The sequence below is a fragment of the Helicobacter sp. NHP19-003 genome, from assembly GCF_019703305.1.
Classification (GTDB): Bacteria; Campylobacterota; Campylobacteria; order Campylobacterales; family Helicobacteraceae; genus Helicobacter; species Helicobacter gastrocanis.
Genome location: NZ_AP024814.1, coordinates 1,364,447 through 1,479,789, shown reverse-complemented (window position 1 = coordinate 1,479,789; position 115,343 = coordinate 1,364,447). Strand labels below are relative to the sequence as shown.

Here is a 115,343-nt window from a genome sequence, read left to right as displayed (position 1 = left end):
GCGTTGGCGGTTAGGGAGTTTTGGGGCAGACCGGGTTGGTTATAGCCCGGGTCGCTGTGGTTGTGGGAGGGGTCAATATAGGCAATGCCATTAGTCCCCACATTCGGGGACCAGGTTTGCGAATTATCCATGTCATAGACATCTTTCCAAATGTCCATGCTGTTGACATTTTGTGGGATGGGTTGGGGCGGCGTAACACCGGGCGAACCTTGCGCGATGTGCGTGCCGCCCTGTTGCCCTCCACTGCCCCCTTGTCCCCCGCCTTGTGCGGTGTTGTGGTCGCCTTGGGGGTTTTTCCCCTGTCCTTGTCCCTGCCCTCCTGGGCCCGAGCCACGATCTCCACTGCCAGCGGTGGGGGCACCCTGTGTGCCCGCCGGTGCGCCCTTACCCTGGTCGCCGGCGGTTGTGCCACTGCCACTACCCGAGCCATCGCTGGCACTGTGTGCGTTCCCTGAATGCCCCCCCTGCCCTGAGTTGCCCGCGGCGTTGTGCTGGTCTTGCCCTGGCGTGCCGCTGTCTGCTGTATGTGTGCCTTGTGTGCTGCCGGCTGTGTGGGTGTTGTTGCCTGAATCGCCACTGCCCTGCGTGGTGTGGGTGTTGCCACCCGAATTGCCCGAACCTGCGCTAGAAGTGCCCGAACTTGCGGTGTGGCTGCCTTGTGCAGTGCCCCCTGTATTGCCTGTAGCTTGCCCTGTGCCACTGCTGGCTGTGGGGTTAGCTGGTTGCCCCGAAGTGGTCGTGCCTGTGCCTTGATTGCCCGCGGTGTTGTGCTGGTCTTGCCCTTGTGTGCCACTAGCTGTGTGGGTGTTGTCTCCGGAATTGTCCGTGCCCGAACTAGAACCCGAACCCTGTGCGCCCGCTGTGTGTGTGCCCTTGTCTTGTCCCTGTGCGCCACTGCCATTGGGGTTAGTGGTGCCACTTGGGCCGCTATCCCCGCCTGTGCCGGCGATGTTGGGGCCACTTTGCCCCGCGTTAGGCGTGTTTGCACTAGGGTTTTGGGGCTTATCTTGGGGTTTGGGTTTGGGGGGGGGGGGTACATACAGCGAAAAGGTGAGCGCATTAGAGCCAAAACTTTCCTTGATCGTTTTGCCGTCTAAAGAAATGTATACCATGTGTCGCCGCCTTGAGTGGCACCCCCTTTAAGGTCTTTGGCTAGAGTGGTGGCTGTATTGCCAAATTGCACCATTTGGTATAAATTGGCGGCGTATTGGGTGTCTGTGGAGAATTTAAGGTCGTTACCGCTTAAGAGCGTGTAGGTCTTACCCCCTTGTAGGGCGTTTAGAATTTCGCTTTGATTGAGGTTTAACAGGGCACCATTGCTAAAGCTGACAGTGCCCAAATTCTTGGCAAAGGTGGTGTCGCCACTGATTCCAATATTGCTTATGCCGCTAAAGGTTGTCTGGGTGTTGCCGCTGAAATTATAGGCTGAATGGGTATTAAAGGTCGCCCCGTCAAAAGTGGCGTTGGCGATTTTAAAAATATTGTCCGCGCTGCCCGTGGTGTTAAAATCTGTGCCATTAAAATCAGCCGTGTTGGCGGTGATGTTGATGTTTTGGGCTTTTGTAAAATGGCTGTTGTTTTCAAAAGTGGCTTTGTTGTGGGCGGTGATGTTGACATCGGCAGTGGTGTTAAAGTTTGTGCCGCTGAAGGTGTCGGTGTCGCCGGCGTTGATGTTGATATTGCCTGTGGTGTTAAAGTTTGTGTTGTTGAAATTGCTGCCACCGCTGGCCTTGATGGTAACTGCCCCGGTGTTGTTGAAGGCCGCATCGGTGAAAGTGGCGGTGTTGGCGGCAATGCTTATGGCTTGGTCGTTGCTAAAATCAGTCCCGCTAAAACTGCCATCGCCACTAGAGGCGATGTTGACATTTTGGTCTTGGCTAAAGTTGCCACCGCTGAAAGTGGCGCTGTTGGCATTGACATTGACCGCTTGGCTGTTGTTAAAATGGGTGTTGGTGGCGCTTAAGCTGTTAGCGGCCCCACTCCCCCCGCCCCTAGGATTTTCACAGAGTTGCCGCTGCCCGCAAAAGTGGCGGCGTTGAGCTTAATGTTTTGGCCTTGTAATTGGATTGCCCCGTTTGTGTCGTTAAAGCCCTCTTGCCCGGCTTGGCCCGTGATGTTTAGGGTGTTGGCGGTGTTGAGGGTGATGTGTGTCGCGTTGCCGCTGAAGGTGAGGGTGGGACCAATGGTGAGGTTTTGCCCACTGCTTAGGCTGATAGACCCCCCGTTTTGCTCGTTAAAGCTGGTGTTGGCCACATCCAGCGCCCCTGTGGCCGCAATAGAAATGGCCGTATTGTTGCCGCTAAAGCGCACCGCGCCGCGCGCCGCGCCGCTCACGCTTTTATCATAAAGCGTGCCCTGTGTGCTCGTGCCTAGGGTGATGTTTTGGGCGTTTAACTTAACAGAGCCCCCGCTGTCCTTAAAGTCCGTGTTCGCGGCATTGATTTGTGTAGGGGTATTGGAGCTTTGGCTGGAGGCATTGAGCGTGATTGTGGCACCGCTTTGGCCAGTGAGGTTGGCGTGGTTGAGCTGGATGTTTTGAGAGTTTAAAGAGAGAGCCCCGCCATTGGCGTTTAAGTTGGAGTTTTGGATGTTTAGGCTTTGCGTCCCTGTGAAGGTGTTTTGGTTGGTTTGCTGCGAACCTGTGGCGTTAAAATCTAGGCCATCCATGGTCATCGTGTTTTGGGCACTAATGTTTAAATCGCCCGAACCGCCTTTGTTAGAGCCGATGTTTAAATCATTGGTGAGTAGGACATTGGGGGCACTTAGGGTGGTGCTGGAGCTGTTGCCGGTCTTTTCGCTGGGGTCTAAATTGACGCTGGCGCGCTGGGCTTTCAAGCCGATGGCCTGTAGCTGGTCGTTGCCGATGACTAAGGTCGCGTTGTTGCCAACGATGGTGGTGTCAGTCGCCCCGCCGCTCACTTGAGAATTGGCACTTAAAGAATTGTCGCCTGGGTTGTAGCCCGGGTCGCTGTGGTTGTGGGCGGGGTCAATGAAGGCCACACCATTGACCCCCACATTGTAACTTTGGGGGACATTAGGTTCGTTTTGCATGGGATAAACCGACTGCCACACATCGGCGGCTTGCGACACATATTGCAAGGCCATGCGGTTGTTGCCAAAGGTTTCTAAAAAGCGCGCTGTGCCAAAGCTCACCATGTAAGCCTTGTCGGCTGTGGGGATGTTGTAAACTTGGTTGTTGAAGATGAACGCACCTGTTACTTGCTGTGCGCTGCTCGCACTCTGCCCTTGGTAGTGGATGAGTTGCCACAAACGCCCGGCGTAGGTGTTTAAATAGTCTTGACTACTAGCTTGGATGGCGTTTTGTGTGTCTAGGATCGTGTATGTTTTGGCGGGGTTGTTGAGCGTGTTTTGGATGTTAAACACCGCATTAGAGCCTAAAATGACCTGCCCGCTTAAAGCGGTGGCAAAGGGGCTTAGGGCTTGGTTGCTCTGCGCGGTGTCTAGGGTCGTGGTGCCTTCAAAAGTGGTTACTTGCCCCCCCTTGTTGTAAGCCTTGAAGCTAAAAGTGTTGTCCCCGCTAAAGGTGGTGTTGTTGAAGGTCAAATTGTTGGTTGAAAAGGCGGCATTTGCCCCGCTCACAGGGTCTATGTTGAGCGTGGTGTTGCTAAAGGTGGCCGTTTGGGCGTTGACTAATAGGTGTTCGGCATTGATGCCGCTAAAGCCACTGGCCCCAAAAGGGGGGGTTTTACTAAAGTTTGGGACACAGCTACCATTTTTGCCATCGCAATCCATGTTGAGCGTGCCGGCATTTAGACTAACGGTAGACATCCCATTGTTGATTTGGGTGTCTGTGAGGGTGAGCTTTTGTGTGCCGGTCAAACTGATTTGGTTTTGATCTCCGCTAAATCGGCTGTTGTTAAAGGTGGTGTTTTGCGCACTAAACTTCATGTCTCCACCGATGATGGCACTAATGCTTCTCGTGTTGTCGATAAAAGTGGAGTTGCTGACATTGATGTTATTTGTGGCATTAAAGGTGGCAGAGGATTGCTCATCGCCAGCGATACGCTCCCAATAGCGCAGATCGTCCATAGTGAGGTTGTTAGAGGCATTGAAAGTGATAGTCGTCCCATGCCCGCCGTATTGAGCAGTGAGGATATTATGGGCATTTGGGGCAAGATTGTTGCCCGTTTGGAGGGTGTTGGTCATGTAAATATTGTAGGCACTAAACGCTCCCTTGATTGTGCCCGCCGTGTGTGTGTCCCCGCCGATAGAAATCGCCGCTTTGCTGGTCTGCCAATTTATGGGATTTGCAGTGTCGTTGCCTAAAATCAAGGTGGAATCGCTGCCCTTAATATTGACCCCAAAGGACGCAGGCCCCGCATTGGCGTTTGTGTTTAGGATTTTATAGCCATTGGTGGGGTTGGCTGCATTGGGGTTGATGTAGGCGACACCGCCCGGGCCTACAGAAAAATCGTGGGAGCCATTGAGGGGCAAAACCCCCGTGCCCCAAACATTGGTGGGTTGGAGCGAGAAAATCGAGATGGACTTAGGGCCAAAGGCTTCGCCAAAGGTGTATTGTTTGCCCCCCTCGTTGAAAGCGACATGGTAAATCGTTTCCCCATTGCTTTGGATTTCACTGGCCCCATCGCCACTATAAAGAGAGGCACTTTGATTGTGATAGCGGATGAGATTCCACAGAGCTTTGCCATAGCTTGAGGTGTTGATATTTCCTGTGGTGTTGAGGACACTATAAGAAGACCCCCCCGTTTGGCTGACATTGCTTAAATCCTGCGTGATGTTAAAAATCGCGCTAGGGCTTAGGGTGATGGTGCTGGCGAGTTTGGTTAGAGGCGAATTATGGGTCAAAGTGATGGTGTTTTGGATGTTAAGGCTACCGGTGTTAGTAACACTGGTGTTGGCATCGTTGAAAGACACATTGTTGAGGGTGAGATTGCTAACATCAATGTTGATCGCACTACCCCCATTTAAGGAAGTGTCGTTAAAGTTGCCATTTTGCCCCTTGAGTGCTAGAGTGTAACCATTTGAATTAAGCGTGGCGTTGTTGGCATTGATGTTTTGGCTGGCACTGATGCTTAAATTTGTATCCCTTTCAAGGTTTAAAGTTTGGGCTAAATTGATGTTGCGGGCGTTGATGGTGTCGTTAAAGGTCGCCGTGTCGTAATAATTTGTAAAGGTGTTGCTCCCTTGAGTCCCCACATTTAAAGTGGCGTTGTTAAGCCCAATGTTTAAACTACCCCCTTTCCATGTGAGCTGTGAGAGCAGATAATCCCCATCTTTATTGCTTGTGAGGCTTGCAGCATCGTTACACCAATAGCTGCCACAATAATAGCCGCCACCGCCATAGTAAAATTCGCCGTTGCGGTGATCCCACATATAGCCCACGATGTGTGTTTGGTTGCCTAAATCATAGGCTGCTAGCCCATTGTAAGAAGCCATAGCCCCCACCACAAACGCCCCTTTAGAGAGCACTTTAGAAGTGCACGAGCTTTGGCGTGGGACAATCTTAGGGGCTTCTTTGAAGACAAAAACGCCGGCGCGCTGGGCTTGGTTTGCCTTAATGCGCCTAGCGATGGCATGGCTGATTTTCAGGGAAAGTTTACTAGGTTTTCTCATAGAGCGCATTTTATCCAAAATTGGCTTTACAAGAATTAATGTAAATTTTTAGGCTTGGGTTTAATTTTAGATTGAGAGAGAAGCGGATACAATGGCTTTCGTGGTGGGAAAGCACCTCTTAAGCGGGGTGCCCCCTTTCCCCTTTTTCAGGTTAGTATAATGGCATTGGAAGCACCATCAACACCACGAGAGCCATCATCAGCTTCGCGTTGACTTCTCCTTCTTAGAGAAGCCGCCCACCACCTCCCTCAACTCTAGCTTAAGCTATACTTCGAATGTTCCACAAAGAAGTAGCCAACATGGCATCCGAGGTTTTGATTCTAACACGGCACACTTTAAAAGGGGCTTTTATAATTTTTATAAAATTTCTCCCCCTTTAGGCATATTTCCAAAATTTGGAATAAACTTTGCTTAGGATTTGGCAATTCACTTAAAGGATCACCATGCTCCGCTCTTTATGGTCTGGCGTTAACGGGATGCAAGCACACCAAATTGCCCTAGATATTGAAAGCAACAACATCGCCAATGTCAACACCACGGGCTTTAAATACTCCCGCGCTTCCTTTGTGGACATGCTCTCTCAGGTTAAGCTCATCGCCACCGCTCCCTATAAAAACGGCCTAGCGGGGCAAAACGACTTCTCTGTGGGTTTGGGCGTGGGCGTGGACGCGACCACTAAAATTTTCTCACAGGGCAATTTGCAAAACACCGATGTGAAAACCGACCTTGCGATCGAGGGCGATGGATTCTTTGTCATCAGCCCCGATAGAGGTGTAACACGCAACTTCACCCGCAGCGGAGAGTTTCTTTTTGATGCACAGGGCAGTTTGGTGACTACGGGCGGGTATGTGGTGCAGGGTTGGGTGCGCGATCCTAAAGACATGGGCTCTAAGGGGAGCGAAACCGATCTACTCAAAATTGACAACACCAAACCTTTACAAAATATCCGCATCGACCCCGGGATGGTGATGCCCGCGCGCTCCAGCACCAAAATTTCTATGCGCGCCAATTTAAACGCCGGCCGCCACGCCGACCAGATGGGCAACATCTTCATGCTCGACTCTTCTGTGCGCACCCCCTCTGATGGCGTGAAACCCCAGTACGACTCTTCCACGAATTTAACCCAAGTCGCCGAAGACATGGGTTCTTTGTTCAACGAAGATGGGGATGCGTTTTTACTCAATGAAGATCAAGGCATTTGGGTGAGCTATAAAAACGCCACAGTGAAAAGAGACATTTTAACCACAAACCAGAACAGCACGATCGAGATCAATGGGACCAAAATCTCTTTCACCAACGACTCGACCGTCTCTAAAATCAGCACCCTTTCCGCCGCCCAAAATGCGATCAATGCTGTGAAAAACAAAACAGGGGTGGAAGCCTATGTAGACAATGGGCAGTTGCGCTTGGAGAATAAAAACAATCTTGAGGGCGACAAGCATGTGAAAAACATCGTGGTTACGGGTGCAGGCACGGGCGCGTTTGCTAAATTCGTTAAGGGCGATCAGAGCATCACTGCCTTTAGATACCGCTACACTAAGGGCATCGATGCCGACTCAAGCACCGGGCAATTTAAAACCACGGAAGATTTACGCGCATTGATGCAACATGATGCCAACATCGTTAAAGACCCCAGCCTCAAAGCCAACTATAAAGATTCCACTGCATCTGTGTCTGTCAAAGTGAATAAAAATGGCATGTTTGAGATCACCAATAAGGACGATGGCAAACCACAAAAAGACAACCTCAGCATTTTTGTTACCAACTACACCTCCGCCAAAGTAACTAAAAATGTCCTCTTTGGACGCACAATGGGAGCACTCAACACCGCCTCTCTCATTGAGGGCGGGGTGTCCACTTCCACTTCTAAACTCACCCACGCCACGCACGCTAGTAGCGTGGACTTGGTGGATAGCTTAGGCACCAAACACACCATGCGCTTGGAGTTTTACAAAACAGGCGGGGCGGAATGGCGTTTTAGAGTGATTGTGCCCGAACCCGGAGAAATCATCGGTAGCTCTCCTGAACGCCCCAATGTGTTTGAAAATGGGGTGTTGCACTTCAATAAAGACGGCTCACTAGCGGGCATGAACCCTCCCCTTTTGCAGTTCAACCCACACAATGGCTCGGATTCGCCCCAACGAATCACGCTCAACTTCGGCACAGCCGGGGCCTTTGATGGGATCACCAGCGTGGATAAAATCTCTGAAACTTACGCCATCGAACAAAACGGCTATGTGGCGGGAGATTTGATGGATGTGCGCTTTGATGACAACGGGACCTTGCTTGGGGCCTTTAGCAATGGCAAAAGTCTAGCCCTAGCACAGGTGGCGTTGGCGAACTTTGCCAACGATGCGGGCTTGCAAGCCGATGGAGGGAGTGTGTTTTCAGAAACCAGCAACTCAGGTAAAGCACTCATCGGGGCGGCCAACACCGGGCGCAGGGGTGGGGTGTCTGGCTCTAAGCTGGAGTCGAGCAATGTGGATTTGAGCCGCAGTTTGACGAATTTGATCGTTGTGCAACGGGGCTTTCAAGCCAACTCTAAAGCCGTTACAACTTCAGATCAAATTCTAAACACCTTATTAAACCTCAAGCAGTAGTTAGGACATGCACGAGTATTCGGTCGTTTCCTCTTTAATGGATCTGTGCGAAACACATGCTAAAAAGCACAACGCCACAAAGATTGAAAAAGTTGTGGTGAGCATTGGTGAACGCGCTGGCATGGATAAACAGCTCTTCATGAGCGCATTTGAAACCTTTAAAGAAGAATTAGACATTTGCAAGGAAGCGATCTTAGAGATCGTGGATGAAAAAGTGGAGCTAGAGTGCTTGGAGTGCAAAAAAACCTATGTCCCGCCCAATTTGGAGTATGGCGTGTGCGGACACTGCGGGTCGCAAAATGTGCGCCTAAGCAAAGGCACCCAAATGCAACTGCTGTCTTTGGAGATGGTGTGATTGATGCGATTTTTCAAGAATTCATCAAAAAAGCCCCTGAGATGAAAGAGAGTTGGGAGGTGGTGCAACTCTTTGAAGAGGAGCGGCAGAAGTTTCAAGAGGAGTTGCAAGCCTACGAGGAGGAGATCGAGAATGCGCGGGCGGTGCTGAGAGACTTGCGGGCGCAAATCGTGCAGACCAAAGAGCAGATCAAGGAATTGCAAACCCTGCAAAAGGGCAAGGAAGAGGAAATCCAAGAAATCCGCCAAGAGTTGCTTTCGCACAAAATCAAACGCGATTTATGGCAGCTGGAAAAAGACAAGCCCGAACTGCAAGACACCGACGAACCCCTGCCCCAAGCGCTGGAGGTCGTGGAGATTTATTTAAAAGACCACTCCATTGCAAGGGCGCGGCCAGCCAAACGCTACTTTGCTGATAATCTCTACCGACAATACCGCGTGCTCTTGAGAGAAAACCATGTATTGAAAGATAGGGTGTTTGGGCTGGACTTAGAAAACAGCACGCTCAAAATCGAGTTAAGGGATCGCCAAACCCAAGACAAATTACAAGCCAAAGACCCCGAAGAGCCACAATGAAAATCTTGGTCAGTGCCCTAGAAGTGAGCTCCAACATCCATCTAAAAGCCCTGCGCCCCCATTTGCCAAAAGTGGAGTGGCTAGGCGTGTATGAACCCCTAAATGCAAGGGATAAGCCCATTTTGTCGCCTAAGAATTTTTCTGTGATGGGTTTTAAAGAGGTCTTTGGACGCTTGTTCTTTTTCTATAAAGCCCTAAAAACCATGGCGCGTTTAGCCGAGCAAGCCGACCTTGTACTGCTCATGGACTCGTCCTCGTTCAACATCCCTTTAGCCAAGCGCATTAAAAAGGCGCAGCCAAATAAGCCCGTTTTATACTATATTTTGCCCCAAGTGTGGGCGTGGAAGGCGTATAGAGCCCCGATCATTGAAAAACATTGCGACAAGCTCGCCGCCATTTTGCCCTTTGAACTGAGTTATTACCAAGACAAGGCGCAGTTTGTGGGGCATCCGCTCTTAGATGAGATCAAGTACCAAAAAACTGAAGTGGGGGGCAAGAGTGTGGTGTTCATGCCAGGCAGCCGCAAACAAGAAATCGAGCGCATTTTGCCTATTTTCGTGCAGGTGGCGCAAAAAATCGGGGGCAAAAAAGTCCTGGTTGTGCCTGCCAGCTTTCAAGGTTTGGATTTAAACACCCTTTATGGGGCGCATTTAAAGCTGTTTGAAGTGTCCTTTGATGCACATAAAAGCCTGTTTGAAGCGTCCTTTGCCTTCATTTGCAGCGGCACAGCCACGCTAGAGGCCGCGCTCATCGGTACACCCTTTGTGCTGGCTTACAAAGCCCGCCCTCTAGACTTTTTCATCGCTAAAAATTTGGTGCACTTAACCTGCATAGGATTGGCCAACATCTTTTACAACGCCCTACATCACGAGAGCCCGGGGCGGGGGCAAACCATGCTGCACCCTGAAATCATTCAAGATGACCTAAACGCCCCAACACTCTTAGAGATTTACGAAACATTAGATAGAGAGAAATTTCTACAAGAGTCGCAAAAAATCCGGACATATTTGCAACACGGGAGCGCGCAAGTGGTCGCCGAGTGGATCAGGCATGGCCTTAGGGCATGAAGCACCCAAGATGTATAGAGACTTGGACCACGCATGGGCGGCATCCATCCCACCTGCTAAAACAAACCCTCTGCGTTTGCCAGGGGGGATTTTTGCCAAAGAGTTTTAAATTCTTGTATAATCTTTGCTTTAGCAAGCACTAGGAGTCCTTATGGCAATCGCTCCCAAAAAACCTGTCAAGACAGCCCCCCAAGATGTCCCCAAGAAGTTGCGCCGCGTGGGGCTGTTTGAGACCTCCCAAAACACGCAGATCGTGCCTGCGCGGGGGTTATTGCAAGGAATCAATGACATCGGGCAATTCATCGTTAAGATGAAAAAGCATGTCAAAATGGGCGAAAAACCCGAAGTGGAGTGGATCATCGATCAGACTTGCAACCACTGCGGGGGTAAACTCCAGCACAACAAAGACCTAGCCACTTGCCCTTATTGCCACTGGGCCTTGCACATTGAGAGCCTGACCTACCAAAATGGCACGCCCAAAAGACCCTTAAAATGCCGTGTGGAGGGGCGCTCTTTGGTGGTGGACACCTCTATGGACCTAAATAACCCCTACCAGTCCAGCTTTAAGGGGGATTTTAAAATCCGCTATTTAAACCACGCCTGCTTATACATTGAGGCGGGGGGGGTGAGCTTGATCACTGACCCGTGGCTTTTGGGGCCCAGCTTTTTAGGAAGCGGGTATTTGGAAAAGGCGAGCTGCAAAGAAGCTGTGCATGTGCTTGTGAAGGCGGATTTTGTCTTCATCTCATCAAACCGCTCTAGTTGCTTGCACCCCCAAACTTTGGCCTTTGTCTCTAAGAGCAAGCCCTTCATTGTGCCTAATTTTGAGTCTAAGAGCGTGGAAAAAAGCCTAAAGGGCTTGGGTTTTAACAACATCTACCCTCTGGAGTTTGCCCAGATTTACGAGTTTGGCTCGTTTTTCCAATTCAGCGTGTTTGCTCCCCCAGATGGCACAGAAGAGAGTGGGCTGTATCTGTGTTTATCCGGGCATGATGTCATTGTCAATGCCTATGGGGGCTATCTCAATTCTTTTAATTTGCCAAGCGATTTGACTTTGCTTTGCACCGCCTTTAGCGGGGGGACCTCGGGTTTTCCTTTTTGCATCAACAACTACGATGAGGCCACGCAAAAGAGCCTGCACGCCAGCCATTTGGAGGGTTTTAAAAACCAGCTAGAAAACTTAATTGAAGCCACTAAGCCCGCCTATGTGATGCCCATTGCCACGCCCTACAATCAGGATGCCACTAGGGACAGCACCATTAAGGCTCTAAACCTCAAAAACCCCCTTAAAGAGGGGCAACAAATTTGCGAAATCCACAGCCGCAGCCACAAAAAACAACCCGTGAAGTGGTTGCCCCCAGAAGATAGCCTCACTTTGGAATTTAAAGAAAGCGACTTGGTACAATGGAGAGAGGACATCCACACCCTGAAGAAAGAAACCCCACAGGCTTATGTCAACTTTTATATAAGAAAATTCACCTACAATCCCACAGAGCTGATGGAATATTTAAAGGCGGCGGGCTACAAGGCGAAGCAAATCGTAACCTTTGTGCCGATGAATGAAACCTTTGAGCGGGTGGTCGCTCCCATCGTGCAAGCCAATTTTGACACACAAACTTTCCGCATTGTACCCGTGAGAACCATCATCAAACAGCAAGAGGGTTACCGCACTTTGGTGTTGAGGGTACGACCTGAGATTTTGGCATGTGTGGTGGCTAATGGCTTGTCCTTTGCAGAGATGGTCAGGGGCTTTCACTGCCGCTTAGAGCGCAGTCCCAACACCTATGAAGCCCACTTTTGGCACCATTTCAGCCACAAATACATCGCCCCCAAACCCTACACCATCGAACTTGCCAAAGGATGACGCATGTTATTAGCCGACACTAGGGGGGGCACAGATAGACCCCTCATCCAAGCCTTAGCCAAGCCTGCCAGCCAAACACATGGGCTTTACACCCTAAAAACAATCCCCAAACTTGACTTCAAAGCGCATTTAAACAGCCCCTACCAAGACCTAGCCGCCCACATTTGTGCCGCTTTGGGTTTGGGGGGGCAGATTTTGCAAAGTGCTCTAGAACGCTACAATGCCTTTAACCCCATTGCGCCCTTAAGGCTTTTAAAACCCAACTTAGCTGTGCTAGAGCTTTACCACGGCCCCACGCTTGCCTTCAAGGACATGGCACTGCAACCCTTAGGGGCCATGCTAGGCTCTTTGGCTAAAGACAATCAAGAAAAGTTTTTAATTTTAGTGGCGACCAGTGGGGACACAGGACCTGCGACTTTAGCCAGCCTTGCCGGGCTTGAAAACATTAAAGTCGTGTGTTTATACCCCGCCAAAGGCACAAGCCTCGTGCAAGCTTTGCAAATGCAAACGATGGATGCGGCGAATTTAAAAGTCTATGGCATTGAGGGCAATTTTGACGATGCCCAAAGCGCGCTGAAAAATTTGCTCAATGACCACGGGTTCAATGCGCAGTTGCAAGAAAAGGGTTTTTCCATCGGGGTGGCTAATTCTGTGAACTTTGGGCGGGTGTTGTTTCAAGTTGTCTACCATGTTTGGGCTTACCTAGAGTGGGTGCGTTTGAAAAAAATCAGCTATGGGGATTTGATCAGGGTGATTGTGCCTAGTGGCAATTTTGGCAACGCTTTGGGGGCGTTTTACGCCAAAGAAATGGGCTTGCCCATTGCCAAAATCGCCATTGTGTCTAACGCCAATGATGTGCTCGCTGAATTTTTTAACACGGGGGTGTATGACATCAGCCATCGGGTGTTGCAAAAAACCTACGCCCCCGCGATGGATATTTTAAAGAGCTCTAATGTGGAACGGTTGCTCTATGCGCTCTTTGGCAATGAGCGCACCAAAGAGTGTATGCAAAATTTAGACACACACAAACGCTACATGCTAAGCCCTAACGAGCTAGCAACTTTAAAAGAACATTTTGAGGCGGTCAGTTGCACAGATACAGAGTGCCTAGACTACATTAAACAGGTTTATGAGGATTTTAATCATCTCATCGATCCGCACACCGCCACCGCCTTGAAAGCCCTAGATGCTCTCAAAAGCCCCTTGCCTAGCGTGATCGTATCCACCGCTGCGTGGGCCAAATTTCCCCAAACCACTTGTTTGGCCTTAGAAGACAAGCCCACCAAAGACGATCAAGAAGCCCTAGAAATTTTGGCTAAAAAGGGGATCACGCCCCCTAGCCATGTCAAAGACTTGTTGAAAAAAATCCCCATCCATACAGAAGTGTTAAAAGTTACAGAGATTGCCAGCCACATCAAGGCGTGGCTGTAAGGGCTTGTGTCTCAAGCCAAGCGCGCAGCCCGAGCAAAGCGCCATGTGTTTTTAATGTACTTCCCTCCACACTTTTTGTTTCCAAAGATAGGCAAGGAGCGTCATCACCGCAAAGAAGAGCATGATTTGGATGCCTAGCCCGTGGCGTTGGTGGCGTTTGCTATCGCCGGTTTGCTCCAAGTAGTTGATGACTTGCTCTTGGGCTTGTTTGGTTAAGCCCACTCTGGGCATGGCAGTACCGTGCAAGAGTTTTTGCGGATCGTTGATGAAAACTTCCAGCTTTTCACGCCCCAGAGATCGAATCATCATAGACAAGTCGGGGGCGTTAGAGCCTAAGTAGCGGTGCAAGTCTTTATGATCCGTAACAGCATAAAGCTTGTCGTATTTGATGTCGTGGCAACGCTCACAGGCCTGTTGAAAGACTTGTTGATCTGTGAGCTTTTTAGGCGCGATGGAGGTCAAGTAAGCCACGATGTCGGCCAAATCTTGGTCGCTAAACTGGGCGAAGGCGGGCATGGGGTAGGGGTGATCGTCTTTATACTTGTGTGTGAGTTTTGCCGCCTTTGTGGGGTCTTTGATGAAATGCGCTAAGAATTGCGGGTTGATGACACTGGCGATGTGGGAGAGATCGGGGGGGACAACTCCAAAGCTTGCCCCGGCAGAGGCGTGATCCATGGGGGCGGGGATTTTTTGGCTTTCAATGCTGTGGCAAGCCACACAATTTTGCGCCACTAAATCCTTGCCCTTGCTCGCCACACCCTTGCTTAGATCAATGGGTTTTAAGTCTTTAAAGGCAAAGTCTGCGGGGGCGGTTTTTGGCTCCATGATGGAGTGGGCGTAGGGCTCCACTCCATAGTAAAGCGCACCGATGACAATGATCAAGATCACTAAAATTTTTAGTTCTTTCACTCTAAGCTCCTTTCTTTTCTGCCCGACTGATTAGGGGCAAAATGATAAAGAAAAGGGCTAAGAAAATGAGCGATGCCACTAAGCCGACATATTTATTATTGCCCACGGGGGGGAGTTTGCCATAGATCGTCAGCACCACCATATCCACCACTAAAAGCCAAAACCACACCTGAAACGCTTTGCGTTGGTGGGCGGGTTTAACCACGGGGCTGTTGTCTAAGAAAGGCAGTAAGAAAAAGATGATTTGCGCGATGCCAAAGACCACCAACCCTAAGTTGCCATTGAAGAAAAAGCCCCGCAAAACTTCATAGCTCCACAAGAAATACCACTCGGGGTAAATGTGTGTGGGGGTTTTTAAGCTGTTGGCGCGCTCAAAGTTGATGGGATCCATCGCAAATTCATAGTGGTAGCACACCAAGTAAAAGAAAAACACCATGAAGGCACAGACCACAAAAATGTCTTTAGACAAAAACACAGGCCAAAAGGGGATGACTTTCGATTCTTTTTTATTGCCCTCTTTGTATTTTTTCTCTTCGGCTTCAAAGTCCAGCACCTCACCCTCTTGGTTGTTGACATGGGGGATGCGCAACGAATAAAAGTGCATGCCTATAATCATAATGATGACAACAGGTAATAGAAACACATGCAGCATGAAGAAACGGGTTAAAGTCGCGTCTGCCACCACATAGTTGCCCCGAATCCACATCAAAAGGTCGGGCCCGATCACGGGGATTTTGCCAAAGAGCCCGGTGATCACCGAAGCCGCCCAATAGCTCATTTGCCCCCAAGGCAACATGTAGCCACTAAACGCCTCCGCGCTGAAGATCACGAACAACAACATGCCGCTGATCCAAATCATCTCCCGCCCTCTTTTGTAAGAGCCATAATAGATCGCCACGAACATGTGGATATAAATGATGACAAAAATCATGCTCGCCGCCGTGGCGTGGATGTGCCGCCACAGCCAGCCAAAGGCGACCTCTTGCATGATGGTGAAATTCACGCTGTCGTAAGCCAATTTGGCATCGGGCTTGTAATACATTAAAAGGAAAATGCCCGAAACCACAAGGGCGGTGAATAAGGTGAGTAAGATCACCCCCATCGCCCACAGGAAGTTAATGTTTTTAGGAATCCAATACTCTGTCATCAAAACTTTGGTGAGTTTTTTGATCCCGAGCCGCTGATCTAGCCAATCTACAACGCCCTCTGCTTTTTTCATCTCCGCCATGTGTGATCCTTACGCCTTCATCATTACTTGATATTCTTTGCCCACAGCCCCAAAGGTGATCTTGTTGCCCTCTAGTTTAAAGGGGGGAATCTCAAAGGGGCGGGGGGGCGGTGTGCCCGGGATATTCACGCCATCGGTGGTGAATCGCCCCCCATGGCAGGGGCATAAAAAGCCCTTGTCAATGGACTCAAAATTAGGGATACAACCCAAATGTGTACAAATCTGCACCCCCACGGTGAAAACCCCATTATTGACCTTGAAATCCCTTTTTGCGTCAAAGGGCATGTTGGGGGTTTTGCGGATGATGTAAACGGGTTTGCCCCGCCACTCCACACTGCTAAACTCCCCATCTTTCATGCTGGAAACATCCACGGTGGTAAAGCCCGCCGACACCACACTAGGCAATGGGTCCCATGTTTTTTTCATGGCGACCAGCCCCGCAATTGCACCAGCCCCAGCCACGCCTGCAAGTGCCATGCTCAAAAAATCCCGCCGATTGATCTCAGCCATCATCTCGCTCCTCTAGCATTTTTACAAAACGTATATTCTACACTGAAAAACTTAATATTGCGTGTTTATGGGGGTTTACGCCTTTAAATCCGCCCAGTTTGACCCCAAGCGCACATGGCATTCTAGAGGGACTTTGAGTGGGTAAATTTCTTGCATGAGAGTTTGAAGCCCTTTGGCGAGCGTGTCCGCTTGCTCTTTTGGCACCTCTAAAATCAGTTCGTCATGCACTTGCACGAGCACTTTAAGCTGCGGGTAGTGCTCTTTCACCGCCAGCATGGCAAGTTTCATCAAATCGCTTGCGCTCCCCTGAAATAGGGTATTTGCCCCCTCTCTTAAATGGTCGGCAATGAGTTTAGGACTAGCCCCTTCAAAATTGAAGGCGCGCACATGCCCTAATAAAGTGCGCACCTGCCCCTCTTGTAAAATCTGCTCTTTGAGTTTGTCTAAAAAATCCTTGATGGTGGGGAAGGCTTGAAAATAGCGCGCCATGTGATCTCTTGCCTCTTTTAGGCTGATGTCTAGCGTGGCGGCGAGCCGGTTAGCCCCCATGCCATAGATCAGCCCAAAGTTGATCGCCTTGGCCAAAGACCTTTGTTTAGGGTCGTTAAAAAGGGCTAGGGCGGTGTTGGTGTGGATGTCTTGGTTTTGTTCAAAGGCGTGGATTAAATGCGAGTCCTCACTAAAATGCGCTAATAGTCTAAGCTCCATTTGGGAGTAGTCCAGCCCCAGCAACACGGCATTTTTAGGGGCGATGAAAGCCCGGGCGATTTGTTGCCCTAGGGGGGTGCGCATGGGGATATTTTGTAAATTGGGCTTGCTCGAGCTTAACCTTGAGGACGCGGTGGTGGTTTGGTGAAAGAGCGTGTGGATTTTGCCCTTAACTTGGCGTTCTAATAGGGGCTTGACATAGGTGCTCTGGAGCTTAAAAAGCTCTCTGTATTCTAAAAGCGTGCCTAGCAAACTAGACACCTCAACACCCTTGATGCTCTGCCCTGCGTAGGCTTGTTGCAAGGCTTTTAGGCTCATTTCATTCGTGGAGAAGCCCGTTTTGATCTTGGTGGCGTGCTTGCTTGCGAGCCCTAAATGGGTGTAGAGAAATTGCGCCCATTGTTTGGAAGAGTTGGGGTTGATGTCTGTGTGGGCTTGTTCTTGTATGCGCTGCTCTAACTCCAACAAGCTTTGTTTAAACTCTGTATCTAGGCCCTGCAAATAGTCTAAATCCAACAAAAACCCATGCCCTTGCATTTGGGCTAAAAGCGTGAGTAGGGGGTATTCTAAGTTGTGCGCGAGAGCCCACAAATTGGGGTTTAAATTTTTTTTGTAGTGGGTGTAGGCTTTTAAAATGATGGGGGCGTTGTGGCACATGGCGGCGGCGATTTGGGCTAAATTGCCCTCTAGGGGGGCTGGGGTTTCTAGGTGTAAGCTCAAGACTAGGGCATTTAAAGAATTGTCTAAATAGCAATTAGCCAGCCACGCCAATAGGCTGATGTCCTCAAAGCTTGCCCCCTTAAACGCCCCAAAACGCCCCAAATGGCTAAAGACTTCTTTTAAACCATGCCCTATGAGCTGACAGGTGTAAAGCTGCTGCACCAAAGTGGGGGATAGTAAGTCGTTTAAAAGCACCGCCATGAACTCCCCACTTAAAGGCAACACCCCGAGCAACACCCCCTCTTTAAGCTCTTTGGTTTGCACCACACAGGGGGGGCTTTTAGCGAGTTTGTCTAGCACTTCTTGGCTGGAGTTTAAGGGCGTGTTTAACGGGCTTAAGGTGGCTTTGGGCTGGATTTGCTTTAACAAGCCAAACATTTCAAACTCCGCCAAAGCGTCTTCAATCTTTAATAGGGGGTTTTCTGTAGGGAAGTTAGGTGGCGTTTTAAACTCTAGTGTTAAATCGCTCTTAAGGGTCGCTAAAGTGCGGCTCAAAAAGGCTTGGTCTTTGTCCGCTCTTAGGGCACTTTGTAATTTAGAGGGGAGTTTGTCTAAGTTGGCATAGATATTTTCTAAATCCCCCCATTCTTGCAAAAGCTTGGCCGCTCCCTTTGCCCCGATGCCCCTAACCCCCTTGTAGCCATCGCTGCTATCGCCCACCAAACCTTGATAGTCGGTGAATTGTCTGGGGTGTATCTTGTATTTCTCTAGGCAAAAATCCACGCCTCTCGTGCTTTGTGTGCTTAAATCAAAGAGCACCACCCGCTCACTTGCAAGCTGAAAAAAGTCCTTATCGGCGCTGAAAATCCTAATCAGGGGCGTGTCAAAGTGCTGACACAAGCTGGCAATGACATCATCGCTCTCATAACCCGCCACGCTCAAAGCACACAGCCCCATGCGTTCGATCCACTCAAAAATGATGGGGAGTTGTGTGTCTAAATGGGGGGGGGCTTGGCGGTTAGCTTTGTACTCTTGGTGCAAGTCTTTGCGGTGGTTGCTCCCACTCTCTAGGGCGAAAATCAGGCCATCGGCTTTGAAGTTGTAAAGCCTTTGCAGGATTCTTACAAAGGCGTTCAGCCATGCGGTGTTAAACCCCTTAGAAGTGTGTAAATCCCTTAAGGGGTAGTAAAACTTAAAGAGAAGGCTAAAGGTATCAACAAGGTGTAGGGTTTTCATGTTTGAGGCAATGGGTGAATAAGTAGCGGTGTTCTTCAGGCAAGGCTTCGTAAATTTTTAAAGCCAAAGCGCGGATTTCCCAAAGGGCTTTGCTGTCCGTGCGTAAGCTCAAGAAGTTTTGCAAACTGCGGGCGTTTAAGCTAAAAGCTAGACTGGTTTTATAACTCTCTGGCATGGCAAATTTGGCGTAATCGTTTTTAATGTTTTGCACGATTAAAAGGCGTAAATTTTCTAAGGCTTGCACACTCGCACAATCCACCGCCTCCACTCCCGTAAAGACTAAAAATTTTTGGGCTCTCTCTAGGTTGTGTGCCTCTAGGGGCAAAAAACTCTCTTCGTTTTTGAGCTCTCTTAAGGTGTAGCGGCTGGATTTGACTGAAAAACTTGCCATGCGGTGGCGCGCTAATTCTTGCAAGCACGCACGACTGATGCCTTGGATGTCAAAGTTGTAAAATAAATGCTCTAGGGTGGAGTTGTGGCGGTATTTGTTCGCCACGCGATCGATGAGTTCTAAATCCTTGCGCCCCCCATTGTCGCTGTAGCCAAAACTTTGGTAACAGGTGCGGATGGCTTCATAGCAACAAGAAAGCGGCGTGGCGTGTTTCAAAAGCACTTGCATGAATCCCCTTAAGTTTAATTGAGTGGCCTAAAGCCTAAGTATTTGGGCGTGTAAAGGGTGTTGGTGTAAAGGATTTGTTGGTCTTGCAAGGGCTCTTTGAAGTAGCGCTGCAAGTGGGGGTAAAAACGCACCAACATATGCTCCAAACAATCCACACTAGCATAGCCCACCCAATCGTATTTTAAATCGCTGTTCAACAAAGCGGCGGTTTGGCTCAAATAGGGGTTCAATTCGGCTAAGGCACTGGTGATGTAAAGGTTTTGGCGATCCTGTGCTTGGGTCAGCATGAACATGGACAGATTGAAGTTGATTTGCGAAGAGAGCAACATTTGCGGTCTCTCACGGCTAGAGAGCATGCCTATTTGGCTTAAGAGCATGCCCGTTTTCACAATGGAAGTGTTGAAAAGCACCACGCCATTTCGTAGGTAGCGGCGTTGGCTGCCAAGTTCCTTGCCAAAGGCGCTCGCCTTTTTAAAGGTGATGGTGTCTTCATAAAGGATGTTCGCCCCCAAATCCTTGAGGCTTTTGCTCAGCATCTCTCCCCGAAAGCTGTCATCGTTATAGACCACCAGGGGTCTGTGCTGGCTAAACTCCAAGAGCATCGCCACTTGCTTAGGGAAGTCGATCCCCCCAAAAATGAGTGTGGAGGGTAAATCCATGCGCTTTTCTAGCTGGTGTTTATTCACCGTGGGGACAATGGTCGGCAAGGTTAGGGGGGTCTTTGCCACCAAGTTTTGCACTCCCTCTTGGGTCAACAACGCAATGACAAAGGGAAAACCCTCGTTTTCAATGCTTTGGTAAGCCTTCTTCAGGCTCTCGGGGTCTTCCTTTTGGCTGTCAAAAACTTTGAGCGTGAAGTTGTGGTTTTTTAAAGCTAGGTAAGCCAAAAGGGCGTTGGTGGAAGTGTCGGCGTAACGCCCCACAACTTTTTTAGGTGCTAAGAGCGCGACTTTATAGACCTCTTGTTGGTTTTGTGTGTCCTCCACTTGCGGGTTTTTTGCACTCAAAGTGGGGTTTAGCAGGTCATCTATGATGGTGTAATTGTCTTGTAGCTGTGCATCCTGTGTGTCGCTGGCATAGTGTGCCATGAAAGAAAATATCTGTCCGCTGGCATAGAGCTTATGCAAACAATCGGGGCTGCAGGGCTCTAGGTTGATCACCACTTGGCGGGCGGGGGGATGGGCGATGGCAGGCGGGGGTGCGCCTTAGCCCCCAACGCGCCTAGAAAAACTAGGCTTAAGAGCAAGCCCAAAGGCCTAATCTTTGTGCTTTTTAAAGACATGGGGGCTTAGCATGTTGGCGGGTTGGAAAATCTCGTCTAACTGCTCTTGGGTGAGGTATTTGCGCTCCAACACAATTTCGTGGATGGATTTGCCGGTTTCTAGGGCTTCTTTGGCAATGGAGGCAGACTTTTCATACCCGATGTGGGGGTTTAGGGCGGTCACGATGCCGATGCTGTTGAACACATAGTCTTGGCAGATTTTTTCATTAGCCGTGATGCCTAAAATACATTTATCCACTAGAGTGTGGATCGCGCGATCGAGCATGACAAAAGAATGGAAAAGTTTATAGGCGATCACGGGTTCGAACACATTGAGTTGCAACTGTCCACCCTCGGCTGCCATCGCCACAGAAAGGTCATTGCCGATCACCGAGAAGCACACTTGATTCACCACTTCGGGGATCACGGGGTTGACCTTACCGGGCATGATCGAGCTTCCGGGTTGCATTTTGGGCAGGTTGATTTCATTTAAACCCGCTCGAGGCCCTGAGCTCAAAAGACGCAAGTCGTTACAGATTTTAGACAACTTAATGGACACCCTTTTGAGCGCCCCGCTCACTTGCACATACGCCCCTGTACTTTGGCTGGCTTCAATGAGGTTTTGGGCGATGGTGAAGGGACGGCCCGTAACCTCTTGGATTTTCTTCTCCACAATATTTTTATAATCGGGGTGGGAGTTGATGCCCGTGCCAATGGCTGTGCCCCCTAAATTAAGCACCCTGGTCCAATTGCGCGCATCTAGGACATGCTGGATGTCCTTTTCCACCATGCACACAAAGGTTTCAAACTCTTGGCCTAGGGTCATGGGCACAGCGTCTTGCAGCTGGGTGCGCCCCATTTTAAGGATGTGGGAAAACTCTTTGGCCTTCAGGGCAAATGCGTCTTTTAAGATCTTGAGGGTTTGGGTGAGTTTGTCTAGCCTCTCATAGATAGCAATTTTTAACGCTGAGGGGTAGGCATCGTTGGTGGATTGTGAGCGGTTGACATGGTCATTAGGGTGGCAGTATTGGTACTCGCCCTTTTTATGCCCTAAAAACTCTAAAGCGAGGTTAGCGATCACTTCATTGATGTTCATGTTAGTGCTGGTGCCAGCCCCCCCTTGGATCATGTCCACCACAAATTGATCCAAATACTCACCCGCAATGATTTTGTCGCAAGCGTGGCAAATCGCATCCTTGATTTTTACATCGATCAAGCCTAATTCGGTGTTGGCTAAAGCCGCTGCCTTTTTCACTTGTGCGAAAGAGCGGATGAACACGGGGTAATTGTAGAGGCGGTCATGCGTGATGTTGAAGTTCTCCACCGCCCGCATGGTTTGGATGCCGTAGTAGAGGCTGTCTTCAATTTCCATTTCGCCGATGAAATCGTGCTCTCGTCTAGTTGCCATAAACTCTCCTTTGCTTAAAATAAAGCGGTATTCTACCCACTTAAAATTAATATTAACATCAATATTAACATCAAAATCATGTTATCATAGCCCTAAACTAAGCAATTCACTTTTAAGGACACTTGATGCATGTAAGCGACATTCAAGAGCTGATGGCGGCCTTTGACGAGAGTCAGATCGGTTATTTTAAACTCAAAATGGAGAGTGTGGAGTTAGTGCTAGACAAGTCGGCTAAAAGGACGACTCAAGTGCAGGCAGCAATTGTAGAGGGCACGCCCGCCCAGCAGCCCTTGTTGCACACCCCCACCGCCAGCGCCTGCGCCATCAACGCCACAACCGGGGCAGCAAGCGTGGGACAAAAAGCCAAAGAAGACTACATTCTATCCCCCATGGTCGGCACTTTCTACCACCGCCCCAGCCCCACCGCCAGCCCCTATGTGCAGGTGGGCGACACCATCAAAAAAGGGCAGGTGATCGGCATTGTAGAGGCGATGAAAATCATGAACGAGATTGAGGCCGAATGTGATTGTAAAATCCTAGCCATTGAAGTAGACGATGCAACCGCCGTAGAATACGGCACACAGCTTGTCAAGATTGAAAAACTTTAAGGTGTGGCATGGAGAAAGAGATTCAGCGCATACTGATCGCTAATCGGGGGGAGATTGTGCTCAGGGCGATTCAAACCATCGCCCAAATGGGCAAACAATCCATCGCCATTTACTCCAGCGCCGACAAGGATGCCCACTACCTCAACACCGCTGACGCGAAGGTGTGCGTGGGCGGGCCTAAGTCTGCAGAGAGCTATTTAAACATCCCGGCGATCATCAGCGCCGCCGAGCTTTTTGAAGCCGATGCGATTTTCCCCGGGTATGGGTTTTTAAGTGAAAACCAAAATTTCGTGGAGATTTGCACCCATCACGGGCTAGAGTTCATTGGCCCTAGTGCTGAGGTGATGGCTTTAATGGGGGATAAATCCAAAGCCAAGGTGTGCATGCAAGAGGCGGGTGTGCCTGTGATTGAGGGCTCCAATGGGATTTTAAAGAGCTATGAAGAGGCACTGGAGGTTGCCCAGCGCATCGGCTTTCCCATCATCATCAAGGCGGCCAATGGCGGAGGCGGACGGGGCATGCGCGTGGTGGAGAAAGCCAGTGCGCTTAAAAACCTCTATCTAGCCGCTGAAACCGAAGCGTTGAGCGCTTTTGGGGATGGCAGCGTCTACATTGAAAGGTTCATCAAAAACCCCAAGCACATCGAGGTGCAAATCCTAGCCGACAAACATGGCAATGTGGTGCATGTGGGCGAGAGGGATTGCTCCACCCAGCGCCGCCAACAAAAGCTTATTGAAGAAACCCCCGCCTTAGTTTTGCAAGAAGAGGTACGCCAAAGACTCTTAAAGACCGCCATTAGCGCCGCTAAGCACATCGGTTATGTGGGGGCGGGGACCTTTGAGTTCTTGTTAGATGCGAATGGAGAGGATTTTTACTTTATGGAGATGAACACCCGCTTGCAAGTGGAGCACACGGTGAGCGAAATGGTGAGTGGTTTAGATTTAGTGGAGTGGATGGTTAGGATCGCTCAAGGGGAAACACTCCCCCCTCAAGAATCGATTGTCTGCAGGGGGCACGCCATAGAGTGCCGCATCACCGCCGAGGACCCCAAGACCTTCACGCCAAGTGCGGGTAAGATCACCTCGTGGATCGCCCCCGGGGGGATGGGCGTGCGCTTTGACACCCACGCTTACGCGGGTTATAGCGTGCCCCCCTATTACGATTCAATGATCGGTAAACTCATCGTGCATGCGCCTAATCGGGATCAAGCCATCGCCAAAATGAAGCGGGCACTCAAAGAGTTTTTTGTGGAGGGGATCAAGACGACCAGGGACTTTCATTTAGCCATGCTGGATAATCCCGACTTTAGACGCAATCAAATCCACACCAAATATTTAGAAACCCAACAAAAGGAATCCTGATGTACGCAGACAGAATCACGAGAATCGCCCCTTCGCAGACCATCGCCATCACCACGCTGGCACAGGAGTTGAAGGCGCAGGGCAGGGACATTTTAAGTTTCAGCGCGGGCGAGCCCGACTTTGACACCCCCCCTTGCGTGAAAGAGGCGGCCAAGGCGGCGATCGATGCGGGTTTTAGCAAATACACAGCCGTGAAGGGCATCCCCGAATTGTTGCAAGCCATCGCCCAAAAATTTCAAAAGGAAAGTGGCTTGCACTACACCGCAGACGAGGTCATGGTGAGCAATGGGGCGAAACAATGCCTGTTCAACGCCTTTCAGGCCCTCATCAACCCCGGCGATGAGGCCATCATCCCTGCGCCCTATTGGGTGAGTTACCCCGAGCTTGTAACCTACAGCGGGGGTAAAAATGTCTTCTTGCCCACCGATGCTGCCACGGAATTTAAAATCACCCCAGAGCAACTGCAACAAGCCCTAACCCCTAAAACCAAAATGCTGGTGCTCACCACCCCCTCCAACCCCACAGGCATGATCTACACCAAAGCCGAGTTGCAAGCCCTAGCAGAGGTACTCAAAAACACGAAGGTGTGGGTCTTAAGCGATGAAATTTATGAAAAACTCGTGTATGAGGGCTCTATGTGCTCTTTTGGCGCGCTTGAAGGGCAATTAGAGCGCACGATCACCATCAATGGCCTTAGCAAAGCCTTGAGCATGACCGGCTGGCGTGTGGGTTATTTAGCCACGAAAGACAAGGCTTTGTTAAAACACATGCTCGCCTTGCAAAGCCACAGCACTTCTAACATCAATTCCATCGCCCAAAAAGCCTCTTTAGCCGCCCTGCAAGGTTGTGCCGACCAAGACATTGAAAACATGCGCCTTGCCTTTAAAGAGCGCCGCGATATGGCTTATGCGGGACTCAATGAAATTAAAGGCCTTAGCACCTTGAAGCCACAGGGGGCGTTTTATTTGTGGATCAAAATCCCCGGGCAAAACTCTATGGAGTTTTGTCAAAAACTCTTAGCAGAGCAGGGCGTGGCACTCGTGCCCGGCATTGCTTTTGGAGTTGAGGGCTTTGTGCGCATGTCTTACGCTTGTTCTTTAGAACAAATCAAGGCGGGCTTAGAGCGGCTTAAAAAATTCATGGCTTAGGGGGCTTTGTGCTTAAAGGGGGCTAACTTGTATCGCCTCGTGTTTTGGGGATTTGTAAGCATTGGTGGGGTGAATACACCTTTGGGGGGCTGTCGCCCCTTCTTTTCAAAGTTAGTCTATGCTGGGGTAGCCCAGCTACCTCAAAGTGTGCCCTAAGTGGGGCTTAGAGCTCCCCATATTAAGGTGTATGGCGTGAGCCGGTGGTTTTGCCTTTTTCATCTTAAGTTACTGTATATTGCCCTTTTTTTAAAGTAAAAGAGCTAGCTGTAAACCCCAACAATTTATCGCTTGGACTAACGCCGGTCGCATAAAATATTTTGTTTTTCTCTCCATAGACATGGAGGTGTTGGCCCTTAAGTTCTATATGTGTAATCGCCATCATTTTCTCCTAAATTTATTTTAAATTTTATTGGCTGTATTTGTAAAAAGTATTGATTTTTTAAAGAGTTAGATGAGGAAAAACCGATCACCATCTGCACCACTCTTCGATGTTAATAACAACACCTAACCCATATATTAACAACTCAAGTATAGAAAACATCGTTGTGATTTTTTAAAGTATCAACTATATTTAAAAATCCCCACTGTTTAGTGATGGCACTTTTGACTTTTTTCGTGATTTGCTCTAGCTGGCTAGCATCTCTAGGGATGGGGATTTGTAGCTCTTTCCATCTATCGGCAATGTTTGGTAAAGTCGTGTCTATAAAAATTTTATTTTCAAGTTGCTTATAAGTGATCACATGAGACATCGCGTATAACAAATATTCGGGCGTCATTCCATATTGCTTGGTAGCACTTTGTGTATTCACTCTAAGAACTAATATTTCCCTTGTCAGAATAACATGTGTGTCGTTTGGAGAAACCATGGCCACGCTGCCTATTCTGTAACTCCCCCGTTTGACAAATAAGATGTCTTTTGGCTTGAGTTGTTTAGCCTTAGAAAAAAGTCTATCGTATTCGCTTGTAGGAATCATGGCTGTAGGGTCTTTGTAAATCTGCCAATTTACAATGTCCTTAACTCTTATGTAAGGGATTGAACCCTCACCCTTTAGCTCCCCCTTAGGCGATCCATGCCCGTCAAAAAAACTAATACACGCATGATCGATCAACTCTTGCAAAGAAACCATGTTTAGATTTTTTCTATGGGCAATGTCTGCGATCTCAAGTTCTTTACTTTTCCAAAAGTATCTAGGAATCAAAATATCGCTTGCAATCACCTTATGCGCCTCTACTTCAAAGGTGTATTTCTTTTCATCTGTCCTTCCCCTCACTTCATCAATGATTGTCGGCGTGTCGTCTTTGACACTGCCATCAACATGATAAATCGCCTTGCCATTGTGATCGTGCCCTGCAAATTCAGCTACAGCCATATTGATAAATTTTTGTTGTTTTGTGTCCTTTTGAAGGATTAAGATAATGCACTTAGCATTGTTGTGGGGTCTAAATGTGTTGTGGGGGATATCGATGAGCCACTCGATATTGTGTTGGGTTAAAAACTCTCTGACATATCTCGTGCTGGGAGCGTGGAAGTAGGTTTCGGGCAAAATGATCGCCAATCTGCCCCCCTTTTTTAAAAGTTGTAAATTCCTTTCTAAAAACAGTGTGGAAACATTGCCTTCTTTTTTATTTAAATTCAAAGCATATTGGGCTAGTTTATCCTTGCCCGTTACTTTGATATCTTTTCCAAAGGGTGGGTTTGAAAAAGAGAGATCAAAGCTTTCTAATTTGATTTGGCTTTTTGTGAGCTCACCCCAATTTTTAGGCAATTCCAAGCTATCTTCACAAAAGATACCCCCCTTGCCATCGCCTAAAATGGTCATATAGGCTTTACCCACTTTTGTTAAAAAGCTGTCTTTTTCAATCCCTCTAATATTTTTGATCGCCAAAGCCATCTTTTCTTCGGCTCTAGAAATTTCGTTTTCAATGGTTTTATCTAGGGTGTGCCAAAGGTATTTTAATGACTCAACCAAAAACCCACAACTCCCACACGCTGGATCGATGATGGTGTGCTTTTTGTCTGGCGCGACAATTTCTACCATCAGCCTAACTACATTTTTGGGTGTAAAAAACTGCCCTTGAGAACCTTTTAACGAGTATCCTATAAAAACTTCAAACGCATCCCCCACGCTGTCTCTGTCGGTTTCAGTGATACAGATATTTTGGAGTTTGCCCACCACTAATTTTAGGGTTTTGCTATCAAAGGTTATGGTGTCTTGTTTGTTTAAAACATCATCGTATTTTTGCTGTATGTCTGCAAAAAGTTCGTCGATCCTATCCCTGACTTCTTTATCACTTTCATCTACAGATGCTCTAAATCTTACCATTTTGTCATTAGCCGTAAAACGCTCATCGTAAATTTTACAAAGGATCAATAAAATCATCTCTTTGGCGATTTGTTCGTCTCGATTCACGCCCGTGCTGTTAGCGACAATCCGCCCCCTAATCTCTTTAAAAATTTCTTTTAAGTTGTGCGTGGGTTTTAAATCTTTTCTTAGATACTTTCCTATCTCGCTTAATTTTTCATTGTGCTTGGGAAAAGCACTTATTTCTTCAAAAACGATATTCCCAGACTTCTCTATCTTTTGGATATAGACACTTTCCTCACCATTAAACCAAATGCCTATGCGCGCTTCGCAAAATTTCAGATAACTTTTTAGTTGTTCTATTCCATCTTTTCTATCTTTTTTCTTGCACTCCACGACAATTTTTAGTTTTTTCTCATTCTGTATTGTTTCAAAAACAGCAATGTCAATGGGATAACCTTTTTTGTCAGATGGGCTTGCCTTGACTCTGTATTGCGGGTGTGCTTGCAAAAGATTTTTTGGATAACCATAGTCTTCGTGGAGTATCTTTAAAAATGGTTGCACCGCCTCTTTCTCTTCAGGGCTTTCCCTAATTTCTTTACCGGAGATAAAATCCCTCAACTTATTCATAGTTTGTTGCTCGTTTGCCATTTTACCCCACTAACCCCAAACACTCTCTCTTAGAAATCTCTTTGCTCAAGCTAATGCATTCGCTGTTTTGTATGTGTTTAAACAAGATCGTTTCTTTGGGATCCTCTTTTGCAAAATTTACAAAGTTGTGATAGACAAGGTGATTATCTAGGTATTTGGTAGCTATGCCTTTGAATTTGTGTTTGATCATATCTTTTAGATGACTATGCTCACTATTGATGGTTTGGATGTTAAAAGAGCCTAGTTTATGTTTTTTTAGGTATTCTAATATGGCTTAGTTCCATACCGTTTGCAAGTTTCAAATAGGCTCTGAAACCATCTGTTGCAAAAACACTCTCTTTGGCGATCCTATCGCCTAAAACTCTCTCTAGGTCTTTAATTTTAGGTTTGCCAAAATTGGAAACCCTGGCGATAGATTTTCCGTCTAAATTCACTCTACTTGTTACACAAACTTGTTCTTTAGATGACCCACGCTTAGTTGCTTGTGTGCCTCGTTTTTTAGCCAAGCATGGCAACTTAAAATTTTTATGATGTCCTTTAAACGAAAGAGGGAAGTAAGTTTCATCAGCTTCTACGATGCCATTTAGTTCTATTCCATCTTGTATGCTTTGCAAGGCATCTAAAATTTTGTGTCGCCAATAAAATGCTGTTGTCACATCGATATTACAAATCTTGGCAGTTTTTCTCAGTGAATATTTTGCCACCATACAGTGGACGAATTGTTGCCAAATCTTAATGTCTTTTTTGGTGCTAAAAAGAATAGTGTTGTTAGTGTGGGTAAAAGTCCTTTTGCATGTCTTGCACATAAATCTCTGTCTATTGTCTTTCTTGCCATTCTTGACAAACTTAACAGATTTACAATGTGGACACTCTTTAATTGCTTTTTGAATAGGTGTCTTAATTTGAGAATTTTCCTTGCTTCTAATAGTCTTTAAAAAGGTTTTCTTATCTTGATCTGTTAGACCATTAAAGAGTCGTTTAACAATCTCTAACTCATTTGCGTTGCTAGGCATTTCAAAGCCCTTGTCAAGGAATTTAACTAAGGTCAGTATAGCAAATTTTTTAGTTAAAATCAATACTTTTTACAAATATAGCCATTTTATTTTTACTTCTTGCAACCGACCAAAACCGAAATCCTTAAAGGTGTGCCCTTTTTTAAGGGGGTAAAGTGTTCAACATGCACCGTTCCTTTCATAGGTTATGGGTTAAAGTGGACTAGTCCTCTTGGGGCTCTTACTTAAAAATCTCCATCTTGACATAGTCCTCGAGGTTTTCAGGGCTTAAGACACCATCAAAAGCTTGGAAGCTTGTTTGATCGCTCATATTTGCCTCGATTGTTTTGTGGTAAAGGTTCAAGGTCTCTAAAAACTGCCTAAAATTGGAGCTTTTCTTAGACAATTCTGTTAGCATCGTGTGGTCTAAATTGTCTTTAAAACCGGCGTTTAAAAGCACTTGGCTTTTAGACATGTCGTGAATGTTTAACAAAATGACCCAATGCCAAAGCTAGCGTGTAGGCGTTTTGAGCAGATCTGTTAAGTCGTTGTCGGCGGTGTCTAGTTTCTCGACCACCAAATACCCCCCATGTGCCCGAAAGCTGTTACTGATGGCTTGAAAGCAACATTCCCTAAAGTGCCCAAAGTGATCTCTTTTTTGAGTTCAAAGGAAAAGAGTTTTAAAGGCAACATGTCAAAATTTTTTACAAATTCACGCAAAGCGGGCTCAAAACTTTGATACGCAAAGCTCGCCCCCACCATGTTCGGATAGAGCCACGCGAGTGGTGAAGAAAAAACTATGCTAAAGAAAAGACTATACCTTTGTAGACAAGTTGCGCCAAAGAAAAAGCTACGCTTTTCATGAAAAAGCTACACCTTTCATGGGCAGGCTACGCCTGCTTGGACAAGCTATGCTAAAGAAAAAGCTATGCTAAAGAAAAAGCTATGCTAAAGAAAAAGCTATGCTAAAGAAAAAGCTATGCTTTTTCTCCAAAATACACCAACGCAGAGCCCCAAGTGAGGCCACCGCCAAAGGCATCTAAGAGCATCAAATCGCCCGTTTTGAGCTTGCCTTGTTCAAAAATGTCGTTCATCGCCATAGGGATGCTGGCAGCCGAAGTGTTGCCGTATTTTTGCACGGTCAAGACCACTTGATCCTCTTTAAAGGCGAGTTGGTTTTGCACCGCTTGGATGATGCGTAAATTTGCTTGGTGGGGGATGAAATAGGCGATCTGTTCTGGGGTGATGGCGTTGGCTTGGAGGATTTCCTCCACATCTTTGAGCAAAGTTTTGATGGCAAGCTTGAAAATTTCATTGCCCTTCATGTGCAGTGCCTGGCTGTCCTCATGCCCGGGGCAAAAGGCACTGCCCTTAATGTTTCTTGGAGTGTAAAGGTAGTCGCCAAAGTTGCCATTGGCGGCAATTTTAACATCTAAGATGCTCTTTTTAATATCCTCAGTGGGTGAGATCACACACGCCCCCGCCCCATCCCCAAACAACACACAAGTGGAGCGATCGCTAAAATCTAAAACACTGCTACACTTCTCTGCCCCCACGATCAGCACATTTTCATACATGCCGCTTTCCACAAACGCCTTAGCGGTGGCGAGCAAATAGATAAACCCACTGCAAGCAGCAATCAAGTCCATGCTGGGCGTGTTTTCTAAGCCTAATTTGGCGCTTAGACCGCAAGCAGTGGAGGGCATGGCGACATAATCGGGGCTCAAGGTGCCGACCAAGACCAAATCAATGTCCTCTTTCTTCAAACCTGCCCGCTCGATGGCTAGCTTTGCGGCACGCACGCCTAAATCGCTGCTCTTTTCCTTAGGGCTGGCAAAATAGCGGGTCTTGATCCCTGTGCGCTTTTGTATCCACTCGTCCGTGGTGTCTAAAAGCCCCTCAAAGGCGCTGTTGGGGACACAATTTGCAGGCACATACGAAGCCACTGAGCGCAACATTGCATAGGGCATGAAAATCCTTTAATTTGAAGCTGTAGACTCTGTGGGGTTTTTATGGCTAAAGGCTTGTGCCATTTTTTGGACCACACCGCTTTCCTTCGCCCGAATCGCTTGGTAAATGGCGCACTCAATCGCCCGCGCATTGCTTTTACCGTGGCTGATGATGACTGTTTTGTTCACGCCCAAGAGCGGCGCGCCGCCATATTCGGCGTAGTCGGTCTTTTGCTTGAGCGTGCCAAAGGCCTCTTTTAAAAGAAACGCCCCGATTTTAGCGCTGAAATGCTCCTTAATCGTGGTTTTAAAAATGCTGCCGATCGCGCCCGCGACCCCCTCTGTAGTTTTGAGCACAATGTTACCGACAAAGCCATCGCACACCACGACATCCACGCTGTTGACAAAAATGTCGTTGCCCTCCACATTGCCCTTGAAAATGGATGTATTTTCGGCAAATAGGGGGTAGTCGTGGATGAGCTTAAACGCTTCTTTGGTGAGGCTATCGCCCTTGCTGTCTTCTTCACCATTGGCTAAAAGCCCCACCGTGGGGCTGTCATATCCCAAAACGCTTTTGGCATACTCATAGCCCAAAATGGCGAAGTCTAAAAGATATTCCGCCTTGCAATCGGTGTTCGCGCCCACATCTAGGCACAAACTCGCCCTTTTACCCACAGAAGGCATCAGGGTACACAAAGCGGGGCGGCTCACGCCTTTAATGCGCCCGAGTTTGAGCGTGGCAAGCCCCATAGTCGCCCCGCTATGCCCGGCTGAAACCAAAGCGTCCGCCCCGTTTTTTAAAATATCCATCCCCACGAAAATGGAAGCCTCTTTGCGCTTGAGCGCCTCTGTGGCTTGCTCCTCCATACGGATAAAGTCGGGGCAGTCAATGACCTCCACCTTAGAGGCCAAGTCCTTAGAAATGAACGCTTTTGCCTTCTTGGCATCGCCCACTAAAATGGGCTCAAACGCCTTGCTCGCCAACGCCTTAGAAACGCCCTCAAGAATAGGTAAGACCCCAAGGTCCGCTCCCATCATGTCAACAACGATTTTCATCGCTGACTATTTGTAATTGCCTGTGAATCGATTGACAAAATGGGGCAATTTCCAGCTGCCGTCCTTGCCTTTAGTGGGCATGGCTAATTTGGCTGTGTAGTGGGTACGGCGTTTTCTTGCCCTTGTTTTACTCACGCGTCTATCAGGTACTGCCATTTTTTATCCTTTATGGTTGGTCTAAATAGTGATAATCGGTTTGGATACTCTGCACCTCTGAGCGCAAAATATCCTCCAAATCAATGACACCGCCAAAACACTCCATGGTGTCTAGGGCATCCACGCCCCAACCCTCCAAACTCTGTTTAGGGTCAAACACCCCATCACAGAGCAAGAGCTTTAAATCTTGGGACAAGGTTTTGTTAAAGACTTCGGCACTACGCGCGCACACAACGGGCACCTCTCCGTGCAAATGCCCCTCCAGCATAAAGAGCTTCGGGGCGACTCGGTGCACCTGCCCGTCCAGGTGCACGCCCTCAAAAGCACATGCCACGGATTTTACAGAATGCCCGATTTTTTGCATGTCTAGGCGCACTATTTGCTGAAGAAAAAGGCGATTTCTCTTTGGGCGTTTTCTTCGCTGTCGCTGCCATGTATGACATTCGCATCGATGTTTTCAGCAAAGTCCGCCCGAATGGTGCCAGCTTTGGCGGCTTTGGGGTCGGTCGCGCCCATTAACTCGCGGTTTTTCTCCACAGCATTTGCCCCCTCTAGCACCATCACCACCACTGCGCCACTCGTCATAAACGCAACCAAGTCGTTGAAAAAGGGGCGGTCTTGGTGGATGGCGTAAAACTCCTCGGCCTGCGCTTGGTTTAGGTGTAGCCGTTTGATTTTGACCACCTCCAACCCCGCCTCTTCAAAACGGGTGATGATTTTACCGATGATGCGCTTTTTCACGCCATCGGGTTTAATGATGGATAGGGTTTGCATGCGCGTCTATAGTCCTTACTTGAAATCTAAACCGCCTATTCTAGCAAAATAAGCCGTATTTTTAGCTTAAGTTGGGCGCATTTACCCAGCGTGTAGAAAACCGCGCTAGAATCGAGCCATTTGGTGTTTCTAAAGGATTTTTATGCGTTTGCTTTGGTCTTTATTGTTTGTCGGAGTGTGTTGGGCAAAACCTTTGATCTATGTGCTTGCCACAGGCGGGACGATTGCGGGCAACTCCAACAGCCGCTCAAGCAGCGCTTACAAGGCGGGGGTGGTGGGCGTAGATGCGCTCTTAAAGGCCATCCCGCAACTACAAGAGCTAGCCACCCTTAAGGGGGAGCAAATCAGCAACATCGGTTCGCAAGAGATGGACAACGCCACTTTAATCAAACTCGCCAAGCGCACCCAAGCCTTGCTAGACAAACCCGAAGTGCAAGGCGTGGTCATCACGCACGGCACGGACACGATGGAAGAGAGCGCATATTTCTTAGACCTTGTGGTGCACAGCAAAAAGCCCATCGTGTTTGTGGGGGCGATGCGCAATGCCAGCTCTCTTAGTGCCGATGGCCCCCTAAATCTTTACAACGCCGTGGCAGTGGCGGCGAGCAAACAAGCGGACAACAAAGGGGTGTTGGTGGTGATGGACGATGCCATCCATGCGGCCAGAGAGGTCAGCAAAACAAACACCACACACACAGACACTTTTAAATCTTTAAACACAGGCCCCATAGGCTCTGTGATCTACGGCCAAGTGCGCTTTTACATGCAGCCCCTAAGAAAGCACACCTTCAACAGCGTGTTCAACATCGCCAACATCAAAAGTCTGCCCAGGGTGGACATTCTCTATGCGCATGAAAACGATAATCCCGATTTTATACAAGCGGCGTTGGCTAAAGGGGCTGAGGGGCTCATCAGTGCTGGCATGGGCAATGGCAATCTCTTCCCTTCTGTGTTAAATGTCTTGGCTGCCGCCACAAAAAATGGTGTGGTGGTGGTGCGTTCCAGCCGTGTGGGCAGCGGAGAAATCACCCAGCCGGGCGAAATCAACGATGCCAAGTATCACTTCTTAACCAGCGACAATTTAAACCCTGCCAAAGCCCGAATCCTTTTAATGGTGGCCCTCACAAAGACCAACGATTTAAAAACCTTGCAACGCTACTTTTTTGAGTATTAGGCTAAAATAGAGGGTTGATTTCACATAGATTCACATAAGGGGTTGCCATGCACATGGACACACATGAATACTTAGATTTTGAGGATGTTTTGATCAAACCTAGGCGCAGTTCTATCAATTCCCGCCAAGAAGTCGATCTAACCCGCTCCTTTAAAACCAAGAGCGGACGGGTTTTAAATGGGGTGGGGGTGATAGCGGCGAACATGGATGGCGTGGGGACTTTTAGCATGGCTAAAGCCCTAGCGCAAGAAAAAATGTTTACTGCTTTGCATAAGTTTTACACTCTAGAGCAGTGGGTGGCGTTTGCAGGGGAGAATGCCGCAATTTTGCCCTATGTGTTCATCACCATAGGCATCAGCGAGGCAGAGCTAGAAAAGTTGGAGCGCATCTTGGAGGCGATCCCCGTGTTGACAAACATTTGTGTGGACATCGCCAATGGCTACAGCGCGCATTTTCTGCCCCATGTGGCTAAGGTGCGTGAGAAGTTCCCGGGTAAGGTGCTGATGGCGGGCAATGTTGTGGGGGCAGAGATGAGCGAGGCGCTTGTGCAAGCGGGGGCAGACATTGTCAAGGTGGGCATTGGCCCGGGCAGTGTGTGTACCACACGCAAAATGACGGGCGTGGGCGTGCCGCAGTTTTCGGCGATTGTAGAGTGTGCGCAGGCGGCACACGCTTTGGGGGGCTGGTGTGTGGGGATGGGGGCTGTGCCTGTGTGGGCGACATCGCCAAAGCTCTAGCCGGGGGGGCAGATTTTGTGATGCTTGGGGGGATGTTGGCCGGGCACACCGAGTCCGAGGCTAAAATTGTAGACAAAGAGGGCAAACCCTATGCCTTATTTTATGGCATGAGCTCACACACCGCCATGCAAGAGCACCACGGGGGTGTGCGCTCTTATAGGGCCAGTGAGGGTAAAGAAGTCTATTTGCCCTTTAGGGGCAATGTTGCGCCCACTCTGCAAGAAATTTTAGGGGGGCTGCGCTCCACTTGTGCCTATGTGGGGGCAACCAACCTCGAGGAACTACCCAAGAGGGCGATTTTTATCCGTGTGCGCCGGCAAATCAACCCCGTTTATAACCATTTAGAAAGTCTACATGCCTGAAGTTGATTTAATCCACGCCAGAGCACTTTACTACCGCTTGTGGCATTATCTCGTGGTGTTTGTGCATGATGAAGGGCTTTTTAAGGAATTGTGCTCCTTGGTGGGGCATTTAAAAGATTACCCCTTCAACACCCAAACGGCGCAGGCGTGGCAAGAGATCGAGAGCTTTTTAGCGCAAGGGCTAGAGGCGTTTAAGGCGGAGCAAAACGCCGTGTTGTTTGCCCCAGCAGAATCCTTTGTGCCCTTAAGCGCGTCTTATTATTTAGAGGGGCAGGACAATGGCAAGAAACGCCTAGAGGCGATCGCTCTTTTGAAGCAATCGGGTTTGCAAATAGAGAGCTACACGATCAGTGCCCCTGTGGCTGAGGACGATTTGGCGTTTTTGACCTTGATGATGAACGCCTTTTTAAAAGAAATGTTGGCCAATCCGCACTTCTTTACTTTACATGCCACGCTTTTTAAGGACTTCTTCCACTTGTTTGGGGATGCCTTCATTGAGGCCATTGCCACGCATGAAAAAAGCGTGTGTTATCAAAATTGCGCTATAATCCTTGGCGCGTTTATCCAGCATGAAAGGTTGTTTTTTAACCTAGCTTAAGGAGGTTTGATGGACGAAAGCAAAAATAGAAAAGCAGAAAAGGCCACAACAAGACGCGGGGCTTTAAAGAAGTTGGGCGTTTTGGGCGTGGGGGCGATCTCTAGCCAAAGTTTGCTTGCGGTGATGCCTGAAAGGCGTTTTCCGGACACAGATAGCGGTAGCAATGGCGTGGTGGTGGGCAAGAGCAATAAAAAGGAGATTCTCTACCACAAAACCCCCGCTTGGGAGATTTTTTACAAAAGTGTATGGTGAGGAGAACACATGGGTAATTTAAGCCGGCGCTCTTTTTTAAAGATGGGCGCAATTGGGGCTGGGGCTGGGGCAAGCCTAGCCTTTGCCAACACAAAAGCCACAAAGAAAGAAAGCACGATCGATCCCAATGAGGGGGTTAAACGGGTCAAAACGATTTGCAGCATCTGTTCGGCGGGCTGTGGGATCATTGCGGAGGTCAAGGACGGGGTGTGGATTCGTCAAGATGTGGCGCAGGATCACCCCATCAGTGCAGGCAGCCACTGCTGTAAGGGCGTGGATCAAATTGACTTAGTCAAGTCTAAAATGCGCCTCAAATACCCGCTCAAAAGAGAGGGCGGGCAGTGGAAGCGCATCAGTTACGAGCAAGCAATCAATGAGATCAGCGAAAAAATGCTCAAAATGCGTGAAAAATACGGGCCCGATAGCATGATGTTCTTAGGCAGTGCGAAAATGAACTCGCAGCAAGCCTACTACTGGCGCAAGTTTGCCGCCTTTTATGGGACAAACAACATAGACCATGTAGCCCGCATTTGACACAGCACCACAGTCGCCGGTGTGGCGAATACATGGGGGTATGGTGCGATGACAAACCACTTCGGGGACATTGTCGGGCATTCTAAAGCGATTTTGATGATCGGGCTAAACACAGCCGTGAGCAATCCGATCGGCTTTAAGCACTTTTTGCAGGCCAAGGATCGCAACAACGCGAAATTGATCGTGATCGATCCGGTCTTTACCAAAAGTGCGGCTAAGGCAGACATTTATGTGCGCATCCGCTCGGGCACAGACATTGCTTTTGTTTATGGCATGCTGCATCTGATCTTTAAGCATGGTTGGGAGGATAAGGAGGTCATTAAAAACCAAGCTTACGGGATCGATGCGATCAAAAAAGAGGCGTTGCACTACACGCCTGAAGTGGTCGAGGACATCACCGGCGTGCCTAAGGATTTGTTGATCCAAACCACAAGGGTGTTTGCCACCGCCAAGCCCGCCACTTTGGCATGGGCTCTTGGGATCACACAGCACACAGTGGGTAGCGGCAACACGCGCATTTTGTCTATTTTGCAACTCGTACTAGGCAACATGGGCAAAAAAGGCGGGGGTTGCAACATTGTGCGCGGGCATGACAATGTGCAGGGCTCTACGGACATGTGTTGTGTGGCGGACAACTTGCCCGGCTACTATGGACTGAGTGAGGCGAGTTGGAGGCATTATGCTAAATGTTGGGGGGTGAGCTTTGAGAGTTTGCAAAAACGCTTCTTCTCTCCCGAGTGGATGCACAAAAAAGGCTTTAGCCTTTCGCTTTGGTTTGAGGGCGTACTGCAAGAATCTAAAACCCACTCGAGCGCGCCCATAAAGGGTTTGTGGGTGCAGGGCAATGGGGTCAGCTCCCTAGCGCACAACACCAAAATGGCGCGGGCGATTGAAAAGTTGGATTTAATGGTGATTGCCGAACCCTTCTTAAACGAGGCGGCGATTTTGACAGATAGACCCGATGGGGTGTATGTCCTACCCGTGGCGACACAATTTGAGTGTGAGGGGATCGTGGTCGCGACCAACCGCGCGGCACAGTGGCGTAGCCAAGTGGTCAAACCTCTCTATGAAGCCAAACAAGATCACGAGCTCATGTTTGAAATGGCGAAGAAATTTGGCTTTTACGAGGAATACACCAAAGCCCTGCTCTGTGATTTTGACAAAAATGGGGAATTGGTGCAGGTGCGCCAAACTTTCCAATGGCCCGAAGACGCGACTCGTGAAATTGCCCGCTCTGTCAAAGTGATCGGTCTTGGGGGCTGGACCCCTGAGCGGCTCAAAGCCCAACAAGAAAATTGGCACATGTTTGACTACATCAGCCAAGAGGGCTATGGACCGATGAAGGGGCAATATTATGGGTTACCTTGGCCGGCTTGGACACCACAGCACCCCGGCACGCCTATACTTTATGACATCAGCACCCCCACCAAAGAGGGGGGCATGGGCTTTAGGGCGCGCTTTGGTGAAGAACACGAGGGGCATAGTTTGTTGGCCGACAAGAGCGTTACCATCAAGGGTTCAGCCATTAAGGGGGGCTATCCTGAAATCACCAAAGCCAACATTGAAAAGGTCTTAGGCATCAAGCTCACAGAGCACGAAAAGGCGATCATGGGGGATAATTGGAAGGTGGACACCAGCGGGCTCATCCAACAAAAATGCGATGAAAAGGGCGTTTGTGTTTATGGTAATGCCCGGGCGCGCGCCATCGTGTGGAATTTCATCGATCAAATCCCTGTGCATAGAGAGCCTCTGCACTCCCCGCGCCCGGATTTGGTCAAAAAATACCCTGCCATTGAGGATCAAGTGAATAATTTTAGGGTCGATGTGCGCTATGCCAGCGAGCAGACTAAAGAGGAGTGGGCTAAAGAGTTTCCCATTGTGATCGCCTCCATGCGCCTTGTCAATTTGAGCGGGGCGGGTATGCTAGAGCGTACCAGCAAGTATCTTTCCCACATCACGCCCGAGATGTTTTGTAACATCCATCCCGATCTAGCCCTCAACCACGGGATCAAAGACGGGGAGATGATGTGGGTGCACTCCCCCGAGGGGACGAAGATCAAAGTCAAGGCGATCTTTAGCCACTCCGTAACCCCCGATCGCATTTGCATGCCTTACAGCTTTGCGGGGATTTTACAGGGCGTGGATTTATCTCATCGCTACCCAGAGGGCACCAAGCCCTACACCACCGGTGAGAGCTCGAACACGATCACCAATTACGGCTTTGATCCTGTAACGCAAATTCCCGAATTTAATGCCGGCCTGTGCCGCATTGAGAAGGCTTGACATGGAAAACCTACAACCTGCAAAACAAATCCCCAACGCCAATCGCATGAAGTTTTATTGCGATGACAACCGCTGTATCAGTTGTTTCGCCTGCTCTGTGGCGTGCTCGCATTCTAATGAGCTAGAAGTGGGTCTAAATCGGCGCAAGGTGATCACCCTTTATGAGGGCGTGGAGGGCAAGGAAAAATCGATCTCCATTGCCTGCCAACACTGCACGGACGCGCCCTGTGCGCAGGTTTGCCCCGTAGATTGTTTCTACATTAGAGAAGACGGCATTGTGCTGCACAACAAAGAAACTTGTATCGGGTGTGGCTACTGCCTGTATGCCTGCCCCTTTGGCGCACCCCAATTCCCCCGAGATGGGGCTTTTGGTGTCCGGGGCGTGATGGATAAATGCACCATGTGCGCGGGCGGCCCTGCGCCCACACACTCTAAAAAAGAAATGGAGCTTTATGGGGTTAATCGGATCGCCAGCGGGCAAGTGCCTATGTGCGCGGCGACTTGTTCGACCAACGCCTTGTTGGTGGGCGATGCCTTGAGCATCGCCGACATCTATAGAAAACGCGTCATGGCTAAATACGCCAATGCCCAGGATTTTAAAACCAAAGCGCAACACCAGGTTGAGGGCGCGACACCTTAAGGGGGCACTATGAAAAAACTTGTGCTTTTTATGGGACTTTTGGCGGGCTTAAAAGCCCAAACCACCCCCCTAGATCAAGAGCGCATTTTAGGCATTTTGCCCTATGGACAAACGCACACGGGTGCGCTCGGGCAAATTTGGACCTTGTGGCAGGGGCATTATTTTTTATGGCTCTTTTTGGCAGTGGTACTTGGGGTTGCCTTTGCCTTTCTCTTGCACTATCTCATCATCGGGCCTAAGCAGTTTGCCCACAGCGGCCAAAAAGTCCCCTTTTTTAGTTTATTCAACCGCGTGATCCATTGGATTGCCGGGGTGAGCTTTACCCTGCTCGTGCCTACGGGGCTGATCATGATTTTTGGGGATTTCTTTGGGGGCGGGGCGTTTGTGCGCTTTTGCCGCATCACGCACAGTGTGGGTTGTGTGGTCTTCATGATCGCTGTTGTCCCCATGCTGGTCATGTGGTTTAAGGACATGATTTTAAGCCTCGCGGATTTTAAATGGCTCTTCATCATGGGGGGCTATCTTTCCAAAGAGAAAAAGCCTGTACCGGCCTATAAATTCAACGCAGGGCAAAAAACTTGGTTTTGGATCGCCACTTTAGGCGGGTTTGTCATGATCGCTAGCGGAGCGATTCTTTACTTCAACACCAACGATTTAAGCCAAATTGCTGACTTTTTTGGACTTTACCAAATTTCGCTCTTGCGTTTAAGTGCGCTGGTGCATAACTTCTTTGGGCTGGTGCTCGTGGGCTTTTTCATCGTGCATTTATACATGTCTTTGTTTGCCATTAAAGGCTCTTTACACTCCATGATTGATGGGCAAAAGGAGCTTGAGGAGGTCAAAATCCTGCACAGCTTGTATTTGAAAGAGGGGCGCTGATCTTTTAGGGCTGTGAGAGCCACTTAATGGCGTTTTCATAGCTCTTAATGCTGGCCTTGTTTTGATAGGCGATGTCAAAGGCACAGCCGTGGTCGACTGAAGCCCTTTTGATGGGTAAATTTAAAGACACATTGATGCTTTCTTCAAAGTGAAGGGCTTTTAGGGGGGCTAGCCCGACATCGTGGTAAAGGGCGACAAAATGCCTAAATTTTGCTCTAAAGTGGGGCGCAAAGGCGCTATCGGCGGGCACGGGCCCCAAGAATTTGGGCATTTTTAAAAGGGCGTTGGCTTGCTCTATGGCTTTTTGCACCTCCACATCTTGCACGCCGATCGCCCCATTGTCCCCACAATGCGGATCGATCCCCAAAACCACAATTTGTTCTTGCGTGTCTAAAACTTGTGCTAAGGTGCATAAAAAGTCCCTTAAAGGCTCTAGGCGCACTTTTAGGCTCACTTGAGCTAGGGGGATGTGCTCGCTAAAAAGAGCCACCCACAGACTAGGGCAACCAAGCACCATGATCGCCTCTTGCTGGTATCTCTCTCTAAGTAAGGCGGTGTGCCCGGGGGCATTAATGCCGGCGAGTTGCCAAGCGTGCTTGTGGATGGGCAGCGTGCAAACCCCACTTGCCTCTCTCTTGTCGCACAAATTTAAAGCCTCTAAAAAACTTGCATGGCTATAAAACCCGCTCGCCTTGTCTATGCTGGCGGGCTTGATGGGGGGGGTGGGGGCGTTGGGTTCTATACACGCCATATTTTCTAGGGCGTGGGTGTAGCTGTGGTTTAAGAGGGCATTGGCTTGTGCTAAGAGCTCTTTATGCACACAATAAAGGGGCTGGCACACTTGGCTGATGTTAAAATGCGCTTTTAGGGCGATCTCTGGGCCTATGCCTTGAATATCCCCGATAGAAATGGCGATTTTAGGACGCACGCATCGCCTCTTGCATGGCCCCAATCGCCCTATCTAGCCCCACAATCACCGCCCGTGCGATGATGGCATGCCCAATGTTGAGCTCACTAATGCCTTTTAGCTTAGCCACGAGCCTGACGCTGGCATAATTTAGCCCATGCCCGGCGCACACCTCTAGTCCCATTTCTTGCCCTTTTAAGGCACTTTGGGCGAGCTCTTCTAGGCTTTGCTTAAGCATATTTTGTAGGGTGGCGTTGGACTCTGGAAAATTGAGGCGGTTTTTATGGCGTTTAAAGCCCGTGTAAAGGGTGTTGAAAAGATTGCTGAATTTGCCCGTGTGTAGCTCCACGATTTTCACACCTAGCTCTAAAGCTCTGTCTAAATTCTCAAGGCTCGGGTCAATGAAAAGGGCGACTTCGATCCCACAATCGGCATACGCCTTGATCGTGTCTTGCAATTTGGGGTGTTGCAGGTTTAGCCCCCCCTCTGTGGTGATCTCCGCCCTTCTTTCGGGCACTAAGGTAACTTTAAAGGGTTTGAGGGTGCATAAAATTTGGGTGATCTCAGGGTCGATCGCACACTCGGCGTTGATGGGCAGGGGGGCGTGTTTGAGGATGCTTTTCACATCGTCCTCGTGGATGTGGCGGCGGTCTTCTCTTAAATGCAAAGTGATCAAATCCACGCCCATATTTTTAGCGATGAACACCGCCTCTAGGGGGTCGGGTTCGTGGATTTTGCGTGCCTCTCTTAGCGTGGCGATGTGGTCGATGTTTAGCCCTAAGCGCATTTTGTTTGTCCTTGAAGTTTGGCATAAAGTTTAAGATAACAGCCCACAAAAAGGGCGATGAGGAGCAACAAAGCGTAAGGGTGCTTGCGGCATAAAAAACTCACCCACATAAAAGGCAAATTGGCAAGCACGATCCACAAACCCGTTAAGGCGTTGGGGTTTAAAAATCTAGGTTTGTCTTGCAAGCTTTTAAACAGCAAGGTGTGTAGGTGCAGGGCATCTGGCAGGGTCGCCTTTTGTTTCTTTAATTTACGCCGTGCGATGGAAAACAAGACCTCTGTAACGGGATAGACCATTAAAGCTAGCCCAAACCACGCACTCACCACCCCCTTGAGCGACAAGTCCATCAAACTTGCCCCCAACACAAAGCCCAAAAGATAAGCCCCCCCATCGCCTAAGAAAATGAGCCCTTTGGGGAAGTTCAACACCAAAAACCCCAACAAGGCGCAAAACATGGCTAGAATGAAAGGGTTGGGGGCGGCTAGATACATAAAGCCCAACGCCAACAGGCTTGAGCCCCCGGCCAGCCCGTGAAAGCCATCGATGATGTTCATGGCATTTGCCACGCCCACGAGCATGAACACGCTAAAGGGCAAAGCCAAAAGCCATGGCAAATGAAGCAAGGGGGCAAAGTCTTTTAAAACCAAGGGCACCAAGAGCACCACCCCCAGCGCGCCCAGACTTTGTAAGATCAAGCGCATTTTAGGGCTTAAAGAGAAGTTTAAATCCTCTAAAAAGCCACTGATGAAAATAAGCACCCCCTAAAAACCCCCATATCCCCAAAAATCCCCCACTAACAACAAACACCACAAACACCCCCAAACCCCCAGCTCTAGGGGTTTTTTTGGTGTGGAAACCTTGGGGTTTGTTGGCGTTGTCGGTGAAAACCTCGGTGTTTTTGGCATAAATGATCACGCCCAAAGCACAGGCAAAACTCAATAAAAAGTACCCAAACATAAAGGGCATTATACCCTAACAAAATGCTATAATGCGCCCCATGCTTAAAAAATTGTTCTTAGTGTTTTTGTTGTGCACGAACTTGGGGCGGGCGGAACTTCCTAGGGATGCGGTGATCTTGGAGGACATCGGGGATGTCTTGCGACTCATGCCCATATTTGTGGGTATAGTGAGCCTTGGCATACGGGATTATCGGGGGATGGGTGAGCTTGCCATCGGTTCTTTGGTAACCCAAGGAGTGATCTATGAGGTTAAAAATATTTTTCGGATGCCCACAAGAGGGGGCGTATGTGCCCTTTGCCAAACGCCCTTGTTGTGATAGCTGGCGGGGGATGCCAAGTGGGCATGCGGGGGGCGTGGAGCGCGGCGGGGTTTGTCTATTACCGCTATGGCTGGAAGCCGGCTTTGCCCGTGATCGCTTTGGCGATTTTAACGGACGCGACTCGGGTGGTGGCAGAAAAACATACGATTTTGCAAGTCGTGGTGGGCTCGTTGATCGGCTGGGGTTTTGCCTATCTTTTCACCTCCAAATACCGCCGTAACTGGGAGCTCTACCCCGAGATCGGTTGGGACAGCAGGGGCTATGCCCGCTATGGTATGCGTTTCCATTATAGATTTTAAGTGATTTAAAGCGGAATTTTGTTATAAGGGGTCGTTCGTGCTTGGTTATTTGTGATTATAAATTTAGCTTAGTTTTGATCTAAATTTATCTCGTAGCGTTGTGCGTTCATCGAATCAGATTAACACTAGGACGAGACGATGCGTGTTGGGCTCAAAATCTTACTTAATATTTTGCTTGCTTTGGTTGGGTTGGGTGTCTTGGTTGTCTTGCTGACAGACTATAAGCAGCATGTCCTTGTGCAAGAATTGATCCATATTACGGAACAAGATGTCATCAAAAAGAAGGAAGAAGCCTTGCGGGACATGTTTACCCTAGTCCAACATGGACTACACCGCTTCTACCGTATACAGCCCTCCAAAGAGCTGGCTCTTAAATTCACTTTAGACTATTTCAAGGTCATCAACAGTGACCCAAGTTCGGTTTATATGGTGGCGGTGGATAAAGAGGGCAAAGTGCTCTTTGACCCCGTGAACTCGGAAACTGTGGGCAAAAGCGGGTTAAACTTGCAAAGTGTGGATGGAGTCTACTATGTGCGTGGCTACCTAGAGGCGGCGCAAAAGGGCGGAGGTTTCACCCGTTACAAAATGCCTAAATTTGCCGGCGGAGTGCCCGAACCTAAGGTTGCCTACAGCCAGTACGACCCTGTGAGCAATATGGTCATTGTAACGACCACCTATTACAGCGATATTTTGAGAGACTTTAATAGTGTCGAAAAAGATGCAAAAAAGAAGATGTTGCAAAATTCGCGCATTTTAACCGCGTGGATCAGCGGTACGGTGTTGTTCATGATCTTGGTTTCTAGCATCGCTGTTTATTTCATGATAATCCGGCGACTCAAAGCGACTGTGGATCGGATTTACAACTTTGGGCAAGGGGACAAAGATTTAACCAAACGCTTGAAAGTACACAGGGGGCATGATGATGTGAACAAAGTTGCCATCAGCATCAACACCTTTGTGGAGAAGATTCATAAGTGCATAGAGGGTATGAAGGACAACAGCGTGCATAATAAATCCTTAGCGCATAGATTGCAAGCCATCATTGAGATCACCTACAAGCGGGCTAAGGACAACGCTACCATTGTCCAAGACATTTGCCAAGAAACCAACACTCTCACCGCCTCTGTGGCTAAGTCGGTGCAAGCCGCTAAAGAAGTGGGGGACAAGTTAGGGCAGATGCAGACCTCCATTGAAGAGTCCAACGCCTCTTTAACCACGATGCTCACCCAGATTTTAGAGGGGGCTAAAACCGAGGAAGAGTTGGCCAGCAAGGTTGAGCAACTGAGTAAAAACGCCGACAGCGTGAAAAGCATTTTGCACATCATCAACGACATTGCTGACCAAACCAACTTGCTAGCCCTCAACGCTGCCATTGAGGCGGCACGCGCCGGCGAACATGGGCGGGGCTTTGCGGTGGTGGCTGATGAAGTGCGCAACCTCGCCGCCCGCACCCAAAAAAGCCTCGCTGAAATCAACAGCACCATCGGAGTGATTGTGCAAGAGATCAACGATGTCAGCAACCAAATGAACCTCAATTCTAAGAAAATTGAAGAGTTGAGTGCGGGCAGTATGGAGGTGCAAGAACGCTTTAAAAACATGAGTGCAGAGGTGGGGGTGGTGGTGGAAAACACCCACGCCTTCATCAACGACTACAATAAAACCGGAGAAAGTATCCACACCATGGCGGGGCGTTTGATCCAAGTGGATAAAGACACAGAAGAGTCGTTAGAGGATGCCAAAGAGATCATAAGCCTAGCCAACTCGCTCAACACAACCACTGCCGAGCTAGACACGGAGATCAACCAATTTAAAACTTAGCCCTAACTCCAACTTTGGGCGCGGGTTGCCTAGCCCTTTTGGCGCAATTTTTGGGGGATTTTAAAGGGGGGTTCAACCCAAACTCTCAACACAGTAACACACAAACACTTCTGCAACAAAAAAGAGCGCACAGCCCCTAAGCCCACACGGGGCGAAAACTTCTAAGGTTTGGGGAACTTGGCCCCTAGCTCCACTTTATGAGGGCTTGCAAGGGGGTGGTTTAGGTGGCTTTTTAAAATTTGGCCATGACGCTTGTCCATAAAAGCTATAACCCTACTTTGGGCTTTGGTTCAGGAATGGCGTTTGTGGGGGTAAATTAGAGCGTATTTTTAACGACACGGGCGATGGTGCTTAAGTCCTTTTCAAACAGCGCAAAAGTGTCCAAAAGCACCCCATCACAGCGCAGAATACAGGCTAGCCCTTGCTGGTGCAAAGCATGGTGCAACTCTTTAAAATCTTTTTTAGGCGTTAAGAGCAAGCCAAAGCTTTTAAGCCCCATGTCTGCCACACCTCCGCCCACTAAGGCGGTTGTTTCTAATAGAGTGGCTTTTATGCCGCCTAAAAGGTGCAAGAGTTTTAATGCCTTGTTTAAAAGGGTGTCGCTGTCTTGGGCTAAGAGTCTTTGTGTGGGGTTTATTTGCCCTTGTATGTGGGCTTGCAAACTCCGAGCGAGCATGTAAAGCTGGATTTTATCCGCTCTAAATGCCCGATAAAGGGGGTGTTTGGCTAGTTTTTGTATGCACTCTTTAGCCCCCAGCACCACCCCGCCTTGCACGCTGCCGAGTAACTTATCTGCGCTAAAACTCACCAAGTGGGCGTGCTTTAAAGATTTCTGCACCTGTGGCACGCTTTGCATACTGCCTAAATCCTCGTAAAACAACACCTGATGCGCCGTGGCAAGCTTATAGAGCTCTTTTGCCCCCACAGAGGCGACAAAGCCTTGTTGCAAGAAGTTGCTAAGGTGTATGGTGGTGATGAGAGTAGTGTTAGGGCTTAGGGCGTGTTGGTAGTCTTGTAGATAGGTTTTGTTCGTGCTGCCGACAAATCTAAGGTTGGTAACACACTCTAAAAGCTCATGCGCTCTAAAATGCCCCCCGATTTCCACTAATTGCCCGTAGGAAAGCAAGGTTTCTTTGTTCTGGGCTTTGGGGGCAAACACGCTAGCCACGAGCACTAAGGCACTGGCGTTGTTGTTTAAAATTAAAGCGTCTGGGGCATTGAAGAGCATTTTTAAAAGTTCTTGCACCAAGTGGCAACGATTTGCCCGTTTGCCCGTTTGCATATTGACTTCTAAATTGACATAGCCGCCAAGCAACTCCAATTCTTTTAAATGACTAGGCTCTAAGCACGCGCGCCCCAAATTCGTAGACAACACCACCCCCGTGGCGTTGTAAAGGGGCTTTAGGGGGGCGGACATGAGGGCGGTATAACGCTCTTTGATGAGCTCCACCCACTCATTTAAGCTCGCGCACGCAAAGGGGGTAACTTGGTGGGCTTTAAAAAGGGCGGTGGCTAGGGCTTTTAGGCGTTCTCTTGGGTAGGTCTTTAGGGCTGGGGCGTTTAAGAGGGCGTGCATGGCCGGGGGGTTGGTTTTCATAGGGGCGATTGTAACACAAAAGGGGCATTTTTAGTTATACTCAAAGCTCATCAACGCATAGGGGTTGGCATGCAAAATTATGGTTTGAATTATTGGGGCAAGGAGGATTTTATCCTTGAGGAGGGGCTGGTGAAGGTCAATGCCGGCAATAAGCCTAGCCTCCTAGATATGGTTTTAGACATGCGCGAGCAGGGGTTTAAAGGCCCCTTGCTTTTACGCTTCCCCCATTTGATTTCCAAACAAGTACATAAGCTTTTTTCGATGTTTTCCCACGCCATTTCTCAATACCATTACAGCGGAGCGTTCAAGGCGGTCTTCCCCCTAAAGGTCAATCACATGCCAAACTTCGTGCATGCTTTGGTGGAGATTTCAGGGCAATTTAGGGGAGCGTATGGACTAGAGGCGGGCTCTAAAGCAGAGCTGATTTTAGCGATGGCGTATATCCACGAGAACGCCCCCATCACGGTCAATGGTTTTAAAGACAAGGAAATGATCGAGTTGGGCTTCATCGCCGCGAGCATGGGGGCGGACATCACACTAACGATTGAGGGCTTAAGCGAGCTAAAGAGTATCCTAGAAGTGGCGTTAGAAAACAACACCATCGGTGAAAATGCCAAGTTTTGCCCCAAAATCGGCATTAGGGTGCGCTTACACAGCTCAGGGATCGGGGTGTGGGCAAAAAGCACGGGCATCCATGCCAAATTTGGGCTCGCCAGCACGGAGCTCTTAGAAGCCATGCATTTATTAGAAACGCATGGCTTGTTAGGCCAACTTAGCATGATCCACTTTCACATCGGTAGCCAAATCAGCGACATCACGCCCCTAAAAAAAGCCCTCAAAGAGGCGGGCAATATTTACGCCGAGTTGCGTAAAATGGGGGCATTTAACTTAAACAGCATCAACATCGGGGGGGGGCTAGCCATTGAATATTCCCAGCACAAGCACCAGTGTGAGCGCAACTACACCTTAGAAGAGTTTGCTGGCGATGTGGTGTTTTTGCTCAAAGAAATTGTCAAGAATAAAAAAGAGCTAGAGCCCAATATTTTTATCGAGTCGGGGCGTTTCATCAGCGCAAGCCATGCGGTGCTCATCGCCCCCGTGTTAGAGTTGTTCTCCCAAGATTACGATGAAAACACCTTGCGTCTTAAAGAATCTAACCCCCCTTTGGTGGCAGAGATGGAGGATTTATACCACAACATCAACAGCAAAAATGCCATTGAGTATTTGCACGACAGCCTAGATCATATGGAGTCGCTCTTTACGCTCTTTGATTTGGGCTACATTGACTTGCAAGATCGTAGCAATGCTGAGGTGTTGGGGCATTTGATCATTAAAAAGGCGATTGGGTTTTTGCGCCACAAGGACCACAACGACATCATCCGTATCCAAGAGCAGGTGCAAGAACGCTATTTACTCAACTGCTCGTTTTTCCAAAGTTTGCCCGATTATTGGGGCTTAAGACAGGGCTTTCCTGTGATGCCTCTACACAAACTCGATGAAGAGCCCACAAGGAGCGCGAGTTTGTGGGACATCACTTGCGACAGCGATGGGGAGATCAGCTTTGATAAGGACAAGCCCCTTTTCTTGCACGATGTGGATGTGCGCCAAGAGGATTATTTTTTGGGTTTCTTTTTGGTGGGGGCTTACCAAGAGGTGCTTGCCATGCACCATAATTTATTCACCCACCCCACAGAGTGTAGTGTGCAAATCACAGACAAGGGCTATGAGCTCACCGACATCGCCCAAGCCCAAACCATCCTAGACGCTTTGGAGGATTTGGACTACGACACCAAAGAGATCGAGCGGATTTTAAAGCAAAAGATCGAAGATAGCGAGCTGTTAGAGGATAGCGAGGATAAAAAAGAAATGCTCGGGCGGCTGTATGTCATGCTGAGTGAAAACGGGTATTTAAAGACTCTCGCCCAAGAGTAGGTTTTTTGTTATAATCTGTCTTTTTAGGGAGCGCACATGGATTTTGTGGATTTTAGTTTAAACACCATCGAAGTCGCCATTTTACAACACGGCTATCAAGGCAGCGTACAAGCCACTTTAGAGCACACGGCGCAACTTCTAGCACGAGCCAAAACACAGCATCTCCATTTAGATTTGGTGGTCTTGCCTGAGTTGCACCCCTACCCCTACTTTTGCCAGCACGAAGACCCTAAGTATTTTGCGTGGGCGCGGGAGTTTAAGGCACAATGCAATTTCTTAAGCGGGCTGGCTAAGGCGCATGAGGTGGTGCTGGTGGGCTCGCTCTTTGAGGAGCGCATGGTGGGGGTGTACCACAACACGGCAGTGGTGTTTGAAAAGGACGGCAAATTGCTCGGGGTGCAAAGAAAAATGCACATCCCGGATGACCCTAGATTTTACGAGAAATTCTACTTCACCCCGGGGGATCGATACACCCCTATCGCGAGCAGTGTGGGCAATTTAGGGGTGCTGGTGTGCTGGGATCAGTGGTATCCAGAAGCTGCAAGGCTCATGGCACTGCAAAAGGCGGACATTTTGATTTATCCTAGTGCGATCGGATGGTTTTGCGATGAAGAGAGCGAGGATTTGGAGGAAAAAGGTTTGCAAAGGCAGGCGTGGATGGGGGTACAAAGGGGGCATAGCATCGCCAACACCATCCCCGTGATCACCTCTAATCGGGTGGGCTTTGAGCCAGACCCCTCGGGCAAGACCAGCGGGTTAGAGTTCTTTGGCTCCAGCTTTGTGTTCGGGGCTTTTGGCAAAGAATTGGCTCTAGCGGGCTTTGAGGAAGAGATTTTGTATGCGTGCCTTGATTTAGATGAAAGCGCAAGGGTGCGCCAAATGTGGCCCTTTTTTAGGGATCGGCGCATAGACACCTACAAACCCCTCATAAGACGGGTGGTGGATTAAAGCCATGCGTTTAAAAGCCTTGGGGTTAGTGCTAGGGGCTTTCTTGGGGCTTGGCTTGCCTTTATTTGGGGCAACTTCTAAGCCCATGGGTGTTATGGCTTTTAGAGAAGTTTTAGCCGTGCATTTCATGCGCTCGGCGATTGTGAGCCACAATCTAGCCTTGCAGGGTGATCGCTCCACCCTTTTTACAGGGGCGATCTGCGAGAGCATGGATGCACCCTATAAATGCTATGTCCTAAGAACCCTTGTTTTGTCCCATTTTGAGAAGGCGGCGCACGCCTATCGGGGCAAAAGGATTGTGTTAGAAGGGGATGCACGCAAACCCTTTATTGTCGCCATGAAAGAAGCCTTGCAAGATTTCATGCGAGATTTTTTAGGGGAGTAGCTGTGCTTTTAACAAATAAATTGAGTGGGTAAAGCTATGTCTTTATGGAGTAATCCGGCAGTGGTCGCCGTGCTTGTCATGGTGGGTTTGAGTTTAGCCCGTTTGAATATTTTGCTGGCGATCATCAGCGCCACGCTAGTGGGCGGACTGATGGGCGGGCTGGGGCTTGTAGACACCACGAAAATCATGATCAATGGCATGCAGGGCAATTTAGAAACGGCTTTGAGTTATATTTTACTAGGGGCTTTGGCTGTAACGATTTCTAGCGGTAATTTGATGAAAGTGGTTTTGTTCAAGCTTGTAGCTTGGTTGGATCAAAAGCGCACGATTTTTTGCTTTCTCATCGCTTTCATTGCCTGCTTTTCGCAAAATTTAATCCCCGTGCACATCGCCTTCATCCCCATTTTAATCCCCCCACTTTTGCATTTAATGAACCGCCTACAAATCGACAGAAGGGCGGTGGCGTGCGCACTCACCTTCGGCTTGCAAGCCCCCTACATGACGATCCCCGCCGGTTTTGGTCTGATTTTCTTAAATTTGATCGTGGATAATCTACGCCAAAATGGCATACAAACCAACCTTAGCGAAGTGGTGGCCGTCATGTCTATTTCTGGTTTAGCCATGCTCTGTGGGCTGGTGGTGGCAATCTTGTTGCTGTATAGAAAACCTCGCTTCTATGAAGACCGCCTAGAAAGCACCACCCATGAAGAGCTGAAACTGCAAACAAAGGACTATCTCGCTCTAATTGGCATTGTGCTCGCCTTTATGGTGCAGATTTTCACAGGGTCGTTGCCCCTTGGGGCGTTTATCGGGCTTATGGTGATGCTTGTGGGCGGGGTGATTAAGTGGGGGCAAATGGACATGGTGATCGATGAGGGCGTGAAAATGATGGCGTTTGTCGCCTTTGTCATGCTCGTGGCTTCGGGCTTTGGCGAAGTCTTGCAAAAGACCCATGCCATTACGGACTTGGTGCATTTGGCGAGTGGGGCGATTTCGGGCAAGTTTGCGGGGGCTTTGATCATGCTAGTGATTGGGCTATTCATCACGCTAGGCATAGGGACTTCCTTTGGGACTTTGCCGATCATCGCCACCTTTTATTGCCCCTTGTGCCTAGCCCTAGGTTTTGACACAAAGGCGACCATTTTGCTGATAGGCATTGCCGCGGGACTGGGCGATGCGGGCTCGCCCGCCTCTGATAGCACCATAGGGCCGACCACGGGGCTCAATGCCGACCAACAACACAACCACATCTACGACACCTGCCTACCCACTTTCTTGGTCTATAATATCCCCTTGATCATCTTTGGCGTTGTGGGAGCGTTGTTATTATAAAAGCGCAAAAATGGTGGCGTTTAAGGCGCATTTTAAAGCTAGCGATCCCCTCTGGAGTGAATAATTTTTTAGAAATCTTTGTTTTAGCCGTGTCTGTGGTTTTCATGGGGCGGTTGTCCGATAACCACATTGTGGCCATGGGCGTGGGTCTGCAATATATCATGCTCTTTTATGCCCTAAACTCCATTTTTTACATCGGTACAAATGCGACTTTAAGCCGCCTTGTGGGGGCAAAAGACACCACACTAGTGACGGTTGGGTATTCAAGCATTTTAATCGGGGCGTGTGTGCTGTGCGTGGGGGCTGGGGTGGCCGGCTTTCTTGGCATTAATGCGTTTGTCAAGTGGATGGGGATCAGAGGCGATGCAAGTGGCCTTGCCAAAGAGTATTTGCAGATTTTGATTTGGGCGATGCCTGCGATCTTTGTAAAAAACACGATGGCAAGCGCGCTAGCAAGCTTGTCCGACACCCTGACACCCTTTGTGCTGAAAATTATGATGAGCGCGTTGTGCTTATTTCTAAACGATGCCTTGATTTTCGGGCATTTTGGCTTTGTGCGCCTTGGCATTAAGGGGGCGGCGGTGGCGAGCGTGGCTGTGGCGTTTTTAGAGCTCACGCTGCTTTTTTTAGCCATTAGCCTTAAAAAGAACAACCCCCTAAAATTCCGCCCCATCTTTGACGCCACTTTGTTTAAGAAAACTTGGCAAGTGGGCTGGCCCTCGGGTTTTGAGCGGATGCTCACGCTCTTTTCTATGGCTTTGGTGTCTAAGTTTGTGGCAAGTTATGGCAATGAAGTGCTGGCTGGCATGCAAGTGGGCTTAAGGATTGAAACTTTCAGCTACATGCCCGGTCTTGGCTTTACCATTGCGTGTATGGTCCTTGTGGGGCAACATTTGGGGGCTAATCAAGTCAACAGAGCGCAAGAGTATATCCGCACGATTTTAAAGGTGGCGGGGGTGTCTTTGGGCTTTTTGGGCGTGGGGATGATTGTTTTTGCCAAAGAGCTAGCCGGCATTTTTAGCCAAAATCAAGAGGTCGTGCAAGTGGCGGCGTGGTATTTAATGGTGGTGGGGCTTTCTCAAATGCCCTTAATGTGTATGTTCGTGCTGGATGGGGCGTTTCGGGGGGCGGGGATGGCAAAGGTGTCGCTGTTTATCAACACTTGCAGTTTGTGGGGTTTGCGGATTTTGCCCATGTTTATTTTTTGGCGTTTGGGGCTTTCAGTGCGTTGGTTTTTTGTGCTGATTTGCTTAGAAACCTTTGTTCGGGCGGGCTTTTTTTACATTGCCTACAAAAAGGGCATATGGAAAAAGCCCGGGCGTTTTGCTATTTAGTCAAAGCCTCTTTGCGGGCGAGCTCCAAATCGCTTTTGAGCATGTCTAAAACTAAATCTTGCACGCTAAATTCCCGCCTCCAACCCAACTCTCTTTCAATTTTAGACGGGTCGCCAAGCAATAAATCCACTTCTGTGGGGCGGAAGTACCTAGTATCCACACGCACCAGCACCTGCCCTTTTTTGAGCGGGGCTAGTTTGAGATTGCCTAAAAGCGGGCTTGGTGCAAAATCCACGAGCACCCCTTGCTCGTCAGTACCCTGCCCCTGAAACTCCAGAACCAGCCCTAGTTTTTCACACGCCATCAACACAAAATCCCTAATCGTCATGGTCTGTCCGCTCGCCACGACATAATCCACGGGGTGGCTGTGTTGCAAAATCAAATGCATCGCCTTGACATAGTCTTTAGCGTGCCCATAATCCCTCTTAGCGTCCAAATTGCCTAAATACAAGCACTCTTGCAAGCCCAAAACGATACGGCTTAAAGCCATCGTGATTTTACGGGTTACAAAGGTTTCGCCCCGCATGGGGCTTTCGTGGTTGAATAAAATCCCATTGACCGCAAACATGTTATAGGCTTCCCTATAATTCTTGGTGATGTAGTAGGCGTAGAGTTTTGCCACAGCATAAGGGCTACGGGGGTTAAAGGGAGTGTTCTCGTTTTGGGGGGTTTGCAACACCTCGCCATAAAGCTCGGAAGTGCTGGCTTGATAAAACCTTGTGTCTTGTAGCTTTAAAAAACGCACCGCCTCTAAAAGACGCAATGTCCCCAAAGCGTCCACATTTGCCGTGTACTCGGGCATTTCAAAGGACACCTGCACATGGCTTTGGGCGGCTAGGTTGTAAATCTCTGTGGGTTCTATTTTAGCAATCAAGCTGGTCATGTTGCTGGCATCTGTCAAGTCGCCATAATGCAAGAAGAAGCGGTTTTTATGGGCGTGTATGTCCTCATAGATCGCATCTATACGGGCGGTGTTGAAAGAGGAGCTACGCCTTTTGATGCCATGCACCTCATAGCCCAAATCTAATAAATAGCGGGCTAAATAGCTCCCATCCTGTCCTGTAATGCCCGTGATGAGGGCGATTTTCTTTGCCATTGCTCTCCTTTAAGGTCTTTTGTAATCGTCTTGCAACCGTTCAATGTCGTTCTCGTCTAAAATCTCCCCGCACTGCACTTCTAAGATTTTCAAAGGTTCGTTCGTGTCGTTGCCTAGGCGGTGGATTTGCCCCTGTTTGATAAACACGCTTTCATTGGTGGGCACGCTCAAAGACTGCTTGCCCACCACCACGCTCGCCACCCCCTCCACCACGACCCAATGCTCGCTTCTATGCTGGTGTCTTTGTAGGCTCAAGCGTTTGTGTGGGGTGATTTCTAAGAGTTTCACCTTAAAAAAGGGGTGCTCGAGCAACACCTCAAAGCTCCCCCACGGGCGGTATTGCAGGGGGTAGGTTTTGAGCAATTGGGGGTACTCCTCACCCACGCATGCTACAAGTGCTTTCAAGCCGTCCAAATGTGCCTTTGTGGCGACCAAGAGCGCGTCCTTGCTATCCACCACCACGCAATTTTCAAGACCTAGCAAACAGACCAATTTATCGGGTGTGGCGTAGGTGTAGTTGTTCTTGGCATGTAGGGGCAAAAGGGGGTTATTGTGCGCCACATTGCCCGCGCCATCGGCGGGTAAACTCGCCTGCAAGCTCGCAAAATGCCCCACATCTTGCCAGTGGGCATCTAAGGGGATTAATTTTAGCCCCTTACACTTTTGCCACAAGCAAATATCCACACTCCCCTCTTCTAGCTCCTCCATGTTCGCGCACTTTAAAATAGCGGGCAATTTTTTGGCGTGGTGGTGAACCTTTTTGCACGCCTCGAGCATTTGGGGGGCGTGTTGCATGCACGCTTGCAAGAACACCCCCGCTTTAAAGACAAACATGCCGCTGTTGATATAAAAATCCCCACCTTCTTGCTGTAACTTGGCGATCTCTTCGGGGTTTGGTTTTTCTATGAAGTCTAAGACCTCATAAACCCCATTTTGCACGGGTGCACAGCGCACAAAGCCGTATTGGTTGCTAGGCTTCTTAGCGATCCCAAAAAGCAGCATTTGATTGGCTTTAGCGCATTCTAGGGCGGTTTTGAGAGCCTCGTTAAACGCCTCTTGATCCATTAAATGGTCTGTGGGGCTGATCACAAGGATTTCTTCAGACTCGCAAGAGAGAGCGGCAAGGATCAAGGCATTCATCGTGTTTTTACCGGCACTCTCTAGCAAAAACTGCGTGCGTTCCTCTAGCTTGGCTTTTGCGATCTCTTCTAGGGCGTGGAAGTAATGCGCTTCATTGCACACCACCAAGAATTTGGCATGGGGTGATTTTAATCGTTTTAAAGCCAGCCCGAATAAACTTTGCTCCCCATAGAGTTTTAAAAATTGTTTGGGGAAGTGCTCCCGACTCAAAGGCCACAACCTCTTGCCACTCCCCCCACTCAGCACCACATGCACCACAGCAAACCCTTAAAATAAACTAAAATCGCATGATAGCGCAAAGGGACTTAAACTCTCCCTCAAAACTTAAAATGGACTCTATCTTAAAATAATCTTAATTTATATAGGCTTGGTGGATGATTGCAATTATAAGATATACTCGTTGGTTTACCAAACTTATACTTTAGTTCGATACGAGGGTCTTAATGTTTATCTTATTTTTTTATGTTAAAGTGTCCTACCTCTAATTTTATTTAAAGGATCACGATGAAAACCATAAAAAAAGCATTGGAGTTTGGGCTGTGTGCTGTGGCTATATCCGCGTTCTTGCCAAGGCAAGCAGGAGCGGTGGCTTTTGCCTATGATTTAAAGTTCATGAGCTTTACTTACAACTTGGCAGGCAGAGACAACCCCTATTGGAATAGTCTCGTCAACATGAAAAACCGAATCATGCCAGAGATCGGGATTCAATTCGACAAACACCAATCCATCATGTTTGGGGCGTGGTTTATCCAAAACCTGCACACCCACATTAGCTACTTCCCCTATACATGGGGTGTTACCATGTATTACAGTGCGGTGGGCAAGAATTTTAGGACTTATATTGGCATCATCCCTAGAACTTACACGATGGCAAACTACCCCCTAGCCGCCTTTAAAAAGCTCTTTTGGTTTAAAGACCCCACCGTGAGAGGGGCGATGTTTCAGTACAAACCCGCCTACAACCCAAACCGCTGGTGGAATGGCTGGGCAGAGTTCATCGTCGACTGGTATGGTGGGCGTAATTGGAACAATGTTGGGGGCAAAAAATACGCCGCCAATCACTACAACATGAACCAAATGCTCTACTTTGGGGCGAGCGAGTGGTCGTTTTTGAAGGGGTATTTGGGTTTTGGCGGGCGTGTGGTCGCCTTCCACAACACCAGCTCTTATAGCATGGGCGATCCTTACCCCTTTGGCGGGCACTCCGATCCAGCCATGCGTGGGGACACTCCCCTATGGCCTAATGGTTACCCCTATGCTAGTGGCGAGCCTTTAGGGGGCGTACCCGGGCAATACAGCAACCCCACAGTGCTCGATCGCATTTATTACTACGGCTACATCAAAAGCGACTTAAAACGGCTAGCTCCTTTCTTGGACAAACTCTCTGTCGCCTTTGGCACGATGAGTGAACAAGAGCACTACTGTGTGCGTGCGGGCGATCATTGCGGGCCCAGCCAATGGTATAACAGCTTTGGTGGGCAATTTGACTTTGACATACAATACAAGGGCTTTGGCTTTTATGAAAAATACTACTTCTCCGACAAGCCCCAAATGAAGTTTTACGCCACTTACGGGCGCGCGCTCTACACAGGCTTGCCATGGTACCACGCGCCTAACTTTGAACGCATCGCACTTTACTATGTTTATAAAAACAAGTACTTGAGCGTGCGCGCGGACTGTTTCTTTAACTTCATGGGCGGGGGCGATGGGCATAGTCTAAACGGGCATGGTGGCCACTGGTACACCACCTTCCAACAATTCGTGACTGTGGGCATCGACACCCGCCAGCTCGTGGACTTCATTCGAAGCCACAACCACAAACTCTAAAGGGCTAAAAACGCCCTCAAGCGCTCTAGGCTGGTTTGATAGCCTAGAGTAAATAGGGTTTCCTTGACCCCAATCCCCCCCGCTTCTCCAAGCAGGGCAATTCTCAGGGGTAGCATCAGTGCCCCCGCTTTAAGCCCCATCTTGGCCATCAAGGCGTGTAGGGCGACATCTAGGCTATCTACACTGCTAAAATCTTTCTCACTAAGACACGCTATAAGGGTTTTTAGCACCTCTAGGGCTTGCGCTTTGTTTTTGAGTTTGTCTAGGGCGTAGCTTGCGGGGGCGTTTAAAACCCTAGACACCTCGCTAGCCATTTCTTTGAGAGTGGCCACCCGACTTTTGAGCGCCTCTAGCAAGGTGTCTTGTTGTGCAGGGCTCAGCGTGTTAAAACCACTTGGCAATTCAAAATCTACCAACAACTCCTTGAGCGAGTCTGCAGGGCTTTCTTTGAGATAGTGGCTGTTGAGCCACTCTAGCTTATGCGGGCTAAAGCAGCTGGGTGCGCTGTTTAGGTCTTTGGGGTTAAAAAATTTTTTCATCTCTTGTAAATTGAAGATCTCTTGGTCCTTATGGCTCCAGCCTAGACGCACCAAAAAGTTTAAAAGCGCTTCTTTAAGATAGCCCAACGCTTTATAATCCATCACCCCCATCGCCCCGTCCCTTTTGCTAAGCTTATGCCCGCTCTCATTTAAAATCATGGGCACATGGTAGAAATTAGGGATTTTAAAGCCTAGGGCTTGGTATAAAAGGATTTGCTTGGGCGTGTTGCTTAAATGGTCATCCCCACGAATCACATCGCTGATCTCCATTAAAGCATCGTCAATCGTAACGACAAAATTATAAGTCGGGACTCCATTAGAGCGGGCAATCACAAAGTCGTCCAACTCTTCGGCCTGCACGCACACCTCCCCCTTCACCCCGTCTTTAAAGCGCACCTCTCCACTTAAAGGGGCTTTGATCCGCACCACAGGCGCAACGCCACTAGGGGGCGTGCCTTTAAAATCGCGGTAACGGCGATCGTAGCGGGGGGTTAACCCCTGCGCTCTTTGTGTTTCTCTGAGCGTTTCTAACTCGTCTTTAGACATATAACAATGATACGCCTTGCCCTCGTCTAAGAGTTGCTGTATGTAGCGTTTGTAAATATCTAGCCTCTTAGATTGGTAAAGAATTTCGCCATCCACTTCCAGCCCGACCCACTTAAATGCCTTTAAAATCGCCTCTGTGGCTTCCTTGACATTGCGGTCTAAATCCGTGTCCTCAATGCGTAAATGAAACCTCCCCCCGCAAGAGCGGGCGTAAAGGTAGTTGAAAAGGGCGGTTCTCAAGCCCCCTATGTGTAAGTGCCCAGTGGGCGAGGGCGCAAAACGGGTGGTCACCATTTTAAATCCTTGATGAAAGTCTTAAATTCTAGCAAAGGGCGTTGCAATAGTCAATGGCCGCAGCCATGATCAATGACTGCTCCCACTCTTTTAACCTCCCCACTAAAGCACACATCAGCCCCCTTTAAACGCCACGCCAACACCTCCCCACTTGGGGGGATACAGTGCGCCTTATTTTCCACTCCCCTTTTTAGCCCAGCGAAAAACACCGCCCCCATGCCCGTCCCACAAGCCAGCGTAATGTCCTCCACGCCCCGCTCATAAGTGGCTAGGTGGATGGTGCTGGGGTTTTCTATGTAGGCGATATTGACATTGGCATTGAATTTTTGGCGCAGGGCTTGCATGGCGGGGGTTTTGGCTTTAGGCATCTTGTTTAAGTGATCCACAAAATGCACTAAATGGGGCACGCCACTATCTATAAAAGCCCACTCTTGCCCCTCAATTTCTAAGGTGTCTAGCCATTTGGGCGTGCCTAAATTGCTTTGCACCACGCCCCCACTCTGTGTAACTTCTAGCACTTCTAGACTAATCACCCCCGCCCCACTTAAAAAGCGGTGCTTCTTAGAGGCTAGCCCTTGCGTGTAGGCGTAAAGCCCCACGCAACGACTCGCATTGCCACACATGTTTGCCAAACTCCCATCGGCGTTGTAAAACTCCCATGTGTAGGCAAACTTTGGGTGTGGCAACAAAACCACTAAACCATCTGCTCCAAAGCCATAGTGGCGGTTACAAAGTGCTTTGGCTAGGGCTTGGCGGTTTTGGGGTTTAAAGTGGTGCGTGATTAAAAAATCGTTGCCACTGGCGCAATATTTAACTAGGTGCATGTTTTGCCTTTTTGGGTATTATAAAGCAAAAAGTGAGTCATATGCGCCCCGTGTACTTCTTTTGGCTCTTGTTTGCGGTTGCCTTTTATTGGATGCTCTACCTTTATGAAGATTTTTTAATGGATTTGCTGATTGCGGGCTTGCTCTGTGTTACAATCTTTTGGCTCAAAGAGTTTTTTGACCGCTACATGAACAACCTTTGTAGCTCCCTTTTATGTGTGGTGGTACTCTTAAGCTTCTTGGTCGTGCCGCTGTATTTTCTCATTTACAAAAGCACGGATTTTATTGTCCACTTGAACCTAGCAAAATTCGCCTTTTACTTCAATAAGTCTAAGAGCGATCTCTTGCTTTATTTAGAGCGATTCCCCACCTTGAGTGCCTACGCTCATAAAATCTTGTCTAACTTTTCGGCACAAAACCTCACATCTTATGCCCTGCACCTTAGCAGCGATATAGGCAAATTCAGCCTAAAATTTGCGAGCGACACGGCGATGGTCTTGGTCTTTTTGTTTCTGTGTTTCTTTTATGGGGAACGCTTTTACGATTATATTTTGGATATTTTGCCCTTTGAGAAAATCCAAAGCAGGGGGATTTTTAGAGAAGTTGCGGGGATTTTGCGGGTGGTTTTGCTGACATCCATCATCAATGTCGTTTTGCAGGGCATGGCGTTTGGGGCGTTAGTGGCGGGCTTTGGGCTAGATTGGCTCTCTTTGGGGATTTTATACGGGCTATCCTCGCTGATCCCCATTGTGGGGGGGGCGTTGGTGTGGGTGCCTGTGAGTGTCTATGAGCTTTACCGACAGCACTCCACAATCGCCCTCATCATTGCCCTTTATTCGGTGATTTTGATAGGCGGCTTGATCGACAGCCTGATCAAGCCATGGCTCATCGGGGTCATTAAAAAACAGGTGCTGAAAATTTCGCTCAAAATCAACGAGATTTTGATTTTCTTCTCTATTTTAGCGGGCATTAGTAAATTTGGCTTTTGGGGGATTGCTGTAGGCCCCACCATCACCGCCTTTTTCATCGTGCTTTTGCGCCTGTATGAAAAGGTTTTCACTTCTAAGCCACAACAAGCAACCCTGCCTAAATAGTCGGCACGATTTGGGGGCAAGCGTAGGCGATCACGCTGATCACAATCCCGATCAAGATCACAAAGACGATCGAGTATTTCACGGTGAATTTAAAGAGATCGGATTCTTTTCCAGCCAGCCCCACCGCCGCACACGCGATGGCGATGCTCTGTGGGCTAATCATTTTGCCTAAAGTACCGCCCACGGTGTTGGCCGTGAGCGTTAGGATTTCAGGGATTTTTAGATTGTTGGCGGTGAGCTGTTGGAGTGAACCAAAGAGCAAGTTCGAGCTGGTGTCGCTGCCCGTCAAGAACACGCCCACCCACCCGATGATGGGCGAGAAGAAGGTGAAGGCTTTGCCCGTGTGGGTCAAGGCGAGTGCCATAGTTGCTGAAATGCCGCTGTAATTAGACACAAACGCAAAGCTTAAAACAAGCCCAATCGTGAGAATGGGGTAGCGCATCTCTTTTAAGGTGTCGCCAAAGACTTCTAGGGCATCTTTGGCTTTCAAGCGGAGCACAAACATGCTGATGAGTGCCGCCACCAAAATAGAAGTGCCCACGGTGTTGATCAAGGGCAATTTAAACACAACGGGGCCAGCCGCACTCTTGCCCTCAACCACAAAGGGTGCGTTTTTTAAAATCTTTTGGCTAATGCTTGTAAACTCAAAGTAAAAGCTAGAGAAAGACAACGCCCCACCTTTGGCAAAGAGTGCCTTAAACCACGGCTGAGTCCACAAGACAATCGTGGCAATCAAAATAATAAAGGGTGCCCACGCCACCAACACCTTGCAAATGTGGTGTTGTTGTTGGTTGTGTGTAACCTCCTTACCATCGCTCCTAAAAATGTGCTTGGGCTGCCAAAAGCGCAGAAAAAGAGCGGTCGCTATGAGCGAAACAATCGCCGATAAAATCCCGGGCAATTCTGGCCCTAGATAGTTGGAGCTTAAATATTGCGCCAAAGCAAAACTAAAGGCTGCCACAAACACCGCCGGGAAAGTTTCTTTAATCCCCCTAACCCCGTCCATCAAAAACACAATGAAAAAAGGCACTAACAAACTGACAAAGAACAAGATTTTACCAGCCATAGCACTAATGGCAAGCGCGCTCACCCCCACAGCCCCCGCCATTGCAGTGATGGGGATTCCCACTGCCCCAAAGGCCACAGGTGCGGTGTTGGCGATCAAACACAACCCCGCTGCATATAGGGGGTTAAGCCCTAGACCGACCAAAATCGCCGCTGTGATCGCCACAGGCCCGCCAAAGCCAATCGCCCCCTCCAAAAACGATCCAAAACAAAATCCGATCAAAATCACCAAAATGCGGTGATCGGGGGTGATGGCCTGCACGCTCTCTTTTAAAATCTCAAAATAGCCGGACTTGACACTCAGCTTATATAAAAAGATGGCGGCGATGATGATCCACGAAATGGGCCACAAGCCGTAAAGAAAGCCGTAAATAAAACTCGCTCCCACCATTGTCAGAGGCATTTTATACACAAAAAGGGCGATCAGCACAGACAACGCCACACTCAAAAACGCCGCCGTGTGCCCTTTGAGTTTAAACACAATCAAAGAGGCAAAAAACAGCACAATGGGTAAGACCGCTACAAGCGCACTTAACCAAACATTGCCCCCTATGGGGGCATAAACTTGATGCCACATGCAAACTCCTATAAACTAAAGCCTTAAGTATAGCATAGGCTTAGTGGGAGCGGGGGCTACCCCCCTGACCATGCCGACAACCCCCTAGAAGTTGTAAACATAGTTCACAAAGACGGAAACATTGCGCTTGTAACTAAGGTCTAAAAGCTCTTGGTTCTTTTGGGCTTTTAGATAGCTGTTTAGAGCTAGGGGGATTCTTAGCCCCACTTCAAACCCGTGGTGCTTGCTGACATTGCTCCTAAAACCCACATTTAAGGGGATTTGGAAATAGGTTGTGTGTTGGCGCACTTGCCAGCCTCCGGCCTTTAGGGAGTTGGCTAGGCTTTTGTAGCCTTTAGCATCTTTTAAAAGCCAAGTACTGCCCGCTAGCATAAAGCCCACAAATAACCCCGTGGTGTAACGCCCATTGGTACTTTCATAGAAATTGTAGAGCGCATCTGCCCCCGCTCCATAGACCAAATTACTTAAGGCTGTGGCTTGGATTTTGCCATACTGGTAGCTAAAGCTGCCGTAGTAGCGCAGCCCAAAGCGTTTTTTCTTGCCAAAGAAGTGTTTGTACCCCAGCTGGGCGTTAAACCCGTATAAGTCTCCATTGACACTCCCACTTTGCACACCAGCAAGGGGGGAGGCTGATAGAGCTAGTGAACCTGGGTGTTCTTTGGCGTAGGCACTGAGTTTATTTTGTGTGGCTTTGAGATAGGCTAAGAGTGTGCCCAAGTCTTGGATTGCTGTGCCCTTGGCTTGCCTATGTTTGGGGGCCAAATCCTGCCCGTGGTGTGCGGCAGACAACCCATCCTGCCTTGGGACTCTTATGGAGGTGTTTAAGAGGGTGTTTAACAAATCCTGTTGCAACCGCTCCACTTGGGCGATGAGTCGTGCTAGGCTAGATTGCATAGCGGCTAAATCATGGCTCGTGTTTGCCGCCAAAGTGTAAAAGCCCGCAAAAGAGTCCTTGAGGTTTTGGCTAATCTGGGCGTTTTTAGACATTTGGCTAAAGAATTTATCTGTCCCAGCCACTAAAGAGCCCACCGCCTGCGCTGTACTGTTTGTGTTGCCTTCTACAAGTCTAAGAAGCGCATTTGTGTTCGTGGCGATGTTGCCCCTTTCTTCTTGCTTGTAGTTTACAACATCTTTAGGTATGCCATCCCCATCGATGAGGGCTTGTAAATGGGTTTTAGGTGTGGCTAGGGGCATGGACACTTTTGGAGGCACTTGGGTGGTGTTTGACAAGGGCGTTTTTGGCGGATTTTGCGGGTTGATAGAAATGGGGGCGGGTTGGCACCTGCATCTTTAATAGGTGGGGTTTTAGTGTTCACAACAGGGGTGTTTGGGGCAGTTGGGGGCGTGGGGGTTGCGCTCTGGTGTTGGGTTGTGTTGCCCGGTGTAGGGGTTTGGGTTGTGTTGCCCGGTGGTGTCGAGACAGGGCGTTTGGGTGGTTTAGGATCAAAGTCTGGACGCGCCCAAGAGGGGGGGTTTGGAAAGGATTGGCCATCAGCAGTGCAACACCAAATGACATCTGTCCTTTGAAAACCATCTTTGTCTATCTCTATGTCTGCTTCTAAGAAAGGCGAGCAAAGGGCAGCGGCTAGGCTGGCAGAAGTGTTTTTAAATTTTTGATCCATAGAAACCTCCTTTAGAGTTATTGACCCACTTTGTTTTGGGGTACTTTAGGAGCGGGCAAGGTTGTGGGTTGGGCGTTTTTCACATTAAAAAGCGGGGCTTGGTCGACTAGGCTAGGGGCTTTTTTCTGTGTGCTCTGCGTGGCGTTTGAGTATTGAAACCCCACAGACCCATAGCCCCCACTCTCTTCAGCCCACAAGGGGCAAGCAAGGCTAAGAGTGGCTAGGGTGAAGGTTATTTTCAGGGGGTGCATTTTGACTCCTTTCGCTTTAACCAAGAAAGCTTGTTACGAAATTCTACCATAAAGTAACATTGAGTACATAAAATGGCAGATGTTTTTAGGGATTTAGAAAATAGCGGATGCTCGCAAAGCCTTTAATGTGTAGATTTTTCACAAGTTCTACTTCATTGGAGGAGATGATTCCACCCAAAGCAAAAATATGGGCTTTGAGTGTAGGGCTTAGAGCGTTGAAATAATCTAGACCCAAAGGGGGGGGTTTGTTTGGCGTGGCAAAAAGGGGACTTAGGGTGCAAAAGTCCACGCCCAAATCTAGAGCTTTTTGTACTTGTTTGGTGCTGTGTGCGCTGTAAAAGCTTTGTAGGTGTGTGGGGATTTGTGGTGCAAAGTCTAAGGCCTTGCTCTTTAAATGCACGCCTTGAAAACCGTGTCTTAGGGCGCAATCTAGGCAATCTTTGGGGTTTTTTAAATTGACATAAGCCCCAACTTTAAAATCTTTGCAAAGGCACACAAAGGCAGCGTACACCTCTGGGCTAAAGGAGCGATCGCCCACTTGCCTTAAACATGCTAGGCTGGGGGAATGGGTCTTTAAAACCTGCTTGAAACGCTCTTTAAACTCTTTTAAACCGAGAGTCTGCCAACTTTCAGGGGTGATGAAGTACGATTCAAACATGGACACCTACAAAAAACGCTAAGGGAAACAAGCCACCCCCAAGTAAAAATTGCAACACAGCACACTTCAGCCAACACAGCCAAAATCACAGCTTTAGCCAAACTACAAGGGTAGCCACCAAGCGGGCATTATAGCACAAATGGGCCACGCTCTCACAGGGCTGTCAAATTAAAGTTTTTGCTTGGCCCTAGAAACCCCTAAGTTGCGCTGGGTGTCAGAGCCTTGTCTTGGCTTTGGTCTTTATGCGCTGAGCTTTTTATAGAGGCGGCAAGCAGCAACAAGGCCTGCCAAGCCAACAGCCCTAGCTTGACCCAAGCCCCAGGTGCCTAAAGAACAATGTAGGGCCTAAAGTCTATGTGCCCATCGTTGGACTTGTCAAAAAAGCGGGCGTTGGCGCGCTCTAACCTCTCTCTAATCTCTAGATTGGTCGCCTTTTCAAGGTTTTCTTGGTTGCTTTTAAAGACGATGCGGTATTTAAAGACCTCTAGGATGTCCTTAAAATCGGGGACACTAGAGACTTTTTTCATGCTGGCAACCATAGCGATGTGGTGGTGGCCATAATCTCTGGCACTGGCTAAAGAGGCTCTCCATTGCGCCAATCCCGTACTCTTTTTCTCGTGTAAATCCTGCGCTTCATCCAGCGAGTCGATGAGGATAAAGCTGCCGGGCTCTAAATTCTCTTCAAAGATTTGGGCGTTGGTGTGGGTGGGGGCGATTCCATAGGGCTGGAGCTGGTCTTGGATTTTGGCAAGGGTTCTGCTGGCGTTGTAGTGGTAAAGCTTTTTGCCTAAAGCTTGTAGGTTTCTAATGAGAATCTTAAGCCAAGTGATTTTGGCCTCATCTGTGCCCACTAAGAGCAAGTGATCGCCCTCTTCAAAGGGTAGAATAAATACTTTTTGTTCGTAATCCACGCCCACGCCCAGCTGCAAGTTCGCGTCTTTAACCTGAAGTATTTTTGGCATGTAAATGGGCTCTTCGCCATTGTAAAGCTTGCGATCTTCTATGGGTTTAGTGCCCCGCTCTTTAGCTGCCTGTATGGTTTTTAAAATAAAGTCGGGCAGTTTGTCATTGGCTGCATAGGGAATGCTTGTCAACACCATGAGGGAGTCGTCTTTTTGTTCGCCCACAGAGCTGTAAATGCCTTTTTTGATCGCAACACGGGTTGCACCATCATGGCCTAAAACAACAATGCTATCGTTTTTGTCGTTCACGGCTAAAGCCATACGGTTGCCAATTTGGCCTAAAGTTTCTTTAGGGATTGTCCCCCCAGCCATTGTTTGTGTGGAAAAAACCATGTGTACCCCATAGCTACGCCCCTTTTTAAGTAGGTTAACCACCAAACTTGTGATTTCATCTCGTTTTTTACTATCCATAAACAACACCTGAAACTCATCGATGATCACCACAAATCTGGGCAGCCCATGGGTTTGGCGGTAGCCCTTAAAATCCTTCACCCCACAATCCTTAAACAACTTGGCGCGTTCTCCCAATTCTTTATTCAGCCACTCTAAAAAGGTGATCCCATAGGACACATCGGCTTGTACGCTCACTAATTGGGCGTGCTCTAGGGGCGGATGGGCATAGGCATTAAACTCCACACCCTCTTTGTAATCTAATAAGAATAAACGCAATTCATCGGGGGAGTAGTAAAAGGCTAAATTTTGAATCAACACATTTAAAAAATTGGATTTTCCGCTCCCACTACGGCCACAAACTAAGGTGTGGTGCTGGGTTTGATCCCCCCCGATCTCAAACAACACTTCGCGGCCATCCTTGTCCCACCCAATGGGCACACGCACAATATGGACGCTTTCTTTGCTCCAAAACTCTCTCTCTTGTTGCAATTCGTCCACTTCGCGGTTATTTTGTTTGTGCCCGTCATAATGTTTGGCCACCTCTTTAGCAAAGGCGTTTAAATGTTCCGTGTGTGTACCCGTGGAGTCGTGCAGGGCTCTTAAACGCAGGTGTTCAAAAGTGGAGACGCTTTCAAACTTTTGGGCGTGTTTTTCTAAAAAGCGGTCCAAAAACGCCTCCTCCTTGCTGCGCTCCTCCTTTTCGCTCAAATGATAAATGAAGCATAGCACCCCATTAGCCGCCCCAAAGCGCACCAAGTGCTGTAAATACCCCCGACTCTCATGATCCAGCGCATCCACCCCGCTTAAAAACAAGGCGCGCACTTCTAGGCGGTCGGCGTTGTGGCGGTTGTAGTCCATGAAGTCCTTATAACCGGCCAACTTCTCTTGTAAATTGGTCTTTAGGTATTCATAAAGGTTTTTTAAGGCCTCTTTGATTTCATCGCTCTCTGTGAGGATTTTTTGGCGGTAAATGAAATCGTGGTCCTTCTTTAAAAAACGCCGTGCCAGCGCAAACACCCCGCCTAAACTGAGCGCGTCCACCAACACGACTTGTAAATGCGTGAGTGGGATCGTGGAAACAAGGCGCAACAAACCTTCACGCAAGAATCGAGGCGTGTTCTCGCTGTTACCATACAGAGCGGGTGGAGGGAAGGGGTAAACTTTGGGGATAAAAAATTTTTCAAAGCTCTCTTCTAGCCCCTCTGGGGTGTTCTCGCGCACTTCTAGCACGCCCAAGGCCAAAAACTCGGGGTAGCTTTGACCCTCATTGAGGTGCAGTTGCCCGCCTAGTTGGGGCTGGCTTTGGCGGATATTGTCCCTAATTTTTAACAGCTTCTCTTGGCTCTCTTGCAAGGTGAAAAGCGGGCTGTGCGCAAAACGGACTTTGTGTAGGGTTTGGTCTAAATCTTGTAGGGCTTGCAACATAAAAACTCCTTTAGGGTTGGATACTATGGGCTTGTTGGACCAAATCGCGCGCCTCTTCTAGGCGATCGGTGATTTTCTGTTTGTTGCGGATCATCTCCAGCTCAAGGTTTTCAAATTGGTTGGCTAAATGGCACATCCCCTCGATCACCTCTGTGCTGAGCTTGTGGCCCAAATCATCGTCCATCGCCTCCAAAAACAAATCTTCTAAATGCCGCACATGCAACACACTGCCTTCATAGTGCATACACAACTCCTCAAGATTCTAATTTTTTGAGCAAGAGATCAAAGGAAAGCAAGGGCTTTTTAACCCCCGTGTCCGTGTCTAAAAACAAGACCTGATCGCTGGCGGTGTCTAAGATAAACAGCCCTCCATAACCATCGCTGCCAAAAAAGATTTCTTGTGCCTCTAAATGCGCTTTGAGCTTTTGCATAAAAAAGGCAAAGGTGCATTTGCCCTCCATGTTGAAGTTAAGCACATTTTTAAAAGTGTAGTTCTCCTGCCCTATGTAAAAGTTGCGCTTAGGGGGGATGGCGTTGTTGGTGCGTTTTAAAAAATCTAAAAACATCGGGCTAAACTCTAGGCCGCACAACTTTTGCGCGCTCTCTAGGGCAGCCTCTTCTAAGGGGATCACAAATCCCCAATTTGGGTTTTGAGTTGCGGGAGTATTTCTTTCCATAGGGGGTATCCTTTCGTGTGGGGGACAGATAAAAGCACTTCTTCGCGCACTAATTGCATGGTGCCTAGTGGGGGATTTGGGTCAAAATGCCACATGTAGCCCTTGGGTGTGATGCCCTTGTTGATCTGCTCTTGCTCCTCTTGGCTTAAAATCTCTTGTAGAGTGGTGCTCGTGCTTAGGGCTTTTTGCAGGGCTTTGAGTGCATAAAAGCAGAGCATGGGCTTTTCATTGTCCAAATCTTTTAAATCTAAATGGGCGGTGAAGATCGCGGGAAAAACGGGCAGATTGAGATCGTTAAAGGGGATTTTAAAGGTCTCGTCTTGGGTTACTATAAAGCCCTCTTTGCGCTCCTCTAAGAAGGCGCGGTATTCATCGTGGATCGCCTGTATTTGGGCCTGCTGGCGCAGGGGGTCTAGCTGGGTTTGCAGGCCCTGCAATTTGTCGTAAAGTTTTTGAATCCAAGGGGGGATCATGTATTGTTGCTCGATGATCTCGCTGGCCTTGAGTGCGCGCCTGTAAAGTTCGTGATGCGCCTCTCCATAGGCCAAGAGCAAAGACCGGCTTTGCTGGCAAAATTCCTCGATCAAAATCACTTGGATACGCCTAAGCTCCTCTGTGTAGATTTCCACCGCTTCCTCAAGCAAGGCGACTTTTTGTTCCCATTTTTCGCGCTTATCAACCGCGAGCGCCAAAGCAGCCGTAGCGGCTGCAATGGGTCCCCAACACCAAGGCGAAGGGATGGCATTAGCCGCCGCTAACCAAGCCACACAATGCGCTTCCCACGCCCTAGCGCTGGCTAGCCCCTCTTTTGCCTCTTGCAGGGCCTGTTTGGTTTGGGCCAACTCCTCTTTGGTTTCCTCATAGAAGGTTTCTAGCTCCTGTAAAAAGGCGCGGGTTTCTTGATGTAAATGATCTTGAAAATCACTGAAGCGATCAAGAACAGCGCGCACCTGCTTAGTATCAACATTGACGGGCACACTACACCCCTAAATAAGTACGCGTTTCTTCAATCTTGCGTCTGAGCCAGCGCACCTGCTCCTCTGCTTGTTCGTCAAAGTGCTTTAAAAAGCCCTCCAACTCCTTAAGCACTTCCTCAAACTCTAAATACTTGGTGTCCGCCCAAGTGTCGCCTAAAGCGCGGAAGTGCCCGTTTAAACTGCGCACCATTTCATTTAAGTCGTCCATGAATTGCTGGAGGTGGTTGGTAAAGTCCTCAGCCTCATCTGGGTCCATCACTGCTTGTGCCATTTTTACTCCTTAATAAAATTTCCCACCCCACCGCCCTTAAAACTAATGGTTGGTTTCTTGCGTGGTGGGGGGTTCGTCCCCGCCTTGAGAGGGCAATTTGCAAGCGGTGGGTTTGGGGGTTTGGGGTTTTTGGCGTTTTTTACCCCTAGCCTCCTCAAACCTTTGGGTCTTTTGCCATTCCTCTTGTTGCCACTCGGATTGATCGCTGTGGTGTGCAACGCTAGGGCTTGGGTTTTCTTTAGGGCTTAAGTCGGTGTTGGTGTAAAGCATGACATCCCCGCCCTCTAAACGCTGCCCGTTAAAATCTTGCAAACAGCCCTTAAGCCCGTGCTGGGTGTAGAGCAAACTCAAGAGATCGCAGAGCAAATCCGCTCCCCACACACTCTCCCTTAATTGTCGCTTAAAATAGGGGTGTTGCAATAAAGCAGAAGTGCACCCCTCCTCCCACACAAAGCAAAAATCCTTAGGCCTGTGGGGCTCGATGTTGTAAATCTCGTTGAAGTTGTCAAAAAAATCCGCCCCCGCCTCCTGCATGCACACAAAGATCAAGCCCCCTTTTTGGGTGCGCTTAAACACCCCCACCTGTTGGTTCAAGATCACAAAAGCATACGCATACATAGAATTCTCCTAAGCTTTTAATTGTACGGTGTGTTCATCCTCACAAGAATCCCCATCCATCGTGAAAACCCCCACCACAATGCTGTCCGTGTTGATCCGCTTGATTTTGATCTGGTAAATACCCTCATCGTAGGTGTCGTCAAAGTCGATCGGTTCTCTATGCGCTTGGTCGATGGGCAGCTCGTTGGTCGTGGCCAGCGGCCTTTCCGTGTAGTAAAGCTCTAGCCTTGAACCCTTGAAGTTCTTGCCAAATTCCACCCACTCCCCGACCACCATCTCTTCTTTTTCTAGGATCAAATGGAAACAATCCCCCTTCTTGCGCCCCAAGTAGAATTTAAAGAGGGGGTCTTTACCCGGGCAGGCATCTGGAGAGCAAATGTTGATGCCCCCGCCGTATTGCTCGCGCCCGTCTAAAAGCCCAAAGACCACCCCTGTTTTGCAGGTTACGCGCTGGTGTTGGTCGGGCTCGGGGTCTTTGTTGGTCCTCTCTTTAATGAGCGCATCGGCCTCTGGGGTGCCTAGGGGCGGGTAGATGATGAATTGGATCTCGGATGTGGACTCTGCCTTTCTTTTGGCCGCTTCCTCTTCAAAGAGCATTTTCACTAAGGGCGAACGGCTGGAATTTCCGCCCAAGAAAATGTGCACCTCTTTAGCGTCTTTCATCTGTGGAGCGGCCACCCGCAACGCCTCAAAGAAATTTTGGATGACCTCCCCGATCTCCCTTTTTAAAATGTGCAATAATTTGGAACAATTCACCATGAATTGCGCACTTTGGGGGACTCCTTGTCGGTTGACCAAGTTTAAATTAATGCGCTCTTCTGCTAGACCATCGGCCTTGATTTGTTCCTCATCTAAGCCGTGCAAAAAGGGGCGCAATTCCTCAGCAATGGTTTGCAAATTGCGCCGCCCCTCTCTTTTATTGTCAATGAAGGCGCGCAAGGTGTGGACATTAGTCACCCTAGCTTCGTAATTAGGCGTGGCGATCACCAAATCATTTTGGCGCACTTCCTCCATATTGTCCTTAAACACCTCTAGGGCCAAAAGCTCTAAAAGATTTTCCCCGCCTAAGTATTTTGCGCCCCCCTCATTGAAGTGGTGCAAGTCGTAGTCTTTGTCCTCGTCTGCGCTCTTTTGCCAGTAGCCAAAGTCAAAATCTGTCGTCCCCCCGCCAAAATCAAACACCCCATAGTTGACCGCTTCCGCCCCCATGTGCTTAATGGTGAATCCAAAGGCCTGCAGTGCGCTGATGGCGTAAGCGGCCGGCTCACTCACCTTCATTTCCACGATCATTTTTTCCACTTTAACCCGCTCGTTCTCTTTTTTGCCCGTGATGTAGGGGTCAAAAATGCCCTGGGGCAAAGACTTGGTAAGCCCACGCATAAAACTTGCCTTGATGTGTTCTCTTTGTTCCTTTTCGTATTTGGCCGGATAAGATAAGAGATAGGTCAAGTGTACACCTTCAGGGTTACCCCCCATGTTGTTGATGTAGCGGCCCAAGAGATAGGCGTAAATCTCAATAGGGTCGGGTTTGCCCGCCCCATAATCGGTGATGTCGCCCAAATCCCAAGCCACTCCGTCTTGGTCTTGTACCCGCACTTCATTGCCAAAAGTCCCCGCCCATTGTTTGAGCTTGTAGAAAAAGCGGTAATAGTCATTCCTCCTAGCTTCTTTAAAGTGCTCAAAAGCCATGTGCGAAATGCTTAAATCCGCGATGTCTGTGAAAGGGCGGTGTTCAAGGCGGTTATAATCCCTTAAGAATTTTTTGTAATCGTAAAACTCCATGAAGGTGGGGTTTTCAAAATCCGCCTCTTCCACAGTCTTTTTGGTGTCCAGTGTCCCAATGGCGAGCAAGATTTTACGGCTGTTTTTGTCTAAGATGGCCGCTGTGGTGCTCTTAGTGCCAAAGTCTATGGCGACCACTTCGGCCTTACGCCCAAAGACATCCTGGGTGTTTAGGGGGTGGCGGGTGTTTAGAGTGTAGCGCTCATTGCCGCTAGGTTCGGGGAAGCAAAAGGTGATGGTGCTTTGCTCGCCGGTGGCTTGGGGGTGGATGTCCCAATGCCCGGCATTGGGGTCTTCTAAGAGGTTGTGGTCATAGGGGTCTAAATTGATCGCCCTTGTGTCTACCTCTAAAAGCCATTGTTTGAATTGTGAGAACGCCTCTTTACTCAAACGGCGCATGGCGTTGTTCTGCCCTAAAATCCTCTTGGCCCGTGCTAATTCCTGCGGGGTGATGCAATTTTGGCTAGCGGTGCTGTTGTCTTGTAGCCATGCCAGCTCCTCCATCAAAGAGAGCAGTCCTTTAGAGGGGTCTTTGGGGTTGGCCGCACAAATGCAGTCGATCAACTCCAGCAAGCGCTGCTCGCTCTCGCTTGCCCCCCCTCCTTTTTTGGTCTTGATCTCTTTGCGTGTGAGTTGGGCGTTGCGTTTGATGCTCTCAAAGTCTTTTAAAAATTTCTTGTCCTCTGGGCTCAATTCCTTGAGTTTGAGCGCAATGGGGTGGTTGATGGGCAAAGTGATGCTTGAGAGCGTTTCTCTAATTTTGTCGTTTTTTAAATTCAAGGGATTCATGGGTTTTTCCTTCCGTAAAATGGTCTTTTTCACTTTTTTTGCGAAACATACAAGGCTGTTGAGCCAACTAAAATCAATGCCTTTTTTCCATTGTCTAAACATGAGTCTTTTGGACTTCAACAAGGCTTTTATAGGTGTTTGATCCTAGCTGGTAGCCCGCAAAATGCACCTTTGTTACCTTGCCTCTCGTGGGCTGCGGGTCTTCTGGGGTGGCGTGCTCTCTGGGGTTATAGTTGTCTCCCTCGCACACGCTTAGACGGGTGAGTTTCTCGCTAGATTCTAAAAGCGGAAAAAGGGCGTTAAAAAAGGCGATCAGGGGCTGAATCTTAGACAAATCCTTGCGGAAGTCTTGAATGTCTTGAGCGATGCACTTAAGCACAAACAAGCGGTCTTGTCCCAGCTTAGAGGCAAAGAGATCGTCTAAAGTGGCGTTTTTATCGATTTCTAGGCGTTTTAAGAGCTGATCGCTCTGTTGGGCTAAGTTGAGTAATTGCACGAGGGCTAGGCTTTGATAACCCTTTGCCTCTTTTTGATCGGCTTGTGCCTCCTTAAGTTCCCCCTCTAGTTGGCTACATTTGTCCTCTAGGTTTTGGCAATCTGTTTTAGCCGTGCTTAATTCCCCCTCCAGCCTCTTTTTTTCTTGCTTCAGATCGTCTAGTTCTGTGTCTAGCTCTTTGCTTTTGCTCTGCCATTTTGCCCCGTCTTCTTGGGCCCGTCTTAGGTTGCTTTGGACATCTTTAAGCTTTTGTTCTAGGTTATCGTTGTCTGTTCTTTGTCGGTCTAGTTTACCCTGCAATGTTGCATTGTCTTGTTGTGCTTGTTGCTCGCTGTGCTCTAACTTTGCTTGTACTTTTTGCAACTCATCTATCTTTTTATTGAACGCCTCTTGCAGTCTCTCCTTTTCCCCCTCAACTCCCTGTTTGGCACTCTCTAACGCCTTTATTTTGTCCTCTAGGTCTGCCTTTTCTTTTGTGAGGGTGGCGTTTTCTGTCTTGAGCGTTTCAAGTTGTGTGGCATCTAGGCTTTCTTTGGGGCGCGATTCTTGCGATTCTTTAAATGCCTCTAAAGCCACAATCCTTTTTTCCAGCGCCTCAATGCAGCCAAAGATTTTTGACTCTTTCTCTTTCTTTTTGCCCTTGCCCATTTCTTCTCCCTCTGGTGGTGTGTATAGTTCCTCCAACAACCGCTTTAAGTTGTCAAGGATTTCTAGGGGGCTGTCTTGGGGAAAATCACACGAGTGGGGTTGCGTGCCCTCGTAGGCTGTTTTGTTGGTGTTATAAATTCGTTCTTGGACTTGGGTTTGGTTTCTGGGGTGTTCTTTTGAGGAGGCGTTAGAGGGAGTTACCCCCCAGATTGGTACACCTCAACGATGATTTTACCCTCCACTTCTTGCAAGTTTAAAAAGCAAACATGCCCATCTACAGAAAATTTCTTAGACTTTTCTTTCTCTAGTTCGCTAAAATTGCTTAGCTTATAAATCAATTGCACCAAAGCACTCAAACTAACCTCCTTAAAATAAAATCAAAATTCTACCCTAAAAAGATTAACGGGCACGACACGCCCAAAAAACGCCCTGCACAAGCAAACACGATGTGTTTGCCCGTTACTAAGCAGGCACTCCACGCACACATGGGGCTTGAAGCGACTACGCGCCCCAAAGCGCAAGCCACACACCCAAACACACCCCACGCATTTGCCAATGCCCCTTAAGCGGGCACAATGTGTCCGCTCACCGTGGCTAAGTCCTTATCCCCCCGGCCGCTAAGATTGACAATCATTAGGCTCTCTTGCTGGCACTCTTTGGCGAGCTTGTAAGCGTGGGCTAGGGCGTGTGCGCTCTCTAGGGCGGGGATGATGCCCTCGCTTTGGCTTAGACGCACAAACGCTTCTAAAGCTTCCTTGTCGCTTGCGGCTACATACTGCGCCCGCCCGCTTGTTTTTAAGAAGCTATGCTCGGGACCCACACCGGGGTAATCTAGCCCAGCTGAAATGCTGTGGCTCTCTTGTATTTGCCCCTCGCCATCTTGCAAAATGTAAGTCTTGCACCCGTGCAAAATCCCCACACTCCCTTTGCATAAAGTCGCCCCGTGTTTGTTCGAATCAAGCCCTAGCCCTCCGGGTTCAACGCCTATCAAGCCCACGGCTTTATCGTCTAAAAACCCGGCGAAAATGCCGATCGCATTAGACCCTCCGCCCACACAGGCGATCACTTGATCGGGCAATCTACCCTCTTTTTCTAAAATTTGCGCCCTAGCCTCTGTACCGATCATGCTTTGGAAGTGTTTCACCATTTGCGGATAAGGGTGTGGACCTGCAGCGGTGCCTAACAAATAATGCGTGGTTGGGTAAGAGCTCGCCCAGTCCCTTAAAGCCTCATTGATCGCATCTTTAAGACTTGCCGACCCACTCTCTACAGGCTGCACCTTTGCCCCGAGCAAGCGCATTCTAAAGACATTTTGCTCTTGGCGTTGTATGTCCTTAGCCCCCATATACACCACGCACTCCAGCCCTAAGAGCGCACACGCAATCGCCGTAGCCACGCCGTGTTGCCCCGCCCCCGTTTCGGCGATCACCCGTTTTTTGCCTATCTTTTTGGCCAACAAGGCTTGCCCTAATGCCTGATTTGTCTTATGCGCTCCCCCGTGGATCAAGTCCTCTCGTTTTAAATACATTTTCACTTTCGGGTTAGGGCAAAAATTTTGCACCAAAGTCAAAGGGCTGGGACGGCCCACAAAGTCCTTTAAAAGCCCCTTGAACGAGGCTTGAAACCCTGTATCGTTCAAACAATCCTTAAACGCCTGCTCTAATTGCGCCAAAGCAGGGACCAACAGCTCAGGCACAAAGCCCCCCCCAAACTCTCCAAAATACCGCTGCATTCAATACTCCCGTAACATTTTCGCCACTTGGGCGATTTTTTGTCCGCTCTTTTTGCCCGGTGCGCTCTCTAGCCCTGAGTTTAAATCTAAGCCTAACGCCCCCGTGCTGACCGCATTTTCTAAATTGTGCGCATTAAGCCCGCCAGCCAGCATGAAGGGGCGTTTAAAGCCCTCTAACAAATCCCAACAAAACGCCACGCCATTGCCCCCCGCCTTTGCTCCCTTACTGTCAAACAAAACTAGGGAGGTGTTTGGCGTGGGGGGGAGTTTTTTGGCGCGGGGGTCTACGCTTGTTACCGCCCACACGGGGCAATCCAGGGCGTTTTCTAGCAAGGCTAGCTCTTGTGGGCTGTAGTGCCCGTGCAGTTGTACCGCCTTGAGCTTAAGCTGATACGCCCTTTTAATGATGGTTTTGATCTTGGCTTGCACGAACACCCCCACAAAGTCCAACTTAGGCACTTTTTTAATGAGCTTTTGCGCCTTTTTGGGGGCAATGTATCTAGGGCTTTGGGGGTCAAAAATCAACCCACCATAGATGAATCCATTTTTAAGCACCGCCTTAGCGTCCTTGACCCGCCTTAATCCACAGACTTTATTTTCGCCCAAAATGAGCTTTTTACACGCCTTGTCTAAGTTCTTTTGCGCCATCAGTGTGCTGCCCACTAAAAAGCCCTGCACCTTAGCGCAAAGCTGTTTCACCACAGCGTGTGAGCTGATCCCGGACTCGCTGATGATGATTTTATCCTCGGGGATGAGGGGGGCGAGTTTTAAAGTGGTGTTTGTGTCCACTTTTAGGGTTTTTAAATCCCTATTGTTGATGCCGACAATGGGGGCGTTTAAGGCGATCGCCCTTTGCACCTCTTCTGGGTTACTCACCTCTGTTAAAACCGCCATGTTTAAAGACTTCGCTAAGGTAGCCAGCTCTGTGTAGGCTTGATCCTCAAGCACGCTCAACATCAACAGAACCGCATCCGCCCCCATAAGACGGGCTAGGCGCACCTGAAAAGGGTCTATCACAAAATCCTTGCACAAAAGAGGCTTCGTGGTGTGGGCGGCGGCTAGGCGCAAATTTTCAAACGAGCCTTTAAAATATTTTTCATCGGTCAACACAGAGATGCAAGTGGCATGTTTCTCATACACCTTAACGATCTTCACCAAATCAAAGGGGCTTCGAATCAAGCCTTTAGAGGGGGAGGCTTGCTTGCACTCTAAAATAAAGCTTGTGCGCCTCTCTTGCAAAGCCTCCTTGAAATCTCTAAGGCTTGGCCTTAGCGTGGCGGGCACGCTGTAGCGGTTCTTCAAGGCTTGCACCTCTAATTTCTTGTGTTCTAACATGGTTTTTAGCAAGTCATGCATGGCTTAGTTGTACCATCCTTTGTAAGTGGGTGTAGGCTTGTTTGCTCTCTAAACACTCTCTAGCTAGTCTTGCCCCCTCTTTAAAATCCCTCGCTCGCCCCACAACGAACAACACCCCCGCCGTGTTTGCGATCACGCTTGATTTTTGCGCCTCTGTGCCTCCCCCTTGCAATAAGTCCAAGCAAATTTGTCCACTCTCTTGCACGCTCGACACCTTGAGCGCCTCTAGGGGGTGGCTTTTTAACCCAAAGTCTTTGGGGGTTAGCTCGTATTGTGTGATTTGCCCCGATCTTAGCTCATAGGCTAAAGTCGCCCCATGCAAGGCAATCTCATCACAGCCACTGCCGTGCACCACTAACGCCCTCTCTAAGCCTAAATTCTGCAAGGCGCACGCAAGGGGGTAGCACAACTTGGGGCTAGACACGCCCAAAAGTTGTGCTTTGGGGCGTAAGGGGTTTAAAAGCGGTCCTAGCAAGTTAAAGAGTGTGCGGGTTTTTAGGGCTTTCCTTAGGGGGGCGACTTTGGCAAAGCTTGGGTAAAAAATCGGGGCAAAGAGAAAGGCGAAATTGGCCAGATTTAGGCTTTGGTGTACTTGCTTGGGGCTTAGGCGGATGTTAAAGCCCAAATGCTCCAAAAACTCGGCACTCCCACCCCCACCAGAGCTGTAATTGCCTGCCTTTGCCATTTTCACACCTAAAGTGGCGCACACGAACGCGCTGATGGTGCTGATGTTAAAACTCCTCACCCCATCCCCGCCCGTACCGCAATTATCCACAACGCCAAAGGGGTAGTTAAAATCTTGACTCTCCCCTAAGCACGCCTGCACACTACAAGCGATCTCTAGCGGACTCTCTCCCTTGCACTTAAGCGCAATGAGCAAAGCCCCCAGCTCAATGTCGCTAAAACGCCCTTGCAATAGCCCCTCCCAAAACGCCCGCACCTGCCCCTCGTTTAAATCCTCTTTAGCGCAAAGCTGGTGGAGTAAATCTACATAAAGGGGCATGTCTTACCTTCGCATAAATGGGGATTATAACATGTGCAATATAAAGCGTTACGGACGCGGCATTGTTTTTCAAGGCACGGCTGTGGAGGTGGCTTTATGTAAAGTGTTGCTATAATGCCCCTTTTGGGAGAGAGCATGCGTATTTTTGTGATCCATTTGTCTAAAGCCACTTGTGAGGAGTGGGGGCTAAGGGAGCGTAACATGGAAACTCTTTTACAAGACTTGGATCGAGACAAACACCCCGTTGAGGTGTTTGATGCCATTTACTCCAAAAGTCAAGAGGGCTTGCACCCTTTAGTCAAAGCGCACTTACAGCCCTTTTTTATCCACCCAAGCGTGGACAACCCCGTGCCAAAAAGTTTAAAAAACTATCTATGCGCGTGTTGCTGTGCGCTTAAACAGGAAGGCGTACCGATGAGCCTTGGCGAGTTGGGGTGCTTTGCCAGCCATTACAGCTTGTGGCAACGCTGTTTAGATTTGCAAGAGCCCATTTGTATTTTAGAAGACGACATCGCATTAGAGTCCCACTTTTTTGAGGCCATAGATCACATCGCAAAGCACATCCATGGTCTACACTGGGTGCGCCTCATGCATCTATTCACCGATCAAATCTCCTCTACACCAACATCCACTCCCCAAATCTCTATCATTCCCTACAGCTACCCCTCTTATGGGAGCGGCACACAGGGCTATGTGCTCGACCCCACCGCTGCCAAAGCCTTTATTAAGGCGAGCCAGCATTGGGTCATGCCTGTGGATTTTGTTTTGGAAAACACCTATTTACATGGCATAAAAAACCATGTTTTTGAGCCCTTCGCCATTAGCGAACACACACAAAACACTTTAGAAGGCAATATTTCCAGGGATCGCGATGTCGGCTACCCGCCACTTGTGGGTGCTATCAGACATCTACACCGCTACTATGTAAGCTACAAAACGAGGAATTGACATGCGCCACCACCAAAACACTTTATTGGGAATCTTCCTAGGGCTCTGTGTCATCGGGGTTTTAGCCCTTGTGTCGCTCAAAATCGCCCATCTGCCCTATTTGAGCACGCACCACATTTCTCCCCTCTTAGTGGCGGTTTTGCTAGGGCTCTTAGGCTCGTTTCTTTACCCCAAAATCGCCTATTGGACACACCACGGCGTACATTTTAGCGCCAAAAAGCTCTTGCGTTTAGGCATCATTTTATACGGCTTCAATGTAACGATCAACGACATTTTGCACTACGGCTACGCGCCCCTATTCGTGGCGTTGGTCGTGGTCGTGGGGGTGTTCTTGCTTGGGGTGTGGCTGGGGGCAAGATGGGACTAGATAAAGACTTGAGCATGCTCGTGGCGTGTGGGAGTGCGGTGTGTGGGGCGGCGGCGGTCTTGGCCCTAGAGAGCGTGCTTAAATCCCCTCCCTTTAAGGGCGTGGTGGCTGTGGGCACCGTGATCGTCTTTGGGCTCTTGGCAATGTTTTTATATCCCTTTGTGTATAACTTGGGCTGGGTGCCTCTAAGCCCTTTGGGTGAGGGGGTGTATATCGGGGCAACTTTGCACGAAGTGGCGAATGTCGCCGGGGCGGCGAGTGGGATTTCTTTAGAAGCCGAGAAAGTTGCGGTTACCATAAAAATGGTACGCGTGATCATGCTCATCCCCCTGCTTTTAGCCGTGTCCTTTTATTTAAAAAGCACAAACGCCGAGCATAGCCACAAGGTCAAATTACAAGTCCCTTGGTTTGCCTTCATCTTTTTAGGCATGGTCGTGTTGCACTCTTATTTACAGCCCTTATTTGGCGGTTTTGTCGCCCCTGAAGTGCTACAACACGGGGTGGAGGTGTTGCGTTTTGGGTCTGTGCTGTGCTTGGTGTGTGCGATGGGGGCGTTGGGCTTGCAAGTGGAGCTGAAGAAGTTTTTAAGTCTAGGCGGTCGGGCGTTTGTTTTGGCCTTAATTCTGTTTGTGGTTTTGATTTTTGCAGGCTTTGCTTTGGTGAAGGTGTTGATGGGCTAGCCCTGTACATCGCTACCAAGTTCGCATAAAACCCGAATGTTTTGGCTGTGGCTGTCATACACCCAGTGCTTGTCAAAGGCGTTCTTTGCGCCTTAAGTTGCCATTGATGTCTAGCAAGTAAAAGCGGTTTTTATCTTGGCGTTTGCGTTGCATTTGTTGGGCTAAGTGGGGGTCAAGTCCGCCAAAGCCGCCATCGGACACGACTAATAAATCCGCCTTTTTGTAGTTTTGCTCTTGCATCGCCCTTAAGCCCTCTTTTAAGGCGAGGCCGACATCTGTCCCGCCCCCAAAGCTCAGGCTCAAAAACTCATTGAGCCATGCAATCCCCCCGCCCTTGCTTAAATCCATCGCCGTTGTTTGGGAGCTAAAATTGATGAGAAAGCAAGCCCGTTTGCTCTTTTTGGCATGTGAGGCTAAAAACAACGCCAAAGCCTTAGCGATGAGCTCGGGCGTGCCGCTTGTCGAAGCGCTGGTATCCACGCAAACGATGATAGGCCCCTTTGCGCCCTCTTTTTCTTGTGCCTTTTCTTGCTCCACCTCTACTTCCTCTATGCCCTCTAAGTGGCGGTCAATGTAGCCCTGCTTTTCAAAGCAAAACAGCCGTTTTTCCACGAATTTAAGGGTGAAAAGGATTTCTAAATCGGGGTCATTGAGCAGGGCTAACTCTTGGGGGATGAGATTTTCTAAGTCGTTGCTTAAATGAATCCCACAAATTTCCTCTTTGTAGTCCCTTGTTACTTGTTTTTCTGTGTAAGAGTAGCTTTGCAACTCTTTTATCATTTCCTTCACCATCTCTTGTTGCATTTCCTTCATCCGCCCGAGCAAATCGCAAATCGCCATTAAAGCCTTGTTATTTTTGATTTGGTTAAAAAGGGCTAAGATTTGGGCAAGGTTTAGGCGTTTAGGGTTTGCGCCATGTAAAGTAAAGCCCTGCGTTCTTGTTGCTCTTTTTTGCCCCCCTTGCTCTAGCTCTAGCCCCGTGTCTAGCCCTTCTAAATTTTCTAACGCCCTTTTTTGCGCCTTGGCTTCGCCCAAGTCCTCCAAGTCTAGGGCTTCTAGAGCAAGATTTTTAGCGTCCATAAACAGCCCGTCTTTGCCAAAGAGTTCTGGGGATTGTTTGGCGAGTTGCTTGGCTTGCCATAGGGCTTTAAACCACGCCTGCATGCGTGTTAAAAAATCCTGCTTTATCTTGGCTTGCGTGGCGTGCTTCCATGTGGCGATTTTGTCCTCTAACACCCCTTGCCACTTGTCTAAGATGAAGCGGTGCAAGGTCGCTTGGTCCTCTTGGCTCTTAAGCGTCTTTTCTTGGGTGTCTATGAAACTTAAATCCGCTTGGGGGTTGTGGGCGTGGAAGGCTTGACGGGTGGTTTTGGCTAAATCTTTTTGCTCTAGGTGGGCGTGTTTGCGTTGGTAATGCTCTAGGCTTTCCTCAAAAAAGGGGTGGTCTTTTAGTGCCTCTTTGACTTGGCTGTCTTTTTCTTGACAGGCGCGCTCAAACTCTTTAGCAATCTCGGGGTCGTCTAAAAGTCCGTAGGTTTGGAGGTCGTTCATTTTTTATTAAGTTCGTGTTTTCGTTGTATTGCAACAGCAAGTCCTAAAAGATGGGGGACACAATTATGCTTGCCGGGATTAAAGAGACTGCGTCTTGAACTATTCCTACCTCTACTGCACGGATAGGATTTTTTCTCAAGCTCTCCCCGTAAATCCTCCTTACTCATGGACGCATGGCAATATGTATTTAAAAGTCGTTCAATGTCTTCAACAGCATTTTTAAACTCTTGTGTGTCAATTACTCCGACATCAGTAATCTCTCCATGTGCTTTAATAATGTCTGTAATGCTCTCACAGAGTTTAGAAGTATCCTGTGTTCCTGTGGATTTGCTAGATTTGGGCGGTTGTTGCGTGGGAGGGTCTTTATAGATTTCCTCTAATTGTAAAGGCAGCACCTTAAACGCTTGTAAGACTTCTTGCGTGCCACTAAAGGCGATTTCTTGGTCTTGGGTGGATAAAAACACATTGGCGTTTTGATGCATTTCTTGCAAGTCTTGTTCTAGTGTGCTGGTGTGGGCTTGCATTTCTTGGAGGGCGTGCTGGTAGGTTTTCTCAAAGTCCTCTGGGCTTTTGTGGGCGCGCACCCACTCTAGGTATTTCAAGCTCTCTTGTGCCTTTTCTAGGTCTTTCGCCTTTGCGTGGCTGGTCTTCAACACTTGCGTTAAAATCGCATGGACTAGGGGGATTTGCTCCAAGCTGTCCCATAAACAATGCCTGAGCAAAGCCAAATCCGGGGGCGTAACTTGGTTTTGGTCGCTGAGTAAGGCGGACACTTGTAAAAGCTGGGCGCATTGCTTGAAACGCCGATCAGAAGGGCTGGCGATTAAATGAAGGTCGGGCTCTGTGTTTTCCTCGCCCTCTTTGCTGGGCGCATTGTCGCCTAAAAATTGGGCGATCAAAGCGGGGTTGTGCTTTAGTTGCTCTAAGCTCGCCTTGATGGCGTGCAAACTCTCTATGGCTTCTGGGCTAAAGGGGATTTGTCTGGCCTCTTTGTGTATCGCCTCTAATGCCTCTAGGCTAAAGGCGTGCTGGTTAGAGCTTGCGCCCTCTTGGCTGGCGATGAGCTGTAAAAAATTCTCTTTAGACTTTAGGGGCTCCACAAAATAGCGCAAGAGCATGCGGTCATACAGGGCTTCTAAGCCTTGATTGGCTGGGGGGAACTCATTGCTCGCACACACAATGCCCTTAAGGGGGACGGGAATATTTTTATCGCCCTGTTTAAACAACCTTTCGTTGATGATGGTGAGTAAGGTGTTTAAGATGGCGGGCGAGCTTTTCCAAAATCTCGTCTAAAAAGGCAAAATGGGCGGTGGGTAAGTAGCCCTCAATGTTGCGTATGAGCTTGTTTTCCTTCAGTGCGCCGATGTCAATGGGCCCAAAAATGTCCTCTGGGGTAGAAAAGCGGTGCATGAGCGCACTGAAAAAGGGCGTGGTTTTGTCGTCTTTAGACGCAAAGGCAAGGCTAACTTTCCGTGCAATCATCGACTTAGCCGTGCCGGGAGGTCCATATAAAAAAATCGCCTTACCGGCAAAACAAGCCAGCAACACCAAACGGACGCATTCCTCGCGTTCATATAAATCTTTTTCTAACTCTGTGATGAGGTTTTTAACTTTGGTTTTGTATTGGTTGTTTAAGGGCATGGATTCCTCTCGCTCAAATAGAAGAAACATTATAACTTAAGTGCGTGTGCTTAAAACGTTATAATCCACCAAAAATTAAAGGCTTTGTGTGGGTCTATGGGTGGTGTTGGGAATCCATTTTTTGGCATTGCTGACCCCGGGACCAGATTTCTTTCTAATCAGTGCCTATGCCCTTAAAACACAATTTAAACACGCTTTAAAAGCGGTTTTGGGCGTGGGGCTTGGCAATTTGGTGTGGATTGTGCTCTCCTTGTTTGGCTTAAAAAGTTTGTCCATCGCTTTTCCTTTTTTGCAAACTTCTTTGGCTCTTTTAGGGGCGTTTTATTTGCTCTATTTGGCGTTTTTGTGCCTAAGACCTAGTGCGCCCATTAAATTCAAGCCCGTTAGTACAAGGCGAGTTTTTTTTAAGCGGATTTTTCACCAATCTTTTAAACCCCAAAGCCATGCTTTATTTTGGCAGCATTTTTTCGGGACTTAATCTCTTTTACAGCAACGCCACACTCATTTGGCTCACTTGCTGCTTGGAAGTGGAGACTCTTTTGTATTTTGCAGCGGTGGCTTTTCTATTTTCTAAGGACAAAATGCGCGCCCTCTATGGCAAATACTACAAAGTGGCCGACTACCTTTGCGCCTTGATTTTTACTGCCTTTGCGCTGTTTATTTTAGCCCGCCACACCAAGGCGTGGCTTTAGGGGTTATTTTTGTTCGGGTTGCCAAATGGTCTTTTCTGAGGGGGTGTAATCCTTTTCGTCCTCTAGAATTTGTTGTTTGGTTTCGCTACAAGCGGTGCATAAAAAGGCCAAAATCCCCGCCAAAAGCAATACGCGCATCGCAATCCTTTCAGAAAAATCTAAGTGTCCATTATAAACCCAAAAGGTTAAAAAGCCCTAAATACCCCCAGCCGCTGCTACGCTTTTTTGGGCAATTTGCGTGATTTTAGCCCACTCTTTGGCTTGCACAAACTCTCTGGGGGCTAACCACGACCCCCCCACACACAGCACATTGTCTAACTTAAGATAAGCCTCCATGTTTTCCAAAGAAATCCCCCCAGTGGGGCAGAAATACACCTCTTTAAAGGGACCAGCAAAAGATTTAAGCATCGCCACACCTCCAGCCGCCTGTGCCGGAAAGAACTTTAAATGTTTGAAACCATGCTCCAAAGCCAACATCACCTCGCTGGCACTCGCCACGCCGGGGATGAGCGGGATTTGGCTCTCTTTAGAAGCGTTGGCTAAGGCTAAAGTGAACCCAGGGCTTATGGCAAACTTGGCCCCCGCTTCCTGTGCTTTCTTAAAATCTAGCGCACTCAACACCGTGCCCGCACCCACAACTGCCTCGGGCACTTCTTGGCTGATCCACTCGATCGCCCCTAAAGCCTCTTTGGTGCGCAAGGTGATCTCTAGCACCTGAATGCCCCCCTGCACCAAAGCCCTAGCCAAAGGCACGGCGTCTTTGGCTTCTTCAACGACCATCACGGGGACAATGCGCCCGGCGTTTAAAATGTCAAAGGCTTGCATGGCTACTCTCCAAAGATCACTGCGCCCGTTTCCGTGCTCCCGGCTAGAAGGCGCATGCCGGCAAAGAGTTCACGCCCGCTCCCAAAGGGATCACGCAAAAAGGGCACAGAGGGCAAGCGTTCCTTCCACTCTTGATCCTCCACCAACACTTGCAAAATCCCCTCTTTGGCATCTAAGAGCAATATGTCCCCATCTTGGATTTTGGCAATCCCCCCGCCTAAAAGTGCCTCTGGACTCACCTGAATCGCGGCGGGCACTTTACCCGATGCCCCACTCATGCGCCCATCTGTTACAAGGGCGACTTTAAAGCCCTGATCTTGCAGAGTGCCTAAAATGGGGGTGAGTTTGTGCAACTCGGGCATGCCATTAGCCCTAGGACCTTGGTAGGGCAAAATGGCGATGAAATCTTTTTGCAACTCTTGGCGATTGAAACGATCGATGAAATCCTGTTGCGACTCAAAGATCAGGGCGGGGGCTTTGATGGTGTGGTGTTTAGCATCAACGGCCGACACTTTCATCACAGCCCGCCCCACATTGCCCTTAAGGATTTCAAGCCCCCCATTGGGCAAAAAGGGCTCTGCAGCGCCCCTTAAAATGTCGGTGTTGTGGCTTGCTTTTGCCCCCTCTTTGTAAACCACTTTCTCCCCATCTAAGTAGGGGTTTTGTGTGTAGGGCTTTAAACCCTGCCCCATGATTGTATGGCAATCCTCGTGCAACAACCCGGCATTTAACAACTCACGCACCACAAAGGCTAACCCGCCTGCCGCCTCAAATTGGTTGACATCGGCCTGCCCGTTGGGATAAATTTTGGCAAGTAATGGGGTGATTTTAGAAATGGCGGCAAAGTCGTCCCAATTGATCACGATCCCGGCAGCTTTGGCGATGGCGATCAAGTGGATGGTGTGGTTTGTAGAACCCCCCGTTGCCATAAGGCCCACGATGGCGTTGACAATGTTCTTTTCGGTGATCATCTCTCCGATGGGTTTGGGGGTTTGTGTCGCCATTAAGGTGGCAGCTTTGTGGACTAAGGCTTTTCTTAGCGGAGTGTGGGGGTGTATAAAGGCGGAGTTTGGCAGGTGCAACCCCATGAGCTCCACCATCATTTGGTTAGAGTTAGCCGTGCCATAGAAGGTACATGTGCCATCTGAGTGGTAGGATTTCATTTCACTCTCCAAAAGCTCTTGCCTAGACACCTTGCCCTGCGCAAAAAGCTCACGCACTTTAGATTTTTGGGCATTTGCTAGCCCGCTAGCCATAGGGCCAGCGGGGACGAAGATTGCAGGCAGATGTCCAAAACTAAGAGCCCCGATGAGTAACCCCGGCACAATTTTATCGCACACGCCGAGGTAAAACGCCCCATCAAAGACATTGTGTGAGAGCGCAATAGCCGTACTCATGGCAATCACATCGCGCGAAAACAAACTAAGCTCCATACCACTATAGCCTTGCGTGATTCCATCGCACATCGCCGGCACGCCACCGGCCATTTGCCCAAACGCCTCGTGTTGTAAGAGGGTTTCTTTGATCCAGTCCGGGTAATCTTTTAGGGGTTTGTGTGCCGAGAGCATGTCATTGTAAGCGGAGATGATCGCAAAGTTTGGCTTGTCATTTGTCTTGATCTTTGCCTTGATGTGCTCGGGCAAGCCAGCATAGGTGTGCGCTAAATTCGCACAGCCCAAATCCTCGCGCTGGATTTTGCGTTGCGCCTTAGAGGTGCGCTCTAAGTAGGCCTCTCTGGTTTCGCGACTGCGTTCAATGATACCTTTGGTAATGTCCTCTAGGGCTTTTTTGGGCATGTGTACCTCCGTATAGTCGTTTATGGGCGCAATGATACTACAATTTTTAAAATCTCTAAAAAAGGAGAGCCATGCAAGAGTGCCACTTCATCTTACTAGGGGCCACGGGCGATTTGGCCATGCGCAAAATCTTCCCCGCCCTGTTTAGGGCAAGCCAAGCAGGCCTAAAACCCAGCATCTGCGCTTGCGCCAAAAGCCCCTTAAGCACACCAGAGTTTCTAGACAAACTCAACACAAGGGCACAAGAATATATCAAAAGTCTAGACCCCAGTGCGTGGGAGGATTTTAGCGCAAACATCAGTTATACCCCCCTAGATTTGACAAGGCTAGAGGATTTTAAGGCACTTCAAGCCACCCATCCCAACACAATCATTTACTTCTCCATCGCCCCAGAGTTTTTTGCCAAAGCCTGCCAAAACCTCGCCGCTGTGGGCTTAAACACCCCCAATATCAAAATCGTGTTGGAAAAGCCTTTGGGCACGGATTTAAAATCTTGCCAAGAGATTTGCCAAGAAATCGGGCAACACTTCAAAGAAGAGCAAATTTACCGCATCGACCACTACTTAGGCAAACAAAGCGTGCACAATCTCTTTTACTTGCGCCACAACAATCCCTTTTTAGCCGGCTTGCTTGGGGCAAATTACTTAGACCATGTGCAAGTCAGCGTGTTAGAGACATTAGGAGTGGAGAGCCGCGGAGGCTTTTATGACCCGATGGGGGCTTTGCGCGACATGCTCCAAAACCATATGTTGCAAATACTTGCCCTAAGCACCATCCCCGCAAACATCCCTATAGAACGCACGAGGCAAGCGAAGTTAGAAATTCTAAAAAGCCTAAAACCCCTAAGCCGAGCAGCCCTAAAAAGTCAAGTCGTGCGGGGGCAATACATAGCAGGCGGGGGGTTAAAGGGGTATACAGAGGAAGAGCAAGTAAACCACAACAGCCAAACGGAAACTTTTGTCGCTTTAAAGCTGGAGTTAGACCACCCAAGCTGGCAGGGCGTGCCTTTTTACCTGCGCACGGGCAAGCGCATGGGTATATCCTTGGTGCAAGTGGTCTTTGTGTTTAAGGGCCCTCCACAGGCCCTGGTTTACACCATACAGCCCCAGTGTAGCCTAGAGCTGCAACTGCAGGGCATGGGGGCTTTGAAAAGCACGCTAGATTCGGGGATGGACGCTTATGAGCGGCTGATTTTAGAGGTGGTGGCGGGCAACCAAGCCCCCTTCAACCACCAAGACGAGCTAGAAGCCGCTTGGAGCTTTGTAGACCCTATTTTACAAAGTTGGCATGAAAACCTAACCCCCCTCTTGCCCTATACGGTCGGCAGCTTTGGGCCACAGGCCGCCTTTGATCTCTTACATCAAGACAACCGGGAGTGGTTTGCCCATGTTTAAACTTTATTCTTTCAACAGCCCCAAAGAGAGCGCGCAGGCTCTAGCTATTGAGATCGCCACGCAACTGAGGCGGATTTTAAGCGTGAAAGAGCGCACAGGGCTTGCCCTCTCAGGGGGTAAGTCGCCCATTTTGTTTTTGCAAGAGTTGAGCCAAATGCCCCTAGAGTGGGGCAAGTGCCGCATCAGCCTCGTGGATGAGAGGGTTTTGCCCTTGATGGACCCTGAAAACAACGCCCTGTTGGTGCACACGCATTTTTTGAAAAACAAAGCCCAAGCCGCCCCTTTCACGCCCCTAGTCTTGGACTCGAGTGTCAGCACTGAAGAGATGTTAAAACATGCGAGAGCGAGCTACACGCAGTCCGATTTGGCAGTGCTTGGCATGGGCGCAGATGGGCACACGGCTTCGCTCTTTGCCTGTGCGCCTGAGTATGAAAACGCCCTAACCAGCAAAGAACCCATCGTCGCTACAACCCCCACAAGTGCGCCCTTTAAACGCCTGAGCATGTCCTTAAAGGCACTTGAAAGTTGCCAAGAATTGTTTTTACTCATCAGCGGGGATCAAAAAAGGGCGGTGTTTGAGCGTGCATGTCTTGCCCTAGAACCTAGTTTACCCATTTCTTACATCTTGCATTCTCAAAAGGTGGTTTGCCATGTCTACTGCGCCTGACAACTATCCGCGCCTTTTAGCCGACATCGGGGGGACAAACGCCCGCTTTGGACTAGAGGTCGCCCCCGGGCAATTAGAATCTGTAGAGGTTTTAGCTTGTCAAGATTTTGACACGATTGTGGATGCCACAAGGCGTTATCTTAAAGATATGGGGCATCCAAACATCAAACACGCCGCCTTTGCGCTGGCTAACCCTGTGGTGGGCGATTGGATACAGATGACCAACCATCACTGGGCGTTTTCTGTGGAAACCACCCGCCAAGCATTGGGCTTTTCTACGCTCTTGGTCATCAACGACTTCACCGCCCAAGCCTATGGCATTTCTCAACTCAAAGAGGAGGAGCTGGTGCAAGTGGGCGGGACAATGTGTGCCATTGGTGCGCCCAAGCTCGTGATAGGACCTGGCACGGGGTTAGGGGTCAGTGCACTCATCCCCTGCCATGATGGCTCGTATGTGGCTTTGGCGGGCGAGGGCGGGCATGTGAGCTTTGCGCCTTTTGACGACACTGAGATCATGCTATGGAAGTACGCCAAGAAAAAATACGGGCATGTGTCCGCTGAGCGCTTTTTAAGCGGGGCGGGGCTGGTGTTGATCTACGAGGCTTTGGCAAACAGAGAGGGGATCAAATCCTCTCAAATGACTCCAAAGCGCATCGGCGAGCAAGCCCTAAGCGGCAATTCCCCCCTATGCCGTTTGACTTTAGACTTATTTTGCACAATTTTAGGCACAGTGGCTTCTAACATGGCTTTGGTTTTGGGCGCAAGGAGTGGGGTGTATTTGTGTGGGGGGATCATCCCGCGCTTTCTCGAGTACTTCAAAACCTCCCCCTTTCGAATCCGCTTTGAAAACAAAGGGCGCTTTGATGCCTACTTGGCTGCAATCCCCGTGTATGTAGTGCTGGCTAAATATCCCGGCATTGCTGGGGTTGGCATCGCCCTAGAAAACCACCTACGCAAAGAGAACGCATGAAAGCCTTGACACAACTTGCCGCCTTTAAAGCCCTACAAGAACATTTTGAGGGCATGAAACAGCAACACATGAAAGACATGTTTCAAGCCGACCCCCAGCGTGCCAAACGATATTTTTTAAAAAATGGCTCTGTGAGTTTAGATTACTCTAAAAACCGCATAGACGACACGACTTTAAAACTTCTAAGGGACTTAGCCAAAGAGTGCGGGCTAGCTGAAAAAATCCAAGCCATGTTTAGCGGCGAGAAAATCAACAGTACAGAAGAACGCGCCGCTTTGCATACGGCTTTGCGTTATCAGGGGCAAGAGCCTATTTTTGTAGATGGCGTGGATGTCTTGCCTCAGGTGTACCAAGTTTTAGAACGCATGGAGAAGTTTAGCGACATGGTGCGCTGTGGGGAGTGGCTGGGCTACACAAATCAGGTCATCACCGATGTGGTCAATATTGGCATCGGTGGCTCAGATTTGGGCTCTTTAATGGTGTGTAAGGCGTTGCGCCACTTTGCCAGCCCCCGTTTGAATATGTACTTTGTGTCTAATGTGGACGGGACACAATTACAGGGCGTGTTGGACAAAATCCACCCGGAAACCACGCTTTTCATTGTGGCGTCTAAGACTTTTTCTACACAAGAAACCCTAACTAACGCCCTAAGCGCTAGGCAATGGTTTTTAGCCCATGCGCTCAATGAAGCCCACATTGCTAAACACTTTGTCGCCGTTTCCACGAATAAAGAAGCCGTGCAAGCCTTTGGGATCGACACACAAAACATGTTTAGCTTCTGGAATTGGGTAGGGGGGCGTTATAGTCTGTGGTCGGCGATCGGGCTTTCGATCATGATTTATTTAGGCAAACAGAATTTTAAAGATTTGTTGTGTGGGGCGTATGAAATGGATGAGCACTTTAAAAACGCCCCTTTTGAGCGCAACATGCCTGTGATTTTAGCCCTACTTGGCATTTGGTACATCAATCTGTTCGATGCAGGCAGCCACCTCATCGCCCCTTATGACCAGTACTTGCGCTACTTCCCTAGATTCATCCAACAGTTGGACATGGAGAGCAATGGCAAGAGCACCACTTTAGAGGGACAAGCCGTAGACTACGACACAGGACCCATCATTTGGGGGGATTTGGGGATCAACTCCCAACATGCGTTTTTTCAACTCTTGCACCAGGGCACGCACATCAGCCCAATTGACTTCATCGTGTCCTTAAGCAAAGAGGGGCATTTACCCGAACACCACGACATTTTAGTGAGCAATATGTTTGCCCAAGCCCAGGCCTTTATGCAGGGCAAGGACTATAAGCAGGCTTACCAAGAGCTCATAGACATGGGAAAGGATGCAGAGAAAGCCAAGAGTTTAGCGCACCATCGGGTGTTTTCGGGCAACCGCCCTAGCAATGTGATTTTGCTAGACACTATTTGTCCTAAGAGTGTGGGGGCACTCATCGCCCTTTACGAACACAAAATCTTCGTGCAAGGCGTGGTTTGGAACATCAATAGTTTTGACCAGTGGGGGGTGGAATTGGGTAAAGAGTTGGCAAAGGGCATTTTGGAACGCCTTAAGGGCAAAAGCCCCACAAAGCCCCTAGACGCTTCTACACAACACTTAGTAGAAGTCTATCAAGCGTTTAACAAAGGAGTTTAAATGCAAACCAAGAGCAACACTTTTGCACTCGCGGCCTTGACCGCTTTGTTTTTTGCGATGGGCTTCATCACCGTTTTAAACGATGTGCTGATCCCACACTTGAAAAAAATCTTTGAGCTCAACCACACAGAGGCGGCTTTGGTGCAGTTTTGTTTCTTTGGGGCTTACTTCATCACGGGCGGATTTTTCGGCAAATTGCTGGAGAAAATCGGCTACCCCGCCGGCGTGGTGGGGGGCTTTTTACTCAGCGCGATCGGCTGTATTTTATTCTACCCCGCTGCCTCCACAGCGTCCTATCCCATTTTCTTAGGAGCACTCTTTATTTTAGCCAGTGGGGTCGTACTTTTACAAACCGCTGGCAACCCCTTTGTAACTTTGCTAGCCCCCGGCAAAGAGGCCAGCGCGCTCACTTTAGTGCAGGCCTTTAACTCTTTGGGCACCACCCTTGGGCCACTTTTTGGGGCGTATTTGATTGCCTCTAACACCGATAAAATCATCGACAAGGTCAAAGAGGCACAATCGGTGCAAATCCCCTATTTAATGATCGCCGGGACATTGATTGTCTTAGGGATCATTGTCTATTTTTTGAAACTGCCCGATGTGCGTGAGAGAGCCGAGCAAATCAGCGAACACAACCACGATGGCAAAAAAAGTGCGCTAGAGTACCGCCATTTTGTCTTTGGGGCAGGAGCGATTTTTTTTTATGTGGGTGGAGAGGTGTCGATCGGCTCATTCTTGGTCTTAACGATGGAGGAAATCGCCCACATCCCTGAAAAAGTCGGCTCGCACAATTTGATCTACTACTGGGGTGGGGCGATGGTGGGGCGTTTCATCGGCAGCTTAGTCATGCAAAAAATCGCCCCCCACAAATGCCTTGCCTTCAATGCGAGTGTAAATATTCTCTTGCTTGGCATCGCTTTGGCCTTACACAACGCCACAAGCATTTACTTTTTACTCTCCATCGGGCTGTTTAACTCCATCATGTTCCCCACGATCTTTTCTCTAGCCACAAAGGGCTTGGGGCGATTCACAAGCCAAGCTTCTGGGATTGTCTGCATGGCGATTGTGGGGGGGGCGGTTGTGCCCATCATCCAGGGTTACATCGCCGACATACACAGCTTTGGGATTTTGATCTCTTACATGGTGCCTATGGCGTGCTATGTTTATATCTTGGTCTTTGCGGTCTATTTTTACTCTGTTAGAGAGCGCACGCATGTCCATTAAGCAAGCATTTAAAAGAAAGTGCTAGACTAGGAGCTTAAATTAAGTCAAGGAGTCGAGATGAATGCACAACAACATGCTAAACTCGTCTTGCTGTTGGATGCTTTACAAAAACAACTGGGTTACTTACGAACGGAATGCGCCGCCGCTAAGGTGCGCTTAGATGGCTTGCGGGCGCAGTATGCCCAAGTGGCTTTAACGCACACCGCTCCTGTCTCTCCAGCACACAGTGCAACCCTCAAAAAAAAGTGCACAGAGGTCTAATCCGGCCAGCCACTTAAAAAGCGCGTGCCTTATGCGCGCTTTGAGATAAAAAACACCTATCCGTTAACCATCTTTTAAGAAAATCATACTAATAATACAAACATAGCACTAAAGGAACACTATGTTGAGATTTCTCCTTGCTTGTTTGTTGGCACTCCCCCTTTTTGCCGCGACTCCTAAAGATACTTTAGTCATCGGCGTGGAGAACGAGACCGCCCGCATCAACCCCCTTTTTGACGAGGACCACGACAGCGCGCTCGATTTTGTCTTTAGCGGATTGACCCGTCTTAGCCCCGACATGCGCCCACAACCCGATTTAGCTACAAGCTGGGAGGTGAGCCCCGATGGCTTAATTTGGGTGTTTCACTTAAGAAAGGGCGTTTTGTGGCATGATGGCAAGTCCTTCAGTGCGCAAGATGTCAAATTCACTCTAGAGCAAGCCCAAAATCCTAAGCTCAACGCCCCCGCGCGGGCGAATTTTAGCGAGATCAAAAGCGTGCAGGTACTAGACGCTTACACCTTAAAAATCACCCTAAAAGCCCCCTTCCCCCCGCTTTTAGATGTCTTGAGTGTCGGCATTTTGCCTAAACACCTCTTAGAGGGCAAGGATTTAAACACCGACCCTTTCAATCAACACCCCATCGGCACAGGGCCCTTTAAATTCGTGCGCTGGCAAAAGGGGGCGTATATCAGCTTTGTCGCCAACGACAAATTTTATCGGGGTGCACCCAAATCTAAAAAGGCCGTGTTAAAGATTGTCCCCGATTTCAATGTCCGCACCTATGAGGTCAAGAGCGGGGCGATTGATGTCGCCCTAGTGGAGCCAAATTTAAGCAAGAGCTTGGAGAGCGATCCGCACATTAAAATCTTAGATTGCAAGAGTGCTGATTATCGGGCATTAATGTTTAACTTTGACAACCCTCTTTTAAAGTCCTTAGTTGTGCGGCTTGCCATCAACTACGCCATCAACCGCCCCCTAATCGCCCAAAAAATCTTGCACGGCTATGGCTTTGTGGCTAACAACCCCATACAAGCAAGCTGGGCAAACGACTCCAAAGCCAAAGCCTACCCCTATGACCCAGGCAAAGCCCAAGAAATCTTAAAAAAAGATGGCTGGGTGCTGAAAGACAAAGTTTTTTATAAAAATGGCAAACCTTTAGCCTTTGACATTTACGCCTTCAACACCGATCCTTTAAGGGTAACTTTGGCGAATATTTTACAAAGTGAGTTAGCCAGAGTGGGGATTAAAGCCACAGCGATCGCCAAAAACCACGGGGCGTTTGAAATCAGCAAAGTGGACAGCTTCATCATCGGCTGGGGCAGCCCCCTAGACCCTGACCTACAAACCTACCGCATCTTTGCTACAAACATGGAGTGGAACTACAACCACTACAGCGACCAAGCGGTGGACTTGGCTTTAAACAAAGCCCGCACCGCCACAAGCAGGGCGACTCGCAAATTGTGGTACGCTAAATTCATTGAGGATTTGCACAACAATCCGCCCTTTGCGTTTTTGGTGTATTTGCGCTATCCCTTAGCCTACCGCTCTAATGTCCATGGCATCAAGCCCACAATTTTAGGGCATCATGGGGCTAGGTTCACTTATGATGTTGCCGAGTGGAGCAAGGATTAGTGCCTTTTGTGTTTAGAAAAATTATGGGGGCATGTGTGCTTTTGCTGGTCTTTAGCTTTGTGGTGTTTGTGGCGCTGGACTGGTCAAGCGGGAGTGTGCTATCAGGTATTTATGGCGATGGTGTGCAAGCAGCCAACCCTCTTCTTAAAGCCCGCTTGTTGGCAAATTTAGGTCTAGATCGCCCTCTTTTGGTGCGCTATTTTGAGTGGTTGGGGCGGTTTTTAAGGGGGATTTGGGGGTTAGTTTGGCAAGTGGGGAGAGTGTGGCAAGCATTTTAAAAGAGGGTTTGCCCTACACATTAATATTGGGGTTAACGAGTTTTGGGCTCAGTTTTGTTTTGGCGTTGATTTTGGGGGTGGTTGGGGCGTATTTTAAAGACTCATGGCTGGATAAAACGATCATTTACACCACTCTAGGCTTTTTTAGTGTGCCGAGTTTTTGGCTAGGGTTAGTGGCGATCATGTTGTTTAGCGTGCTTTTAGGCTGGTTGCCTAGCTCTGGGGTGGGTGAAATAGGCGCAAGCCCCACTTTTGGCGATTTAATGCGCCACATGTTCTTGCCCATATGTGTTCTGACCTTGTCGCATTTAGCCATCTACACCCGCCTTGTGCGCTCGGTGGTGCTAGACACTTTCAAAGAACCTTTTTGCTTAAGTTATCAAGCGTGGGGGGTGAGTAGAGCGTGGCGGTTTTGGCTGGTGTTGCGCTTTTGTTTTTTACCCATTGTGGGGTATTTTGCAGCAAACGCGGGAGCGATTTTGGGAGGGACTTATGTCGTGGAGAGCGTGTTTTCCATTGGCGGGATCGGGCAAAGCACCATCAACGCCCTCTTACACAAAGACTATCCTCTAGCCTTGAGCATCATCATGTTGAGTGCCTTTTTTGTCGTGGGGCTGAATGTCGGCGTGGCACTTTTAGCAAAATGGCTTAATCCCAAATGGTGAAGTTGAAGTTTATCCTTGTGCTGGGGGGCTTGCTTTTGATCTTGTGCTTGCCCCTTTTTGCACCCTTTGACCCGACTGCCATACATTTGGAGGCGTTGAAGTTGCCCCCAAGCCACACGCATTGGTTAGGTACGGATTTTTTGGGCAGGGATGAGTTTTCAAGACTCTTGTTTGCTTTAAGAAACTCCGTTTTTGTGGGGCTTGTGGGGGGGTTTTTGGCATTAGTCATTGCCTTAGCCTTTGCTTTTTTAGTGCTGTTTGCGCCCAAGTGGGGGCGCTCTGGCTTGCTGGGCTTTTTGGATGGCTTTTTGGCTTTGCCTAATTTATTGTTGATTTTGCTTTTTAGCGCATTTAGCCAACGGGGGCTAGGGCTTTTGGGCTTGGGCGGGCTGTTATCGCTTTTTTTGTGGCCGCAAATGGCAAAAGTTTTAGCCGATAGCTTTAGAGAAATTGCCACAAGGGAGTTTATCACCAATGAGCGGGCTTTGGGAGCAAGTCGGCTTGAGATCGCCTTTTTAGAGATTTTGCCTTTGGCTAAGAACAGCGTGTTTGTGCTTTTAGCAAATACCTGCGCGCATGCCATCAGTGCCGAGGCCCTGCTTAGTTTCTTTGGGCTGGGGTTAAAAGTGGGGGAGGCGAGTTTAGGCAACATGCTAAACGAGGCTTCGCAGGCGATTTTTACGGGGGTGTGGTGGCTGGTGCTGGTGCCGGGTTTAGCGGTGTTTTTAGTGGTCTTTGCTTTAGCGTGGGCGGGGGAGCGTGGGCGTGCTTAGCGTGCAAAATTTGGGTGTGTCTAGCCCTAGTGGGGCGATTTTACAAAATATCAGTTTTAGCACGGCTAAGCATTTAGCCATTTTGGGCGTGAGTGGGAGTGGCAAAAGCACTTTGGCTAAGGCGTTTTGTGGGCTATTGCCCTCCACATTTAGTGTGCATTACACCCACTTGGCCTTAAGCGCACAAGCGGGCTATGTGTTTCAAGACTGCATTTCTTGTTTTTACCCTTACCTTAAGATTAAAGACACCTTTAAAATGGTGCTAAAAGAGCACACCGCCAAAGGCAAAAACTTGCTAGAGAGCCTTAATGTCCCCTTGAAGGTGTGGGGGGCTTACCCCCATGAGCTCAGTCGGGGGATGGCGAGTCGGGTACAAATCGCTTTAAATTTAGCCCTAAAGAAAGAAATTTTATTTTTAGATGAGGTGACAAGTTCGCTAGATAAATCAAACACGCAAGGTGTTATAGATTTGCTTTTGAGTTTATCCGTGCAAAGGGTGGTGATCACGCATGATGAGGAAGTGGCGTTAAAATTATGCGATGAGGTGCTGGTGTTGAAGAGTGGGCGGGGAGCCTATTTTGGCGCAATTAAGGAGTATTTATGCTTTTAGAGGTGCTGGAGCTGTCTAAGTCCTATGGGGCACAAAAGGTGTTAGATGGGGTGAGTTTTAGTCTAGAGAGGGGGGAGTTGGTGGCACTGATGGGGGCTAGTGGGTGTGGCAAAAGCACACTGGCAAAGTGCATTGCCCGTTTAGAGCCTTTCAATGGGGGGCAAGTTTTATACGAGCAACAAGACATTTTACAAATGGAGGAAAAGCCCTTTAGGCAGGTGTTACAGTATATTTTTCAAGATCAACTCACTGCCCTCAACCCTTCTAAAAAAGTGAAGGATTTGTTAGGCAGTGTGTGCCGGCGGTTTAAAACCCACGCCTTGTTAAACGAGGCTTTAGAGTTTGCCAAATTAAGCCCCAAACTTTTAGAGCGCTACCCCAGGGAGTTAAGCGGAGGCGAGAGGCAAAGGCTAGGCATCGCACGGGCGATGCTGGTTTGCCCCGAGGTGTTGCTCTTAGATGAAACCACAAGCGCGCTGGATAAAAAGCTGAAGCACGAAATCATGCAAGTGGCGCGCACCTACCAACAAGAGAAGCAAATCACAATGCTTTTCATCACCCACGATGAAGCTTTAGCCAGGGGGTATTGTGAGCGGTTTTTAAGGCTTGATGGAGGGATGTTGCTCTAGGCGTTAAGCTGAAAAGTTTTAATTGTTTAGGCTGACTTAATATGATGGGCGTGTTGCACCCTTTTTGTTAAACCTTGCCCGCAATCTAAAAATTTTTACCCTACACAAGCAACACGCAAGGCGTTCAACATTGCCACATCAAGTTTATTGGAGCAAGTGGGTTTAAGCCCTAAGAGTGGCGGCGGTACAGCCATGATAGATTTTGTTTTGCAAAAGAGGCTTTATGGTGGGGGGCTAAACTTTTTAGGCAAACGACCGGACTTAATCATTTGCGATGATGTGGAAAATGGCCAAAGAATCCAATCTAAGAAATACCGCGAGGACATCTACAAGCAATTTGAAAGCGCGGTGCTCAAATTGCCCGCCAGAAAGGGCGATTATAGTGTGCTGGTGGTGGGCACGACCTTACACGAGGAGTGCCTTTTGTTGCGTTTAGAAAACCGCTACAATGCCAAGAGCTACAATTTCCCCCTCGTGCTGGACTTTGGCCCAAAGATAGACGGCCTAAGCCCAGCCAACATCGATGGCTACGATCTTGACAGTGTGCTTTTAGACGACTCCAGCCTAGATAAAAAAGAGGTGCTGATGGAGTTTTTGCAAAACAAAAGCGCGTTTTTTGCCGAGTTCCAAAACACCCCCACCCACTCTAAAGACGCGATTTTGGGCGACTTTGCCACTTATGAAAACTTGCCCGAGAAAATAGACGCGGTCTTTATGGGCATCGACCCTGCGCTTGGCAAGGACAAGGGCGACTTCTTCGCCATCGCCTGCGTGTTTTTTTGCAAAGCCCAAATGCGCTACTTTGCCAGCGTGCGCGCCTACAAAGAAAAACCCGACAAAATGATCGGCATTGTCCTTGAAACCTACAGCCACGCGCATAAAATCTGCCCCTTCATTAAGGTCGGTATTGAAGTGGTGGCGTTTCAAGCGTTTTTTAAAGACCAGCTCAAAAAGCGCGCCCTAGAGCTAGGGCTTAGCTTTTTTAGGCCGATTGAGTTGAAAAACACGGCGCACAAAGAGATGCGCATAGACAGCCTCGCCCCCCTTTTAGCCGACCGCTCTCTTGTCATCGAGCAATTCAGCCACGAGCTTGTCAGCGAGCTTGAGACCTACCCCAAAGGCGCGCATGACGACTGCCTAGACGCGCTGGAATTTGCCATGCGCTTGGCGCGCACGCGCCAAATGGTCGACTACCGCCAAATTAAAGCCCGGGTGAAAACGCGTTTTGGCAAGCCCAAAAAGGGGTTTAGGTTGTAAGCCCCCAACTATAGCTATGGGGAGCATGTCAAAGATTTAAGAAATGGCAAGAAAAATAAGGTTATACTTGCCCTAGTGGTTAGAGCAAGGGCGGACACCCTAAAGCGTCCGCCCCCACTCAAGGCTTTAGCGTAATGGTGAAGCGAGCACCATCACGACCACTAGGACAATGATAAGTTTCATCTGCGTGTCTCCTTTTGAGGAAACGCGTTACGTTTCTTCCCACTGTGATCCCTAACCCACTAACCGAAGTCAGTTGCTCCAAATCGCTTAAAGTGGACACGCAAAGTATCTGCGCATTTTAACACATCATGGTTAAAATAACTTGAGCCTCACACCACCAGCGCGCGTTGCCCTTTCACATTCACCACGCGCGCCCTAAAGCTAGTGGTAAAGATGATTTGGCTATCATGCCCCCCTGATTGTTTTTTAAAGGGTTTTTTTGCGTTTTTTAGCCTTTTTGCTCCTGTTGTGTGGGGCGTTGTCTGCCGAGTATGGAGGGATTTTTGTTTACACGGGGGGGGTTTATTCACAAGCCACGCTCAAGGCGCAAGCCACCGCTAAAGCCGGCACGCACCTTAGCACCCCCACCCCCCTATCACGATTCCTTCTCGTTGGGGGGCTACAATTTAGGGCTGGGCTTCAAGCATTTCATGGGGGCTAAACGCCGCTTTGGCCTGCGCTACCATTTGGACTTTAGCCAAAACTTCGGGCAAAGAGATGTCGCCTATTTGGGGCTGGGCATGGACGCGCTGGTTAGTCTGTATGAGAAGAAGGACTTCATCTTTGGGCTCTTTGGTGGGTTTGAGCTGGCTGTGCAACGCTGGGCGCGCGTGGCAGGGGTGGCCCAAGAGTTCAGCGCGAAAATCCAATACCAAGGCGGGCTTTTACAGGGCCAAAGCACCACCTTTACAAGCGAGCAGGGGGCGTTAAACTTCCAACTGCCCATCTCTCTTGGCTTGCGGGTGAAAAAACACTTGGTCAGTGTGGAGTTTGGGGCGTTTTTCCCTTAAACCATCCCATTTTGGCAACACATCCACCACTCTATCTAGCAAGTACAAATTCATCTCTTGCCTTAGAGGGGTGTATTTTTTGTCGATGGCACACTTTGTATCAAAGATGGCTTCAAGTTTTTCTCCTGTACCTCCATCTAATATAAAAAAGGCATTAGCATAGTGCAAAAAATGGAAAAAGCGTAGATCGAAAGTTTTGGGTTGTGTTGCATCAAAAAAGTAATCGCTCCATTTATTGTCAATGGCACTCAAGAGTTCATGGGGAATACTGGTTTGCTGCTCTATAAAGGCTTTGAGGTTTTCAAATTTGCTCAAGGCTTTGCCCCGTGCATTCAACTTAATGTAAAGTTCTTCACCCAATCCAAACGCACCCATGTCGATCACACTAAAGGTGATGTACTTCAATCTATCCTCTAAGTGCTCTTTATACTCTAAACGCTTTAAAAAATCCTTGTCCTTATCTTTGATGTCCTCTAGGCGTTCATACAAGCGATCGAGGGTGCAGATCATAGCTTTAATGGTGGGGTCGTTTTTAAGGTCCTCTTTTTCACCAAATTTCCCCCTTGTAAGATCGTTTCACTGGGCCACTTGTCGGTTGCAAAAGAACTAGATTTTTTTAAAAGTTTTTCGCAAAATTCCTTAGAGTTCTCCCTTGTATGGTAGGTGAATTTAGCTAGCCGTGTTTTGATGGCATCCAAGCATTCTGCCCGTCTAAACAAGAGAAAATGCAAGAGTCACAGAGTGGTGATGCGTTGCTGCCCATCGATGAGTTTAAAGACTCCCCCTTCTTGATCTTTATAGCCATAGATGAGATCAAGGTGCAGGGCGGGTTTTTTACCCTTCACAACTTCAAAAAGGGCATCTAAAAAATTGTCCGCTACATTTTTTTGGGACAGCCGTCCTTGTGCATAATCCCTTTGCAACATGGGGACTTCTATGTGGGGGTAACAATCTAAAAATCCTAGAAAAGTCATGGGCATCATGCATTGTCCTTGTTGATGCCGTATTTTCCTAAACACTCTATGATTTTATCCAAATAGTTTTCTTGATCCTGTGCGGTGAAGACATCAGGATTACTTGGATTTTGGGAATCAGAAAAGGCTTTTTCAAACACCATCTGTGTACAAATTGGGATTAACTTGTGTTGGTGTTTGCGTTCCTCGATTTTTTTACGCTTTTCGCTAAAGATGAGGTTGCCGATTGCACTATTGGACTCCCTATCTAGTAAAGTGAGGTTTTGTAAGCGGTGTAAAGCTTGATGATCCATGAAATCCCCATCGATCACGCCCAATAAGTTTTGACTCCCTATATATTGAAAAAATTTCTTTCCTGTTTTGTCAAGAGCACGGTCGATCTTCTCGTAAAGCCGATCATTTTCTAAATACTTCCGCACTTCTTTAAGCCAGCTTTTGATGTTTTTCTCATTTTCTGCGGTCATGGGTTGATCCTTGGTGGGGCATACACTTTTAGAGTTTTGTGCGTAAATGTGCTCTAAGCTCCACTGCTCCAAGACAAAGCGGTTGAATTGGAAGTAGGCATTGGAAGATTGGTCACCGATGAGATGAGCCAAATTAAAAAGCAAGAGGGTGTTTTGAAGAGTTTGCTTATTGTCATGGAAAGTTAAATCCCCTAAGCTTTTGTTTTTGAGTGAAAGCTGGATATATTTTTGCACCTGTCTAAAAAGGTAGTTGGCAAACTCTTTTTCACTCCCATGCTCTAACCATTGTTGGTACAAGTCATAGATCCTACCACCCGTACCCGTATAAATCAAAAAGCCAAGATGGTGGAAAATTTCCCGTTCAACAACCTCACTGCCTTTTTTTGATACAAAGCCCGAAAGTGTGGCCATCGCTTCTTCAAGCTTATCCCGCTCATCCTCCATGGATTCATTTTCATATTGTTTGTCGAAATAGGTAAACAAATAATCCTCTTCATCTTGATAGGGCACAATAGCTTTGAGATAAGCTGTGATCCCTTGGATGTCGTCTAATAGGGCTGGTTTTCTATATTCTTTATCCCCCACAAACTCTACGATTTCCATGATGTCATTAGCTTCCACACGCTCCAAGACACAATAAATAAAATCCCTCTCTTCTCTAGCCTTTTTCTCTGCGTTGTACCATTTTTCAGCTCTTTTTTGATATCCTCCTCACGATATTCATCTTTCTTTGCTAAAAACAATGCTTTGATTTTTTCTGCTTCCATGAGGGGGATTTTTCCACTATTGAGACGCACAAACACCTCTTTTTCATCGTCTTCACTTTCATGCCAAAGCGGTTTGCACCTATGGTACAGAGTGTTGAAAAACTCTTGTTTTTGTATATCAAAGAACTTCTTTTTCTCCCCTTCTACATAGTCTTTAATCGCTCTGTAAGCCTCTTTAAAATGGTAAAAATCAATATTGAGTTTTTGAGGATATATGGATGGATCTTGGATATTTTGTAAAAATTGAAAACTCCCCTCTCTCGTTTCATAATGGAGGGTGAATAAATCCCTCCACTCGAAGTACTTGATGATTAAAAAAATCGTGGTGAGCCGTTGTTGCCCATCGATGACATGGTAAATTTCCCTTCCTTTCTCCTCCACTTTTTTGCACCGCAATGGGTTGTAGGCTGTAAAACTCCTCCTCTGCTTTACTCTTTTGGATAAAGCGTACAATGTCTTTGAGCAAAACCTGTACTTCTTTTTCGCCCCAGCGATACCCTCGTTGGTAGTCGGGGATTTTAAAATTTAGCTCCTCTAATGCTTTCACAGGACATAAACCATCTTCCCTTATAGGGCAAAAACCATCGGTTTGCATCAAGCCTCCATCATCTTCAAAATGAGAGATTCGGATCTTAACAAAAACGGGTGAGAAAAAAGTCAATGAATTTTTTTAAAGCTGTAGGGATACCCTCATCTACAATTGGGAAATCCTAAAGGGGGACTTAAAAAAGGGAATTCAAAACATCCTCTAACACCTAAGCAAGAGAGCCTTGAGCCTGCTCTAAGACAACGAAGTCTTAAAGGGTTTCTCTAAGAAAGGAGGTGATCCAACCGCAGGTTCACCTACGGTTACCTTGTTACGACTTCACCCCAGTCGCTGTGTGTGCCGTGGGCAGTAGCTGCTTTAGCATCCTGACTTAAGGCAAACACAACTCCCATGGTGTGACGGGCGGTGAGTACAAGACCCGGGAACGTATTCACCGCAACATGGCTGATTTGCGATTACTAGCGATTCCAGCTTCATGCAGGCGAGTTGCAGCCTACAATCCGAACTGAGAGGCGTTTTTAAGATTGGCTCAACCTCGCGGCATTGCATCTCTTTGTGCGCCCCATTGTAGCACGTGTGTAGCCCTAGGCGTAAGGGCCATGATGACTTGACGTCGTCCTCACCTTCCTCCTGCTTACGCAGGCAGTCTTCTTAGAGAGCTCAGCTTAACCTGTTAGCAACTAAGAAAGAGGGTTGCGCTCGTTGCGGGACTTAACCCAACATCTCACGACACGAGCTGACGACAGCCGTGCAGCACCTGTTTTCAGGGTCTAGCAAGCTAGACACTCCGCTATTTCTAGCAGATTCCTTCAATGTCAAGCCTAGGTAAGGTTCTTCGTGTATCTTCGAATTAAACCACATGCTCCACCGCTTGTGCGGGTCCCCGTCTATTCCTTTGAGTTTTAATCTTGCGACCGTACTCCCCAGGCGGGATGCTTAAGGCGTTAGCTGCATTACTGGGGGGACAAAGCCCCCCAACAACTAGCATCCATCGTTTAGGGCGTGGACTACCAGGGTATCTAATCCTGTTTGCTCCCCACGCTTTCGTGCAATCAGCGTCAGTATTGTTCCAGCAGGTCGCCTTCGCAATGAGTATTCCTCTTGATCTCTACGGATTTTACCCCTACACCAAGAATTCCACCTACCTCTCCCACACTCCAGAGTTGTAGTTTCAAATGCAGTTCTATGGTTAAGCCATAGGATTTCACACCTGACTTACAACCCCGCCTACGCACTCTTTACGCCCAGTGATTCCGAGTAACGCTTGCACCCTCCGTATTACCGCGGCTGCTGGCACGGAGTTAGCCGGTGCTTATTCGTGAGATACCGTCATTATCTTCTCTCACAAAAGGAGTTTACAATCCTAAAACCTTCATCCTCCACGCGGCGTTGCTGCTTCAGGCTTGCGCCCATTGAGCAATATTCCCTACTGCTGCCTCCCGTAGGAGTCTGGACCGTGTCTCAGTTCCAGTGTGTCCGTTCACCCTCTCAGGCCGGATACCCGTCATTGCCTTGGTGGGCTCTTACCCCGCCAACAAGCTGATAGGACATAGACCAATCCTTTAGCGATGAATCTTTCCCCCATAGGGTGGTATTTGGTATTAATCACCATTTCTAGTGGCTATCCCAAACTAAAGGGCATGTCATCTATGCGTTACTCACCCGTGCGCCACTAATCCGCCTAGCAAGCTAGGCTTCATCGTTCGACTTGCATGTATTAGGCACGCCGCCAGCGTTCACTCTGAGCCAGGATCAAACTCTCCATAAAGTTAAGTTTATCCTAAACTGGCTCTGTGCTTGATAGATTTCTCTACAAGCACACAAGATTACTCTGTTATAGACAAGTTGTGTCAAAAACTAGAGTTCTTTAAAGCCAAAAACAAAATGCAAAAACAAATTTGGCTTCAAGACTCTCTTGCTTAAATGTCAAAGAACATTGCGCTTGCGTTTCAGCTTTTTAAGGGCTTTAACTTTGGCAAAACGCGATTATAGGATTTTAAAGCTTAAGGGGGGCTTAAAGTATCCATGGAGTGTTAGACAAAACTAACCCTCCCAAAAATTTATCATTTTTACCCCCAAATGGGTTAAACTTTAGCAAAAAGGCACAACATGTCGACAATGATCGGGGCGACCCTTTTGGCGGTGGGAGTAACTTTTTACTATATCCTTAGAAAACAGCACCCGATTTTTGTGTTTTTGTGTGCCGGTTTGGTGTTGTTGCTCGTGGGGCATTACCTCACAGGCACAGCTATCCCAAACACCCCACCGGCGCATAACTTCGGGCAGCTTCTCTTAAACGCTTTTGCCTTCATCGCCTTCACCTTTAAAAGGCAGCTTGGTGGTGTAGGGCTCATCATCATGAGCGTGGCGGGTTTTGCTGCCTACATGAAGCACATACAGGCCTCCGCCAAACTCGCCTACCTAAGCAACCGCCCCCTTAGCAAAATCCGCAATAAATATTTAGTCTTAAGCGGGACTTTTGTCGTGGGCATGGGCTTAAAGATTGTGATCTCTAGCTACACGGGGCTTTTGCTCTTGCTCTTAGCGTGCATTTACCCCGTACTACTTGCGCTAAAAATCCGCCCCATCACCGCCGTGTGCGTGCTCTCACTGATTGCCCTAGATTATGGCCCCAAAGATGGTAACACTATCAACATGGCGGACATGGTGGAGCAAAAGGACAACATCGTGGGGCTTTTCTTGCACCATCAAGTGTGGGTGGTGCTTTCTTACACGACTGTGATCGCTCTTTTGATCCCTTTTTACTTTGCATGGATAGACAAAAACGACTTGGCTAAAAACCGCCTATGCGCCCCCATAGAAAACTTAGAGATCACAAACCCCCCATGCCCGAGTTTTTATATTTTGTTCCCGTGGTTTCCCGTGTTCTTGCTCTTTTGGGGGTATTTTATGGGGGTCAAATTAGATGTGGTGAGCGCAAATTTCATCAGCATTGCAGTGGTCTTCCTTGTGGAGTTTATCCGTTATAGAGATGCTAAAAGGCTAGGGGCTGGAATGGCAGCGATTTTGCAAGCGATGGGGGAGATTTTTGTGAGCGTGGTGAGCATAATCATCGCTGCAAGTGTCTTTGCCACAGGGCTTAAGAGCTTGGGCGGGATTGCGCTTTTAACCCAAAGTTTGGGGAGCTTGCAAGGGCACGGGGGCTTGTGGGTCGTAGGGCTTGTGATGGCTCTTTTGGCGTTCATGGTCTATGGCTTTGCGGTGGTGATGGGCAGTGGGATTGCTGCCTTTAACGCCTTTGGGCGTTTAGCCCCCGACATCGCCCTAAAAATGGGAATAGAACCCATTAACTTAGTTTTGCCCCTAGAGATCGCCTCTTGTTTGGGGCGGGCTAGCTCGCCCATCGCCGGAGGGATTTTGGCTTTAGCCGGCTTTGCCAAACTCGCACCCCTAGAAATCATCAAGCGCACTTATCCTTTATTGCTTGTTGGTATGGGGGTGAATTTAGCCGTAGGTGTGGTGCTGGTGGCTTAAGATTGTACAAGGAGCATTTGGCGCACTAAATGCATTTCATGCTGGTTTAAGTCCATTTCGAGTAGGTTGAGCCTCGCTGATACCTCCACTTGGGGTTTGGTCCAAGCCCGTATCCCACTTTGAGGAAGGTGCATGTAGATTGCGCACTACGCTCCGCTCCGGCACTTTTGCCTTACATTCGGTCGTAAAAGAGTGGATGATGGCGGCCACTTAAAAACCACAAAGAGCGGCTTAGGGTGCTGGCGCGCTCAAGCTCAATGTGCTATGCTACCGTTCTTACAGACCTATAAAATCCTATAAAACTTTGTAAAATTCTACAAAGCTAGAATTTCTGCTGTATTCCTAGTTCAACCATGCCTGCCACGCTCTTGGTTTTCGAGTGTTTGGCTTTTCGCATGTCCGTAGGCGTTAATTCGGTAGGAACTCTACCTACTAAAGGCAACGCCTATTTTTTAGCAAAATTTCGGGCTTTTGTGGCAAGAATAAACCTATAAAAAACTTATAGTATTTTATATAATTTTATAGATTTTGTCTTGATGTTTCTAACCCTTGCGTTTCTCCACAATTTCCTTAGCGATGTTAGCGGGGACTTCGCCGTAGTGGTCGAACTCCATAGAGTAAGTCCCCCGCCCTTGTGTGGCAGAGCGTAGGTCGGTGGAGTAGCCAAACATTTCCACTAAGGGCACAAAGGCATTGACGATTTTAAGCCCTAAGCGGTCGTCCATGGCGTTGATTTGCCCTCTGCGGCGGTTCAAATCCCCGATCACATCGCCCATATACTCTTCGGGCACTTCCACTTCCACCTTCATCATGGGCTCTAAAAGCACAGGGTTGGCTGCACGGCAGGCCTCTTTAAACGCCATAGAGCCAGCGATTTTAAACGCCATTTCAGAAGAATCCACTTCGTGGTAACTGCCATCATACAAGGTAACTTTAAAATCCACGACAGGATAACCGGCAAGTACCCCGCTTTGCATCGCCTCTTGGATGCCCTTATCCACAGCAGGGATATATTCCTTGGGGATCACGCCCCCGCTGATCTCATTGACAAACTCATAACCCGTGCCCGGTTCTTTGGGCTCAAGCTTGATGAAGACATGCCCGTATTGCCCTCGTCCGCCGGATTGTTTGGCGTATTTGTGCTCTTTTTGCACCGCGCTTCTAATGGTTTCTCTAAAGGCGACTTGGGGTTGGCCTACCTCTGCCTCCACCTTAAATTCTCGTTTCAAACGATCCACGATGATTTCTAGGTGCAATTCGCCCATACCGCCGATCAGAGTTTGCCCCGTTTCTTCTTGGGTCATCACCCTAAAGCTGGGGTCTTCCTCAGCGAGTTTGCCCAAAGCCACGCCCATTTTTTCTTGATCAGCCTTGGTTTTGGGTTCTACAGCGATGTGGATCACAGGTTCAGGAAATTCCATGCGCTCTAAGATCACGGGGTCTTTTTCACTGCAAAGGGTGTCGCCGGTGAGCGTGTCTTTCAAGCCCACAAAGGCACAAATTTCGCCGGCATAGACCTCTTTAATATCCTCTCGTTTGTTGGAGTGCATTTTTAAGAGCCGCCCCACGCGTTCTTTTTTGTCCTTGGTGGAGTTGTAGATGTAACTGCCCGATTCTAAATTGCCCCGATACACCCGCACAAAGGTGAGTTGCCCCACGAAGGGGTCGGTCATGATTTTAAAGGCAAGCCCCGCAAATTCCCCCGCATCGCCACTTTGCACATGGACTTCTTCCTCGCTTTTAGGATCCACGCCCTTAATGTCGGCAACTTCTGTGGGGGCGGGTAGGTAGTCAATGACCGCGTCTAAGAGAGTTTGTACGCCTTTATTTTTAAAGGAAGAGCCACAGAGCATGGGGATTAAGGACATGTTCAAGCACCCGGTTTTAATGCCCTTTTTGATCTCTTCCTCGCTGAGTGTCTCGCCGGCTAAATATTTTTCCATCAAGGCTTCGTCTTGCTCAGCGACCGCTTCTAAGAGTTTGTCGCGGTATTCTTGGGCTTTGGCTTGCAAGTCGCTAGGAATCTCTTGGACATCGTATTTTGCCCCCATCGCCTCATTGTTCCAAATGATCGCTTTCATGGCAACTAAATCAACCACACCGATGAAGGTATCCTCTGCCCCGATGGGGATGTTGATGGGCACGGGGTTGGCTTTAAGGCGTTCTCGAATTTGGTTTTCCACATTGTAGAAATTTGCCCCAATGCGGTCCATTTTATTCACAAATACAATGCGGGGCACGCCGTATTTATTCGCTTGCCGCCACACGGTTTCGCTTTGGGGTTGCACCCCACCCACAGAACAGAACACGCCCACAGCCCCGTCTAGCACACGCATGGAGCGTTCCACTTCAATGGTGAAATCCACATGCCCGGGGGTGTCGATCAAGTTGATTTGGTGGTCTTTCCAAAAGCAAGTGGTCGCTGCGGAGGTGATGGTGATCCCTCTTTCTTTCTCTTGCTCCATCCAGTCCATCGTGGCGGCCCCGTCATGCACCTCGCCGATTTTGTGACTCACGCCCGTATAAAACAAAATCCGCTCGGAGGTCGTGGTTTTGCCCGCATCGATGTGGGCGGCGATGCCGATGTTTCTAATTTTTTCTAAAGGGGTTTTGCGTGCCATTTAATGCTCCCTACCAGCGGTAATGGGCGAAGGCTTTGTTTGCCTCTGCCATTTTATGGATGTCCTCTTTCTTCTTAAACGCCGCCCCTTTGTCGCTAGACGCGTCCATCAGCTCATTAGCAAGTTTATCCACCATCATGCGCTCGTTGCGTTTTCTGGTCGCCTCTAAAATCCAGCGGATGGAGAGGGATTGTTGCCTTGCGGGGCGCACTTCTACGGGGACTTGGTAAGTCGCCCCCCCCACACGGCGGGAGCGCACTTCCACTAAGGGTTTGACATTTTCTAACGCCTTTTCAAAGACTTCAATGCCCTTTTCTCCGCTCTTTTCCTCAATTTTATTCAAGGCGGCGTAAATGATTTTTTCTGCCACGCTGCGTTTGCCGTCATACATCATTTTGTTGATGAACTTCGTAACAACCTTGCTGTCATAGACAGGATCGCCCAAAACTTCCCTAATGGGTGCTCGTTTTCTTCTCATCTCTTCCCTTTACTTTTTCTTCTTTTCAGCCCCGGCTGCAGCTCCGGCTTTGGCTTTTTTCGCCCCGTACTTACTGCGTGAAACGGTGCGTTTATTCACCCCAGCCGTGTCTAGCGCACCACGCACGATGTGGTATTTCACCCCGGGCAAGTCTTTCACCCGTCCGCCACGCACAAGCACGATGGAGTGTTCTTGCAAGTTATGCCCCTCTCCGGGGATGTAGCTGATCACTTCAAATTTGCTGGTCAAACGGACTTTGGCGACTTTTCTTAGAGCGGAGTTAGGTTTTTTAGGGGTGGTGGTGTAAACCCGTGTGCAAACCCCCCTTCTTTGGGGGCACTCAACCAAGGCGGGGGACTTGGTTTTCTTAAGGATTTTTTTCCTTTCCTTCCTGATGAGCTGGTTTATAGTTGGCACTCTCGTCCTTTATCGTAATTTTTGCATGATAAAGGGGTTATTATAACCTAAAAAATCTTTAATGCGTCTTAGCTATAAAAGCATTTTTAAGCGAGGTTGAGCTTGCAGATTAAATCTTGGTTGGCGTTGATGTGGGCTTTGATATCTTCAATTTGCCCTTGGATGCGCTCCAAATCTTGCAAACTCTCTTGTGCCATTTGCTCCATCTCTTGCGATTGATCTTGCAAAGCTGTCATGACTTTACTCAATGCGTCTAAACTCATATTGTTCTCATTAGCCGAGTCCAAGACTGCTTTGGAAGAACCATCGATCTTTTTCACCGCTTCGTTCATGGAAGTGAAAGTTGCCCCGATTTCCTCTAATCTCTGCTGCACGTCATTGGCCAAGTTCCCCACTTCATCGGCGACCACAGCAAAGCCACGACCGTGCTGGCCAGCTCTGGCTGCCTCAATGGCCGCATTGAGGGCAAGTAAGTTCGTTTGGTAAGACACCCGATCGATCTTCTTTAGCGCCTCAGACACTTTAGCAATGTTGCCGTCGATGGTGCTCACAGTGAGCGATAAGCTGTTAGAGAGTTCTTTAAGCATCGCCATAGAGTTTTGTAGTTTTAAAGCCTCCTGCTTAACCGCACTGACATGCCCATTGTTGGTAGTCGCCTTCAGGGCGATTTCCTTTAATAGGTGTTGTTTGCCCCCACAATTTGGTTGTAACCTTGGTATTGCTCCAACAGGGCATTTTTAATGGCAATGGTCTTTTGCAACCGGTTGGCTTTGATCTGTTCGTAATAGTTGAGCGTGCCTCTAAAATGGGTGAAAAAATCTTTAAAAGCGCTTCTTCTAGGTGTGCCCTCAAAGATACACAGCGCCGCGAGGGTTTGGTTTTGGTGCAAGTTGTCGGACACCTCTCCAAAGGTGGAAAACCCGCTGATAGGACAGGTGTCAAAGGCACTAAATTGCGCCAAACTCTGCTGGTTGTTCGCCCGGCGCAAAATACAGTCGTTGGCTAAAATCGCCACAGCCTTGCGCCCCCTAGAAAATTGCGCATAGCCTTGCATGGTGTTTTTAATAAAATTTGTGGCCTTGACAAGGTGCAGAGTTTCGCCAAAGTACAGATCACAGAAAAACAAAATGCTTTTATCGGGGTTGAATGTCCCCACAGAGCGGATATAAAGTTGTTTACCCACCTCTACGGCAAAAGTGTAGCCCTCTAGGCTTTTGGATAGATTCTCTGGGGTGCAGTGGAAATGCGCGCAAAGAGCATCCACCGCATTCACTAGTTGGTTATCGATTAAAAAGGACTTGACAATGCGCAACTCAGGGCTACACTCCCCAATCAGAAAAGAAGTTTGGGTTTTTTCAAAATTATGCGTGGTGAAAATGTCGTAATTGTATCCAGGGGCTAATTTGCAATACACCAACACCGCCTCTGTGGCACTGATTTTGCCATTGAGGGCTAAGTTCGCTTCTTTGAAGTCTAGTTTACCTCCCGCACTCCCACCCACTAGGTTGGTTAAGGGCACATCTGCGTTGACAAAGGCCTCTAAAAAGAAACTTTCTGAAGCAGTGAGCCCCGGGAAGTAGCTCAAAATAAAGGTGTCTGCAGGGCGCACATGCATTTGTGGAGACACTTGTTTTTCGATCGACTCTTTAAGTTTTTGTTTGCGGGTGGGCAAGTCCATAGAAATCTGCCCTCTTTGTAGGTCAGCACAAAGGGTGTCCACCATAAAAACCTCTACACTCTCAAACAAATCCTCACCCAACACATGCAGTAGGATGTGTTCAGAGCTCTGTAGGTTGTAAAAGTCCGTGCTAGACCCCCCGATTTGTCCAGCTGTTTGGATTGCAAAGCGCACGGGGATATGGCCAAATTGGCTCTCAAGGGTGCGTACAATGGCATTAAAATCCAAATTGGCAGGCACAAAGGCTAAGAGCAGGGTGCCCTGCAGCCGTGCTTTAGACAAATCTGCAGGAGCTAGGGTGAGTTGAGTGCTTTTGGGGCTTGTATCTTTGGCTCTTTTTGGAGAAGTCCATTTAAATAACATGCAAGTGCTCCTAAAACACCTATTTTACCATAAAGCCTTTCAAATTATTATGCTCTACAGGGCGCAAAAGCCCATTTTTAGCCACAGCCTGCTAGAATGAGAAAATGCGTATCGATAAATTTTTAAATGCCACGAACATCACCAAAAGGCGTGCCATTGCACTAGACATGTTAAACGAAGGTGTGGTCGCCTTGAATGGACTGAAGGTCAAGCCGAGCAAAGAGGTCAAAGTCGGGGACACCATCACCATCACTTACCTAGAGCAGGTCAGACGCTACGAGGTCTTGGCGATCCCCAGTCTAAAAACCATCCCCAAAGCCCAAAGCCACTTATACATCAAAAGTTTGGATTAAACATGGACTACAAAGATACCCTAATTTTACCCACAACCACTTTCCCCATGCGGGCGAATTTGGGCCAAAACGCCCCAAAAGTTTATGCCAAATGGCAGGAGGAGGGCGTGTATGCACACATGCAAGCCAAACGCAAGGGACAGGCAAGCTTTAATCTGCACGATGGACCCCCCTACGCCAACGGGCATTTGCATATCGGACATGCCCTAAATAAAATCCTAAAAGATGTTGTGGTGAAACACCGCTATTTTGCAGGCTTCGCCATAGATTACACCCCCGGTTGGGATTGCCATGGCTTACCCATCGAGCAACAAGTGGAGAAAGAGTTTAAGGACAAAAGCCAAGTTCTGAAGTTCCGCAACCGTTGCTACAACCACGCAAGAAAATTCATTGACATACAGAGGGACGAGTTTTTGCAGCTGGGCGTGGTGGGCGATTATAACCACCCCTATGAAACTTTAGAGCACGCTTTTGAGGCGAGCATTTACGACATGCTCTGCATCGTGGCGCAAAAGGGGCTACTCAAGCAACGCTTTAAGCCCGTGTACTGGAGCTGGGCGTGCCAAAGTGCGTTGGCTGAGGCTGAGGTGGAGTACCAAGACAAGCAGTCGGATTCCATCTTTGTCGCCTTCAATTTAGACCCTAAGAGTGCCGCATTTTTAGCCAAAGAGGCGCATTTTAGCGTAGAGCAAATCCCGACAGATTTTTCTTTGGTGATTTGGACCACCACGCCTTGGACCTTGCCCGCCAATGCCGCCATCGCCCTAAAGCCCAAAACCACTTACGCCATCACTTCAGCAGGGCAAATCGTTGCTTTGGAGCTTGCCCCCAAACTCTTAGCAAAGGGGATTTTAAAAGGCGAGATTGTGGGGAGCTTTGAAAGCAATCTTTTGGAAAGGCAAGAAGCACTGAACCCGCTAAATGGGCGTACTTCTTTGGTGGTGCTGGGTGGACATGTGAGCTTAGAAGAGGGCAGCGGAGCGGTGCACACCGCCCCCGGGCATGGGGAGGAGGACTATTTTCTGGGGCTAGATTATGGTTTAGAAGTGCTGATGCCCGTAGATGATCGGGGCTGTTACGACCAAGAGATTTTGGATAAAAAGCTGTTGCCCCCAGAGTTCTTAGGTGCGCATGTGCTAAAAATCCAGCCAAAAATCCTAGAGCTGCTCGGCGAGCACCTCTTGCACCACAGCATCATCACGCACTCCTATCCCCACTGTTGGCGTAGCCACGAGCCCATTTTATTTCGGGCGACCACGCAATGGTTTATCCTCATGGACGAGCCTTTTTTGCAGCCCGATGGGAGCAAGAAGACCTTAAGAGAGGTCGCTTTAGAGGCGATTGAGGGTGTGCAATTTGCGCCCCCACAGGGTAAAAACCGCCTAAGGGCGATGATCGAGCAGCGCCCCGACTGGTGTGTGTCGCGCCAAAGAAGCTGGGGCGTACCGATGGCGTTTTTCTTAGACAAAGAGAGCCAAGAACCTCTGCTTGAGCCCGCCATTTTGGAGCATATTAAAAACATCTTTGCCAAAAAGGGGTGCAATGCGTGGTGGGAGGCGGACATTGCCGATTTATTGCCCGAAAACTCCAAGCACCTAGCCCCTAGGTTAGAGAAAAACACGCACATTTTGGATGTGTGGTTTGACAGCGGCAGCACCTTTAAAGCAGTGTGCGAAGAACGGCTCAAATTATTCCCAAGCGATGTAGTGCTTGAGGGGAGCGACCAGCACAGGGGGTGGTTTCAAAGTTCCTTGCTCCTAGGCTGTATTGCCCACTCCAAAGCCCCCTTCAAGGGTGTTTTGACGCATGGCTTCACGGTCGATGAGAAGGGGCATAAGATGAGTAAGTCTAAGGGCAATGTGATCTCCTTGGAGCATATCCTAAACACCTATGGCAGCGACATTTTGCGCTTGTGGGTAGTGCTCAACGATTATCAAAACGACCTAAGTGTGAGCGATGCTTTCTTTAAACAAACCGCCGAGAGCTATAAAAAAATCCGCAACACCTTGCGCTTCTTGCTTGCAAACATGGCAGATTTAGAGAGTTTAAGCCCCCTAAACCCCCTAGATGCATGGATTTTAGCCCAAAGTACGCAGGTCTTTAACCAAGTGCAGGCGCATTTTCAAGCGTACGACTTTGTCAAGGGTTTACAAAAACTCTTAGCCTTCATCGCTAATGAACTCAGCGGCATTTATTTAGACATTTGCAAGGACAGCTTGTATTGCGATGGCAAAGACAGCCCCAAAAGACGGGGGATACAAACAGCGATGTTGCACATAGCGCACCAATTAAGCTTCACTCTAGCCCCCGTTTTGACCTACACCATTGAAGAAGTCTTCAGCCACGCTAGCCCTCTGTTTAAAGAAGTGGCGCTCAGTGGGGATAGTGTCTTTGACTTGAAAAAGCCCGCGTTGCACCCTAATAACGCCTTACTTGAAGAATTCAAAACCCCCTTGCACCTACGCACCCTTTTTAGCGAAGCCTTAGATAGCCTTAAAAAAGACAAACAAGTTAAAACTTCTTTAGAGCTAGAAATCCACTTAAAAGAACCCGATGGCTTTAAGCATTACGCCGAGTGGCTGATGGTGTCTAGCGTGTGTCCGCCACAAGAAAACGCCCTCTTAGACACTCCAGCCTTCACGCTCTACAAGGCCAGCCAGCACAAATGCCCCCGTTGTTGGCAATTTACAAGCCCAAGCGCGCTAGAACCTTGCCAGCGTTGTGTTGAGGTACTAAATGCCTAGTTACAACTTGCACCACTTAGGGGCTAAGACCCCCTACATTGACAAATACGACCCCGCGCTCCTAGAGGCTTTTATTAATCCACACCCAAATTTAGACATTTTCACCCGTCTAGTGAGTGCAGAGTTCACGAGCCTATGCCCGATCACCGCCCAGCCCGACTTTGCCACGATTTATATCAACTACATTGCAGGGGCTAAAATGGTCGAGAGCAAATCGCTCAAACTCTATCTTTTCAGTTTCCGCAATGAGGGGATGTTTGGGGAGGATTGCGTGGGTAAGATTTTAAACGACTTGGTCGCCTTGCTTGAGCCCAAATACCTAGAAGTTCTAGCCAAATTCACTAAAAGAGGGAGCATCGCTTTAGAGCCTTTTGCCAATTACGCCATGCCAGATTATGCAGATTTAAAACAGCAAAGGCTCGTAAAATACTAAGGGGTTAAGGGCCAAAATAATGACCATAGCAAGGAGTCATATGAGGGTTTAAAAACCAAAAGGGTTAGACTTGTGAATAAATCAGCACCGCACCTCCGCTTTAATCTCCCCTCTCTGTGTTTTTAGAGATTTGTACCGCTCCCCTTTTTACTTTCTTTTTTCTAGTTTGGGCGTTTTGTAAAAGGCGGGCGTGGGCATCTTTAATCTCGCTGGGCCAATCCTTACCCTGTTCTTGGACATTCCACTCGGGGTAATCTCCCATCATCTTGTGGTGATCCAACAAACACGCATTTTCTAAAAATTTATAGTTAATAGAAGCTTCAGGCACCCCATGTAAACTGAATAAGCCTTTTACATCAGCTTTAAAATTATCTTGGTAAATCATGTAGAACTCTATTTTTTTGCCCGATAAAATCGTGTGGTAAAGAAAATACCAAATCCCAAAACTCCTAATGCTAGGCCGTCCTTTCACGCCCCCGTCTCTATAAATGTGTAAAGTGCGCTTAATCCCCCCTTTGTCTTGCGAACCTCCAATTTTTTTAATGACTCCATCCACAACAATCAAATACACCCGGGCGACATTTTTCGTCAAAAGGCTTTGGGGTAGGGGGTTGTGGTTTTCATCTTTCAATTCTTTAAGGTAATTAAAATTAAGTCTTCTGTTGTGGGGTACAAGCTCTACATCTGCAATTTTGAAGGCTGTTTTCACTTTTGAAATGTGCATGC

103 protein-coding genes, 1 rRNA gene and 6 pseudogenes (1 of these 110 cut by a window edge) are annotated in these 115,343 nt (G+C 48.6%); 48 read left to right on the top strand and 62 right to left on the bottom strand.

From position 1 onward, the window contains the following. Both K6J72_RS07600 and K6J72_RS07595 read right to left on the bottom strand, forming a co-directional pair. A protein-coding gene (locus K6J72_RS07600) for a vacuolating cytotoxin domain-containing protein (RefSeq protein WP_221279473.1) crosses the window boundary here: on the bottom strand, positions 1-1,112 show its beginning. It extends 9,016 nt beyond the left edge of the window; the window shows 1,112 of its 10,128 coding nt (coding positions 1-1,112); it begins with the start codon at positions 1,110-1,112; the stop codon falls past the left edge of the window. Further along, on the bottom strand, positions 1,094-1,339 hold the full coding sequence (locus K6J72_RS07595) for a hypothetical protein (protein ID WP_221279472.1): 246 nt from the start codon (positions 1,337-1,339) through the stop codon (positions 1,094-1,096). Before K6J72_RS07595 ends, K6J72_RS07600 begins: the two co-directional genes overlap by 19 nt. Before the next feature lie 90 nt (positions 1,340-1,429). On the opposite strand from K6J72_RS07595, the gene K6J72_RS07590 reads away from it, so the two are divergent. After that, positions 1,430-1,963 (top strand): hypothetical protein, encoded by a 534-nt coding sequence (locus K6J72_RS07590; RefSeq protein WP_221279471.1) that lies wholly within the window; start codon positions 1,430-1,432, stop codon positions 1,961-1,963. Here the strand turns inward: K6J72_RS07590 and K6J72_RS07585 are convergent. Continuing rightward, complete coding sequence (locus K6J72_RS07585) at positions 1,960-5,595, bottom strand: beta strand repeat-containing protein (RefSeq protein ID WP_221279470.1); 3,636 nt, start codon at positions 5,593-5,595, stop codon at positions 1,960-1,962. The genes K6J72_RS07590 and K6J72_RS07585 overlap by 4 nt on opposite strands. 443 nt (positions 5,596-6,038) lie before the next feature. Between K6J72_RS07585 and flgE the strand changes: the two genes are divergently transcribed. From flgE to thrC, 6 genes are all read left to right on the top strand, one after another. Further along, positions 6,039-8,195: a flagellar hook protein FlgE gene (flgE, locus tag K6J72_RS07580; protein ID WP_221279469.1), complete on the top strand. Its 2,157-nt coding sequence runs from the start codon at positions 6,039-6,041 to the stop codon at positions 8,193-8,195. A 7-nt stretch (positions 8,196-8,202) separates the two neighbouring features. Next, positions 8,203-8,550 carry a hydrogenase/urease nickel incorporation protein HypA gene (gene hypA / locus K6J72_RS07575; RefSeq protein ID WP_221279468.1) on the top strand — a complete coding sequence of 116 codons (348 nt, stop codon included), beginning with the start codon at positions 8,203-8,205 and terminating at the stop codon, positions 8,548-8,550. Beyond that, positions 8,547-9,125: a nickel-binding protein Mua gene (gene mua / locus K6J72_RS07570; RefSeq protein WP_260320584.1), complete on the top strand. Its 579-nt coding sequence runs from the start codon at positions 8,547-8,549 to the stop codon at positions 9,123-9,125. The genes hypA and mua overlap by 4 nt, the downstream gene beginning before the upstream one ends. Continuing rightward, positions 9,122-10,192 (top strand): lipid-A-disaccharide synthase, encoded by a 1,071-nt coding sequence (lpxB, locus tag K6J72_RS07565; protein ID WP_221279467.1) that lies wholly within the window; start codon positions 9,122-9,124, stop codon positions 10,190-10,192. Before mua ends, lpxB begins: the two co-directional genes overlap by 4 nt. A gap of 151 nt (positions 10,193-10,343) precedes the next feature. Then, the gene (locus K6J72_RS07560) at positions 10,344-12,056 is read left to right on the top strand and encodes an MBL fold metallo-hydrolase (RefSeq protein WP_221279466.1); all 1,713 of its coding nucleotides are present in this window, start codon (positions 10,344-10,346) and stop codon (positions 12,054-12,056) included. 3 nt (positions 12,057-12,059) lie between these two features. After that, positions 12,060-13,487 (top strand): threonine synthase, encoded by a 1,428-nt coding sequence (gene thrC / locus K6J72_RS07555; protein ID WP_221279465.1) that lies wholly within the window; start codon positions 12,060-12,062, stop codon positions 13,485-13,487. 51 nt (positions 13,488-13,538) lie between these two features. Here thrC and K6J72_RS07550 read toward each other — a convergent pair whose 3' ends face one another. From K6J72_RS07550 to aspA, 7 genes are all read right to left on the bottom strand, one after another. Beyond that, positions 13,539-14,396 carry a c-type cytochrome gene (locus tag K6J72_RS07550; protein ID WP_221279464.1) on the bottom strand — a complete coding sequence of 286 codons (858 nt, stop codon included), beginning with the start codon at positions 14,394-14,396 and terminating at the stop codon, positions 13,539-13,541. Position 14,397: 1 nt separating this feature from the next. After that, positions 14,398-15,624, bottom strand: coding sequence for a cytochrome b (locus tag K6J72_RS07545; protein WP_221279463.1), 1,227 nt, complete (start codon positions 15,622-15,624; stop codon positions 14,398-14,400). A 9-nt stretch (positions 15,625-15,633) separates the two neighbouring features. Beyond that, complete coding sequence (locus tag K6J72_RS07540) at positions 15,634-16,134, bottom strand: Rieske 2Fe-2S domain-containing protein (protein WP_221281215.1); 501 nt, start codon at positions 16,132-16,134, stop codon at positions 15,634-15,636. A 75-nt stretch (positions 16,135-16,209) separates the two neighbouring features. Beyond that, positions 16,210-18,738, bottom strand: a complete 2,529-nt coding sequence (locus tag K6J72_RS07535; RefSeq protein WP_221279462.1) for a DNA polymerase — start codon at positions 18,736-18,738, stop codon at positions 16,210-16,212. Continuing rightward, positions 18,716-19,357 (bottom strand): FAD-dependent thymidylate synthase, encoded by a 642-nt coding sequence (gene thyX, locus K6J72_RS07530; RefSeq protein ID WP_221279461.1) that lies wholly within the window; start codon positions 19,355-19,357, stop codon positions 18,716-18,718. Before thyX ends, K6J72_RS07535 begins: the two co-directional genes overlap by 23 nt. A 14-nt stretch (positions 19,358-19,371) precedes the next feature. Beyond that, the gene (locus K6J72_RS08535) at positions 19,372-20,517 is read right to left on the bottom strand and encodes a type 1 periplasmic-binding domain-containing protein (RefSeq protein WP_260320583.1); all 1,146 of its coding nucleotides are present in this window, start codon (positions 20,515-20,517) and stop codon (positions 19,372-19,374) included. 96 nt (positions 20,518-20,613) lie between these two features. Next, positions 20,614-22,026, bottom strand: a complete 1,413-nt coding sequence (aspA, locus tag K6J72_RS07520; RefSeq protein WP_221279460.1) for an aspartate ammonia-lyase — start codon at positions 22,024-22,026, stop codon at positions 20,614-20,616. A gap of 125 nt (positions 22,027-22,151) precedes the next feature. Between aspA and accB the strand changes: the two genes are divergently transcribed. From accB to K6J72_RS07505, 3 genes are read left to right on the top strand one after another with little or no spacing between them, the layout of a single operon-like run. Continuing rightward, positions 22,152-22,634, top strand: coding sequence for an acetyl-CoA carboxylase biotin carboxyl carrier protein (gene accB / locus K6J72_RS07515; RefSeq protein WP_221279459.1), 483 nt, complete (start codon positions 22,152-22,154; stop codon positions 22,632-22,634). A gap of 8 nt (positions 22,635-22,642) precedes the next feature. Further along, complete coding sequence (locus tag K6J72_RS07510; RefSeq protein WP_221279458.1) at positions 22,643-23,995, top strand: acetyl-CoA carboxylase biotin carboxylase subunit; 1,353 nt, start codon at positions 22,643-22,645, stop codon at positions 23,993-23,995. Beyond that, a complete protein-coding gene (locus tag K6J72_RS07505) occupies positions 23,995-25,143 on the top strand; it encodes a pyridoxal phosphate-dependent aminotransferase (protein ID WP_221279457.1) in 1,149 nt (382 codons plus the stop codon). Before K6J72_RS07510 ends, K6J72_RS07505 begins: the two co-directional genes overlap by 1 nt. A gap of 524 nt (positions 25,144-25,667) precedes the next feature. Here the strand turns inward: K6J72_RS07505 and K6J72_RS07500 are convergent. The 8 genes and pseudogenes from K6J72_RS07500 to ndk all read right to left on the bottom strand — a co-directional run bounded on the left by K6J72_RS07500 (position 25,668) and on the right by ndk (position 33,024). Further along, the gene (locus tag K6J72_RS07500) at positions 25,668-28,076 is read right to left on the bottom strand and encodes an N-6 DNA methylase (RefSeq protein ID WP_260320582.1); all 2,409 of its coding nucleotides are present in this window, start codon (positions 28,074-28,076) and stop codon (positions 25,668-25,670) included. Positions 28,077-28,098: 22 nt separating this feature from the next. Next, a pseudogene (locus tag K6J72_RS07495) lies at positions 28,099-29,110 on the bottom strand (IS1595 family transposase). 220 nt (positions 29,111-29,330) lie between these two features. Then, positions 29,331-29,582 (bottom strand): hypothetical protein, encoded by a 252-nt coding sequence (locus tag K6J72_RS07490; protein WP_221281235.1) that lies wholly within the window; start codon positions 29,580-29,582, stop codon positions 29,331-29,333. A gap of 484 nt (positions 29,583-30,066) precedes the next feature. Beyond that, positions 30,067-31,059 (bottom strand): beta-ketoacyl-ACP synthase III, encoded by a 993-nt coding sequence (locus tag K6J72_RS07480; RefSeq protein WP_221279455.1) that lies wholly within the window; start codon positions 31,057-31,059, stop codon positions 30,067-30,069. Positions 31,060-31,068: 9 nt separating this feature from the next. Next, complete coding sequence (gene plsX, locus K6J72_RS07475) at positions 31,069-32,094, bottom strand: phosphate acyltransferase PlsX (RefSeq protein WP_221279454.1); 1,026 nt, start codon at positions 32,092-32,094, stop codon at positions 31,069-31,071. Between the two features lie 6 nt (positions 32,095-32,100). Continuing rightward, positions 32,101-32,250 carry a 50S ribosomal protein L32 gene (gene rpmF / locus K6J72_RS07470; protein ID WP_221279453.1) on the bottom strand — a complete coding sequence of 50 codons (150 nt, stop codon included), beginning with the start codon at positions 32,248-32,250 and terminating at the stop codon, positions 32,101-32,103. 10 nt (positions 32,251-32,260) lie between these two features. Then, positions 32,261-32,614 carry a DUF177 domain-containing protein gene (locus tag K6J72_RS07465; RefSeq protein ID WP_260320581.1) on the bottom strand — a complete coding sequence of 118 codons (354 nt, stop codon included), beginning with the start codon at positions 32,612-32,614 and terminating at the stop codon, positions 32,261-32,263. An 11-nt stretch (positions 32,615-32,625) separates the two neighbouring features. Then, complete coding sequence (gene ndk / locus K6J72_RS07460; protein ID WP_221279451.1) at positions 32,626-33,024, bottom strand: nucleoside-diphosphate kinase; 399 nt, start codon at positions 33,022-33,024, stop codon at positions 32,626-32,628. 142 nt (positions 33,025-33,166) lie between these two features. On the opposite strand from ndk, the gene K6J72_RS07455 reads away from it, so the two are divergent. The 7 genes and pseudogenes from K6J72_RS07455 to K6J72_RS07425 all read left to right on the top strand — a co-directional run bounded on the left by K6J72_RS07455 (position 33,167) and on the right by K6J72_RS07425 (position 40,483). Further along, positions 33,167-34,198: a type II asparaginase gene (locus K6J72_RS07455; RefSeq protein ID WP_221279450.1), complete on the top strand. Its 1,032-nt coding sequence runs from the start codon at positions 33,167-33,169 to the stop codon at positions 34,196-34,198. Between the two features lie 47 nt (positions 34,199-34,245). Then, a pseudogene (locus K6J72_RS07450) lies at positions 34,246-35,297 on the top strand (GMP reductase). Further along, positions 35,290-35,895 (top strand): molecular chaperone TorD family protein, encoded by a 606-nt coding sequence (locus K6J72_RS07445; protein ID WP_221279449.1) that lies wholly within the window; start codon positions 35,290-35,292, stop codon positions 35,893-35,895. Before K6J72_RS07450 ends, K6J72_RS07445 begins: the two are co-directional and overlap by 8 nt. A gap of 9 nt (positions 35,896-35,904) precedes the next feature. Continuing rightward, the gene (locus K6J72_RS07440; protein ID WP_221279448.1) at positions 35,905-36,147 is read left to right on the top strand and encodes a hypothetical protein; all 243 of its coding nucleotides are present in this window, start codon (positions 35,905-35,907) and stop codon (positions 36,145-36,147) included. 42 nt (positions 36,148-36,189) lie between these two features. Beyond that, positions 36,190-38,964 (top strand): formate dehydrogenase subunit alpha, encoded by a 2,775-nt coding sequence (locus K6J72_RS07435; protein ID WP_260320709.1) that lies wholly within the window; start codon positions 36,190-36,192, stop codon positions 38,962-38,964. Between the two features lies 1 nt (position 38,965). Continuing rightward, positions 38,966-39,604 (top strand): formate dehydrogenase FDH3 subunit beta, encoded by a 639-nt coding sequence (gene fdh3B / locus K6J72_RS07430; protein WP_221279446.1) that lies wholly within the window; start codon positions 38,966-38,968, stop codon positions 39,602-39,604. Between the two features lie 9 nt (positions 39,605-39,613). Then, positions 39,614-40,483, top strand: a complete 870-nt coding sequence (locus K6J72_RS07425) for a formate dehydrogenase subunit gamma (protein WP_221279445.1) — start codon at positions 39,614-39,616, stop codon at positions 40,481-40,483. Positions 40,484-40,487: 4 nt separating this feature from the next. Here the strand turns inward: K6J72_RS07425 and pdxA are convergent, their stop codons facing one another. The 3 genes and pseudogenes from pdxA to K6J72_RS07410 all read right to left on the bottom strand — a co-directional run bounded on the left by pdxA (position 40,488) and on the right by K6J72_RS07410 (position 43,143). Continuing rightward, a complete protein-coding gene (gene pdxA / locus K6J72_RS07420) occupies positions 40,488-41,411 on the bottom strand; it encodes a 4-hydroxythreonine-4-phosphate dehydrogenase (RefSeq protein WP_221279444.1) in 924 nt (307 codons plus the stop codon). Then, positions 41,401-42,177, bottom strand: a complete 777-nt coding sequence (locus K6J72_RS07415; RefSeq protein WP_221279443.1) for a pyridoxine 5'-phosphate synthase — start codon at positions 42,175-42,177, stop codon at positions 41,401-41,403. Before K6J72_RS07415 ends, pdxA begins: the two co-directional genes overlap by 11 nt. Continuing rightward, positions 42,168-43,143: pseudogene (locus tag K6J72_RS07410) on the bottom strand (glycosyltransferase family 4 protein). The gene K6J72_RS07415 and the pseudogene K6J72_RS07410 overlap by 10 nt, the downstream one beginning before the upstream one ends. A gap of 31 nt (positions 43,144-43,174) precedes the next feature. Between K6J72_RS07410 and K6J72_RS07405 the strand changes: the two are divergent. Continuing rightward, positions 43,175-43,755: pseudogene (locus K6J72_RS07405) on the top strand (phosphatase PAP2 family protein). Between the two features lie 138 nt (positions 43,756-43,893). After that, positions 43,894-45,573 (top strand): methyl-accepting chemotaxis protein, encoded by a 1,680-nt coding sequence (locus K6J72_RS07400; RefSeq protein ID WP_221279442.1) that lies wholly within the window; start codon positions 43,894-43,896, stop codon positions 45,571-45,573. Between the two features lie 316 nt (positions 45,574-45,889). On the opposite strand, the gene selA is transcribed toward K6J72_RS07400, so the two are convergent. Next, complete coding sequence (selA, locus tag K6J72_RS07395) at positions 45,890-47,170, bottom strand: L-seryl-tRNA(Sec) selenium transferase (RefSeq protein WP_221279441.1); 1,281 nt, start codon at positions 47,168-47,170, stop codon at positions 45,890-45,892. A 69-nt stretch (positions 47,171-47,239) separates the two neighbouring features. Between selA and speA the strand changes: the two genes are divergently transcribed. From speA to K6J72_RS07370, 5 genes are read left to right on the top strand one after another with little or no spacing between them, the layout of a single operon-like run. Next, positions 47,240-49,102, top strand: coding sequence for an arginine decarboxylase (gene speA / locus K6J72_RS07390; protein WP_221279440.1), 1,863 nt, complete (start codon positions 47,240-47,242; stop codon positions 49,100-49,102). 36 nt (positions 49,103-49,138) lie between these two features. Continuing rightward, positions 49,139-50,050: a carbon-nitrogen hydrolase gene (locus tag K6J72_RS07385; protein ID WP_221279439.1), complete on the top strand. Its 912-nt coding sequence runs from the start codon at positions 49,139-49,141 to the stop codon at positions 50,048-50,050. 4 nt (positions 50,051-50,054) lie between these two features. Next, positions 50,055-50,435 (top strand): hypothetical protein, encoded by a 381-nt coding sequence (locus K6J72_RS07380; protein ID WP_221279438.1) that lies wholly within the window; start codon positions 50,055-50,057, stop codon positions 50,433-50,435. 36 nt (positions 50,436-50,471) lie between these two features. Next, a complete protein-coding gene (locus K6J72_RS07375; RefSeq protein WP_430886734.1) occupies positions 50,472-51,767 on the top strand; it encodes a Na+/H+ antiporter family protein in 1,296 nt (431 codons plus the stop codon). Positions 51,768-51,823: 56 nt separating this feature from the next. Continuing rightward, on the top strand, positions 51,824-53,101 hold the full coding sequence (locus K6J72_RS07370; RefSeq protein WP_221279436.1) for an MATE family efflux transporter: 1,278 nt from the start codon (positions 51,824-51,826) through the stop codon (positions 53,099-53,101). Here the strand turns inward: K6J72_RS07370 and gmd are convergent. Together gmd and K6J72_RS07360 are read right to left on the bottom strand one after the other, a co-directional pair. Beyond that, positions 53,094-54,197: a GDP-mannose 4,6-dehydratase gene (gene gmd, locus K6J72_RS07365; protein ID WP_221279435.1), complete on the bottom strand. Its 1,104-nt coding sequence runs from the start codon at positions 54,195-54,197 to the stop codon at positions 53,094-53,096. The genes K6J72_RS07370 and gmd overlap by 8 nt on opposite strands. Before the next feature lie 9 nt (positions 54,198-54,206). After that, positions 54,207-55,595: a mannose-1-phosphate guanylyltransferase/mannose-6-phosphate isomerase gene (locus K6J72_RS07360; RefSeq protein WP_221279434.1), complete on the bottom strand. Its 1,389-nt coding sequence runs from the start codon at positions 55,593-55,595 to the stop codon at positions 54,207-54,209. A 246-nt stretch (positions 55,596-55,841) separates the two neighbouring features. Between K6J72_RS07360 and K6J72_RS07355 the strand changes: the two genes are divergently transcribed. After that, the gene (locus tag K6J72_RS07355; RefSeq protein WP_221279433.1) at positions 55,842-57,164 is read left to right on the top strand and encodes a hypothetical protein; all 1,323 of its coding nucleotides are present in this window, start codon (positions 55,842-55,844) and stop codon (positions 57,162-57,164) included. Here the strand turns inward: K6J72_RS07355 and gltX are convergent. Both gltX and dapF read right to left on the bottom strand, forming a co-directional pair. Beyond that, positions 57,161-58,543 carry a glutamate--tRNA ligase gene (gene gltX / locus K6J72_RS07350; RefSeq protein ID WP_221279432.1) on the bottom strand — a complete coding sequence of 461 codons (1,383 nt, stop codon included), beginning with the start codon at positions 58,541-58,543 and terminating at the stop codon, positions 57,161-57,163. The two genes, K6J72_RS07355 and gltX, sit on opposite strands and share 4 nt — an antisense overlap. A gap of 50 nt (positions 58,544-58,593) precedes the next feature. Next, positions 58,594-59,367 (bottom strand): diaminopimelate epimerase, encoded by a 774-nt coding sequence (gene dapF, locus K6J72_RS07345; protein WP_221279431.1) that lies wholly within the window; start codon positions 59,365-59,367, stop codon positions 58,594-58,596. 41 nt (positions 59,368-59,408) lie between these two features. Here dapF and K6J72_RS07340 point away from each other — a divergent pair, with 41 nt between their 5' ends. Further along, positions 59,409-60,461 carry an AI-2E family transporter gene (locus K6J72_RS07340; protein ID WP_221279430.1) on the top strand — a complete coding sequence of 351 codons (1,053 nt, stop codon included), beginning with the start codon at positions 59,409-59,411 and terminating at the stop codon, positions 60,459-60,461. Here K6J72_RS07340 and K6J72_RS07335 read toward each other — a convergent pair. The 18 genes from K6J72_RS07335 to trpD all read right to left on the bottom strand — a co-directional run bounded on the left by K6J72_RS07335 (position 60,454) and on the right by trpD (position 77,763). After that, complete coding sequence (locus K6J72_RS07335) at positions 60,454-62,103, bottom strand: L-lactate permease (protein ID WP_221279429.1); 1,650 nt, start codon at positions 62,101-62,103, stop codon at positions 60,454-60,456. The two genes, K6J72_RS07340 and K6J72_RS07335, sit on opposite strands and share 8 nt — an antisense overlap. Positions 62,104-62,187: 84 nt before the next feature. Continuing rightward, positions 62,188-63,297, bottom strand: coding sequence for an outer membrane protein (locus K6J72_RS07330; RefSeq protein ID WP_260320577.1), 1,110 nt, complete (start codon positions 63,295-63,297; stop codon positions 62,188-62,190). Continuing rightward, a complete protein-coding gene (locus K6J72_RS07325) occupies positions 63,288-63,725 on the bottom strand; it encodes a hypothetical protein (protein WP_221279428.1) in 438 nt (145 codons plus the stop codon). Before K6J72_RS07325 ends, K6J72_RS07330 begins: the two co-directional genes overlap by 10 nt. 17 nt (positions 63,726-63,742) lie before the next feature. Further along, complete coding sequence (locus K6J72_RS07320) at positions 63,743-63,976, bottom strand: hypothetical protein (RefSeq protein ID WP_221279427.1); 234 nt, start codon at positions 63,974-63,976, stop codon at positions 63,743-63,745. 85 nt (positions 63,977-64,061) lie between these two features. Beyond that, positions 64,062-64,634 (bottom strand): thiamine phosphate synthase, encoded by a 573-nt coding sequence (locus K6J72_RS07315; protein ID WP_221279426.1) that lies wholly within the window; start codon positions 64,632-64,634, stop codon positions 64,062-64,064. A 326-nt stretch (positions 64,635-64,960) separates the two neighbouring features. Next, positions 64,961-67,414, bottom strand: coding sequence for an FtsK/SpoIIIE domain-containing protein (locus K6J72_RS07310; protein WP_221279425.1), 2,454 nt, complete (start codon positions 67,412-67,414; stop codon positions 64,961-64,963). Between the two features lie 10 nt (positions 67,415-67,424). Next, the gene (locus K6J72_RS07305; protein ID WP_221279424.1) at positions 67,425-67,658 is read right to left on the bottom strand and encodes a hypothetical protein; all 234 of its coding nucleotides are present in this window, start codon (positions 67,656-67,658) and stop codon (positions 67,425-67,427) included. A 10-nt stretch (positions 67,659-67,668) separates the two neighbouring features. Further along, a complete protein-coding gene (locus K6J72_RS07300) occupies positions 67,669-68,091 on the bottom strand; it encodes an SMI1/KNR4 family protein (RefSeq protein ID WP_221279423.1) in 423 nt (140 codons plus the stop codon). After that, positions 68,043-69,068: an HNH endonuclease gene (locus K6J72_RS07295; RefSeq protein WP_221279422.1), complete on the bottom strand. Its 1,026-nt coding sequence runs from the start codon at positions 69,066-69,068 to the stop codon at positions 68,043-68,045. Before K6J72_RS07295 ends, K6J72_RS07300 begins: the two co-directional genes overlap by 49 nt. A 1-nt stretch (position 69,069) precedes the next feature. After that, positions 69,070-69,339: a hypothetical protein gene (locus tag K6J72_RS07290; protein ID WP_221279421.1), complete on the bottom strand. Its 270-nt coding sequence runs from the start codon at positions 69,337-69,339 to the stop codon at positions 69,070-69,072. 42 nt (positions 69,340-69,381) lie between these two features. Further along, a complete protein-coding gene (locus K6J72_RS07285) occupies positions 69,382-69,957 on the bottom strand; it encodes a hypothetical protein (RefSeq protein WP_221279420.1) in 576 nt (191 codons plus the stop codon). Positions 69,958-69,966: 9 nt separating this feature from the next. Next, positions 69,967-72,528 (bottom strand): hypothetical protein, encoded by a 2,562-nt coding sequence (locus tag K6J72_RS07280; protein WP_221279419.1) that lies wholly within the window; start codon positions 72,526-72,528, stop codon positions 69,967-69,969. A gap of 94 nt (positions 72,529-72,622) precedes the next feature. Then, the gene (locus K6J72_RS07275) at positions 72,623-73,708 is read right to left on the bottom strand and encodes a hypothetical protein (protein ID WP_221279418.1); all 1,086 of its coding nucleotides are present in this window, start codon (positions 73,706-73,708) and stop codon (positions 72,623-72,625) included. A gap of 161 nt (positions 73,709-73,869) precedes the next feature. Further along, entirely contained in the window at positions 73,870-74,028 is a 159-nt protein-coding gene (locus K6J72_RS07270) for a hypothetical protein (RefSeq protein WP_221279417.1), read from the bottom strand. A gap of 29 nt (positions 74,029-74,057) precedes the next feature. After that, entirely contained in the window at positions 74,058-74,228 is a 171-nt protein-coding gene (locus K6J72_RS07265) for a hypothetical protein (RefSeq protein WP_221279416.1), read from the bottom strand. Between the two features lie 6 nt (positions 74,229-74,234). Beyond that, positions 74,235-75,404, bottom strand: a complete 1,170-nt coding sequence (trpB, locus tag K6J72_RS07260) for a tryptophan synthase subunit beta (RefSeq protein ID WP_221279415.1) — start codon at positions 75,402-75,404, stop codon at positions 74,235-74,237. Then, the gene (gene trpCF / locus K6J72_RS07255) at positions 75,405-76,760 is read right to left on the bottom strand and encodes a bifunctional indole-3-glycerol-phosphate synthase TrpC/phosphoribosylanthranilate isomerase TrpF (RefSeq protein WP_221279414.1); all 1,356 of its coding nucleotides are present in this window, start codon (positions 76,758-76,760) and stop codon (positions 75,405-75,407) included. It abuts the gene before it with no gap. Beyond that, complete coding sequence (trpD, locus tag K6J72_RS07250) at positions 76,753-77,763, bottom strand: anthranilate phosphoribosyltransferase (protein WP_221279413.1); 1,011 nt, start codon at positions 77,761-77,763, stop codon at positions 76,753-76,755. The genes trpCF and trpD overlap by 8 nt, the downstream gene beginning before the upstream one ends. 135 nt (positions 77,764-77,898) lie before the next feature. Between trpD and K6J72_RS07245 the strand changes: the two genes are divergently transcribed. After that, positions 77,899-78,711 (top strand): glycosyltransferase family 25 protein, encoded by an 813-nt coding sequence (locus K6J72_RS07245; protein WP_221279412.1) that lies wholly within the window; start codon positions 77,899-77,901, stop codon positions 78,709-78,711. Between the two features lies 1 nt (position 78,712). Then, positions 78,713-79,758: pseudogene (locus K6J72_RS07240) on the top strand (YeiH family protein). 72 nt (positions 79,759-79,830) lie between these two features. On the opposite strand, the gene K6J72_RS07235 reads toward K6J72_RS07240, so the two are convergent. Genes K6J72_RS07235 through K6J72_RS07225 form a run of 3 tightly spaced genes read right to left on the bottom strand, consistent with a single transcriptional unit; the run spans position 79,831 to position 82,980 of the window. After that, the gene (locus K6J72_RS07235) at positions 79,831-81,309 is read right to left on the bottom strand and encodes a VWA domain-containing protein (RefSeq protein WP_260320574.1); all 1,479 of its coding nucleotides are present in this window, start codon (positions 81,307-81,309) and stop codon (positions 79,831-79,833) included. Next, on the bottom strand, positions 81,306-82,535 hold the full coding sequence (locus K6J72_RS07230; protein WP_260320573.1) for an ATPase: 1,230 nt from the start codon (positions 82,533-82,535) through the stop codon (positions 81,306-81,308). The genes K6J72_RS07235 and K6J72_RS07230 overlap by 4 nt, the downstream gene beginning before the upstream one ends. Continuing rightward, positions 82,528-82,980, bottom strand: coding sequence for an AAA family ATPase (locus K6J72_RS07225; protein WP_260320572.1), 453 nt, complete (start codon positions 82,978-82,980; stop codon positions 82,528-82,530). Before K6J72_RS07225 ends, K6J72_RS07230 begins: the two co-directional genes overlap by 8 nt. Before the next feature lie 58 nt (positions 82,981-83,038). Here K6J72_RS07225 and K6J72_RS08660 point away from each other — a divergent pair. Further along, positions 83,039-83,642, top strand: a pseudogene (locus tag K6J72_RS08660) (LysE family transporter). Between the two features lie 3 nt (positions 83,643-83,645). Here K6J72_RS08660 and K6J72_RS08515 read toward each other — a convergent pair. From K6J72_RS08515 to edd, 3 genes are read right to left on the bottom strand one after another with little or no spacing between them, the layout of a single operon-like run. Continuing rightward, positions 83,646-83,780, bottom strand: a complete 135-nt coding sequence (locus K6J72_RS08515) for an HP0135 family lipoprotein (protein ID WP_260320570.1) — start codon at positions 83,778-83,780, stop codon at positions 83,646-83,648. 57 nt (positions 83,781-83,837) lie between these two features. Next, positions 83,838-84,467 carry a bifunctional 4-hydroxy-2-oxoglutarate aldolase/2-dehydro-3-deoxy-phosphogluconate aldolase gene (locus tag K6J72_RS07215; RefSeq protein ID WP_221279411.1) on the bottom strand — a complete coding sequence of 210 codons (630 nt, stop codon included), beginning with the start codon at positions 84,465-84,467 and terminating at the stop codon, positions 83,838-83,840. A 2-nt stretch (positions 84,468-84,469) separates the two neighbouring features. Further along, on the bottom strand, positions 84,470-86,263 hold the full coding sequence (gene edd / locus K6J72_RS07210) for a phosphogluconate dehydratase (RefSeq protein WP_221279410.1): 1,794 nt from the start codon (positions 86,261-86,263) through the stop codon (positions 84,470-84,472). Between the two features lie 71 nt (positions 86,264-86,334). On the opposite strand from edd, the gene K6J72_RS07205 reads away from it, so the two are divergent. From K6J72_RS07205 to K6J72_RS07140, 15 genes are all read left to right on the top strand, one after another. Then, a complete protein-coding gene (locus tag K6J72_RS07205) occupies positions 86,335-87,657 on the top strand; it encodes a glucose-6-phosphate dehydrogenase (RefSeq protein WP_221279409.1) in 1,323 nt (440 codons plus the stop codon). Further along, a complete protein-coding gene (gene pgl, locus K6J72_RS07200) occupies positions 87,650-88,324 on the top strand; it encodes a 6-phosphogluconolactonase (RefSeq protein ID WP_221279408.1) in 675 nt (224 codons plus the stop codon). Before K6J72_RS07205 ends, pgl begins: the two co-directional genes overlap by 8 nt. Further along, positions 88,308-89,294, top strand: a complete 987-nt coding sequence (locus tag K6J72_RS07195; RefSeq protein WP_221279407.1) for a glucokinase — start codon at positions 88,308-88,310, stop codon at positions 89,292-89,294. The genes pgl and K6J72_RS07195 overlap by 17 nt, the downstream gene beginning before the upstream one ends. Then, positions 89,291-90,940 carry a glucose-6-phosphate isomerase gene (gene pgi, locus K6J72_RS07190; protein ID WP_221279406.1) on the top strand — a complete coding sequence of 550 codons (1,650 nt, stop codon included), beginning with the start codon at positions 89,291-89,293 and terminating at the stop codon, positions 90,938-90,940. The genes K6J72_RS07195 and pgi overlap by 4 nt, the downstream gene beginning before the upstream one ends. Further along, positions 90,941-92,164, top strand: a complete 1,224-nt coding sequence (locus tag K6J72_RS07185; protein ID WP_221279405.1) for a sugar MFS transporter — start codon at positions 90,941-90,943, stop codon at positions 92,162-92,164. Positions 92,165-92,221: 57 nt separating this feature from the next. Then, the gene (locus tag K6J72_RS07180; protein WP_221279404.1) at positions 92,222-92,425 is read left to right on the top strand and encodes a hypothetical protein; all 204 of its coding nucleotides are present in this window, start codon (positions 92,222-92,224) and stop codon (positions 92,423-92,425) included. A gap of 121 nt (positions 92,426-92,546) precedes the next feature. Then, complete coding sequence (locus tag K6J72_RS07175; protein ID WP_221279403.1) at positions 92,547-94,058, top strand: ABC transporter substrate-binding protein; 1,512 nt, start codon at positions 92,547-92,549, stop codon at positions 94,056-94,058. Between the two features lie 8 nt (positions 94,059-94,066). Further along, the gene (locus tag K6J72_RS08510; RefSeq protein ID WP_260320569.1) at positions 94,067-94,336 is read left to right on the top strand and encodes an ABC transporter permease family protein; all 270 of its coding nucleotides are present in this window, start codon (positions 94,067-94,069) and stop codon (positions 94,334-94,336) included. Then, entirely contained in the window at positions 94,291-95,001 is a 711-nt protein-coding gene (locus tag K6J72_RS07170) for an ABC transporter permease (RefSeq protein ID WP_260320568.1), read from the top strand. The genes K6J72_RS08510 and K6J72_RS07170 overlap by 46 nt, the downstream gene beginning before the upstream one ends. Continuing rightward, positions 94,995-95,774 (top strand): ABC transporter permease, encoded by a 780-nt coding sequence (locus K6J72_RS07165; protein ID WP_221279402.1) that lies wholly within the window; start codon positions 94,995-94,997, stop codon positions 95,772-95,774. The genes K6J72_RS07170 and K6J72_RS07165 overlap by 7 nt, the downstream gene beginning before the upstream one ends. After that, entirely contained in the window at positions 95,767-96,384 is a 618-nt protein-coding gene (locus K6J72_RS07160; RefSeq protein ID WP_221279401.1) for an ATP-binding cassette domain-containing protein, read from the top strand. Before K6J72_RS07165 ends, K6J72_RS07160 begins: the two co-directional genes overlap by 8 nt. After that, positions 96,375-97,013: an ABC transporter ATP-binding protein gene (locus tag K6J72_RS07155; RefSeq protein ID WP_221279400.1), complete on the top strand. Its 639-nt coding sequence runs from the start codon at positions 96,375-96,377 to the stop codon at positions 97,011-97,013. The genes K6J72_RS07160 and K6J72_RS07155 overlap by 10 nt, the downstream gene beginning before the upstream one ends. Positions 97,014-97,205: 192 nt before the next feature. Next, positions 97,206-98,270, top strand: coding sequence for a hypothetical protein (locus K6J72_RS07150; protein WP_221279399.1), 1,065 nt, complete (start codon positions 97,206-97,208; stop codon positions 98,268-98,270). 442 nt (positions 98,271-98,712) lie between these two features. After that, positions 98,713-98,934 carry a hypothetical protein gene (locus K6J72_RS07145; protein ID WP_221279398.1) on the top strand — a complete coding sequence of 74 codons (222 nt, stop codon included), beginning with the start codon at positions 98,713-98,715 and terminating at the stop codon, positions 98,932-98,934. Next, complete coding sequence (locus K6J72_RS07140; RefSeq protein ID WP_221279397.1) at positions 98,924-99,283, top strand: outer membrane beta-barrel protein; 360 nt, start codon at positions 98,924-98,926, stop codon at positions 99,281-99,283. Before K6J72_RS07145 ends, K6J72_RS07140 begins: the two co-directional genes overlap by 11 nt. On the opposite strand, the gene K6J72_RS07135 is transcribed toward K6J72_RS07140, so the two are convergent. The 6 genes from K6J72_RS07135 to K6J72_RS07120 form a co-directional block, all read right to left on the bottom strand. Next, positions 99,200-99,793: a hypothetical protein gene (locus K6J72_RS07135; RefSeq protein ID WP_221279396.1), complete on the bottom strand. Its 594-nt coding sequence runs from the start codon at positions 99,791-99,793 to the stop codon at positions 99,200-99,202. The two genes, K6J72_RS07140 and K6J72_RS07135, sit on opposite strands and share 84 nt — an antisense overlap. A 224-nt stretch (positions 99,794-100,017) precedes the next feature. After that, a complete protein-coding gene (locus tag K6J72_RS07130) occupies positions 100,018-100,266 on the bottom strand; it encodes a DUF262 domain-containing protein (protein ID WP_221279395.1) in 249 nt (82 codons plus the stop codon). Further along, positions 100,263-101,342, bottom strand: a complete 1,080-nt coding sequence (locus K6J72_RS08505; protein WP_260320566.1) for an HNH endonuclease family protein — start codon at positions 101,340-101,342, stop codon at positions 100,263-100,265. Before K6J72_RS08505 ends, K6J72_RS07130 begins: the two co-directional genes overlap by 4 nt. Then, a complete protein-coding gene (locus tag K6J72_RS08500) occupies positions 101,312-101,869 on the bottom strand; it encodes a DUF262 domain-containing protein (protein ID WP_260320565.1) in 558 nt (185 codons plus the stop codon). The genes K6J72_RS08505 and K6J72_RS08500 overlap by 31 nt, the downstream gene beginning before the upstream one ends. Continuing rightward, on the bottom strand, positions 101,754-102,083 hold the full coding sequence (locus K6J72_RS08600; protein WP_347709315.1) for a GmrSD restriction endonuclease domain-containing protein: 330 nt from the start codon (positions 102,081-102,083) through the stop codon (positions 101,754-101,756). The genes K6J72_RS08500 and K6J72_RS08600 overlap by 116 nt, the downstream gene beginning before the upstream one ends. A gap of 220 nt (positions 102,084-102,303) precedes the next feature. Then, positions 102,304-103,803: ribosomal RNA gene (locus tag K6J72_RS07120) — 16S ribosomal RNA — on the bottom strand. Positions 103,804-104,144: 341 nt separating this feature from the next. Here K6J72_RS07120 and dcuC point away from each other — a divergent pair. Next, on the top strand, positions 104,145-105,530 hold the full coding sequence (gene dcuC / locus K6J72_RS07115; protein WP_221279394.1) for a C4-dicarboxylate transporter DcuC: 1,386 nt from the start codon (positions 104,145-104,147) through the stop codon (positions 105,528-105,530). A 542-nt stretch (positions 105,531-106,072) separates the two neighbouring features. On the opposite strand, the gene fusA is transcribed toward dcuC, so the two are convergent. The 5 genes from fusA to K6J72_RS07095 all read right to left on the bottom strand — a co-directional run bounded on the left by fusA (position 106,073) and on the right by K6J72_RS07095 (position 111,087). Further along, positions 106,073-108,151 (bottom strand): elongation factor G, encoded by a 2,079-nt coding sequence (fusA, locus tag K6J72_RS07110; protein ID WP_221279393.1) that lies wholly within the window; start codon positions 108,149-108,151, stop codon positions 106,073-106,075. Between the two features lie 10 nt (positions 108,152-108,161). Further along, positions 108,162-108,629, bottom strand: a complete 468-nt coding sequence (rpsG, locus tag K6J72_RS07105) for a 30S ribosomal protein S7 (RefSeq protein ID WP_221279392.1) — start codon at positions 108,627-108,629, stop codon at positions 108,162-108,164. A gap of 9 nt (positions 108,630-108,638) precedes the next feature. Continuing rightward, on the bottom strand, positions 108,639-109,046 hold the full coding sequence (gene rpsL / locus K6J72_RS07100) for a 30S ribosomal protein S12 (RefSeq protein ID WP_053827663.1): 408 nt from the start codon (positions 109,044-109,046) through the stop codon (positions 108,639-108,641). 86 nt (positions 109,047-109,132) lie between these two features. After that, positions 109,133-109,633, bottom strand: a complete 501-nt coding sequence (locus K6J72_RS08580) for a methyl-accepting chemotaxis protein (RefSeq protein ID WP_279346961.1) — start codon at positions 109,631-109,633, stop codon at positions 109,133-109,135. A gap of 86 nt (positions 109,634-109,719) precedes the next feature. Continuing rightward, positions 109,720-111,087: an FIST signal transduction protein gene (locus K6J72_RS07095; protein ID WP_279346960.1), complete on the bottom strand. Its 1,368-nt coding sequence runs from the start codon at positions 111,085-111,087 to the stop codon at positions 109,720-109,722. 104 nt (positions 111,088-111,191) lie between these two features. Between K6J72_RS07095 and K6J72_RS07090 the strand changes: the two genes are divergently transcribed. The 3 genes from K6J72_RS07090 to queF are packed head-to-tail and all read left to right on the top strand — an operon-like array spanning position 111,192 to position 114,617. Beyond that, entirely contained in the window at positions 111,192-111,440 is a 249-nt protein-coding gene (locus K6J72_RS07090) for an RNA-binding S4 domain-containing protein (RefSeq protein WP_221279391.1), read from the top strand. Between the two features lie 2 nt (positions 111,441-111,442). Next, complete coding sequence (gene ileS / locus K6J72_RS07085) at positions 111,443-114,184, top strand: isoleucine--tRNA ligase (protein ID WP_221279390.1); 2,742 nt, start codon at positions 111,443-111,445, stop codon at positions 114,182-114,184. Next, positions 114,177-114,617, top strand: a complete 441-nt coding sequence (gene queF / locus K6J72_RS07080; RefSeq protein ID WP_221279389.1) for a preQ(1) synthase — start codon at positions 114,177-114,179, stop codon at positions 114,615-114,617. The genes ileS and queF overlap by 8 nt, the downstream gene beginning before the upstream one ends. Before the next feature lie 100 nt (positions 114,618-114,717). On the opposite strand, the gene K6J72_RS07075 is transcribed toward queF, so the two are convergent. Then, entirely contained in the window at positions 114,718-115,341 is a 624-nt protein-coding gene (locus K6J72_RS07075) for a GIY-YIG nuclease family protein (RefSeq protein WP_221279388.1), read from the bottom strand. Positions 115,342-115,343: the final 2 nt, after the last annotated feature.

Bases quoted from the DNA above. Each gene is read 5' to 3' on its own strand.
- K6J72_RS07375 (WP_430886734.1), top strand. From the start codon at position 50,472: ATGTCTTTATGGAGTAATCCGGCAGTGGTCGCCGTGCTTGTCATGGTG.
- K6J72_RS07415 (WP_221279443.1), bottom strand. From the start codon at position 42,177: ATGCGCTTAGGGCTAAACATCGACCACATCGCCACGCTAAGAGAGGCA.
- K6J72_RS07385 (WP_221279439.1), top strand. From the start codon at position 49,139: ATGGATTTTGTGGATTTTAGTTTAAACACCATCGAAGTCGCCATTTTA.
- K6J72_RS07505 (WP_221279457.1), top strand. From the start codon at position 23,995: ATGTACGCAGACAGAATCACGAGAATCGCCCCTTCGCAGACCATCGCC.
- K6J72_RS07535 (WP_221279462.1), bottom strand. From the start codon at position 18,738: ATGAAAACCCTACACCTTGTTGATACCTTTAGCCTTCTCTTTAAGTTT.
- plsX (WP_221279454.1), bottom strand. From the start codon at position 32,094: ATGAAAATCGTTGTTGACATGATGGGAGCGGACCTTGGGGTCTTACCT.
- K6J72_RS07310 (WP_221279425.1), bottom strand. From the start codon at position 67,414: ATGTTGCAAGCCCTACAAGATTTAGACCAAACCCTACACAAAGTCCGT.
- edd (WP_221279410.1), bottom strand. From the start codon at position 86,263: ATGCCCAAAAAAGCCCTAGAGGACATTACCAAAGGTATCATTGAACGC.
- K6J72_RS07335 (WP_221279429.1), bottom strand. From the start codon at position 62,103: ATGTGGCATCAAGTTTATGCCCCCATAGGGGGCAATGTTTGGTTAAGT.
- dcuC (WP_221279394.1), top strand. From the start codon at position 104,145: ATGTCGACAATGATCGGGGCGACCCTTTTGGCGGTGGGAGTAACTTTT.
- K6J72_RS07500 (WP_260320582.1), bottom strand. From the start codon at position 28,076: ATGAATAAGTTGAGGGATTTTATCTCCGGTAAAGAAATTAGGGAAAGC.
- thrC (WP_221279465.1), top strand. From the start codon at position 12,060: ATGTTATTAGCCGACACTAGGGGGGGCACAGATAGACCCCTCATCCAA.
- flgE (WP_221279469.1), top strand. From the start codon at position 6,039: ATGCTCCGCTCTTTATGGTCTGGCGTTAACGGGATGCAAGCACACCAA.
- K6J72_RS07315 (WP_221279426.1), bottom strand. From the start codon at position 64,634: ATGTTTGAATCGTACTTCATCACCCCTGAAAGTTGGCAGACTCTCGGT.
- gmd (WP_221279435.1), bottom strand. From the start codon at position 54,197: ATGGCAAAGAAAATCGCCCTCATCACGGGCATTACAGGACAGGATGGG.
- selA (WP_221279441.1), bottom strand. From the start codon at position 47,170: ATGAAAACCAACCCCCCGGCCATGCACGCCCTCTTAAACGCCCCAGCC.
- K6J72_RS07135 (WP_221279396.1), bottom strand. From the start codon at position 99,793: ATGATCTGCACCCTCGATCGCTTGTATGAACGCCTAGAGGACATCAAA.
- lpxB (WP_221279467.1), top strand. From the start codon at position 9,122: ATGAAAATCTTGGTCAGTGCCCTAGAAGTGAGCTCCAACATCCATCTA.
- K6J72_RS07180 (WP_221279404.1), top strand. From the start codon at position 92,222: ATGAATGCACAACAACATGCTAAACTCGTCTTGCTGTTGGATGCTTTA.
- K6J72_RS07285 (WP_221279420.1), bottom strand. From the start codon at position 69,957: ATGTATGCGTATGCTTTTGTGATCTTGAACCAACAGGTGGGGGTGTTT.
- K6J72_RS07175 (WP_221279403.1), top strand. From the start codon at position 92,547: ATGTTGAGATTTCTCCTTGCTTGTTTGTTGGCACTCCCCCTTTTTGCC.
- K6J72_RS07290 (WP_221279421.1), bottom strand. From the start codon at position 69,339: ATGGCACAAGCAGTGATGGACCCAGATGAGGCTGAGGACTTTACCAAC.
- K6J72_RS07560 (WP_221279466.1), top strand. From the start codon at position 10,344: ATGGCAATCGCTCCCAAAAAACCTGTCAAGACAGCCCCCCAAGATGTC.
- ndk (WP_221279451.1), bottom strand. From the start codon at position 33,024: ATGCAAACCCTATCCATCATTAAACCCGATGGCGTGAAAAAGCGCATC.
- pgl (WP_221279408.1), top strand. From the start codon at position 87,650: ATGTTTAAACTTTATTCTTTCAACAGCCCCAAAGAGAGCGCGCAGGCT.
- gltX (WP_221279432.1), bottom strand. From the start codon at position 58,543: ATGGTGACCACCCGTTTTGCGCCCTCGCCCACTGGGCACTTACACATA.
- K6J72_RS07480 (WP_221279455.1), bottom strand. From the start codon at position 31,059: ATGCCCTATGCAATGTTGCGCTCAGTGGCTTCGTATGTGCCTGCAAAT.
- K6J72_RS07305 (WP_221279424.1), bottom strand. From the start codon at position 67,658: ATGCACTATGAAGGCAGTGTGTTGCATGTGCGGCATTTAGAAGATTTG.
- hypA (WP_221279468.1), top strand. From the start codon at position 8,203: ATGCACGAGTATTCGGTCGTTTCCTCTTTAATGGATCTGTGCGAAACA.
- ileS (WP_221279390.1), top strand. From the start codon at position 111,443: ATGGACTACAAAGATACCCTAATTTTACCCACAACCACTTTCCCCATG.
- K6J72_RS08580 (WP_279346961.1), bottom strand. From the start codon at position 109,633: ATGCTTAAAGAACTCTCTAACAGCTTATCGCTCACTGTGAGCACCATC.
- aspA (WP_221279460.1), bottom strand. From the start codon at position 22,026: ATGGCAACTAGACGAGAGCACGATTTCATCGGCGAAATGGAAATTGAA.
- K6J72_RS08515 (WP_260320570.1), bottom strand. From the start codon at position 83,780: ATGCGCGTATTGCTTTTGGCGGGGATTTTGGCCTTTTTATGCACCGCT.
- K6J72_RS07150 (WP_221279399.1), top strand. From the start codon at position 97,206: ATGATAGATTTTGTTTTGCAAAAGAGGCTTTATGGTGGGGGGCTAAAC.
- accB (WP_221279459.1), top strand. From the start codon at position 22,152: ATGCATGTAAGCGACATTCAAGAGCTGATGGCGGCCTTTGACGAGAGT.
- fusA (WP_221279393.1), bottom strand. From the start codon at position 108,151: ATGGCACGCAAAACCCCTTTAGAAAAAATTAGAAACATCGGCATCGCC.
- K6J72_RS07465 (WP_260320581.1), bottom strand. From the start codon at position 32,614: ATGCAAAAAATCGGGCATTCTGTAAAATCCGTGGCATGTGCTTTTGAG.
- K6J72_RS07205 (WP_221279409.1), top strand. From the start codon at position 86,335: ATGCAAGAGTGCCACTTCATCTTACTAGGGGCCACGGGCGATTTGGCC.
- trpD (WP_221279413.1), bottom strand. From the start codon at position 77,763: ATGCCCCTTTATGTAGATTTACTCCACCAGCTTTGCGCTAAAGAGGAT.
- rpmF (WP_221279453.1), bottom strand. From the start codon at position 32,250: ATGGCAGTACCTGATAGACGCGTGAGTAAAACAAGGGCAAGAAAACGC.
- thyX (WP_221279461.1), bottom strand. From the start codon at position 19,357: ATGCAAGTGCTTTTGAAACACGCCACGCCGCTTTCTTGTTGCTATGAA.
- K6J72_RS07400 (WP_221279442.1), top strand. From the start codon at position 43,894: ATGCGTGTTGGGCTCAAAATCTTACTTAATATTTTGCTTGCTTTGGTT.
- K6J72_RS07545 (WP_221279463.1), bottom strand. From the start codon at position 15,624: ATGGCGGAGATGAAAAAAGCAGAGGGCGTTGTAGATTGGCTAGATCAG.
- K6J72_RS07195 (WP_221279407.1), top strand. From the start codon at position 88,308: ATGTCTACTGCGCCTGACAACTATCCGCGCCTTTTAGCCGACATCGGG.
- pgi (WP_221279406.1), top strand. From the start codon at position 89,291: ATGAAAGCCTTGACACAACTTGCCGCCTTTAAAGCCCTACAAGAACAT.
- trpB (WP_221279415.1), bottom strand. From the start codon at position 75,404: ATGCAGCGGTATTTTGGAGAGTTTGGGGGGGGCTTTGTGCCTGAGCTG.
- K6J72_RS07425 (WP_221279445.1), top strand. From the start codon at position 39,614: ATGAAAAAACTTGTGCTTTTTATGGGACTTTTGGCGGGCTTAAAAGCC.
- K6J72_RS08600 (WP_347709315.1), bottom strand. From the start codon at position 102,083: ATGCAAACCGATGGTTTTTGCCCTATAAGGGAAGATGGTTTATGTCCT.
- K6J72_RS07090 (WP_221279391.1), top strand. From the start codon at position 111,192: ATGCGTATCGATAAATTTTTAAATGCCACGAACATCACCAAAAGGCGT.
- K6J72_RS07155 (WP_221279400.1), top strand. From the start codon at position 96,375: ATGCTTTTAGAGGTGCTGGAGCTGTCTAAGTCCTATGGGGCACAAAAG.
- K6J72_RS07380 (WP_221279438.1), top strand. From the start codon at position 50,055: ATGCGTTTAAAAGCCTTGGGGTTAGTGCTAGGGGCTTTCTTGGGGCTT.
- K6J72_RS07325 (WP_221279428.1), bottom strand. From the start codon at position 63,725: ATGGATCAAAAATTTAAAAACACTTCTGCCAGCCTAGCCGCTGCCCTT.
- K6J72_RS07245 (WP_221279412.1), top strand. From the start codon at position 77,899: ATGCGTATTTTTGTGATCCATTTGTCTAAAGCCACTTGTGAGGAGTGG.
- K6J72_RS07455 (WP_221279450.1), top strand. From the start codon at position 33,167: ATGCGTTTGCTTTGGTCTTTATTGTTTGTCGGAGTGTGTTGGGCAAAA.
- K6J72_RS07510 (WP_221279458.1), top strand. From the start codon at position 22,643: ATGGAGAAAGAGATTCAGCGCATACTGATCGCTAATCGGGGGGAGATT.
- K6J72_RS07540 (WP_221281215.1), bottom strand. From the start codon at position 16,134: ATGGCTGAGATCAATCGGCGGGATTTTTTGAGCATGGCACTTGCAGGC.
- K6J72_RS07095 (WP_279346960.1), bottom strand. From the start codon at position 111,087: ATGTTATTTAAATGGACTTCTCCAAAAAGAGCCAAAGATACAAGCCCC.
- rpsG (WP_221279392.1), bottom strand. From the start codon at position 108,629: ATGAGAAGAAAACGAGCACCCATTAGGGAAGTTTTGGGCGATCCTGTC.
- queF (WP_221279389.1), top strand. From the start codon at position 114,177: ATGCCTAGTTACAACTTGCACCACTTAGGGGCTAAGACCCCCTACATT.
- K6J72_RS07330 (WP_260320577.1), bottom strand. From the start codon at position 63,297: ATGCCCCTAGCCACACCTAAAACCCATTTACAAGCCCTCATCGATGGG.
- K6J72_RS07440 (WP_221279448.1), top strand. From the start codon at position 35,905: ATGGACGAAAGCAAAAATAGAAAAGCAGAAAAGGCCACAACAAGACGC.
- K6J72_RS07340 (WP_221279430.1), top strand. From the start codon at position 59,409: ATGCGCCCCGTGTACTTCTTTTGGCTCTTGTTTGCGGTTGCCTTTTAT.
- K6J72_RS07585 (WP_221279470.1), bottom strand. From the start codon at position 5,595: ATGAGAAAACCTAGTAAACTTTCCCTGAAAATCAGCCATGCCATCGCT.
- K6J72_RS07185 (WP_221279405.1), top strand. From the start codon at position 90,941: ATGCAAACCAAGAGCAACACTTTTGCACTCGCGGCCTTGACCGCTTTG.
- K6J72_RS07130 (WP_221279395.1), bottom strand. From the start codon at position 100,266: ATGATGCCCATGACTTTTCTAGGATTTTTAGATTGTTACCCCCACATA.
- K6J72_RS07075 (WP_221279388.1), bottom strand. From the start codon at position 115,341: ATGCACATTTCAAAAGTGAAAACAGCCTTCAAAATTGCAGATGTAGAG.
- K6J72_RS07320 (WP_221279427.1), bottom strand. From the start codon at position 63,976: ATGCACCCCCTGAAAATAACCTTCACCCTAGCCACTCTTAGCCTTGCT.
- speA (WP_221279440.1), top strand. From the start codon at position 47,240: ATGCAAAATTATGGTTTGAATTATTGGGGCAAGGAGGATTTTATCCTT.
- K6J72_RS07225 (WP_260320572.1), bottom strand. From the start codon at position 82,980: ATGTTTCTTCTATTTGAGCGAGAGGAATCCATGCCCTTAAACAACCAA.
- K6J72_RS07300 (WP_221279423.1), bottom strand. From the start codon at position 68,091: ATGGAAAGAAATACTCCCGCAACTCAAAACCCAAATTGGGGATTTGTG.
- K6J72_RS07590 (WP_221279471.1), top strand. From the start codon at position 1,430: ATGGGTATTAAAGGTCGCCCCGTCAAAAGTGGCGTTGGCGATTTTAAA.
- K6J72_RS07140 (WP_221279397.1), top strand. From the start codon at position 98,924: ATGGGGGCTAAACGCCGCTTTGGCCTGCGCTACCATTTGGACTTTAGC.
- K6J72_RS07355 (WP_221279433.1), top strand. From the start codon at position 55,842: ATGAAAACCATAAAAAAAGCATTGGAGTTTGGGCTGTGTGCTGTGGCT.
- K6J72_RS07235 (WP_260320574.1), bottom strand. From the start codon at position 81,309: ATGAACGACCTCCAAACCTACGGACTTTTAGACGACCCCGAGATTGCT.
- K6J72_RS07165 (WP_221279402.1), top strand. From the start codon at position 94,995: ATGGTGAAGTTGAAGTTTATCCTTGTGCTGGGGGGCTTGCTTTTGATC.
- fdh3B (WP_221279446.1), top strand. From the start codon at position 38,966: ATGGAAAACCTACAACCTGCAAAACAAATCCCCAACGCCAATCGCATG.
- K6J72_RS07445 (WP_221279449.1), top strand. From the start codon at position 35,290: ATGCCTGAAGTTGATTTAATCCACGCCAGAGCACTTTACTACCGCTTG.
- trpCF (WP_221279414.1), bottom strand. From the start codon at position 76,760: ATGCATGACTTGCTAAAAACCATGTTAGAACACAAGAAATTAGAGGTG.
- K6J72_RS07280 (WP_221279419.1), bottom strand. From the start codon at position 72,528: ATGAATCCCTTGAATTTAAAAAACGACAAAATTAGAGAAACGCTCTCA.
- dapF (WP_221279431.1), bottom strand. From the start codon at position 59,367: ATGCACCTAGTTAAATATTGCGCCAGTGGCAACGATTTTTTAATCACG.
- K6J72_RS07215 (WP_221279411.1), bottom strand. From the start codon at position 84,467: ATGCAAGCCTTTGACATTTTAAACGCCGGGCGCATTGTCCCCGTGATG.